General features: G+C 67.2%; 123 protein-coding genes, 1 tRNA gene and 1 riboswitch (2 of these 125 only partly in view). Of the genes, 42 read left to right on the forward strand and 82 right to left on the reverse strand.

Features of this window, described 5'->3' with window-relative positions; all coding sequences use genetic code 11:
• Nucleotides 1-126, forward strand: partial view of a glucarate dehydratase gene (gene gudD / locus AWC12_RS08235; RefSeq protein ID WP_085173831.1) — the final stretch only. 1,224 nt of this gene lie to the left of the window's left edge; 126 of the gene's 1,350 nt are visible here — the last part of the coding sequence; the start codon falls outside the window, past its left edge; the stop codon is at nt 124-126.
• A gap of 1 nt (nt 127) precedes the next feature.
• Nucleotides 128-1,093, forward strand: coding sequence for a 2-hydroxyacid dehydrogenase (locus AWC12_RS08240; RefSeq protein ID WP_085173531.1), 966 nt, complete (start codon nt 128-130; stop codon nt 1,091-1,093).
• A 69-nt stretch (nt 1,094-1,162) separates the two neighbouring features.
• On the opposite strand, the gene AWC12_RS08245 is transcribed toward AWC12_RS08240, so the two are convergent.
• Nucleotides 1,163-2,347, reverse strand: a complete 1,185-nt coding sequence (locus AWC12_RS08245) for a DUF7159 family protein (RefSeq protein WP_085173533.1) — start codon at nt 2,345-2,347, stop codon at nt 1,163-1,165.
• A gap of 651 nt (nt 2,348-2,998) precedes the next feature.
• Between AWC12_RS08245 and AWC12_RS08250 the strand changes: the two genes are divergently transcribed.
• Nucleotides 2,999-4,777 (forward strand): PQQ-dependent sugar dehydrogenase, encoded by a 1,779-nt coding sequence (locus AWC12_RS08250; protein WP_085173535.1) that lies wholly within the window; start codon nt 2,999-3,001, stop codon nt 4,775-4,777.
• 7 nt (nt 4,778-4,784) lie between these two features.
• Here AWC12_RS08250 and AWC12_RS08255 read toward each other — a convergent pair whose 3' ends face one another.
• A complete protein-coding gene (locus AWC12_RS08255; RefSeq protein WP_085173537.1) occupies nt 4,785-5,210 on the reverse strand; it encodes a nitroreductase family deazaflavin-dependent oxidoreductase in 426 nt (141 codons plus the stop codon).
• A 153-nt stretch (nt 5,211-5,363) separates the two neighbouring features.
• Between AWC12_RS08255 and AWC12_RS08260 the strand changes: the two genes are divergently transcribed.
• A complete protein-coding gene (locus AWC12_RS08260) occupies nt 5,364-6,128 on the forward strand; it encodes a hypothetical protein (protein WP_133057320.1) in 765 nt (254 codons plus the stop codon).
• Nucleotides 6,129-6,198: 70 nt separating this feature from the next.
• Here the strand turns inward: AWC12_RS08260 and AWC12_RS08265 are convergent, their stop codons facing one another.
• Together AWC12_RS08265 and AWC12_RS08270 are read right to left on the reverse strand one after the other, a co-directional pair.
• Nucleotides 6,199-6,975, reverse strand: coding sequence for an acyl-CoA thioesterase (locus AWC12_RS08265; RefSeq protein WP_085173539.1), 777 nt, complete (start codon nt 6,973-6,975; stop codon nt 6,199-6,201).
• Between the two features lie 283 nt (nt 6,976-7,258).
• Nucleotides 7,259-7,341, reverse strand: a tRNA-Tyr gene (locus tag AWC12_RS08270).
• 143 nt (nt 7,342-7,484) lie between these two features.
• Between AWC12_RS08270 and AWC12_RS08275 the strand changes: the two genes are divergently transcribed.
• Complete coding sequence (locus AWC12_RS08275; RefSeq protein ID WP_024447629.1) at nt 7,485-7,976, forward strand: YajQ family cyclic di-GMP-binding protein; 492 nt, start codon at nt 7,485-7,487, stop codon at nt 7,974-7,976.
• A gap of 95 nt (nt 7,977-8,071) precedes the next feature.
• A complete protein-coding gene (locus AWC12_RS08280; RefSeq protein ID WP_024447628.1) occupies nt 8,072-9,097 on the forward strand; it encodes an NAD(P)H-dependent glycerol-3-phosphate dehydrogenase in 1,026 nt (341 codons plus the stop codon).
• A gap of 3 nt (nt 9,098-9,100) precedes the next feature.
• Here AWC12_RS08280 and AWC12_RS08285 read toward each other — a convergent pair whose 3' ends face one another.
• The 4 genes from AWC12_RS08285 to grcC1 all read right to left on the reverse strand — a co-directional run bounded on the left by AWC12_RS08285 (nt 9,101) and on the right by grcC1 (nt 12,412).
• Nucleotides 9,101-9,634, reverse strand: coding sequence for a hypothetical protein (locus AWC12_RS08285; protein WP_024447627.1), 534 nt, complete (start codon nt 9,632-9,634; stop codon nt 9,101-9,103).
• 36 nt (nt 9,635-9,670) lie between these two features.
• Complete coding sequence (locus tag AWC12_RS08290; protein ID WP_085173833.1) at nt 9,671-10,132, reverse strand: hypothetical protein; 462 nt, start codon at nt 10,130-10,132, stop codon at nt 9,671-9,673.
• Between the two features lie 294 nt (nt 10,133-10,426).
• Complete coding sequence (htpX, locus tag AWC12_RS08295) at nt 10,427-11,326, reverse strand: zinc metalloprotease HtpX (RefSeq protein WP_024447625.1); 900 nt, start codon at nt 11,324-11,326, stop codon at nt 10,427-10,429.
• A 78-nt stretch (nt 11,327-11,404) separates the two neighbouring features.
• A complete protein-coding gene (grcC1, locus tag AWC12_RS08300) occupies nt 11,405-12,412 on the reverse strand; it encodes a nonaprenyl/(2E,6E)-farnesyl/geranylgeranyl diphosphat synthase (RefSeq protein ID WP_207576395.1) in 1,008 nt (335 codons plus the stop codon).
• A 21-nt stretch (nt 12,413-12,433) separates the two neighbouring features.
• Here grcC1 and menJ point away from each other — a divergent pair, with 21 nt between their 5' ends.
• Both menJ and AWC12_RS08310 read left to right on the forward strand, forming a co-directional pair.
• On the forward strand, nt 12,434-13,684 hold the full coding sequence (gene menJ / locus AWC12_RS08305; RefSeq protein WP_024447623.1) for a menaquinone reductase MenJ: 1,251 nt from the start codon (nt 12,434-12,436) through the stop codon (nt 13,682-13,684).
• 97 nt (nt 13,685-13,781) lie between these two features.
• Nucleotides 13,782-14,201 (forward strand): GAF domain-containing protein, encoded by a 420-nt coding sequence (locus tag AWC12_RS08310; protein ID WP_085173542.1) that lies wholly within the window; start codon nt 13,782-13,784, stop codon nt 14,199-14,201.
• 89 nt (nt 14,202-14,290) lie between these two features.
• Here the strand turns inward: AWC12_RS08310 and AWC12_RS08315 are convergent, their stop codons facing one another.
• Nucleotides 14,291-14,890, reverse strand: a complete 600-nt coding sequence (locus tag AWC12_RS08315; RefSeq protein WP_085173543.1) for a TetR family transcriptional regulator — start codon at nt 14,888-14,890, stop codon at nt 14,291-14,293.
• A gap of 78 nt (nt 14,891-14,968) precedes the next feature.
• Between AWC12_RS08315 and AWC12_RS08320 the strand changes: the two genes are divergently transcribed.
• Nucleotides 14,969-16,534 (forward strand): phytoene desaturase family protein, encoded by a 1,566-nt coding sequence (locus tag AWC12_RS08320; protein ID WP_085173545.1) that lies wholly within the window; start codon nt 14,969-14,971, stop codon nt 16,532-16,534.
• Here the strand turns inward: AWC12_RS08320 and AWC12_RS08325 are convergent.
• Entirely contained in the window at nt 16,527-17,585 is a 1,059-nt protein-coding gene (locus AWC12_RS08325; protein ID WP_085173547.1) for an alpha/beta hydrolase fold domain-containing protein, read from the reverse strand. The two genes, AWC12_RS08320 and AWC12_RS08325, sit on opposite strands and share 8 nt — an antisense overlap.
• A 142-nt stretch (nt 17,586-17,727) precedes the next feature.
• Nucleotides 17,728-18,414 (reverse strand): demethylmenaquinone methyltransferase, encoded by a 687-nt coding sequence (locus AWC12_RS08330; RefSeq protein WP_085173549.1) that lies wholly within the window; start codon nt 18,412-18,414, stop codon nt 17,728-17,730.
• 102 nt (nt 18,415-18,516) lie between these two features.
• Here AWC12_RS08330 and AWC12_RS08335 point away from each other — a divergent pair, with 102 nt between their 5' ends.
• Together AWC12_RS08335 and AWC12_RS08340 are read left to right on the forward strand one after the other, a co-directional pair.
• Nucleotides 18,517-19,341, forward strand: coding sequence for an SDR family oxidoreductase (locus tag AWC12_RS08335; RefSeq protein ID WP_085173551.1), 825 nt, complete (start codon nt 18,517-18,519; stop codon nt 19,339-19,341).
• Nucleotides 19,342-19,343: 2 nt separating this feature from the next.
• A complete protein-coding gene (locus AWC12_RS08340) occupies nt 19,344-19,529 on the forward strand; it encodes a hypothetical protein (RefSeq protein WP_024447616.1) in 186 nt (61 codons plus the stop codon).
• A gap of 4 nt (nt 19,530-19,533) precedes the next feature.
• Here AWC12_RS08340 and AWC12_RS08345 read toward each other — a convergent pair whose 3' ends face one another.
• From AWC12_RS08345 to AWC12_RS08355, 3 genes are all read right to left on the reverse strand, one after another.
• Complete coding sequence (locus tag AWC12_RS08345; protein WP_085173553.1) at nt 19,534-19,944, reverse strand: hypothetical protein; 411 nt, start codon at nt 19,942-19,944, stop codon at nt 19,534-19,536.
• A complete protein-coding gene (locus AWC12_RS08350) occupies nt 19,941-20,435 on the reverse strand; it encodes a nitroreductase family deazaflavin-dependent oxidoreductase (protein ID WP_085173835.1) in 495 nt (164 codons plus the stop codon). Before AWC12_RS08350 ends, AWC12_RS08345 begins: the two co-directional genes overlap by 4 nt.
• A 99-nt stretch (nt 20,436-20,534) precedes the next feature.
• Nucleotides 20,535-21,662 carry a glycosyltransferase family 4 protein gene (locus AWC12_RS08355; RefSeq protein WP_085173555.1) on the reverse strand — a complete coding sequence of 376 codons (1,128 nt, stop codon included), beginning with the start codon at nt 21,660-21,662 and terminating at the stop codon, nt 20,535-20,537.
• 134 nt (nt 21,663-21,796) lie between these two features.
• Between AWC12_RS08355 and AWC12_RS08360 the strand changes: the two genes are divergently transcribed.
• Complete coding sequence (locus tag AWC12_RS08360; protein ID WP_024447612.1) at nt 21,797-22,483, forward strand: DsbA family protein; 687 nt, start codon at nt 21,797-21,799, stop codon at nt 22,481-22,483.
• Here AWC12_RS08360 and AWC12_RS08365 read toward each other — a convergent pair.
• From AWC12_RS08365 to AWC12_RS08375, 3 genes are read right to left on the reverse strand one after another with little or no spacing between them, the layout of a single operon-like run.
• Nucleotides 22,461-22,988: a DUF3592 domain-containing protein gene (locus tag AWC12_RS08365; RefSeq protein ID WP_036465392.1), complete on the reverse strand. Its 528-nt coding sequence runs from the start codon at nt 22,986-22,988 to the stop codon at nt 22,461-22,463. The genes AWC12_RS08360 and AWC12_RS08365 overlap by 23 nt on opposite strands.
• An 8-nt stretch (nt 22,989-22,996) precedes the next feature.
• Nucleotides 22,997-24,634, reverse strand: a complete 1,638-nt coding sequence (gene menD / locus AWC12_RS08370) for a 2-succinyl-5-enolpyruvyl-6-hydroxy-3-cyclohexene-1-carboxylic-acid synthase (protein WP_207576396.1) — start codon at nt 24,632-24,634, stop codon at nt 22,997-22,999.
• Nucleotides 24,635-24,636: 2 nt separating this feature from the next.
• The gene (locus tag AWC12_RS08375; RefSeq protein ID WP_024447609.1) at nt 24,637-25,419 is read right to left on the reverse strand and encodes an alpha/beta fold hydrolase; all 783 of its coding nucleotides are present in this window, start codon (nt 25,417-25,419) and stop codon (nt 24,637-24,639) included.
• Nucleotides 25,420-25,534: 115 nt separating this feature from the next.
• Between AWC12_RS08375 and AWC12_RS08380 the strand changes: the two genes are divergently transcribed.
• Nucleotides 25,535-26,395, forward strand: coding sequence for a type IV toxin-antitoxin system AbiEi family antitoxin domain-containing protein (locus tag AWC12_RS08380; RefSeq protein WP_024447608.1), 861 nt, complete (start codon nt 25,535-25,537; stop codon nt 26,393-26,395).
• Here the strand turns inward: AWC12_RS08380 and AWC12_RS08385 are convergent.
• Genes AWC12_RS08385 through AWC12_RS08405 form a run of 5 tightly spaced genes read right to left on the reverse strand, consistent with a single transcriptional unit; the run spans nt 26,382 to nt 29,788 of the window.
• On the reverse strand, nt 26,382-27,122 hold the full coding sequence (locus AWC12_RS08385; protein WP_085173559.1) for a DJ-1/PfpI family protein: 741 nt from the start codon (nt 27,120-27,122) through the stop codon (nt 26,382-26,384). The two genes, AWC12_RS08380 and AWC12_RS08385, sit on opposite strands and share 14 nt — an antisense overlap.
• A gap of 17 nt (nt 27,123-27,139) precedes the next feature.
• Nucleotides 27,140-28,102, reverse strand: coding sequence for a GlxA family transcriptional regulator (locus AWC12_RS08390; RefSeq protein WP_085173561.1), 963 nt, complete (start codon nt 28,100-28,102; stop codon nt 27,140-27,142).
• A 53-nt stretch (nt 28,103-28,155) separates the two neighbouring features.
• Nucleotides 28,156-29,130, reverse strand: a complete 975-nt coding sequence (locus AWC12_RS08395; protein WP_420087694.1) for an o-succinylbenzoate synthase — start codon at nt 29,128-29,130, stop codon at nt 28,156-28,158.
• Entirely contained in the window at nt 29,127-29,471 is a 345-nt protein-coding gene (locus tag AWC12_RS08400) for a DMT family transporter (RefSeq protein ID WP_024447604.1), read from the reverse strand. Before AWC12_RS08400 ends, AWC12_RS08395 begins: the two co-directional genes overlap by 4 nt.
• A gap of 2 nt (nt 29,472-29,473) precedes the next feature.
• Nucleotides 29,474-29,788, reverse strand: a complete 315-nt coding sequence (locus AWC12_RS08405) for a DMT family transporter (RefSeq protein ID WP_085173565.1) — start codon at nt 29,786-29,788, stop codon at nt 29,474-29,476.
• A gap of 10 nt (nt 29,789-29,798) precedes the next feature.
• A riboswitch (guanidine-III (ykkC-III) riboswitch) is annotated at nt 29,799-29,865 on the reverse strand.
• A gap of 143 nt (nt 29,866-30,008) precedes the next feature.
• Here AWC12_RS08405 and AWC12_RS08410 point away from each other — a divergent pair.
• Nucleotides 30,009-30,623 (forward strand): SOUL family heme-binding protein, encoded by a 615-nt coding sequence (locus AWC12_RS08410; protein ID WP_024447602.1) that lies wholly within the window; start codon nt 30,009-30,011, stop codon nt 30,621-30,623.
• A 2-nt stretch (nt 30,624-30,625) separates the two neighbouring features.
• On the opposite strand, the gene AWC12_RS08415 is transcribed toward AWC12_RS08410, so the two are convergent.
• The 15 genes from AWC12_RS08415 to AWC12_RS08485 form a co-directional block, all read right to left on the reverse strand.
• Nucleotides 30,626-32,188 carry a long-chain-fatty-acid--CoA ligase gene (locus AWC12_RS08415; RefSeq protein ID WP_085173567.1) on the reverse strand — a complete coding sequence of 521 codons (1,563 nt, stop codon included), beginning with the start codon at nt 32,186-32,188 and terminating at the stop codon, nt 30,626-30,628.
• A gap of 131 nt (nt 32,189-32,319) precedes the next feature.
• Nucleotides 32,320-32,907, reverse strand: coding sequence for a TetR/AcrR family transcriptional regulator (locus AWC12_RS08420; protein WP_024447600.1), 588 nt, complete (start codon nt 32,905-32,907; stop codon nt 32,320-32,322).
• A 7-nt stretch (nt 32,908-32,914) separates the two neighbouring features.
• Entirely contained in the window at nt 32,915-33,874 is a 960-nt protein-coding gene (locus AWC12_RS08425) for an oxygenase MpaB family protein (RefSeq protein WP_085173569.1), read from the reverse strand.
• Nucleotides 33,875-33,951: 77 nt separating this feature from the next.
• Nucleotides 33,952-34,536, reverse strand: a complete 585-nt coding sequence (locus AWC12_RS08430; RefSeq protein WP_024447598.1) for a hypothetical protein — start codon at nt 34,534-34,536, stop codon at nt 33,952-33,954.
• 2 nt (nt 34,537-34,538) lie between these two features.
• Entirely contained in the window at nt 34,539-35,324 is a 786-nt protein-coding gene (locus AWC12_RS08435; protein ID WP_085173571.1) for a mannan-binding family protein, read from the reverse strand.
• A gap of 8 nt (nt 35,325-35,332) precedes the next feature.
• Complete coding sequence (locus AWC12_RS08440; RefSeq protein WP_024447596.1) at nt 35,333-35,935, reverse strand: Rv1363c family protein; 603 nt, start codon at nt 35,933-35,935, stop codon at nt 35,333-35,335.
• A gap of 18 nt (nt 35,936-35,953) precedes the next feature.
• Nucleotides 35,954-37,204, reverse strand: coding sequence for an MlaD family protein (locus tag AWC12_RS08445; protein WP_024447595.1), 1,251 nt, complete (start codon nt 37,202-37,204; stop codon nt 35,954-35,956).
• Nucleotides 37,201-38,379 carry an MlaD family protein gene (locus AWC12_RS08450; protein WP_085173837.1) on the reverse strand — a complete coding sequence of 393 codons (1,179 nt, stop codon included), beginning with the start codon at nt 38,377-38,379 and terminating at the stop codon, nt 37,201-37,203. The genes AWC12_RS08445 and AWC12_RS08450 overlap by 4 nt, the downstream gene beginning before the upstream one ends.
• 35 nt (nt 38,380-38,414) lie before the next feature.
• On the reverse strand, nt 38,415-39,530 hold the full coding sequence (locus tag AWC12_RS08455; RefSeq protein WP_207576397.1) for an MCE family protein: 1,116 nt from the start codon (nt 39,528-39,530) through the stop codon (nt 38,415-38,417).
• Nucleotides 39,530-40,567 carry an MCE family protein gene (locus AWC12_RS08460; protein ID WP_085173575.1) on the reverse strand — a complete coding sequence of 346 codons (1,038 nt, stop codon included), beginning with the start codon at nt 40,565-40,567 and terminating at the stop codon, nt 39,530-39,532. The genes AWC12_RS08455 and AWC12_RS08460 overlap by 1 nt, the downstream gene beginning before the upstream one ends.
• Nucleotides 40,560-41,615: an MlaD family protein gene (locus AWC12_RS08465; RefSeq protein ID WP_024447591.1), complete on the reverse strand. Its 1,056-nt coding sequence runs from the start codon at nt 41,613-41,615 to the stop codon at nt 40,560-40,562. Before AWC12_RS08465 ends, AWC12_RS08460 begins: the two co-directional genes overlap by 8 nt.
• Nucleotides 41,612-43,183, reverse strand: a complete 1,572-nt coding sequence (locus tag AWC12_RS08470) for an MlaD family protein (RefSeq protein ID WP_085173576.1) — start codon at nt 43,181-43,183, stop codon at nt 41,612-41,614. Before AWC12_RS08470 ends, AWC12_RS08465 begins: the two co-directional genes overlap by 4 nt.
• Nucleotides 43,183-44,040 (reverse strand): MlaE family ABC transporter permease, encoded by an 858-nt coding sequence (locus tag AWC12_RS08475; protein ID WP_085173578.1) that lies wholly within the window; start codon nt 44,038-44,040, stop codon nt 43,183-43,185. The genes AWC12_RS08470 and AWC12_RS08475 overlap by 1 nt, the downstream gene beginning before the upstream one ends.
• 2 nt (nt 44,041-44,042) lie before the next feature.
• Nucleotides 44,043-44,894: an MlaE family ABC transporter permease gene (locus AWC12_RS08480; RefSeq protein ID WP_085173580.1), complete on the reverse strand. Its 852-nt coding sequence runs from the start codon at nt 44,892-44,894 to the stop codon at nt 44,043-44,045.
• A 354-nt stretch (nt 44,895-45,248) separates the two neighbouring features.
• Nucleotides 45,249-46,505: a TetR/AcrR family transcriptional regulator gene (locus AWC12_RS08485; RefSeq protein WP_085173581.1), complete on the reverse strand. Its 1,257-nt coding sequence runs from the start codon at nt 46,503-46,505 to the stop codon at nt 45,249-45,251.
• Nucleotides 46,506-46,905: 400 nt separating this feature from the next.
• Here AWC12_RS08485 and AWC12_RS08490 point away from each other — a divergent pair, with 400 nt between their 5' ends.
• Together AWC12_RS08490 and fadD8 are read left to right on the forward strand one after the other, a co-directional pair.
• On the forward strand, nt 46,906-47,322 hold the full coding sequence (locus AWC12_RS08490) for a YciI family protein (protein WP_085173582.1): 417 nt from the start codon (nt 46,906-46,908) through the stop codon (nt 47,320-47,322).
• A 96-nt stretch (nt 47,323-47,418) separates the two neighbouring features.
• Nucleotides 47,419-49,029 carry a fatty-acid--CoA ligase FadD8 gene (gene fadD8 / locus AWC12_RS08495; protein ID WP_085173584.1) on the forward strand — a complete coding sequence of 537 codons (1,611 nt, stop codon included), beginning with the start codon at nt 47,419-47,421 and terminating at the stop codon, nt 49,027-49,029.
• A gap of 9 nt (nt 49,030-49,038) precedes the next feature.
• Here fadD8 and AWC12_RS08500 read toward each other — a convergent pair whose 3' ends face one another.
• Entirely contained in the window at nt 49,039-49,737 is a 699-nt protein-coding gene (locus AWC12_RS08500) for a FadR/GntR family transcriptional regulator (RefSeq protein ID WP_085173586.1), read from the reverse strand.
• 47 nt (nt 49,738-49,784) lie between these two features.
• Here AWC12_RS08500 and AWC12_RS08505 point away from each other — a divergent pair, with 47 nt between their 5' ends.
• On the forward strand, nt 49,785-51,002 hold the full coding sequence (locus AWC12_RS08505; RefSeq protein ID WP_085173587.1) for a CynX/NimT family MFS transporter: 1,218 nt from the start codon (nt 49,785-49,787) through the stop codon (nt 51,000-51,002).
• 67 nt (nt 51,003-51,069) lie between these two features.
• A complete protein-coding gene (locus AWC12_RS08510) occupies nt 51,070-52,278 on the forward strand; it encodes an RNA polymerase sigma factor (protein ID WP_234813914.1) in 1,209 nt (402 codons plus the stop codon).
• Between the two features lie 89 nt (nt 52,279-52,367).
• On the opposite strand, the gene AWC12_RS08515 is transcribed toward AWC12_RS08510, so the two are convergent.
• Genes AWC12_RS08515 through AWC12_RS08530 form a run of 4 tightly spaced genes read right to left on the reverse strand, consistent with a single transcriptional unit; the run spans nt 52,368 to nt 55,415 of the window.
• Nucleotides 52,368-52,991 carry a class I SAM-dependent methyltransferase gene (locus AWC12_RS08515; RefSeq protein WP_085173592.1) on the reverse strand — a complete coding sequence of 208 codons (624 nt, stop codon included), beginning with the start codon at nt 52,989-52,991 and terminating at the stop codon, nt 52,368-52,370.
• Nucleotides 52,988-53,755, reverse strand: coding sequence for a PIG-L deacetylase family protein (locus AWC12_RS08520; RefSeq protein ID WP_085173594.1), 768 nt, complete (start codon nt 53,753-53,755; stop codon nt 52,988-52,990). Before AWC12_RS08520 ends, AWC12_RS08515 begins: the two co-directional genes overlap by 4 nt.
• A complete protein-coding gene (locus AWC12_RS08525; protein ID WP_085173595.1) occupies nt 53,752-54,693 on the reverse strand; it encodes an acyl-CoA dehydrogenase family protein in 942 nt (313 codons plus the stop codon). Before AWC12_RS08525 ends, AWC12_RS08520 begins: the two co-directional genes overlap by 4 nt.
• On the reverse strand, nt 54,690-55,415 hold the full coding sequence (locus AWC12_RS08530; protein WP_085173596.1) for a glycosyltransferase family 2 protein: 726 nt from the start codon (nt 55,413-55,415) through the stop codon (nt 54,690-54,692). The genes AWC12_RS08525 and AWC12_RS08530 overlap by 4 nt, the downstream gene beginning before the upstream one ends.
• Before the next feature lie 51 nt (nt 55,416-55,466).
• Here AWC12_RS08530 and AWC12_RS08535 point away from each other — a divergent pair, with 51 nt between their 5' ends.
• From AWC12_RS08535 to AWC12_RS08560, 6 genes are read left to right on the forward strand one after another with little or no spacing between them, the layout of a single operon-like run.
• Nucleotides 55,467-56,153, forward strand: a complete 687-nt coding sequence (locus tag AWC12_RS08535) for an HAD family hydrolase (protein ID WP_024447577.1) — start codon at nt 55,467-55,469, stop codon at nt 56,151-56,153.
• A gap of 10 nt (nt 56,154-56,163) precedes the next feature.
• On the forward strand, nt 56,164-56,607 hold the full coding sequence (locus AWC12_RS08540) for a nitroreductase family deazaflavin-dependent oxidoreductase (protein ID WP_085173597.1): 444 nt from the start codon (nt 56,164-56,166) through the stop codon (nt 56,605-56,607).
• 3 nt (nt 56,608-56,610) lie between these two features.
• Nucleotides 56,611-57,522 carry a 1,4-dihydroxy-2-naphthoyl-CoA synthase gene (locus AWC12_RS08545; protein ID WP_024447575.1) on the forward strand — a complete coding sequence of 304 codons (912 nt, stop codon included), beginning with the start codon at nt 56,611-56,613 and terminating at the stop codon, nt 57,520-57,522.
• A gap of 53 nt (nt 57,523-57,575) precedes the next feature.
• Nucleotides 57,576-58,493, forward strand: coding sequence for an SDR family oxidoreductase (locus AWC12_RS08550; RefSeq protein WP_085173598.1), 918 nt, complete (start codon nt 57,576-57,578; stop codon nt 58,491-58,493).
• A 6-nt stretch (nt 58,494-58,499) separates the two neighbouring features.
• Nucleotides 58,500-60,050, forward strand: coding sequence for a long-chain-fatty-acid--CoA ligase (locus tag AWC12_RS08555; protein WP_085173600.1), 1,551 nt, complete (start codon nt 58,500-58,502; stop codon nt 60,048-60,050).
• Between the two features lie 23 nt (nt 60,051-60,073).
• On the forward strand, nt 60,074-60,460 hold the full coding sequence (locus tag AWC12_RS08560; protein ID WP_024447572.1) for a VOC family protein: 387 nt from the start codon (nt 60,074-60,076) through the stop codon (nt 60,458-60,460).
• Between the two features lie 56 nt (nt 60,461-60,516).
• On the opposite strand, the gene AWC12_RS08565 is transcribed toward AWC12_RS08560, so the two are convergent.
• The 3 genes from AWC12_RS08565 to AWC12_RS08575 are packed head-to-tail and all read right to left on the reverse strand — an operon-like array spanning nt 60,517 to nt 62,380.
• Entirely contained in the window at nt 60,517-60,828 is a 312-nt protein-coding gene (locus tag AWC12_RS08565) for a DUF3349 domain-containing protein (protein WP_085173839.1), read from the reverse strand.
• A gap of 11 nt (nt 60,829-60,839) precedes the next feature.
• A complete protein-coding gene (locus tag AWC12_RS08570) occupies nt 60,840-61,124 on the reverse strand; it encodes a hypothetical protein (RefSeq protein WP_024447570.1) in 285 nt (94 codons plus the stop codon).
• A gap of 14 nt (nt 61,125-61,138) precedes the next feature.
• A complete protein-coding gene (locus AWC12_RS08575; protein WP_024447569.1) occupies nt 61,139-62,380 on the reverse strand; it encodes an inorganic phosphate transporter in 1,242 nt (413 codons plus the stop codon).
• Between the two features lie 222 nt (nt 62,381-62,602).
• On the opposite strand from AWC12_RS08575, the gene AWC12_RS08580 reads away from it, so the two are divergent.
• The 4 genes from AWC12_RS08580 to AWC12_RS08595 all read left to right on the forward strand — a co-directional run bounded on the left by AWC12_RS08580 (nt 62,603) and on the right by AWC12_RS08595 (nt 66,190).
• Nucleotides 62,603-62,923, forward strand: coding sequence for a DUF3349 domain-containing protein (locus tag AWC12_RS08580; protein ID WP_085173602.1), 321 nt, complete (start codon nt 62,603-62,605; stop codon nt 62,921-62,923).
• Nucleotides 62,924-62,979: 56 nt separating this feature from the next.
• On the forward strand, nt 62,980-64,062 hold the full coding sequence (gene menE, locus AWC12_RS08585) for an o-succinylbenzoate--CoA ligase (RefSeq protein WP_085173604.1): 1,083 nt from the start codon (nt 62,980-62,982) through the stop codon (nt 64,060-64,062).
• A 42-nt stretch (nt 64,063-64,104) separates the two neighbouring features.
• Nucleotides 64,105-64,719: a pyridoxamine 5'-phosphate oxidase family protein gene (locus AWC12_RS08590; protein WP_085173606.1), complete on the forward strand. Its 615-nt coding sequence runs from the start codon at nt 64,105-64,107 to the stop codon at nt 64,717-64,719.
• A 124-nt stretch (nt 64,720-64,843) separates the two neighbouring features.
• Nucleotides 64,844-66,190: a hypothetical protein gene (locus AWC12_RS08595; RefSeq protein WP_085173608.1), complete on the forward strand. Its 1,347-nt coding sequence runs from the start codon at nt 64,844-64,846 to the stop codon at nt 66,188-66,190.
• A 74-nt stretch (nt 66,191-66,264) separates the two neighbouring features.
• On the opposite strand, the gene AWC12_RS08600 is transcribed toward AWC12_RS08595, so the two are convergent.
• From AWC12_RS08600 to AWC12_RS08610, 3 genes are read right to left on the reverse strand one after another with little or no spacing between them, the layout of a single operon-like run.
• Entirely contained in the window at nt 66,265-66,891 is a 627-nt protein-coding gene (locus AWC12_RS08600; protein ID WP_085173610.1) for a methyltransferase domain-containing protein, read from the reverse strand.
• A complete protein-coding gene (locus AWC12_RS08605; protein WP_234813890.1) occupies nt 66,891-67,589 on the reverse strand; it encodes a TIGR04282 family arsenosugar biosynthesis glycosyltransferase in 699 nt (232 codons plus the stop codon). Before AWC12_RS08605 ends, AWC12_RS08600 begins: the two co-directional genes overlap by 1 nt.
• Nucleotides 67,562-68,212 (reverse strand): glycosyltransferase family 2 protein, encoded by a 651-nt coding sequence (locus AWC12_RS08610; RefSeq protein ID WP_024447562.1) that lies wholly within the window; start codon nt 68,210-68,212, stop codon nt 67,562-67,564. Before AWC12_RS08610 ends, AWC12_RS08605 begins: the two co-directional genes overlap by 28 nt.
• A 101-nt stretch (nt 68,213-68,313) precedes the next feature.
• On the opposite strand from AWC12_RS08610, the gene AWC12_RS08615 reads away from it, so the two are divergent.
• Together AWC12_RS08615 and AWC12_RS08620 are read left to right on the forward strand one after the other, a co-directional pair.
• Nucleotides 68,314-69,021, forward strand: a complete 708-nt coding sequence (locus AWC12_RS08615; RefSeq protein WP_024447561.1) for a response regulator transcription factor — start codon at nt 68,314-68,316, stop codon at nt 69,019-69,021.
• Nucleotides 69,008-70,033: a sensor histidine kinase gene (locus AWC12_RS08620; RefSeq protein WP_024447560.1), complete on the forward strand. Its 1,026-nt coding sequence runs from the start codon at nt 69,008-69,010 to the stop codon at nt 70,031-70,033. Before AWC12_RS08615 ends, AWC12_RS08620 begins: the two co-directional genes overlap by 14 nt.
• A 72-nt stretch (nt 70,034-70,105) precedes the next feature.
• Here AWC12_RS08620 and AWC12_RS08625 read toward each other — a convergent pair whose 3' ends face one another.
• From AWC12_RS08625 to AWC12_RS08635, 3 genes are read right to left on the reverse strand one after another with little or no spacing between them, the layout of a single operon-like run.
• Complete coding sequence (locus AWC12_RS08625; RefSeq protein ID WP_085173612.1) at nt 70,106-71,236, reverse strand: NAD(P)H-dependent flavin oxidoreductase; 1,131 nt, start codon at nt 71,234-71,236, stop codon at nt 70,106-70,108.
• 25 nt (nt 71,237-71,261) lie between these two features.
• Nucleotides 71,262-72,308 (reverse strand): NAD-dependent epimerase/dehydratase family protein, encoded by a 1,047-nt coding sequence (locus AWC12_RS08630; RefSeq protein WP_085173614.1) that lies wholly within the window; start codon nt 72,306-72,308, stop codon nt 71,262-71,264.
• On the reverse strand, nt 72,305-73,081 hold the full coding sequence (locus tag AWC12_RS08635; RefSeq protein ID WP_024447557.1) for an S-methyl-5'-thioadenosine phosphorylase: 777 nt from the start codon (nt 73,079-73,081) through the stop codon (nt 72,305-72,307). The genes AWC12_RS08630 and AWC12_RS08635 overlap by 4 nt, the downstream gene beginning before the upstream one ends.
• 128 nt (nt 73,082-73,209) lie before the next feature.
• Here AWC12_RS08635 and AWC12_RS08640 point away from each other — a divergent pair, with 128 nt between their 5' ends.
• Nucleotides 73,210-76,173 carry an arabinosyltransferase domain-containing protein gene (locus AWC12_RS08640; RefSeq protein ID WP_133057321.1) on the forward strand — a complete coding sequence of 988 codons (2,964 nt, stop codon included), beginning with the start codon at nt 73,210-73,212 and terminating at the stop codon, nt 76,171-76,173.
• Here AWC12_RS08640 and AWC12_RS08645 read toward each other — a convergent pair.
• Nucleotides 76,170-76,376 (reverse strand): hypothetical protein, encoded by a 207-nt coding sequence (locus AWC12_RS08645; RefSeq protein ID WP_024447555.1) that lies wholly within the window; start codon nt 76,374-76,376, stop codon nt 76,170-76,172. The two genes, AWC12_RS08640 and AWC12_RS08645, sit on opposite strands and share 4 nt — an antisense overlap.
• Nucleotides 76,377-76,418: 42 nt before the next feature.
• On the opposite strand from AWC12_RS08645, the gene AWC12_RS08650 reads away from it, so the two are divergent.
• From AWC12_RS08650 to AWC12_RS08680, 7 genes are all read left to right on the forward strand, one after another.
• Nucleotides 76,419-77,288 carry a 1,4-dihydroxy-2-naphthoate polyprenyltransferase gene (locus tag AWC12_RS08650; protein WP_085173618.1) on the forward strand — a complete coding sequence of 290 codons (870 nt, stop codon included), beginning with the start codon at nt 76,419-76,421 and terminating at the stop codon, nt 77,286-77,288.
• An 85-nt stretch (nt 77,289-77,373) separates the two neighbouring features.
• Nucleotides 77,374-78,375: an AAA family ATPase gene (locus AWC12_RS08655; RefSeq protein ID WP_085173620.1), complete on the forward strand. Its 1,002-nt coding sequence runs from the start codon at nt 77,374-77,376 to the stop codon at nt 78,373-78,375.
• Nucleotides 78,376-78,388: 13 nt separating this feature from the next.
• A complete protein-coding gene (locus AWC12_RS08660) occupies nt 78,389-79,249 on the forward strand; it encodes a DUF58 domain-containing protein (RefSeq protein WP_024447552.1) in 861 nt (286 codons plus the stop codon).
• Nucleotides 79,239-79,712, forward strand: coding sequence for a hypothetical protein (locus AWC12_RS08665; RefSeq protein ID WP_085173622.1), 474 nt, complete (start codon nt 79,239-79,241; stop codon nt 79,710-79,712). Before AWC12_RS08660 ends, AWC12_RS08665 begins: the two co-directional genes overlap by 11 nt.
• Nucleotides 79,712-80,662 carry a vWA domain-containing protein gene (locus AWC12_RS08670; RefSeq protein ID WP_234813915.1) on the forward strand — a complete coding sequence of 317 codons (951 nt, stop codon included), beginning with the start codon at nt 79,712-79,714 and terminating at the stop codon, nt 80,660-80,662. The genes AWC12_RS08665 and AWC12_RS08670 overlap by 1 nt, the downstream gene beginning before the upstream one ends.
• Nucleotides 80,659-81,570, forward strand: a complete 912-nt coding sequence (locus AWC12_RS08675; RefSeq protein ID WP_024447549.1) for a vWA domain-containing protein — start codon at nt 80,659-80,661, stop codon at nt 81,568-81,570. Before AWC12_RS08670 ends, AWC12_RS08675 begins: the two co-directional genes overlap by 4 nt.
• On the forward strand, nt 81,567-82,283 hold the full coding sequence (locus tag AWC12_RS08680; protein ID WP_085173624.1) for a hypothetical protein: 717 nt from the start codon (nt 81,567-81,569) through the stop codon (nt 82,281-82,283). Before AWC12_RS08675 ends, AWC12_RS08680 begins: the two co-directional genes overlap by 4 nt.
• A gap of 8 nt (nt 82,284-82,291) precedes the next feature.
• Here AWC12_RS08680 and AWC12_RS08685 read toward each other — a convergent pair whose 3' ends face one another.
• On the reverse strand, nt 82,292-82,705 hold the full coding sequence (locus AWC12_RS08685) for an ester cyclase (RefSeq protein ID WP_024447547.1): 414 nt from the start codon (nt 82,703-82,705) through the stop codon (nt 82,292-82,294).
• A gap of 65 nt (nt 82,706-82,770) precedes the next feature.
• Nucleotides 82,771-83,127 carry a DUF4229 domain-containing protein gene (locus tag AWC12_RS08690; protein ID WP_024447546.1) on the reverse strand — a complete coding sequence of 119 codons (357 nt, stop codon included), beginning with the start codon at nt 83,125-83,127 and terminating at the stop codon, nt 82,771-82,773.
• Nucleotides 83,128-83,176: 49 nt separating this feature from the next.
• On the opposite strand from AWC12_RS08690, the gene AWC12_RS31045 reads away from it, so the two are divergent.
• On the forward strand, nt 83,177-83,341 hold the full coding sequence (locus AWC12_RS31045) for a hypothetical protein (RefSeq protein ID WP_162834986.1): 165 nt from the start codon (nt 83,177-83,179) through the stop codon (nt 83,339-83,341).
• Between the two features lie 28 nt (nt 83,342-83,369).
• On the opposite strand, the gene AWC12_RS08695 is transcribed toward AWC12_RS31045, so the two are convergent.
• The 9 genes from AWC12_RS08695 to AWC12_RS08735 all read right to left on the reverse strand — a co-directional run bounded on the left by AWC12_RS08695 (nt 83,370) and on the right by AWC12_RS08735 (nt 93,549).
• Nucleotides 83,370-84,443, reverse strand: coding sequence for a MinD/ParA family ATP-binding protein (locus tag AWC12_RS08695; protein ID WP_051226777.1), 1,074 nt, complete (start codon nt 84,441-84,443; stop codon nt 83,370-83,372).
• 156 nt (nt 84,444-84,599) lie between these two features.
• A complete protein-coding gene (gene ccsB / locus AWC12_RS08700; RefSeq protein ID WP_085173626.1) occupies nt 84,600-85,586 on the reverse strand; it encodes a c-type cytochrome biogenesis protein CcsB in 987 nt (328 codons plus the stop codon).
• On the reverse strand, nt 85,583-87,232 hold the full coding sequence (gene resB / locus AWC12_RS08705) for a cytochrome c biogenesis protein ResB (protein ID WP_085173627.1): 1,650 nt from the start codon (nt 87,230-87,232) through the stop codon (nt 85,583-85,585). Before resB ends, ccsB begins: the two co-directional genes overlap by 4 nt.
• Nucleotides 87,232-88,011 (reverse strand): cytochrome c biogenesis CcdA family protein, encoded by a 780-nt coding sequence (locus AWC12_RS08710; RefSeq protein ID WP_085173629.1) that lies wholly within the window; start codon nt 88,009-88,011, stop codon nt 87,232-87,234. The genes resB and AWC12_RS08710 overlap by 1 nt, the downstream gene beginning before the upstream one ends.
• Nucleotides 88,008-88,592: a TlpA disulfide reductase family protein gene (locus AWC12_RS08715; protein ID WP_085173843.1), complete on the reverse strand. Its 585-nt coding sequence runs from the start codon at nt 88,590-88,592 to the stop codon at nt 88,008-88,010. The genes AWC12_RS08710 and AWC12_RS08715 overlap by 4 nt, the downstream gene beginning before the upstream one ends.
• A gap of 14 nt (nt 88,593-88,606) precedes the next feature.
• Nucleotides 88,607-89,242 carry a histidine phosphatase family protein gene (locus AWC12_RS08720; protein WP_085173631.1) on the reverse strand — a complete coding sequence of 212 codons (636 nt, stop codon included), beginning with the start codon at nt 89,240-89,242 and terminating at the stop codon, nt 88,607-88,609.
• Nucleotides 89,239-90,537 (reverse strand): glutamate-1-semialdehyde 2,1-aminomutase, encoded by a 1,299-nt coding sequence (gene hemL / locus AWC12_RS08725; protein WP_085173633.1) that lies wholly within the window; start codon nt 90,535-90,537, stop codon nt 89,239-89,241. The genes AWC12_RS08720 and hemL overlap by 4 nt, the downstream gene beginning before the upstream one ends.
• A 52-nt stretch (nt 90,538-90,589) precedes the next feature.
• Nucleotides 90,590-92,113, reverse strand: coding sequence for an amidohydrolase family protein (locus AWC12_RS08730; protein WP_085173634.1), 1,524 nt, complete (start codon nt 92,111-92,113; stop codon nt 90,590-90,592).
• Complete coding sequence (locus AWC12_RS08735; protein WP_085173845.1) at nt 92,110-93,549, reverse strand: cytosine permease; 1,440 nt, start codon at nt 93,547-93,549, stop codon at nt 92,110-92,112. The genes AWC12_RS08730 and AWC12_RS08735 overlap by 4 nt, the downstream gene beginning before the upstream one ends.
• Nucleotides 93,550-93,683: 134 nt before the next feature.
• Between AWC12_RS08735 and AWC12_RS08740 the strand changes: the two genes are divergently transcribed.
• Nucleotides 93,684-95,204, forward strand: a complete 1,521-nt coding sequence (locus AWC12_RS08740) for a PucR family transcriptional regulator (RefSeq protein WP_085173636.1) — start codon at nt 93,684-93,686, stop codon at nt 95,202-95,204.
• Nucleotides 95,205-95,206: 2 nt separating this feature from the next.
• Here AWC12_RS08740 and AWC12_RS08745 read toward each other — a convergent pair whose 3' ends face one another.
• From AWC12_RS08745 to AWC12_RS08815, 15 genes are all read right to left on the reverse strand, one after another.
• Entirely contained in the window at nt 95,207-95,617 is a 411-nt protein-coding gene (locus AWC12_RS08745; RefSeq protein ID WP_085173638.1) for a nitroreductase/quinone reductase family protein, read from the reverse strand.
• A 52-nt stretch (nt 95,618-95,669) separates the two neighbouring features.
• Nucleotides 95,670-97,040: a cytochrome P450 gene (locus AWC12_RS08750; RefSeq protein ID WP_110808597.1), complete on the reverse strand. Its 1,371-nt coding sequence runs from the start codon at nt 97,038-97,040 to the stop codon at nt 95,670-95,672.
• Nucleotides 97,018-97,518 (reverse strand): pyridoxamine 5'-phosphate oxidase family protein, encoded by a 501-nt coding sequence (locus tag AWC12_RS08755; RefSeq protein ID WP_085173640.1) that lies wholly within the window; start codon nt 97,516-97,518, stop codon nt 97,018-97,020. The genes AWC12_RS08750 and AWC12_RS08755 overlap by 23 nt, the downstream gene beginning before the upstream one ends.
• A 44-nt stretch (nt 97,519-97,562) precedes the next feature.
• Nucleotides 97,563-97,895 (reverse strand): hypothetical protein, encoded by a 333-nt coding sequence (locus AWC12_RS08760; protein WP_085173642.1) that lies wholly within the window; start codon nt 97,893-97,895, stop codon nt 97,563-97,565.
• Nucleotides 97,896-97,937: 42 nt separating this feature from the next.
• A complete protein-coding gene (locus AWC12_RS08765; RefSeq protein WP_234813918.1) occupies nt 97,938-98,528 on the reverse strand; it encodes a TetR/AcrR family transcriptional regulator in 591 nt (196 codons plus the stop codon).
• 82 nt (nt 98,529-98,610) lie between these two features.
• Complete coding sequence (locus AWC12_RS08770; protein WP_085173646.1) at nt 98,611-99,474, reverse strand: oxygenase MpaB family protein; 864 nt, start codon at nt 99,472-99,474, stop codon at nt 98,611-98,613.
• A gap of 116 nt (nt 99,475-99,590) precedes the next feature.
• A complete protein-coding gene (locus AWC12_RS08775) occupies nt 99,591-99,857 on the reverse strand; it encodes a hypothetical protein (RefSeq protein ID WP_024446040.1) in 267 nt (88 codons plus the stop codon).
• Nucleotides 99,854-100,345, reverse strand: a complete 492-nt coding sequence (locus AWC12_RS08780; protein WP_024446041.1) for a transport-regulating membrane protein Mce1N — start codon at nt 100,343-100,345, stop codon at nt 99,854-99,856. The genes AWC12_RS08775 and AWC12_RS08780 overlap by 4 nt, the downstream gene beginning before the upstream one ends.
• Complete coding sequence (locus tag AWC12_RS08785; RefSeq protein WP_024446042.1) at nt 100,342-100,770, reverse strand: hypothetical protein; 429 nt, start codon at nt 100,768-100,770, stop codon at nt 100,342-100,344. The genes AWC12_RS08780 and AWC12_RS08785 overlap by 4 nt, the downstream gene beginning before the upstream one ends.
• Nucleotides 100,771-100,790: 20 nt before the next feature.
• Nucleotides 100,791-101,213 carry a hypothetical protein gene (locus AWC12_RS08790; RefSeq protein ID WP_085173648.1) on the reverse strand — a complete coding sequence of 141 codons (423 nt, stop codon included), beginning with the start codon at nt 101,211-101,213 and terminating at the stop codon, nt 100,791-100,793.
• Nucleotides 101,210-102,190 carry a porphobilinogen synthase gene (gene hemB, locus AWC12_RS08795; protein ID WP_085173650.1) on the reverse strand — a complete coding sequence of 327 codons (981 nt, stop codon included), beginning with the start codon at nt 102,188-102,190 and terminating at the stop codon, nt 101,210-101,212. The genes AWC12_RS08790 and hemB overlap by 4 nt, the downstream gene beginning before the upstream one ends.
• A 32-nt stretch (nt 102,191-102,222) precedes the next feature.
• Nucleotides 102,223-103,923, reverse strand: a complete 1,701-nt coding sequence (locus AWC12_RS08800) for a bifunctional uroporphyrinogen-III C-methyltransferase/uroporphyrinogen-III synthase (RefSeq protein WP_024446045.1) — start codon at nt 103,921-103,923, stop codon at nt 102,223-102,225.
• Nucleotides 103,920-104,855 (reverse strand): hydroxymethylbilane synthase, encoded by a 936-nt coding sequence (hemC, locus tag AWC12_RS08805; protein WP_024446046.1) that lies wholly within the window; start codon nt 104,853-104,855, stop codon nt 103,920-103,922. Before hemC ends, AWC12_RS08800 begins: the two co-directional genes overlap by 4 nt.
• A gap of 25 nt (nt 104,856-104,880) precedes the next feature.
• Nucleotides 104,881-106,248, reverse strand: coding sequence for a glutamyl-tRNA reductase (locus tag AWC12_RS08810; RefSeq protein ID WP_024446047.1), 1,368 nt, complete (start codon nt 106,246-106,248; stop codon nt 104,881-104,883).
• An 87-nt stretch (nt 106,249-106,335) separates the two neighbouring features.
• Nucleotides 106,336-106,590 (reverse strand): glutaredoxin family protein, encoded by a 255-nt coding sequence (locus AWC12_RS08815; protein WP_085173651.1) that lies wholly within the window; start codon nt 106,588-106,590, stop codon nt 106,336-106,338.
• A 39-nt stretch (nt 106,591-106,629) separates the two neighbouring features.
• Between AWC12_RS08815 and AWC12_RS08820 the strand changes: the two genes are divergently transcribed.
• The gene (locus tag AWC12_RS08820) at nt 106,630-107,541 is read left to right on the forward strand and encodes an HAD family hydrolase (protein ID WP_024446049.1); all 912 of its coding nucleotides are present in this window, start codon (nt 106,630-106,632) and stop codon (nt 107,539-107,541) included.
• Nucleotides 107,542-107,574: 33 nt separating this feature from the next.
• Nucleotides 107,575-108,114, forward strand: a complete 540-nt coding sequence (locus AWC12_RS08825; protein ID WP_024446050.1) for an FAS1-like dehydratase domain-containing protein — start codon at nt 107,575-107,577, stop codon at nt 108,112-108,114.
• 79 nt (nt 108,115-108,193) lie between these two features.
• Here AWC12_RS08825 and AWC12_RS08830 read toward each other — a convergent pair whose 3' ends face one another.
• The 4 genes from AWC12_RS08830 to AWC12_RS08845 all read right to left on the reverse strand — a co-directional run.
• Entirely contained in the window at nt 108,194-109,264 is a 1,071-nt protein-coding gene (locus AWC12_RS08830; protein WP_085173653.1) for a lysophospholipid acyltransferase family protein, read from the reverse strand.
• Between the two features lie 41 nt (nt 109,265-109,305).
• Complete coding sequence (locus tag AWC12_RS08835; protein ID WP_085173654.1) at nt 109,306-110,397, reverse strand: SDR family oxidoreductase; 1,092 nt, start codon at nt 110,395-110,397, stop codon at nt 109,306-109,308.
• A 29-nt stretch (nt 110,398-110,426) separates the two neighbouring features.
• Entirely contained in the window at nt 110,427-110,528 is a 102-nt protein-coding gene (locus AWC12_RS08840) for a 30S ribosomal protein bS22 (RefSeq protein WP_003402602.1), read from the reverse strand.
• Between the two features lie 122 nt (nt 110,529-110,650).
• A protein-coding gene (locus tag AWC12_RS08845; RefSeq protein ID WP_024446053.1) for a helix-turn-helix domain-containing protein crosses the window boundary here: on the reverse strand, nt 110,651-110,712 show its 3' portion. The gene runs 211 nt beyond the window's last position; 62 of the gene's 273 nt are visible here — the last part of the coding sequence; its start codon lies off the right edge, out of view; the stop codon is at nt 110,651-110,653.

Genomic DNA, 110,712 nt, shown 5'->3' on the forward strand with positions numbered 1-110,712 from the left:
GTGGCCGCCGCCCACGAACTGTACAAGCGTGAAGGTCTCGGCAGCCGTGACGATTCCATCGCGATGCAGTACCTGATCCCGGGCTGGACGTTCGACAGCAAGCGTCCTGCGCTGCATCGAGGATGACGTGAAAATCGTTGTGGTAGATCCCAACCTGGCCCCGCACCGGGAGCAGTTCGAAGCCCTACTGCCTTCAGGATGCGACGTCGAGTGGTTCACCGGTGGCGCGCCGGATTCCGAACTGCGCGACGCGGATGTGTTCGTCGGAAGCCGGTTCACCGCCGAGATGGCGGGCCATGCGAAGAAACTTCGGCTCGTCCACCCTGCGGCGGCCGGCACCGACCGCATCGACATCGGCGCTCTGACACCGGATATCCTGGTCGCCAACACTTTCCACCACGAACGCTCGATCGCCGAGTATGTGGTCGGCGCCGCGGTGATGCTGCACCGCGGGTTCCTCACCCAAGACAAGCAGCTGCGCGACGGCGTGTGGGGAACCTCGGTCTACGACCGGTCGATGCCGCAGATTCCGACGCTCGCCGAGGCCCAGGTAGGATTTGTCGGCTTCGGCCACATCGGACAGTTCGCGTGGAAGTTGTTGCAGCCGTTCGGATGTACTGCGGCGGCGGTGACCGGTTCCGGCAGAGTGGCCGATGAAGCCGGGCTGCAATGGGTGGGCGACACCAGCCGGCTCGACCAGTTGATGCGGGAATCCGATGTGGTCGTGGTCTCAGCGCCGCTGAACAGCCACACCGAGGGCATGATCGGAGCATCGCAACTGGAAGCACTGGGGCCCGACGGCGTGTTGATCAATGTCGGTCGCGGTCCGCTGGTGCAGGAGCGGGCGCTCTTCGACGCGTTGGAAGGCGGCGTCATCAAGGGCGCGGCCATCGACGTCTGGTATCGCTACCCGGTCGACGGAATCGGTTGCACACCAAGCCATTTGCCGTTCGAGAAACTCCCCAACATCCTGATGACGCCGCACTCCTCAGGCGTCACCCGGGATACGTTCGCCGGCCGCGCCGGCGACGTCGCCGACAACATCGGCAGGCTCGTGCGCGGCGAACCGCTGCGCAACCTCGTCCGCGGCTGACGTTTCGCCGAAACTGCATTCCATGCGGCCTCCACGCGGAAAAGACCGCATGGAATGCAGTTTCGGCGGTTAGGGCGTGTAGCCGTACTGCGGTTCGTGGAACCGGTTGATGATCGGGATGCGCTCGATGATGCGATCGCGCAGCCGCGGCTGCTGAACCGGCTGCTGCGGGACGACGGCCGGCACCTGCGCGGGCGGGGCCGCGGGCGGAACGTAGGCAGGCGCCGCCGGCGCGGGCGGCAGGTAGTTTTCGGACGGGGACGGCGGCACGTACGCCGGCGCGGGCGGTAGGGCCGGGGCGGGAGCGAGCGGCTCCTCGTAAACCGGCGGCGGGGCCTCCGGCAACGGGGCAGCCTCGGGAGCCGGCATCTCGACCGCGACCGGCTGCGCCTCCTGCGGGGGCGGCGTCGGCGCGGCTTCGGGTTTCGGGGCGGCCTTGACCGGCGTCTGCTTCGGCGTCACCGCGGGCTCGGGCGCCGGTTCGGTGACCGACCGCGCCATCTGCGGAGCGGAACTGTCGGGCGTCAGCGACATGCCCAGCGCCACCGACAACGAGACCACGAACGTCACCACCGCGGCGGCCAGCACCGAGGCGAGCGTCGCCGTCGGCGTGAGCCTGCGCCGGGCCGGGGCTTCCTGGGCATCGAGGATCGACACCGCCGACGCCGCCGCCAGCGCTGCTCCCCTCGCCAGGGCCAGATCGCTTTCGTCGGCGGACAGCACCGGCACCTCGAGGCGCCGCTCCAGCTCAGACTTCGCGCCGGCGACATCACCCGACCCGAGAACGAAGACCGCATCGGGCGCGTAACCCTCGACATCGGTGAGCGCCGAGTTGTCGACCCGATCGGCGGTGACCCCGTCGTGCGTCACCGCCACGACAACGGACTCGCAAGGCTCGGCCACACAGACGACCAGCCGCTCACATCCTGCGATGTCGGCGATGCCGCAGGCCAGCGCCTCGGCGGCCTCGACATCGGACACCGCGATGACGTTCTCGACCTCCAGGTCGGTCAGGGCCTGCCACACAGAGCTCGCGGTGTACTCGGCTTCCGTGGACCAGCTGAGCCCGATGGCGTCCACTCGGCGCGGGGCGGCCCGGTCCAGCAGCTCGGCGAGGAACGCCCCGGCATCGAAATCCTCAAGACGGGGTACGGAGCCGAGATCGACAGTCAGATTTTCCGCGCCCGTGGCAGCGTCGACGAGGACCCAGCGCACCGATGACGAGGTCATCGACAGACCGAGCACAACGTCCATGAATTCGCTACCAATCTCCCAGCGGCTGGCCCTCGACATTACCGCGAGCGATCGCAGCCGCACAGTCGGTCACATGCCGGCTCACGACGGCTCCTCGAGCAGGCGCCGCCGCCAGGCCATCGCCGCGTGCGCGGTCATGTCATGAAACGTCAGCCACGACAGGTTCGCGTCCCCGACGCACCGATGCGGCTCACCCAGCCACGATGGCCGTTTTGCACCACACCGTCGACATTCGGTCATGACAGCTCCTTCCGCGGCCGCGCGCCCCGCCGCGCTGACTCGACTTTGCCCGCCGCCGGGCGATCGCCGCCTCTGGAAGTAACAAACACCACATCTCGGCTACCCCGGCGCCACGCTCATCGCCGAGACTGAAACCGTGCAGGGCCCTTCTCGCACTTCGTCTGCACAGATTCAGCCTCAGCGGCTACCACCCGGTGGCGACAGGCGCAGTGCGTACGCGGCGCCTTCCCTGCAAACGGTGGTAAACAGCTACGCGCACGGTCTCCAAAAACCGTCGAAGCTGCCGGATCCCCAGCTCAGGCGAAGCCTTCAGCCATGACACATTTCTGACCCTCCCAGCGAAAACACTCTGCTCGGCAAACTCCGCGGCATACAGTCTCGCTAGCTGTGCGCATCGACCAAGGAGGCACCATGGGGGGATCACCGGGCTACGCCCGCTACGTCGGCCGAGTCGGAGGGTTGGCGGCTGCGCTGGGCATCGGCGCCGCACTGCTGACCGGCACGGCGGTCGCGTCTGCGGAGACCACCGATTCGAAATCGACATCGTCGAGCTCGTCGGAAAGCGGCTCCTCGTCAGAGAACACACGGGGTACGACGAAGGCCTCCGCCGGAAAGTCCCCGTCGGAGCGGGCCGCTGCGCAAAGCTCCGGCGACGAATCCGAGGACGCCGAGTCTGACGACACCGACACGGAACCCGAGGCCGGCGACGAGGACGTCGAGGTTACCGACGACGACGCGACGGTTGCCGACGACGACGCGACGGTTGCCGACGACGACGCGACGGTTGCCGACGACGAGGAGGACGCGCCGACCCGAGCGCTCGCCGCCGTCGACGCCGAAGACGAGGCCGCAGCCGACGAACGCAGCTGGCTGGAGAAGCTGTTCGACAACGAGTCGCCGACGATCAACCCCAACCCCGCCGAGAACACCGTCATCGACGGCAACGTCGTCGGCACCCTGAACCCCGAAGATCCCGACTCGACCCGGCTGACCTACACCGCGACCCGGCCCGAGCACGGCACCGTCGTCATCGGCTCCGACGGCACCTTCGTCTACTCGCCCGGTGAAAGCTACGCCGGACAGGACAGCTTCCAGGTGACCATCAGCGACGCCCGCGACGGCTTCCACATCCATGGCGCGGCCGGGCTGCTGAACCTGTTCACGTTCGGCCTTCTCGGCAGCAGCGGACACCGCGACACGAAGACCGTGTTCATCGGCCACGAGCGGGCCACCGTCGTCGAAGGCCTGAGCTCACCGGTGGACTTCCGCTTCCTGCCCGACGGCCGGATCCTGGTCGCCGAGAAGGCCGGCGCGATCCGCGTCGTCGAGGACGGGGAGCTGCTGGCCGATCCCCTCATCACGCTGTCCGTGCGCACGGAGGTCGAACGCGGCATCGCCGGTCTAGCCGTCGATCCCGCGTTCGAGAACAACGGCCGGATCTACGTCGCCTACGTCTCGGCGGCAACGACCCGAAACACGCTGTCGCGCTTCGTCGTCACGGGCAACACCGCAGCGTTCGACCAGATCCTGGTGGAGTCCAACCAGACGGCTGCGGTCAACCACCACGGTGGGGCGCTCGATTTCGGCCCCGACGGCAAGCTGTACTGGGGTGTCGGCGACAACGCCGCCGGATCCAACGCCCAGGACCTCACCGACAACATCCACGGAAAGATCCTGCGGCTCAACACCGATGGCAGCGTCCCGGGCGACAACCCGTTGATCCTCGGCGCGCGGAGCGCGATCTACGCCTACGGTCTGCGCAACCCGTTCCGGTTGACCTTCACTCCGACCGGCGAGCTGCTGGTCGCCGATGTGGGCAACGCCGCCTACGAGGAAGTCAACAAGGTCGTCGCCGGCGGCAACTACGGCTGGCCGAGCTCGGAAGGCGTCTGCACGAGCAACTGCGCGGGCAAGACCGACCCGATCTTCACCTACGCCCGCGACGGCGGCGCGGCGATCACATCGGTCGCCGTCCACCAGGGCAAGGTGTTCATCGCCGACCTGGTCAAGGGCTGGATCAACGTGCTGACCTGCACCCCGGCGTACACGGCTTGCACCGATGTGCAGACCTTCGATCCGGATGCCGGCGCCACCGTGGTGCTGTCCGAGGGACCCGACGGAGCGCTGTACCAGCTGCTCTACCAACCCGGCGCGCTGGTGCGCATCGACCTGCAGGACATCGACGTCTGACGTCGAGTCAGCTTGAGGCCCTGACCAATTCGACGACCGGGATGACGCGCTCGGTCTTGGCCTGGTACTCGCCGAACTGCGGTTCGGCATCGACCTGCCTGGCGTAGACCTCGTCGCGTTCGGCGCCCTCGAGGACACGCGCCGTCGCCGGGTAGGTCTCGGTGCCGATCTCGACGGTGACCTCCGGGTTGGCGACGAGGTTGTGGTACCAGTCGGGGTTGGTGTCGGCGCCGCCCTTGCTCGCGAAGATGTAGACGCGTCCGTTGTCGGGAAGATAGACCAGCGGCGCGATACGTTCGGTGCCCGACTTCGCCCCGATGTGGTGGAGAAGGACAAGCGGCTTGCCTTCGAAGATGCCGCCGGCCTTGCCGCCGTTGGCGCGGAACTCGTCGATCACCGTGCGGTTCATCTCGTCGAACGCTGCTTTGTCCATGACTGCTCCCTCGGTCGAATAGGTCCTGACTCCTATCTACCTGCGAGCCTGGACGTCTATTCCCGCCATGCCGAGCGCGCGTCTGGGCCACGGCGCGCACTGTATTGGCACAATCGGCCCCCGCAAACAACAAAGTGGCTACACTTCGCTCGCATGGACGGGACGAGGCGGCTTCTCGCCGCGGCGTTGCTGATGACAATTGTCAGTGCCTGCACTCCGGAACCGCCCCCGTACGAATCCCGTTACACGCCACCGGCTCCCACCGCTCCCCCGCCTCCTCCGATGGCACCGGGAGCGTCCTTCGTCGACGACTTCGAACGAGCCGAGACCCCCGCGGGCCTCGACCAGGACTGGGAGTTGCGCGGAGCCGACCCCGGCAAACCCGCGCTGCCGGTGCAGAAAGGCGCCTTCATCCGAGACGGTCACTACGTGTCCTCCGACGACAGCAACACCTACGCCGTCCAGACACTGCGCGACGTCGTTCGCCGCGTCGGCGCGGAGGGCCGCTGGACAAAAATCGGAAACGGGGGCTACGAGACCCTCATCATGGGAATCGCGGCCGACGACAGCCTGAACGGAAACCAGCTCCAACTCGTCATCACGCCGGCCGGATGGGAGTTGCGCAAACATCCCGACGGCGACTCCTCCGAGGCGGTGGGCAAGGCCTCGTTCGACCCGCCGCTGGCGGTCAACGGCACCTACCGTTTCGAGATGGACGTGGAAGACGAGTCTGTGACTGTGCGGGTCGCCGGCGTCGAGAAGAGGGTGCAGGTCGACACCGTCGGCCTGCTCGGTGAGCGCGTGTACTGGCAGCACTACTCGGCGCCCGACGAGCTTCCGATCGGGGCGAAGTTCTGCGTCGACATGGTGTGGGCAGCCGAGCAGGGCAAGCCGCTGTCACCGGTGCCCGCCCAATGAATCAGGCCCCTCGAAAGGGGGCCTCATCAGCGTGGCAGGTACTGGATTCGAGTTGGTGCGAGCCAGTCGATCACAGCCGCCACAGCGACTCCTGCGCGACGCTGGCCACCAGGGTTCCGTCCTCGTCGACGATCGATCCGCGTGCCAGTCCGCGGGCGTCGCTGTGGCTGATGGCCTCGGCCTCGTAGAGGTGCCATCGCTGAGGGTCGAAAGGGCGGTGCAGCCACAGCGCGTGGTCGAGGCTGGCCGCGCCGCCGCGGGGCAACTGCTCCCCGGGCGGCCGGGCAATAGACACCAAACCCACGTCAGAGATGAAGGTCAGCGCACACGCCTGCAGCAGCGGGTCGTCTTCGATGGGGTCGCGGCTGCGGAACCACATCGGTTGGACCGGCCATTCGTCCATGCCACTGCCAGTGGTGCGGATCTCGAAGTGATCGGCCCATTGCTCGGGTAAAGGGTTCGCCAGCGTGGTCGCCCTTAAGTCGACGCCTGGTCCTCTTGGACGCTGCCAGTCGGTCGTGGTTTCGGCGCGGTGGAAGGAGGCCAGCATCTCGAAGATGGGCACACCGTCCTGGCTGGCGGTGATCCGGCGGGTGTTGAACGACTTGCCGTCGCGGGTGATTTCGACGACGTACTGAACGTCGACGCCGACCCGGCCGCCCTTGATGAAGTAGGCGTGCAGTGACTGCGGAAATCGGCCGGGATCGACGGTCGCACCGGCCGCGGCCAGCGCCTGGGCGGCGATCAAGCCGCCGAACAGCCGGTTACCAGCTCCGAATGACGCTGTGCTGTGGAAACTCTCGCCGCTGCCGTCGAGGCGTACCAGGTCGGCAATCCAGCTCGGCATGGTCCTCCATCAACGACGATCGCAGGTCGACACATGTTAAGGGGCCGACTCCGGCAGTCATCACCGTGGGGTCGTCGGAAATTCAGGCGTTCGGCGTTGCCGGACTGACGCCAGGGCTACCCTCAGGCTCAGTGGGAGGGGGTCCCCGTGGTCGCGCACGAACATGTCGGATGGGTCGCCGGGCTGGCCGTATCGGCAGGAGTCGGGGCCGCGGTACTGCTTGGCGGCGCTGCGGTTGCCGTCCAACGCAAACAGGCCCCCTCGAAAGGGGGCCTGATCAGCGTGGCAGGTACTGGATTCGAACCAGTGTAGGCGTAAGCCGACGGATTTACAGTCCGCTCCCATTGGCCACTCGGGCAACCTGCCTGGGTGCTACACGCGCTTGAGCGCGCACAGCAGGATATAACGAGCACCGCACCCCGACACAAATCGCCAGGGTGGTTTGGCCCTCACTGCGGCCTGCGACCAAGATGGACGCAAGCACAACACCACGAGGGAGGGACGGTCCAATGGCGGATTCATCGTTCGACGTCGTCAGTAAGGTCGACCGCCAAGAGGTCGACAACGCGCTCAACCAAGCTGCCAAGGAATTGGCGACGCGGTTCGACTTCCGCGGCACCGACACCACGATCGAGTGGCAGGGCGAAGAGGGCATCATCATCGTCTCGTCCACCGAAGAGCGAGCCAAGGCCGCCGTCGACGTCTTCAAGGAAAAGCTGATCCGTCGCGACATCTCGATGAAGGCGTTCGACGCCGGCGACCCGCAGCCCTCGGGCAAGACCTACAAGGTCATCGGCAGCATCAAGCAGGGCATCAGCAGCGAGGACGCCAAGAAGGTCACCAAGATCATCCGCGACGAGGGTCCCAAGGGCGTCAAGGCCCAGATCCAGGGCGACGAGATACGCGTCAGCTCCAAGAAGCGCGACGATCTGCAGGCCGTCATCGCTCTACTCAAGGGCGCCGACCTCGATATCGCGCTGCAGTTCGTCAACTACCGCTAGTTCCGTAACGCTACGGCGAATTTCGGGCGCTTTTTCCGCCGTGGCGTTACGCAACTGCCAGCGCAGCCGAGCAAACCCGCCCTAGGGTGATCGGCATGGCACCTGCGCAACGTGAACCCAAAGTCGTTGTTCTCGGGGGCGGCTCGTGGGGAACCACCGTCGCGTCCATCTGCGCCAGGCGCGGTCCGACACTGCAGTGGGTCCGCTCGCAGGAGACCGCCGACGACATCAACACCAACCACCGCAACTCCAAGTACCTCGGGGACGAGGTCGAGTTGGCCGACACGCTGCGCGCCACCACCGACTTCACCGAGGCCGCCGAGTGCGCCGACGTGATCGTCATGGGTGTGCCGTCGCACGGGTTCCGCGGCGTGCTGACCGAATTGGCCACGCAGTTGCGGCCGTGGGTTCCGGTCGTCTCGCTGGTGAAGGGCCTCGAGCAGGGCACCAATTACCGGATGAGCCAGATCGTCGACGAAATCCTGCCCGGCCACCCGGCCGGCATACTCGCCGGACCGAACATCGCCCGCGAGGTGGCCGACGGGTATGCCGCCGCCGCGGTGCTGGCGATGCCCGACCAGCACCTCGCCGCGAATCTCGCAGGACTGTTCCGCACCAAGCGTTTTCGCACCTACACCACCGACGACGTATGCGGCGTGGAGATGGCGGGGGCGCTGAAAAACGTCTACGCCATCGCCGTGGGCATGGGCTTCGCCCTCGGGATCGGCGAGAACACCCGCGCGATGGTGATGGCCCGCGCCGTGGCCGAGATGTCAAAGCTCGGCGTCGCGATGGGCGGCAACCGGGACACGTTCGCCGGCCTGGCGGGCATGGGCGATCTGATCGTGACGTGCACCTCGCAGCGCAGCCGCAACCGGCACGTCGGCGAGCAACTCGGCAAGGGTAAGACGGTCGAGGAAATCATTGCCGCGATGAACCAGGTCGCCGAGGGCGTCAAGGCCGCCAGCGTCATCATGGAGTTCGCCGACAAGTACGGCATCTCGATGCCCATCGCGCGCGAAGTGGATGGTGTCGTGAACCACGGCTCGTCGGTCGAACAGGCCTACCGGGGGCTCATGGTCGAAAAGCCCGGGCACGAGGTGCACGGCTCAGGCTTCTGAGCCTCAGTTGAAGTAGGGGTTGGTGCCTTCGGGGCGCGCGACGAGCGGGTTGACCTGGTTGACGACCCAGGTGGCGCCGGGGCTGACCACAAAACCGGACTGATTGACCGAGTCGACGCAGGCCGTGGTCGTGCCGTCACCGCCGCAGCTGACCGTGCCGAAGCTGATCCGCGTGTTCGGCGGCAGGGCGTTGACCGGTTCGGTCACGATCGGTCCGCCGACCGAACCGAATCCGGGTACGACGCCGGACCGGCCACTGACCAGGTTGGCGCCGTTGGGCGCGCCGGGAAGGACGCCGCTGCATCCATACGGGCCGGACCGCTGCACCATGCACGTCAGCCCGGCCGTGGTGAAGGCGTACGACGAGCCGCCGTACACCGCGAAATCCTGCGGGTTGGCCGGCGCATAGGCGTTGACGTTCGGGGGTGGCGGCGGTGGAGGCGGAGGCGCCGGCTGCGCCGCGGCCACGCCGGACGCGCCGAACACACCAGCCGCGGCGACGCACACGGCAGCAACGACAGATCGGCTCGACACCATCACAGCCTAAGTGTCGTCACCGGGGCCGGCAGTGTTTCAGAACGCGTACGAGCCGGCCGGGCTGATGACGAACCCGGACTGGTTGAACGTGTTGACGCACGACGTCGCGAATCCGTCGTTGCCGCAGCTGACGGTCTTGAAGCTCAGCCTGCTGTTGGGCGGCAGCGCCGGAGCGTTCTCGACGAAGCCGTACATCGGCTGAGCCGAGTTGGCGAAGCCGACCCCGCCGCCGGCATTTCCGGACACCATGTTCGCACCGCCGGGTGCGGCGGGCAGCGGACCGCTGCAGCCGTAGCTGCCCGACCCGCGATCCAGCACGCACGTCACACCGTCGAGGGCGCTGAAGACGTACCAGTTGCCGTCGTTGGCGGAGTAGTCCTTCGGGTTCGCCAGCGCCATCGCGTTCACGTTGGGCGCCGGCTGCGCCGATGCGAGACCCGACGCTCCGAGGATCGCCACCCCGAAGGCGGCAGCCATGCTCATCAATCTGCTCAGCACGGACCACACCCTAAATCGGCGGGGGGAGCAGTGCAGGTCCCGGCCCGAAAGTCTGACGGCAACGTCAGCTCACGTGATCTGGCTGAGCGAGTACTGCCGTGCCCACGCCACCGCCACACTGCGTCGCTCGAATCGGATTCGGCACCGGCGTCGGCGGACGCCTGCGCCGGTGTCCCGGCGAGGAAGAAGCAGGCGGTCGCGCCACCGGTGAACGCCACGGCGGCGCAATCACTCACCGCAGGGCCGGATGCCCGTTGAGCAGGCCGTTTAGCCGATTCCGGCAACCGGATTTGCTCAGTACAGGCCCGGCCCCTGACCGGGGCCGCCATACCCACGTCCGGCCATCGCTTCCAGGCGCGCGATGCGGTCGGCGATCGGCGGATGGGTGGAGAAGAGCTTGCCGATCTTCTCGCCTGCCCGGAACGGGTTGGCGATCATCAGGTGCGCCTGATCGGCCAGCTGCGGCTCCGGCGGCAGCGGGGCACGCTCCACCCCGGCGCTGATCTTGCGCAGCGCACTGGCCAGAGCCAGCGGATCACCGGTCAGCTCGGCGCCGGACTGGTCGGCCTGGTACTCGCGCGACCGCGACACCGCCAGCCGGATGACCGTCGCAGCGATCGGGCCGAGAAGCGAAACCAGAAGTATTGCAAAGGGATTCGTGCCGCCGTCGCGGTTTCCGCCGAACATGCTGGCGAAGAACGCGAGGTTGGCCAGAGCGGTGATCACCGTCGCCATGGCACCGGCCACACACGAGATGAGGATGTCGCGGTTGTAGACGTGGGACAGCTCGTGGCCGAGGACGGCGCGCAACTCGCGCTCGTTGAGGATCTGCAGGATGCCCGTCGTACAGCACACAGCGGCGTTGCGGGGGTTGCGTCCGGTGGCGAACGCGTTGGGCGCGGCGGTGTCGCTGATGTAGAGCCGAGGCATGGGCTGGCGCGCCGTCGTGGCCAGTTCACGCACGATCCGGTACATCACCGGTGCCTGCATCTCGTTCACCGGCTGGGCGTGCATGGCGCGTAGAGCCAGCTTGTCGCTGTTGAAGTACACGTAGGCGTTCATGCCGAGCGCGAACAGCACCGCCAGGAACATGATGTTGCGCCCGAACATGGCGCCGACCCCGACGATGAGACCTGAGAACACCACCAGCAACAGGAAGGTCTTCGCCCTGTTCGCGTGCGGATGCCAAGTCATTGTGGGCTCCTCCTCCGGAAACCTGCGTGAGTCATCGCAAAGGCAACGACCGGGCGACCCCTCTCGGTTCCGGACCGGTCAGCCGTCGCGATTGATCGTGTACTGGACCAGGCTGGCGAGCGCCTGCCGACCGGGAAGGTCGGGCAGTTGGGAGAGTTCGGCTTCGGCTTCCGCGGCGTAGGCGGCGACGGTTTCTTTGGCCTTCTTGATGCCGTCGGAGGCGCGCAGCAGCTGCAGCGCCTCGGCCAGGTCGGCGTCGTCGGTGACGGGGCCTTTGAGCAGCTCGCGGAGCCGGTCGGCGTCCGCGCCCGTTTCGCGCAGCGCGTAGAGCACAGGCAGCGTGTGCACGCCCTCGCGCAGGTCCGTTCCCGGCACCTTCCCCGACTCGTCGGGGTCGCTGTCGATGTCGATGATGTCGTCGGAGATCTGGAACGCGGTCCCCACGATGCCGCCGAGCCGGGCCAACCGCTCGACCTGCGCCTCGTCGGCACCGGAGAACGTCGCCCCGAACCGGCCCGACGCCGCGATCAGACAGGCGGTCTTCTCGTAGACGACCTTCAGGTAGTGGTCGACGGAATCGACGTGGTCGGCGCTGCCGCGCGTCTCGCGCATCTGGCCGGTGACCAGGAGCGCGAACGTGTCGGCGATGATGCGCACCGCGTCGGGACCGAGCCTGCTGACCAGGCGGGATGCGGTCGCGAACAGGTAGTCGCCCGCCAGGATCGCGATGTTGTTGCCCCATCGGGCGTTGGCGCTCGGGGCACCGCGGCGGACCTGTGCCTCGTCCATGACGTCGTCGTGATAGAGCGTCGCCAGGTGCACCAGCTCGATGACGGCGCCGGCGACGGTGACCTGCCAGGCGTCGGGTTCGGGCCCCAGTTGGGCCGACAGCACCGTGAACAGGGGCCGGAATCGCTTGCCGCCTGCCTGGAAGAGGTGCTGGACGGCCTCGGACATCAGCACGTCGGCCTTGCCCAGCTCTTCGGACATCAACGCCTCGATACGGGCAACCCCGTCGCGGACGTCCTGGGCGAACTGGGCATCGCCGAAGTCCACTCCCGCCACCACATTCGCCGGTGTCCTCACACAGCCAACATACTGGGAAGCATGCACTCACCGGCGGGCGGAGCAATCCGGGGATCGTCGAGCGCCGAGGTCGTGGTCGTCGGAGCGGGACCTGCGGGCTCCTCGGCTGCAGCATGGGCGGCTCGGGCAGGCCACGACGTGTTGGTCATCGATTCCGCTCAGTTCCCCCGCGACAAGGCGTGCGGCGACGGGCTGACGCCGCGGGCGGTGTCCGAGTTGCGGCGCCTCGGGCTGGGCGACTGGCTGGACGGCCGGATCGCGCATCGGGGATTGCGGATGTCGGGCTTCGGTGCGGACGTCGAGGTGACATGGCCGGGTCCGTCGTTCCCGTCGTTCAGCAGCGCCGTCCCCCGCACCGAGCTCGACGAGCGCATCCGGCTGGTCGCCGTCGACGACGGCGCGAAGATGATGCTGGGCGCCAAAGCTGTTTCGGTGGAGAAGGATTCGCGGGGTCGCGTGTCCGGGGTGGTGCTCGACTCCGGCGAGGTCGTGACGTGTTCGTCGTTGATCGTGGCCGACGGGGCGCGGTCGACGCTGGGCCGGGCGCTGGGCCGCGAATGGCACAAGGAGACGGTCTACGGCGTGGCGATTCGCGGGTATATCGCGACGCCGCGGGCCAACGAACCGTGGATCACGTCGCACCTCGAGCTGCGGTCCCCCTCGGGTGAGGTGCTGCCGGGCTACGGCTGGATTTTCCCGTTGGGCAACGGCGAAGTGAACATCGGCGTCGGCGCGCTGGCCACGGCGAAGCGCCCGGCGGACGCGGGGCTACGGCCGCTGATGAACTACTACACCGATCTGCGCCGCGCCGAGTGGGACTTCTCGGGCGATCCGCGGGCAGGGTTGTCGGCGCTACTGCCGATGGGTGGCGCCGCGTCGGGGGTGGCCGGCCCGAACTGGATGCTGATCGGCGATGCCGCGGCCTGTGTGAACCCGCTGAACGGGGAAGGTATCGACTACGGGTTGGAGACGGGCCGGCTGGCGGTGTCGCTGCTGGGTTCCGGCGCCTATACCGACGCCTGGCCATCGGTGTTGCACTCGCATTACGCGCGGGGCTTCTCGGTCGCCCGCCGCTTGGCGCTGCTGCTGACCTATCCGCGATTCCTGCCACTGACGGGGCCCGTGGCGATGCGCTCGTCTGCGTTGATGAAGATCGCCGTCCGGGTGATGGGGAACTTCGTGACCGACGAGGACGAGGATCTGGTCGCCCGAGTGTGGCGCGGCGCGGGCACGCTGTCGCGAAGGATCGACGAGCGCCGCCCCTTCACATGACGTTTGTGTTGGACGGGTTGGCACCGCGAGCGCGCGCGTTTGCACAGCGACACGCCGCCATTCGTGTGCGGGGACGCGCGCTCGCTGCGGAGCCAGCGTGACGTTTGTGTACAGGGCGCCCCTGCGCTCCCGCTCCGACGATGTCGACCCCCAACTGGCCGTGGAGCGCGCACTGTCGTTGGGGCTGTGCGGCTTCGGGGATCGCGGGCACGGCTCGCAGCTGGCTCGGCGGGTGGAGCGGTTCGCCGAGGTGCCTGACGGGTCATTCGTCTGGACGCGCGACAGCGACGGACTCTACTGGCTGGGCCGCATCGACGGCCCGTACCTCTACGACACCGACGGGGCGGGCGTCGATCTCGTCCACGTCCGTCCATGCCGATGGTGCGACATCCCTGTCGTCGAATCTGCATGCCCCGCAGCAGTTGTCGCGACATTCGGCAGGGGTGGCCGCAACTTTCAGCAGATTCACGACGACGGCGTGGGCGAGCAGACAGCGCGGCTGTGGGAGCACAGGTGATGCGCTCGCGCGCGGCGAGCGTGCGTGAATTGCCGCAATTCGCGGCGTGTCGCCGTGCAGACACGCGCGCTCGCGGCGCCGAGCCAGCATCAGCACAGTGCGGCGAAACCTGAACGCACCAGACCCATGCTCGACGCGGTGATTGCGCCGAGGTCTCCCGTGCAGCCGTCGCGGCCCCAATGCTCTACCGCCACAACGAGAGCCGCGGCCAGAGCGGCGCCGGCGACTTCGGCGACCAACTCGATGTCGGGGACATCGGCGTAGCGCACTCTGACGAAGTCGGTGAGCACCGCCGCGAACGACGCCTGTACCACACGCAGGTGTCCGGCGATACGCTCGGCGCTGATCAGCTCGTTGCGCGCGGTCGCCGCCTGCCGGACCACCTCAAGGTCGTAGGGAAAGCTGACAATGGCGGCGAGCACCGCATCGAACACCGACTCAGATCTGGGGCGCCGCGCGAGCGCTTCGGCCAGCCATTCCACCTGCGTCTCGTAGTCCTGGAACAGCACCGCTTCCTTGGTCGGGAAGTGGCGGAAGAAGGTGCGCTCGGTGACGCCGGCCTCGCGCGCCAGCTCCGTCACCGTCACGTTGGCAAAGCCCCTGGCGGCGAAACTGTTCAGCGCAGCCTGGCGAAGGGCGTCGCGCGTCGACCGGCGCCGCAGCTCATGAAGATTCGGTGTGCCGGCCACAGGGGAAGCGTACGCATCAGAGGCGCAGATATGTCAGTTCTGACCATATTCGTGTCAGTACTGACATATTCTCGGACGATGAGTGATTACGACGCGATCGTCATCGGCGCGGGCCACAACGGCCTGACCGCCGCTTTCCTGTTGCAGAACGCGGGTCTGCGCACCGTTTGTCTTGAAGCGAACACCTACGCCGGCGGCATGGCCGCGACCGTGGAGCTGATCGACGGGTTCCGGTACGAGATCGCAGGTTCGGTGCAGTTCCCCACCCCTGCGGTGGTCGCCAAGGAACTCGGCCTCGACGGGCTACCCACCATCGAGACCGACGTCATGTCAGTCAATCTCGGCGACGACGGGGACGAGCCGATGATCTTCTACCGCGATCCGATGAAGTTCATGACGCATCTCGGCGAGAAGCACGGGAACGACGCGGTGATGGGGATGGCCGGGCTGCTGACCTGGAGTCAAGGTCCCGCGAAGGCGCTGGGCCGCTTCGATGTCCGCACACCCCCGAAGACCATCGACGAGATGTACGCCTGCGCGAGCAATGAAGCGGAGCGCAGAGCAATCCACGACGTGCTGTTCGGCACCGCGATGGATGCGATCGACCGCTATCTGCCCGATCGGAGCAAGCATGCGGTATTGCGCAGCATGCTGGCGTTCCTGGCCATCAACTCAACCTACCGCGGGCCTTATACCCCCGGCAGCGCAACGTGTTTGGCGTTCGCCCTGGCCGTGCCTGACGACACCACCGCGATGATGACGAAACTGGAAGGCGGCATCGGCGCGCTCTGCGACCATCTGCTCGAGCAGTTCCTCGCCGCCGGCGGTGAGATCAAATACCGGACCAAGGTCGACAGCATCGTCGTCGCCGATGACCGCATCGCCGGGGTGCGATTACGCGACGGCTCCCAGATCAAGGCGCCAATCGTGGTGTCGACGCTCTCGCCCGACACCACGCTACTCGACATGGTCGGTGCCGAACGGCTCCCCGCCGACCTCGCCTCCCGTCTGACAGGCCGCGACCACCGGGCGTCATTCGTGCAGATCCACTTCGCCCTCGACGGCCTGCCGACGTTCGCCCCGCCCTACGACTTTCTGAACGAGCCCGGGATGCAGGGTTCGATAGGGATGTTCAACTCCCCCGAGGAACAGCAACGCCAATGGGAGGAATGTCGACGCGGCGTCATCCCGGACAACCCGTCCATGGGCATGCAGATCCCGTCGGTACACGACGCAGAGATGGCACCCGAGGGCAAGCACGCCGCCAGCGTGTACGCCTACGCGTTTCCCGTCGAAACCGACCGGGAGCAGCACGGTCACCTCAAGAACGTGATGGCCGAGAAGGTCGTCGACAAAATCTGCCGGTATGCTCCCGACTTCCGCGACATCCAGATCCGGCACATCACGTTCGCGCCCTATCACATGAACACGATGTTCGGCGCGCCGTCAGGTGACTTCTGCCACGGCCTGCTGCATCCAGACCTCATGGGGCCCAACCGTCCTGGCCCCACGGGGTTCCTCGACCTGCCCGTCCCGATCGACGGTCTCTACCTCGGCGGCGCCGGCTGCCACGGCGGCCCGGGGATCACATTCATCCCCGGGTACAACGCGGCGCACCAGGTGATCGACGACCGGGTCAGCTGAGAGACTTGGCGAATCCGCTGACATCGCGCACGCTGGCCGAGAACACATCCGGTAATGCGTTGCCGAACAGCAGATCTCCGCCGTGGCACGTGCCGGCGACGACGCGACCGACCGTGGGCACCCCGGCTCGCAGCAGCCTGCGGTAGTACTGAAGTCCTTCGTCACGCAGCGGATCGAGCTCGTTCACCGAAATAATATGCGGTGGAAGGCCTTGCAAGTCCTCATCACTGGCGACCGACGCCCAGCATGTGGCGTCCTGCGCATGCGCACCGTGCGGGTCGTACAGCGACCCGAGCAGCGCCAGCTGCTCGCAGCTGATGAAGTAGCCGTCGTTCTCCTTCAGCGACGGCAGGTCGTGGCAGTCCTCCAACCACCGGTTCGAGATAAAAGGGCACTGCGCGTAAAAGCCCGCGATCTCGCCGATCCACCCTTCGCGTTTCGCCTTGTGCGCCAACGTCAGAGTGAGGTTTCCTCCCCCGGACTCGCCGGAGACGACGAGCTGGCCGACACCGAGATCCGCACGGTTGGCGCTGACCCAGCGGGCGGCGGCGGCACAGTCGTTCAATCCGGCTGGGAACGGATGCGGGCCCAATTTGCCTCCGCTGTTTCGGAATTCGACACCGAAGACAACCACACCCGTCGAGGCGAGATGCTCGCGGAGCCGGATGTAGGCGAGGTCACCGGCACTTGCGATCGCCATACCGCCGCCGTGCAGGTGTACGACGCCGGGGAGTGGTCGCTGCGCATCAGTGGGACGGCTGATGTAGACGGTGACGTCGTTGCCGTCGGGGCCAGGAATCGTCGCCGTGGTGGTAGAGACATTCGAGGGGTGTGGGAGTTCGGCGGCGAGGACGTCGAAGATGGCGCCCATGCCCTCCTCGCTCATCGCGGCGTAGGCGTACCGCTCGTCGAGCGGTGAGTCGACGGACAGACCGCTGGGTGGCAGTCTTCCGTCGAGGCCGAAGCGGGCGAAGGCCGCCACCATGCGTGGATCCGCACGAGGATCGGTGCCCAGGGTGGCGTAGGGATCGGCGTGGCGTCCAAGCAGCATGACGGCACGCTAGCGCTCTGCGCGCGAAAAGGCTGCTTTCACTGGCCGCGAACGCGCGCGAAATCCCGAAATTTGCGGCGCGTCGGCGGTCAGACACGCGCGCTCGCGGTGCGGGGATCGCGGTGCGGGGTGCGCGGTGCTCTCAGGGTTTGGTGGCGGCGTGCAGTGCAACGATCCCGCCGGACAGGTTGCGCCAGCGCACATTCGTCCACCCGGCCGCCTCGATGCGCCGGGCGAGATCCGCCTGATCGGGCCACGCCCTGATCGACTCGGCCAGATAGACATACGCGTCGGGATTCGACGACACCGCCGACGCCATCCGCGGCAGCGCCCGCATCAGATATTCCTTGTACACGGTGGCGAACGGCGCGAAGGTCGGCGTCGAGAACTCGCACACCACCAGCCGGCCACCCGACCGCGTCACCCGAGCCATCTCGCGCAGGCCCGCCGTGTGGTCGACGACATTGCGCAGACCGAAGCTGATCGTCACCGCATCGAAGGACTCGTCCGCGAACGGCAGCTTCGTCGCATCGCCGGCGACCTTCGGCACATCGCGGGCCGCGCCCGCGGCCAGCATCCCGACCGAGAAATCCGCCGCCACACACCAGGCGCCCGAGGTCGCCAGCTCCACCGTCGACACCGCCGTGCCCGCCGCGAGGTCGAGCACCTTGTCCGCCGGGGTCAGCCGCAGCGCCTCGCGCGTGGCGCGCCGCCAGAAGCGGTCCTGCCCCAGCGAGAGCACCGTGTTGGTGAGGTCGTAGCGGCGTGCGACCCCGTCGAACATCGACGCCACTTCATGGGGATTCTTCTCCAGCGAGGCGCGGTTCACGCTGCCGAACGTATCAGGCAGCCGGCTGTGGGTTGGCTGTGCGCTCGGTCCGAACAGGGCGCTGGAGGGAATGACACGCGGCCCTCTGGGCATTGACCGGGTATGAGTGAAAAAGTTTGGTTCATCACCGGCGCTTCACGCGGCTTCGGTCGCGAATGGACGATCGCGGCGCTGGAACGCGGAGACAAGGTGGCCGCCACCGCCCGCGACGTGTCCACGCTGGACGACCTCGCCGCCAAGTTCGGTGACGCGCTGCTCCCGCTGACACTCGACGTGACGGATCGCAACGCCGATTTCGCCGCGGTGAAGGCGGCCCACGACCATTTCGGCCGCCTCGACATCGTCGTCAACAACGCCGGCTACGGACAGTTCGGAATGCTCGAAGAACTCTCCGAAGAGGAAGCGCGCGCCCAGATCGAGACGAACGTCTTCGGCGCGCTGTGGGTCACGCAGGCGGCGCTGCCGTACCTGCGCGCTCAGGGCAGCGGCCACCTCATCCAGGTGTCGTCGATCGGCGGGGTCACCGCGTTCCCGAACCTCGGTCTCTACCACGCGTCCAAGTGGGCGCTGGAGGGCTTCTCGCAGTCATTGGCCCAGGAGGTCGCCGACTTCGGTATCCACGTCACGCTGATCGAGCCGGGCGGCTTCTCCACCGACTGGGCGGGTCCGTCGTCCAAGCACGCCACCCCGCTACCCGCGTACGACGAGCTGCGCGCCAAGAACGAGAAGTGGCGTGCCGAGCGCACCGCCCGGCCGGGCAACCCCCAAGCCTCCGCCAGGGCACTTCTCAAGGTCGTCGACGCACCCGAACCGCCCCTGCGGGTGTTCTTCGGTGAGCTGCCGCTGCAGCTGGCCAAAGCGGACTATGAAAGCCGCCTCTCGAACTGGGAGCAGTGGCAGCCGGTCGCAGTCGAAGCCCAAGGCTGACGATGGCGCGCGGCGACCACCCCATGCGCACCCCGTTCTACGGGGTGTTGCTGTCGGCTGCCGCGTTCCTGTCCTGTTGGGCGGCCGCCATCATCACCGTGACGTGGCTGGCTGCGACGATCTACGTCGTCGCAGCGATCGCTGCGGGTGTCGGCGTGGTGATGACGCTGCGGGACTACGAGTCCTAGGTTTTCAGGCGGCGGCATTCTCAGCGATGCTGTGCCAGAGTGCATCGCGCTCTGCTTTGGACAGTGTCGGCGAGAAGTCGACCACCAGTGTTCCGACCTGTTCAAGTGCGTGGTCGGCCGCGAATCGTTGGGCGTCGCCGGTCGTCGGGAACGACATGATGCGAAACCTGTCGGTGGTGATTGCCTGATCGCACCGTGCGCTGACGCAGTCGGAGCTCGTGGTGTCGATCGGGTGCAGCAGAGTCAGCCCGTCGCCTTCGAGGCGGTCGACGACCGCCGCGGCCGTGCCCGTGACATACCCCGCGGTCGGTCCGTGGGTGACCGTCTCGCGCTCCGGCGACGCCGTTGACGAACAGCCGCAGCACCACACCACGCCCGCCGATAGGACGCTCAAAAGTTTCTGAAGCCGGGTCATGTCAGACGCAGTTCGACGATCGGCAACGTGGTACCCGGCGGATCAAGTTGCCCTTCCAGCGCGTCGGCGACGACACCGCGCAGCGCCGCCCATGCCCGCGGATGCCTGTCGATATAGCCTCGCAACGTGTCGTCGGCCTCGAATGCTGACAGCCTGCGTGCGGTGGCTGGGACGTTGCGTCGCCCTGCCACCGACACCCGGACCTTCGGATGCGCCATCACATTTCGGAACCATTGAGCGCTCTCACCGAATCCTGACGGGACCAGATAGACGCCGCGCGCGGGATGCCCGATGACCTCGAGGACCACGTAACGCCGGGCACCACTGACCCGGCCGACATGTTCGAGCATCAACATTCGGGAGCCGAACACGAATCCGAGGCCGGCGCGATACAGCCGGATCGGTGCCCGCGCCACCGCACGGGTATGGAGCGCGCGATCAAGAATTGTGGACGCAACTGGGGTCACGGCCAGACCCGCACTCTCACCCATGCCGGCCCGCGCTGACCTGTACGACTCCGCGGCATCCCCATCAGTGTCGTTCATACCCACGATGGTTGCGCTCATGCAACCCCGGTCATCGCTGCTGGATCAGGCTGCCTTGACGCCCCGGGTGCCGAGGACATCGTCGTAATGGCCGATGAGCTCATCGCAGATCACCGGCCACGTCCGGCCCAGCACGCTCTTGCGCGCCGCCACCGAGTAGCGACGCCGCTCGGCAACCAGGTGATTGACGGCTTCCGACAGCCTGCCCTCGAATTCGTCGACCGGCAGTAGAAGACCGGTGCGGTAGGGCGCCACGAGATCGCGGGGTCCGCCGGCGTCGGGGGCGATGACCGGCAGCCCGGATGCCATCGCCTCCTGCACGGCCTGGCAGAACGTCTCGTGCTCACCTGCGTGCACGAACACATCCATGCTGGCGTAGGCGGCGGCGAGGGCTTCCCCGTAGAGTGCGCCGGTGAAAACTGCTCGGGGGAAGTCGGTTTCGAGCTTGGCGCGGTCGACGCCGTCGCCGACGATCACCACCTGCACATCGTCGCGGGCGTGCAGCGGGGCGAGCCGCTCGACGTGCTTCTCGGGTGCGAGCCTGCCGACGAACCCGACAATCGGCTTGCCGGCGGGAGACCAGGACCGCCGCAGCCGGTCATCTCGCGCCGACGGTGCGAAACCCGTCACGTCGACGCCGCGACCCCACTTGTAGACCCGCGGGATTCGATGTGCGACAAGATCTTCCATCGCTGCCGTGGACGGGGCGAGCGTCCTGTCGGCTTTGCTGTGCAGGCGCCGGGTCCAGGCCCACGACGCACGCGAGAGCGCACCGATGCCGTAGCTCTGGGCGAAACCGGCGACGTCGGTCTGGAACACCGCCACCGTCGGGATGCCGAGGTGACGGGCCGCGTGCACACCGCCCCACCCGAGCAGCGCCGGCGACGCCAGGTGGACGACGTCGGGGTCGAAACCACGCAGGACACCGACCATCCGGGGACGTGGGACACCCAGCGGAAGCGATGTGACCTTCGGAAACATCATCGACGGGACCCGGTGGATGCGGACTCCGTCGTGCAGCTTGTCGGCGGGCGGCTCACCCCGGGGGGTGTCGGGGGCGATGACGATGACCTCGTGACCCGTGCGACGCAAGTGCTCGATGACCCGAAGCACCGAGTTGGTGACACCGTTGACATTCGGGAGGAACGATTCTGCGACGATTGCAACGCGCACACCGCGACAGTGACATCGTCACCTGTCCCGAAGGTTGCGCACAGGGATATGTCACACGAATTGCGGGTGCGGCACGACCCGCGGTTCACCGCGAAAAACATGCTTGGCGGCGTCATCGCGGCCAGGATGGGTGCATGCGTCTGTTTCGCCCGCTGATCGTGATCTCGGCGCTCGTGCTGCTGGTGCCCGCCGCCGGGTGCTCCAAACAGGTCACCGGCGTGCCCCAGACGTCGTCGGAGACGGCGCCGCTGGCCGTGTCCGAGGACGGGTTCGGCATCGTCGTCGGGTATGACGACGCCCCCGCCAAGATCGAGATATACACCGAGCCGCAGTGCAGCCACTGCGCGGATCTGCAGCGGGATTTCGGCGATCAGCTCGCCTACAACATCACGGTGGGCACCGTGCAGGTCACCTACCGACCGCTGACATTCCTCGACGACGAAGACGACGGGTACTCGGCCGTCGTCGCCAACGCACTGTTCCTGGCCACTGAAGCCGTCGACAACTCGGCGGCCACGGGCACACAATTCCAGCGTTTCGTCGAGGAGCTGTGGTTCAACCAGGACCCCGGCGGTGAACCGTTCTCCGGTGACGAACTGCGCGACATGGCGGGCTCGGCCGGGCTTCCCGATCTGGTCGCCAACAACGTCGCGGACGACAAAGAGGGCGTCGACGTCCTCGACATGGAGGACACCAACTTCGGCCTGCTCTACGACATCGACCCCGTCGACACCGGCACGCCGACCGTCTACGACCTGAGTGCCGGAGAGAAGCTCGACATCTTCGACGAGAACTGGCTCAGCGACCTTCTGCAGCCGTGACCAGTTCGGGCTCGCGCCGCTCCCGGCGCCGCTCCAGCACCGCGGTACCCGCCAGCGCGACACCCGCGACCACCCATCCGACGACCGCGATCGACCCGGCAGGCACGATCGCCAACGCCGCGTTGCGGTGTTGCACGCGAACGAGATCCGGGTCGGTGGTGTCGTATTCGACGTAGATGCGCATGCCGTTTTCGAGTTCCGACGGGTACAGCACCCCGAGTTCAGGTCGGTAGGTGACCCGGTCGGGGGTGACGAATTCGATGGTGGAGCGTCGCTGACCCGCGTCGAGCACGGTGGCTTCGGCGACACCGAGATTGTTTTCGATCTGCTGGTCGTTTCGCCATGCCCCGACCACCAGAAGAACCGACTGCAGGGTCACCAGAGCGGCCGCCGCGACGATGCCGATGCGAAGTCGCCGAAATACTTTGGCGCTACGGGTTTCTCCCGGTTCTCCGTACAGGTGCGGCACGATGACCGGCTTGGCCCGGTGCCACAGCGCTGTCAGGCGCTGTTTCACAACTCGGCCTTGATCGACGCATGCAGCGCACGCAGCGACGACCTGTCCGCCTTGACCTCCAGCACCCGCATACCGTCGACGTCCTCGTCGAGGGCCTCGGCCAACTGGCCGGCCTCGATCTGGCGGCTCTCCACGTGATAGGCCCGGCACAGCGCACCGACGTCGACGTCGTGTGGTGTCCCGAAGATGCGCGAGGACACGTCGGTGAACCGGGGGTCGCCCTGCTCGAGCAATTCGAAGATTCCGCCACCGTTGTCGTTGGAGACGACGATCGTCAGCTTGGTCGGCGTCGGCTCCGTCGGCCCCACCAGAAGTCCCGAACTGTCGTGCACAAACGTCAGATCGCCGATCAGGGCGACGGTGCGGCCGCCGGTGGCGCGCTCGTGCGCGAGCGCCGCGCCGATCGCCGTCGACACCGTGCCGTCAATGCCGGCCACGCCCCGGTTGGAGCGCACTTTCACGCCGTCAGTGTTGAACCCGACCAGCGCCATGTCGCGGACCGGGTTGGACGCCCCGAGCACCAGCTGATCACCGGGGCGCACTGCGTCGGCCACGGCCGCGGCCACGTGCAGACCGGTGGTCAGCGGGTGGGCCTGCAGTTGCCCACGAACCGCGCCGACAGCGCGGCGGTTCGCGTCGGCGCAGCGGTCCAGCCATTCCCGGGACGGGTCCCCGGAGAGGACCGCCCTGGTACCTGTGGCCTGCGAGTTACCCGAAACGTCGGGCCAGCGCGGCCCGGTGGTCAGCGCGAAGACCGGAACCGTGGGATCGGCGAGCAGTGCCGACACCGGACGGTGCAGCGTGGGACGGCCGAGCATGAGGACCTGTTTGGGCCGAAGCAGTCGTAGCGCCAACGGATGCAGGGGCGTTTGCGCGAAGGGTGCTGTCGGTTCGGCGACGGTCGGCAGATGCGCGAGGTTCGGGTGGCTGCCTGCGCCGTGCCCCGCGATGACGACCGTGTCCGGGGTCAGGTCGATCTCGAGCGGCTGATCGAACGTGACCGGAGGGGTGTAGGTCCATGGCTTGCCGTCGGGACGCCCCTCGGGGGCATAGGGCCTGCCCGGTTCCGCCACATCGGGCACCAACGGCTCACGCAGCGGGATGTCGAACTGCACGGGACCCGCGTTCGCTGAGCGAGAACCGATGGCGGCGGCCAACACTCGGCACGTTGCCGAGCGCCACTGCGCGTTCGACGACTCCGGATCGGCGTTCTCCTCGGCCAATCCGAGACTGATCATCGCGCGGACCTGCGTCCCGAAGTAGCCGAGTTGCTCGAACGTCTGGTTCGCGCCGGTGCCGAGCAATTCGTAAGGCCGATTCGCCGACAGCACGATCAGCGGAACGCGGGCGTAGTTGGCTTCCACGACCGCGGGACCGAGGTTGGCGACCGCCGTCCCCGACGTCATCGCCACGCACACCGGCGCACGTTCGGCTACCGCAAGCCCGATGGCCAGGAAACCGGCGGTGCGCTCGTCGATGCGGACGTGCAGACGGAGCCTGCCGGCGCGGTCGGCGTCGTGCAGCGCGAAGGCCAGCGGCGCGTTGCGCGACCCCGGACACAGGACGACGTCGCGGACGCCGCCGCGGACGAGTTCGTCCACGACCACGCGTGCCTGCGTCGTCGAGGGATTCACCACTACAGGGTATCGGCGAAGAAATTGAGGATCGCGGTGTTGACGACCTCGGGCTTCTCGATGAAGCCGAGGTGGCCGGTGTCGGGGATCTCCAGGTACCGCCCTTCGGGCAGCGCGTTGGCGACCTCGCGGCCGAGGTGCGGCGGGAGCACGACGTCGTCGGCGAACCCGATCACCAATGACGGGATCGTCACGTTCTGGTAGGCCGCCAGCCTGTTCTCCTGCGGCGCGATGGTGAGGTGCGTGCGCATGCCCGGCGTCGGCTTCTGCGGCCACATCGTGAACATGTCGATCCAGTCCCGCACAGCATTGTCGTCGTTCAGCGTCTTGGGCGAAAAGCTCTCCAGCAGGCGGACTTTCGCGTCGAACTCGGCCGGTAGGGAGATGCCCGATTCCGCCAGCGCCTTCTCGCCCTGCCAGAAGAAATCGCGAGTGCGGTCGTGGCGGCCACGGGTGGCCATCAGCACCGCCGACCTCACCAGCTCGGGGCGCGCGACCATCAGCTCCTGCGCGATGTAGGAGCCCATCGAGACAGCGACGATGCGCACCGGGGCGAGGTCCAGCTTCTCGATCAATGCGGCGGTGTCGCCGACCATCGTCTCGGTGGTGAAGCCCTCGGCGGCCTCGGTGGCGCCGATGCCCCGGTTGTCGAACGTCACACATCGGTAACCGGCGCGGGTGAAGACCGGCACCTGGTGCAGGTGCCAGGTGCGGCCGGCACCGCCGCGACCTGCGATGAAGAGCACCGGATCGCCGGTCCCGCGGTCATCGAATGCCAAATTCACCCCGAAGACGCTACTTCCTTGCGAATCGGGCGCGCTTACGCACCCTGAGCGTCGTTTTGCGCGCCGGATTCACGCTGAGCGGAACCGAACGCGCGCGGGCTGCGTCCGATCAGACATGCTCGCCGAATACCTGCGCCGCCACGACGGCGTCATCACCCTCGCCCAGGCGCGGGACGCAGGCCTCAGCACCCGCGCGATACAGCGACGAGTGGAATCGGGCCGCTGGCGCCGTTGTGCGCGCGGTGTCTACTTCGTCGACGACAGACCTTTCACCGACGCCGCTCGGATACGGGCAACGGTGTGGGGATACGGCCGACATGCCGCTGCAAGCGGACTCACGGCGGGATGGTGGCATCACTTGACTCGCTTCGCACCCGAGCGCATCGAGGTGACAGTCCCGCGCGACAGTCACGGCCGCCGCCACGACAGAAGTCGCCTACGGCGCAGGAACCTCGACCCTTGCGACGTCGTCGAAGTCAATGGACTGCGGGTGACGGCACTCCCGTTGACCGTGGTCGAGGCCGCGGTGCAGTTCGGCGGAGGCGCCAAGTTGATGGACTCCGCCCTGCAACGCCATGTCGACCTGTTGAGCTTGTGGCGGACGCATCTGCGCAACAAGGGCCGCACCGGTGCGCCGCGCGCCCGGCGCCTGCTGCAGGCCGCCGACGACGGTGCGCGGTCCGAGGCTGAGCGCCGATTGCTCAAAATCCTGCGCGATGCGCGAATCACTGGATGGAAAGCCAACTATCGGGTCGGTGGCTATCGCGTCGACGTGGGTTTCCCTGTGCAGAAGGTGGCCATCGAGGTCGACGGGTTCGCGTTCCACAGCGGCGCCGAAGAGTTTCAGGTCGATCGCACGCGACAGAACGACATCGTCATGATGCGCTGGACCGTGCTGCGTTTCACCTGGCTCGACCTCGTCGAATATCCCGAGCGAGTTCTCGCCGTGATCCGCGCGGCGATTACGGCGCGCTGAGCGACGGTGAGCGTCGTTTTCCGCGCCGAATTCGCTTGAGGGCGGCATCCCAAAGCAAGCCCGTCGAGGCGGCCAGCGCGGCCGGTTTGACCATCTCCTTGCCCATCATCGCCGTGGCCAGGGCCTTGGTAGACGCCGACGCCTTCGACATGTGCCCGGAGTCGAACGGCGGCTGCGGGTCGTACTCCATCGACAGCTGAATCGCCTTGGCCTTGGCCTCACCACCGATGCGACCCGCCAGCCACAGCCCCAGGTCGATGCCCGCCGACACCCCGGCCGCCGTCACGGTCTTGTCGTCGGCCTCGACGATGCGCTGATCGCCGACCGGCTGCGCGCCAAGGGTCTTGAGCACCGGCAGCGCCGCCCAGTGCGACGTCGCACGCTTGCCCTCGAGCACACCCGCCGCGGCCAGGATCACCGAGCCCGAGCACACCGACGTCGTCCACGTCGACGTCTCGTGCGCGCGGCGCACCCAGTCGAGCACCTTCTCGTCGCGGGCGTGCTCCAGGGTGGCGAAGCCACCGGGAATCAGGATGAGGTCCGGCGATGGGGTTTCGTCGAACGAGTGCGTGGCCCCGACGAGCAGCACGTGCGAGTCCGCGGCGATCGGGCCGGGTTCGTGCCAGACGAACCGCACCTCGGTGTCGGGCAGCCAGCGCAGACTTTCATACGGCCCGATGAAGTCCAGCGCCGTGAAACCCGGGTAGAGCATGATGGCGACCTGCATGGTGAATCTCCTTTTTGTCAGGCGAATGTCTTGCGGTACTGGTCCGGTGAGACGCCGAACCGGCGGACGAAGTTGCGGCGCAACGTCTCCGCGGAGCCGAACCCGCAGCGCGCGGCGATCACCGTGACGGTGTCGTCGGTCTCCTCGAGCTGGCGGCGCGCCGCTTCGGTGCGGACGCGCTCGACGTAAGCGCCGGGCGCCTCCCCGACCTCGTCGGTGAAGACGCGCGTGAAATGACGTGGGCTCATCGCGGCGCGGCGCGCCAATTCGGGGATGCTGTGTGCGCCAACGGGTTCGGACTCGATGGCCTCCTGCACGTCCCGGATCGGGGTGCGGCGAGCGCGCGGCATCCACACCGGCGCCGCGAACTGCGTCTGACCGCCGGGCCTGCGCAGATACAGCACGAGGTAGCGGGCGACGGTCTGGGCGACCTCGGTGCCGTGGTCGTCTTCGACGAGTGCCAACGCCAGGTCGATACCGGCGGTGACACCTGCCGCGGTCCAGACTTTCTCGGAACTGCGGACGAAGATCGGGTCAGGATCGAATGTCACGGCAGGGAACTCGGCGGCGATCTGGTCGACGAAAGCCCAGTGAGTGGTGGCGACACAGCCGTCGAGCAGTCCGGCCTGCGCCGCCAGCACCGCACCGCTGCACACGCTGACCACCCGTCGGGCCCGCGGGGCGACGGCGGCGATCCACTCGATGAGCACATCGTCTTTGCGGGCCATTTCGGTGCCGAAACCCCCGGGCAGCACGACGGTGTCGATCTCGTTGTCGGGATCGGGCAGCGGTTCGGCGACGAAAGTCAGACCGGTTCCGGTGCTGACCGGCTGCCCGTCCACGGACACCACCCGTACCCCGTAGCCGTCGCCACCCCGGCCGGACAGGTACAGCGTTGCTCCGGTGAACACCTCGAACGGCCCGACCATGTCGAGGGCCTGCACGCCCGCGAAGCCGGCGATGAGCACCGTGCGCTCCATGCACTCAGTGTTGGGGACCGCCCCGATGGCGTCTAGGCCATGCAGCCCACAAATCAGGACATCAGCGGAAAGCAGGCTCGGACGCGGTCGACCCACCACTGCCTGCGGTCTGCCGTGGCCGCCAACGCAGCCAGCCGAGCCGGGTCAGGTGTGACCGCCTCCGCAGGTAGGCAGCCGTCGACCGCGGCCATCGGGGCAGCGACGTCCTCGACGAACAGGCTGCCGGTCCCGAGGCCGCAGGCATGCTCGAGCGTGGGCAGGCACCCCGCGGCGACCAACCCCGCCCCGATGCCGACCGCGGTGTCGAGAGCGCTGGACACCACGACGGGGATGTCGATGCGTGCGGCGATGTCGAGCATCGCGTGCACGCCGCCGAGCGGGGCGACCTTGAGTACAGCGATGTCGGCGGCACCGGAGCGCACGACGTGAAGAGGATCCTCGGCCTTGCGGATGCTTTCGTCGGCCGCGACGGGTACGTCGATGCGCCGACGTAGCTGCGCCAGTTCGGCGACGGTGCGGCACGGCTGCTCGAGGTATTCGAGGGGTCCGTCGGTGGTCAGGGCGCGCGCGGCGGCGACCGCTTCCTCGACGGTCCAGCCACCGTTCGCGTCGACGCGGACCGTGAGTCCGGCGGCCCGGATGGCGCTGACGCGTGCGACGTCGTCGGCCAGCGTCTGCCCAGGCTCGGCGACCTTCACCTTGGCCGTCCGCGCACCGGGGAATCGCGCGAGTACGCCGGGGACATCCTCGGCGGCGACGGCTGGGACGGTGGCGTTTATCGGGATGTGAGTGCGGCGCACGGCGGGCAGTGCACGGTAAGCCGCCGAAATGCCCGACGCGAGCCAGTGCGCGGCTTCCGGCGGTTCGTACTCGACGAATGCGCCGAACTCGCCCCACCCGACCGGACCTTCGATCAGCGCCACTTCGCGGGTGGTGATGCCGCGGAACCGGACCCGCATCGGTAGCGCGACGACATGCAGCCGTTCGAGGATGTCGGCGAGTTCGACCACGCCACCATCGTGCGTCAGTGCGGCGCGATATGGCGCTGCGGGGCCTTCGGAAGCACCTTTAGGCCGGCGACTGCGGCGATGATCCCGGTCAGGAACACGGCCTTACCCAGCGTCGCCCCTTCGTCTCCGCTGAGCATCGCGTAGCCCACGGTCAGTGCGGCGCCCAGACCCGTCCACACCGCGTACGCCGTGCCCATCGAGATGTGCTTGGCAGCCCAGCCGAGTCCGGCCATGCTGCCCAGCAACGCGACGACGAATACACCGGTGGCAACGGGCGCAGTGAAGCCTTCTGCTTTGCCGAGCGCCGTGGCCCACACCGCTTCGAGGACCGCGCTGACAATCAGGACGATCCACGCCATGGTCAGCTCACCGCCTTCAGTCCGACGACGCTGCCGACCAACAGGCAGAGCAGCAAAACCCTTGCCGTGGAGGCGGCTTCCTTCTTGGTGACGATCGCCCAGACAACGGTGAGGGTTGCGCCGATACCCACCCACACGGCGTAGGCAGTCCCCGCGGGAAGGGAGGTCATCGAGTACGCCAACCCCGCCAAGCTGGCGGGCATCGCAAGGGCGAACGCGAGGGTGGGCCGCCACCGCTTGAAGTGGTCCGACATTCCAAGTGCTGTCGCCCAGACCGCCTCGAGGAAGCCGCTGAGGACGAGAACGAGCCACGCCACAAGACCCTCCTACGAGTCAGTCTTGTCTGTGCGGGTACTGCTCCCTCGTCCGCCGGCACCCGGATCAGGTGCCACACCAGCCACGTTACACAAGAGTTTCAGGATGGTCATGTCCCTGAAACAGATGGTGACGAGAGTCTCCGGCGGCGCGCAGCCATCCATGGGATCGGCAGCTCCGAAGACCTTCTGACAGGGGCTGTTGCAGGACAGGAGTGCGCACATGAATCGCTTCGTGAAACTCGGGGCGCAGGTCGCAGAGTCGGTGGTGTCGGTCGCCGGGATACGCACGGTGGAGGAACCGCACTTCATCGGACGTCCGCTGACCGACGATGTCGAGATACGCGAGTACGGGTCGCGAATCGCCGCCGAGACCACCGTCACCGGCGACAAGGACGCCGCGCTCAATGCGGGATTTCGTCGGCTTGCGTCCTACATCTTCGGCGCCAACAACCGCAAGGCCGAAGTGGCCATGACCGCACCGGTCTCGCAGCAGCGCAGTGAATCCATCGCCATGACCGCGCCCGTGGCACAAACGGGTAGCGCAGCGCAGGGTTGGACCGTCCGCTTCTTCATGCCGTCGAAATGGTCGATGGAGACCCTCCCCCAACCCGACGACCCGGATGTGCGACTGGTCGCGGTGCCCCGCGAGACCTTCGCAGTCCTTCGATTCAGCGGTGACCGGAGCCCCAAGGCAGTCTCCGAGAAAACTGACCAGTTGCTCAGAACCCTGCGCGACAACGGTATCGAGCCGCGCGGAGAGGCCGTGGCGTGGTTCTACGACCCGCCATGGACCCTGCCGTTCCGGCGGCGCAACGAGGTTGCCGTCGCGCTCTGAGGTCACACCGTCGCGCGGTCGCGACCCTCCCAATGCGGTTTGCGGAGTTCCTTTTTCAGGACCTTGCCGGTGGGGTTGCGCGGCAGTTCGTCGGTGATGTCGACCGACTTCGGGCACTTGTAGGCGGCGAGGCGCTCTCGCGCGAAGGCGATGAGTTCGGTTTCAGAGGTCTCGCCTTCGATCACCACGACGGCCTTGACGACTTCGCCCCACTTCTCGTCGGGGACACCGATGACGGCGACCTCGACGACGGCGTCGTGCTCGGCGAGCACCCGTTCCACCTCGATCGAGTAGATGTTCTCACCGCCCGAGATGATCATGTCCTTGAGCCGATCCTCGACGAAGATGTAACCGCCGTCGTCGACCCGCCCGATGTCGCCGGTGCGGAACCAGCCGTCCTCGGTGATCGCCTCGGCGGTCGCTTCGGGCCTGTTGTGATAGCCCTTCATCAATTGCGGTGAACGGAACCACAATTCGCCCTGTTCACCGGCGGGCACATCTTCGAGAGTGTCGGGGTCGACGACGCGGACCTCGGCGTTGGGGACGAGTGTGCCTGCGCTGGAGAGTCGCTCCTCCTTCCCCGGATCGCGGTGGGCCTCGGGGAGCAGATGGCTGATCACGCCGCACAATTCAGTCAGTCCATAGGCCTGCATGAAGTCGGTGTTCGGCCAGGCTTTCAGCGCGGCACGCAGCAACGGCAGCGGCATCGGCGACGCACCGTAGGCGAACGTCTTGAGCGACCCGAACAGCTTGACGGCATCCTCGCCGGCCTCCAGCACTTTGGCCAGCACCGCAGGCACGAGGAATGTTCTGTTGGCACCCTTGAGAATTGCCCCCGCGAGCGTCATCCCGTCGACGTCTCGCGTCATCACGCTCGGGAAGCCGTCGTGAATACCGAACTGCACGTAGGACGAGCCGCCGACGTGGAACAGCGGCATCGACACCATGTTCTTGTCGCCCTCGTCGAACTCGAAGCCTTCGTGCGCGTTGATGGTGTGGGCGATGATGTTGGCCTGCGTGAGCTCGACGCCCTTGGGGCGGCCGGTCGTTCCCGACGAGTACATGATGATGCAGACGTCACTTGGGTCGACGTCGTCGGACCGGTCGACTGGTGTCGCGGCGTCCAGGATGGCCTCGTACTCGTCGTCGCCTTCGGGCTTGACCGAGATGACGTGCTCGATGTGGGTGAGCTTGTCGCGGATCTTGTCGATCGAGGCCGTGAATTCGTCGCCTACGATGAGTAGCTTGGCGTCGGAGTCGTTGAGCACGTAGTCGAGCTCGTCTGCTGCCAACCGGAAATTGATGATCGCGGTCGCAGCACCTAGAGATGCGGCGGCAAATGTCAGCTCGACGCAGGCCGGGTGATTCTTGTCGAGAAAGGACACTACGTCCCCGCGTCCGATACCCCGTTCTTTGAGCGCGCCCGCGAGCCGTCGAACACGGTCGTTCCACTGCGACCAGGTCCAGGACCGGTCCAGATAGTCCATCGCCTCGCCGTCGGGCTTGGCGGAGGCCCAGTGGGCCAGTCGTTCGTCGAGGAAGCGGGGTGCGGGCAGATCGGCCATGGTCAGAAGCGTGCCACGCCGGTGCGCTGCGCTGACCGTATTCGCCCAATCTCAGCTATGTGACTCACAGTTTCAGTGTAGCCAATGGCCTTAACAGGTCATTCTATCCCTCATGTGAATCTCAGTTCTGGCTATCTGACGAGCGGCGCCAGATAGGTCTGGGCGTACCGGGCCACCGCGTCGGCGTTGTCGACGTCCAGGACGTCGGTGTTGACCTGCACCAGCGATACCGCGAGCCGGATGTGCACCTCCGCGACGGCCAGCAGCTGGTCGTCGGGCATCGTCGCGCCCGCCGCGCGCAACGCTTTCGCCATCGCGGTCGCGGCGCTCACGAGGAACAGCCGGGCCTCGTCGACCATCTCGGCGGACGCGGTGTACTCCCCGTCGAGTTGCAGGAACCGGCGCATCACCGGCTCGCCGGTCAGCAGACGCACGCCTTCGCGGAACGCGGCGACCGCCGCCTGCTGCGGGCCGGAATCGATCGCCACCGTCTGCAGGCGGGCCATCGCGAAGTCGAAGGTCTGGCGGCCCAGTTCCGTGATCAGTGCGTCCCGGCTGGGAAATCGGCGGTACAACGTGCTGCGGCTGACGCCGGCCTGCCGCGCGACCACATCCATGCTGAGCCGGCCCACCCCGACGAGCGCTACCTCTTCGGCCGCGGCCTTGAGGATCGCCGACTCCTGCTCGGTGGGGCTGTCGGTGTTGCGTGCGCGTCGCATAGGGACGTCAGCCGGCCGGGCACCGGCCAGGCGGCGGCGCGAATGTGTCGAGGGCGACGGAACGGTGTAACCGCACCAACTTCTCGTACTCGATCCTGTTGCGGGCCAGCGGGATCAGCAGAATCCGATCCGGGAGAGTCCGCCACGCCAGCTGCAGAACCCTCGTGTACAGCGCGAACTCGCGGTCGTGGCGGGGCTCCCACCGGAAACCTGTCATCTCCCGGATGCCCGGATGCAGGATGCCGAACGAACACACCGTGACGACGCGGCCGGCGAGGGGACGGACAGCCATCCATCCCGGCGTCAGCGCCAACCGCAGCATCGGCGGAAGAACAAGGGTCGGCAGCGGCAGCTTCGTCAGGTTCTCGGTGACGCGGCGCAGAAACGGATTCGACGCCAGCCCGGATTGGACCATCGATTCGTAGTATGCGGTCGCTTCGGCGTAAGTGGCCGGCAACTTTGCGTTCTTGCCGGGCAGTTCGAGCGAGCGGAAGCTCTCCAGCAATTGCTGATAGGCGACCTCCTGCTCGTCGTCGGTCATCGTGATGCCGGTGCAGGGAGTGAACGACTTCAGCACCACGAACAGTCCGCTCATGGCGATCCAGTTCCACAGCTGGGGATCCAGGGCGCTGTATCGGACGTCGGCGAAGTCACCCGTGCCGCGGCCGCGCACCTCGCGGTGCATCGTCTTGAGACGCTCACCTTCGGCGGCTCGGTCGGTGGCGTCGCCCCAGATGGCGAGGAGCGCCGAAAAGCCGCTCCTGACACCACGATCGGCGAAGTTGTTGGCGAATCGTCCCGTCTTGTCCACGGCGGCGGCAACCGGGACGAGGGCGACCTCGTCGAACGCTGCTGCCCCGAAGAAGCCGCCGAGCACGCTTCCGGAGTGTTTACGAAACTCGTAGATGACCTCGGGCCGGACTGTCCCGGCGACGGTGTCGGAGAACTCACCTGCGATCGCGACCATGACGCCTCCCGACAGTGTCGTTGGCACAAAGACTAGCGACTTGTGTCAACATGTCAATATGCCGACCGGTCGCCCCGTCAGGCGCCCACGCACACACCCGAATCGCGGATCGCCCTGCCGTACACGTTGGCCGTCGCGATGTTGGCGTTGATCTGCCCCGACGGAAGCCGCCGCCTGATCTTGTCGCTGATCTGAGTGAACTGGTACCACAGCCGGTAGATCGAATCACCGTGGAAGAGCGGCGAATACTCGCTCTGGTCGGGGTAGTTGACGATGAACAGGGTGTGCGCACGCCGATCGAGGAAGGCTGCCGACTGATCGAGGTTGGCCGCGACGATATCGCCTGCGTGGCCGACTCCTGGAGCGGTCCAATCGTCATCCTGGTCGCCCAGGTAATGCTGGAAGCCATAGACCTGATTCATGAGTTGGTCGTACTGGGCGTTGAACCACTGGCAGGACTCCCGCTCGGCGGTGAGCTGTTCGGGCGAGACACGGCTCCGCCACAGGTTGTACGGGAACACCGTGTCATTGGGCGCCCAGCTCGACGGGTACGGCGTGAATACCGGCAGTGTGGGCGCCGCTCCGTCGACGTCCGGCTGGGCGTGGCTGACGGGCGCGAGGAGAATCGAGATGATCAGAGCCGACAGGAGCCCGCGGAACATGCTCAGGTCCCACCGAATTCGGGACGCAGGATCGGCGCGAGGGCGGCGAGCGGGATGTGTGCCTGAACCGTGCCGCCATCCATCGACCACTGCATGATCCCCGGCGTGAAGTTCGTCGGTGAATCGCGCCCTACCGGATAGTCAGGCATGTACAGCACAAGGTCGTCGGGGGTCAGTGCCCATGCCTTGTAGCCACCCGAGTACACCTTGTCAGGCGTCCAGCGGTCGGCGACGAAGGGATAGCTGCCCGGCTGGTGCGGTGGCGGAGCAGCGTCGAGCGCGCGAACGATGAATGGGTGCGCCAGCGGCGGGATGGCCGCGAGGCCGTTACCGGGCTTGAGCACATCGACCAGTTGCAGCCTTGCCCCCGTAGACATGTCGAAGGTGAAAGTGCGGTAGGCGTTGTTGAAGTCGGGCCCGTCGGCGTGGTACGTCTCCCGGTAGACGAGGCTGGCGATCGGACCGCGCCGGAAGATCTGATAGTTGCCCTCGCCGAAGCTGTCGGCAACCATCTTCGTGCCTACGGTCCTCCAGTTGTTCACGAGTGCGCTCAGGTAGTCCCGCACTACGGGACCGGCCACCGGATCGTCGACGAACTCGGCAGGGATCGCGATCTTGATGTCGCGGATCGCTTTTCGCTCGGAGGTCACGGTGGTGCGGCAGTACTGGCCATCCCAGATTCCGCCGAGGCCCTCACAGAACGACACGACCGAGGCCGACGCGCCCGGTGCGAGCGTCAGCAGCCCGGCGACCGTCATCGCTGCTACCGCGATCTTGGCAGTTCGCATCACGGCGCTCAGGGAAGCTCGACTTTGCTTGCACGCCAACGTCCATCGACGTACTGCATGGTCATTTTGATCCGGCTGCGGTCGATCCGCGGATCGGGAACGGCACTGTTGGACACCGACTGGTCCACGAACAGCAGCACGACCACCTTGTCCTTGGTCTCCGACTGGATCGCCGACTCCACGACGACACCGTGTGCCGCCGCCTTGTTATCGATCAGCAGCTGGCGCAGCTGCATGCTCGACTGCGAGTACATGTCCTTGAATTCACCGGTCGCGCCGTCGAGCACCTGGTTGAAATTCTCGTCGACCTTTGCGGCGTCGATGCTGGTGAGCACCTGCGCATATTGCACAGCGGCCGCCTGGGCCTGCTGCCCCGCGCGGGCGACCTCGTGGTCCCGCCACATCTGCCACCCGAGGAATCCCGATGCCCCAAGGCTGCCCGCGAGAAGCAGGGCGACGCCGACCCCGATCACACGCCGCCACGATCGGACCGGCTTGCCCCCATCGGGTTCGGGCGAGCCTTCCTCGGCGTCGGTTGCCTCGGCGTCGGCGTCGGTTACCTCGGCATCGATCTTCTCGTCGTCGAGTTCCGAGTCGGTGGTGACGGACATGTCAGCTCCTTGGGTTTGTCAGCGTGGCGGTTCGATCGGCAGTGTCGGGCCGCCGTACGGCGTGGGAATCGTGTAGCGGCCCTTGGGGGTCGGGTCGGTGGTACGCCCGAGGTCGGCACCCGGCGGCGGACCGGCAGTGTCGTCTCCCGCCGGCCGCGGGGCGTTCTTGGCACCCCGCACCAGGACGCCCGGGTGGTCGTCGCGACAGTAGGTGTACATGAATGGTTCGGGATAGTCCGCCGATGACGGTGGCAGCCTGGGCGTGCCGTAGTCGCAGGAGTACCGGGGATAGATGTCACCGGTGGCCCAGAGACCGTTGTCGTGCATGATGCTGCCGATGGCGTCGAGCACCGACGTGCGGTAGTTCGGGAACAAAGCGTTGAGCGCGGGCACTCGCAGATGCAGCAGCTGCGACGTGGAGGCGAGGCTGCCGAGCAGCTGCACCATCGTCTCCGAGTTGTCGGTGAACAGGTTGTCGACGGACGCCAGCGTCTCCGGGGTGCGGTTGGTGAGCGTACGGAAGCCCTCACGCATCCTGTCGACACCGTCGAACGTTTCACTGAGGTTCGCCGACGCCACATCGATGCCTGCGTTCTTGTCAGCGGCGAGCGTCAGCACGACCCGGCTGGTGCGCAAGGTGCTCGCAGTTTCGGGAAGCACCGAATCCAGCGTCGTGAGCAGGAATGTGCCGCCGTCGATGACATCGGCGAGCTTCTGCGGCCCCGCTTCGCTCATGCTCAGTTCGCGCTTGATGAGCTCAAGCTTGTCGGGATCGACCTGGCCGAGCGCCCCATCGGCGTTGGCGAGAAGGTCCGCGAGGCTCACCGGCACGGTGCTGTCGCTCTGCGCCACGACGCTGCCGTCTCCGAGATAGGGCCCTTCGTCGTTCGCGGCGACGAAGTCGATGTACTGTTCGCCCGCCGGGGAGAGCCCCGAGACGCGGACCGCGCTCGAGATCGGCACCGCGACCGAGGAATCGACGGAGACGACGGCATTGACGCCTGCAGGCGTGATGTCGAGTCGTTCGACGCGGCCGATCGGCACTCCCCGCAGCGTCACGTTCTGGTTCGGCAGCAGGCCCGCCGACTCGGGCAACTCGACCGTCACGCGGTAGCTCGACGCAAGCGGATTCACCTGCAGCGCTCCGAGAAACAAGTACATCGACGCGACGACAAGTGTCATGATCAGGGCTGTGGTCGACAGCCACGCACGTCGGCGGTGCCCTGCGCGGGCCACGCGAACCGCTGTGTCGGCGAGTGATCCGATCATCGTGGCGGCTCCCCCGGCGGTGGCGACGGAGCGGGGGCTGGTACGGGCGCGATCACACCGGGTTCGGTGGGACTCGGGATCACCGGCACCTGTGGGGCGCCCGGCCCTTTGCCGACGATCCGCTCCTGCAAGCGGTAGAGGGTGTACTGCAGTGAGCCGACCAGCTGGTGCCAGTTGTACCGCTTGGGACCGTGCAGCCCCGGGTCTCCGGCAAATCCGATGTCAGGGATCGATCCGAGGATCAGTCTGTCGATACTGGCCCGCACCGCGATCGCGTTGCTGGTTGTCGCCTTCACGAACGGCGGCATCAACCTGTTGAGCGCGTAGAGGTTCGCATCCGGTGTCAGCACCACGTCGTTCCACGCACCGGCGATCGTGTTGACGTCGGCCACGACGCTGCGGCCGCTGGTGTCGGTGCCCGCGACGGACGGGAACTTCTGCAGTTGCTCGGCAGTGTCACCGAGTTGCACCACCAGATCGGCGATTTCGGTGGTGTGCGCGGCAAGTGTGTCCGTCGCCGGGCCTGCGGCGTCCATCACCTCGCCGAGTGCTTGGTTCTTGTCCTCGAGCTGGTCGACGAGCCGCGACGTCTCGGTCAGGGCCGACGAGATCTCCTCCGAGCGGTTGTTCAGGGTGCCGAGGGTGTGGTTGGTCTTGCGGATCAACGTCCCGAACGCCTGACCTTGATCGCCGGTGGCCTTGCCGAGGCCGTTGATGATGTTGGTGAAGTTCCGTACCGCTCCGCCGTTGACGAGAATTGCTGCCGAGCTCAGGACCGACTCGACTGTTGCTGCGGCCGCGGTGGATTCGAGACCGATGGTGTCGCCGTCGCGGAGCAGAGGTGCGCCCGGTGCCGTGGTCGCGGGTGGCTTGAGGGCGACGAACACGTCACCGAGCGGAGTCGCCGACCGCAGTTCGGCGGCACTGCCACGGGGCAGTTGAACGCCGTCCCTGATCCGCAGGGTGGTGACCGCGGTGTAGTTGCGGGCCTCCATCGAGACGAGCTCGCCCACGTCGGCACCGGCCAGCTTCACCTTCGCCATCGCGGGCAGGTTGAGAGCGTTGGAGAACACGGCGGTGAGCGTGTACCCGTCCGATCCGCCACCGGGAGCTGGCAGCGAGAGACTCGCCAAACCCTCCGTGGCGCAGGCCGATGCAGACAGGCACGCCGTCATCACCAGTGCCAGTGCGGTTCTGGCCGGCCGCGCGATCACTTCTGCCCCATGGCGGCCAGTCCGTCGAGGACGTAGCTGAGACCGAAATCGGGGCCGAAGTCCTGGAGGGTTCCAGTGCTGCAGCCCAACTGGCGCAGGCCCATCATGTTGCACATCTCCTTGACCGTCTGGGTGTCGAACAACACTTTGTCGGTCAGTACGTGGACGCGCACCGCACCGTTGGTCCGGTCGATTGCGTTGTAGATGTTGTCGAGCGTCATCGGGGCCACGTCGAGGAACTCGGCGAGGTCACGCTGATGCTCGACCGTTGTGGTGAGCGCGGTGTCGCCGTTGGCCACGATCTGCTTGATCGCGTCGCGGTGGGTGTCGAGCACTTCACCGAGCTGGTTGATGACGTCGTTGAGCTTTCGGCCCGTGGTACCCGAGCCGAAGTTCTCGTCGGCCAGGATCTGGCTGAGTTGCCTTATGGTCGAGCCGAAGTCTCGCAGGGTGGCGTCGTTGTCCGCTGCCGCTTGGAACAGCGTGCTGACATTACGGATGATGGTGGTGAGTTGATCGCGCGTCACCTCGCCGCGATCTGAGCTGAGCCGCAGCGCCACGGACAGTTGGCCGAGGGCATCCTTCATCGCCTGTCCGTTCCCGTCCGCGATCGTAGCGCTGGCGTTGACGACGTCTGCGACGGGACCCTGCCCGTTGCCGTCACCGCGCAACGAGGTGGACAGCTTGTCGAGAACGTCGAGAACGCGGGCGAACTCGACGGGTGTCCGGGTGCGATTGAGGCCGATGGTGTCGTGGTCCTGCAAGGTCGGGCCGTCCCGGTACGGAGGGGTCAGCTCGATCTGACGGTCGGTGAGAATCGAATTGGAGATCGTCACCGCCATCACGTCCGCGGGTACCCGGACATCGCCGTCCACCGAGAACTCGACCTCGACGTAGCCGCCCTTCGGAACGATCTTCTGCACAGTTCCGACGGGCATCCCGAGCACGGCGACGGTGTTTCCTTCGTACAGTCCTGCAGCGCTGTCGAATTGAGCGGTGACCGAGATCGTGTTCATCTTGTCCCCGAGGTAGGTCCACGCCAGGGATGCCACCAGCATCGCCGCGACGAGGCCGGTCACCGCGACGGCGACCCATTTCGACCGTGTGCTCATCACTTGCAGTCCTTCAGGTATTCGATCATCCCGAACTGTTTGGCGCGGCCACTGATCGCACACATCCACGAATCCACCAACAGCCCGTTGGCAGCGTTGAAGTCCACGGCGTTACCCGAACCCGTCGCGTTGGCGAGGTTGCGGAGTGCGACAGGACCGGCCTGCAATGTGCTGCGAACCAGATCGTCGTGCTGGCCCAGCATGTTCGACAGATCGCGAACGTTGACCAGCAGCGCTTCGAGCTCGGGACGGTCCTCGATGACGAGGTCGCTCAGCGTCTGGACGAGGTTTGTGATGGCGTCCAGCAGCGCGTGGAAAGACGCTCGGCGCATGACGAATTCGCCGACCAGGCTGTTGCCCTGCCGCACCATGGCCGCGATGTTGGACTGCTGACGGCGCAGTGTGTTGCTGACCACCTCGGTGGTCTCCAGCAGCGACCCCAACTGATCACGCCGCTCGGCGAGGATACGGGCCAGTGTATGGGTGTTCTCCAACGCCTGAGGTACCACCGGCGGCAGGCCCTGGAGCTGCCTGCCCAGAATGGACAGGGTCTCGGCGAATTTGTCGGAGTCGACCTGTTCGTAGGTGGTCGTCACATCGGTGAGCGCCTCCTGAAGGTCGTAGGGGACCTCGGTGTGCGCCAGGTCGAAGGTGTCCTCGGGCAACGACCCCTGACCGTCGGGTTCCAGAGCCAGATACCGCGACCCAAGGATGGTCGTGATCTTGATGACGGCTCGCGAGTCCTCGCCGAGTGCGACATCGTTGCGGACGGTGAACTCGCCGACGACATGGTCACCCGCAAGCTCCATGCTCTTCACCTCGCCGACGGGAATTCCAGCCACTGTTACCGGATTTCCCTTCTGCAGCGCCGCGGCTTGGAGAAACTGTGCGGTGAACGTGCGGTAGCCGACATCGGCGGCCTTGAACAGCAGCATGGCTCCGATCAGCACGGCGACCACGGCGATCGACACGAAGCCCAGGGTGGCCCGCCGATAGGTGCGCAGCCCCTCACGCAACGACATCCTCGTCTCAGCCATTGGCCATGTTCCTGCACTTCGGTGAGTACCGCGCGTCGTTGCCCGGGGTGGCCGCATCGACGATGATCGGCACCACGTCGTTGAGGCCGGGGAAGAACCCCGTGGCGTTCAGGTCGCACGCGTAGGCGTTGGCGTAGGCACCCTCGCTCGTGATCCGGGCGAAACCCTTGAGCAACAACGGAAGATTGGCGCCGGTGAAGGCCAACTGCGGTTCGATACTCACCATGTGCTGAGCGAATCCCGGCTCGCGTTCGACGAGTTCGTTCAGCGAGGGGTATACCTCGTCGGAGATGGTCGACAGCTGACGCATCACGCGGGCCATCGAGCCGGTCGAATCCACCAATTCCTGTCGTCGCCCGTCGAACGTCGCCACCGCGGCCTGTACCTGGGTGAGCACCTGATCGAGGCTCTCGTTGTGTCGGGCCAGGTTGCCCATCACGGCGTTCAGGTCGGTGATGACGGTGCCGAGTTCCTCGTCGCGGCCCGCGAACGATTCGGTCAACTCCGAGGTTTGGGCGACCAGTGCGGTGATGGATCCCTGATCGCCCTGTAGGGACTGGATCACGCCCTTGGTCAGGTTGTCGGCGTCACGCGGGTTGAGGAGGCTGAACAGTGGCTCGTATCCATTGAGCAGTGTCGTCACATCGAACGATGGCTCCGAACGTTCCAGCGGGATCACCGATCCGGCAGGCAATGGACCCGGATCGCCCGTCTTCCCCAGTGACAGACCGAGATAACGCTGACCGACGATGTTCTGATACGTCACGGAGGCTACCGTCGTGCCCAGCACCTGCTGGTCGTCCTGCACGACGAAGGATACTTTGGCGAGGTCGCCTTCGAGCTCGATCTTCTCGACGCGGCCGACACGCACACCCGCCATCCGGACGTCGTCGCCTTCTCGCAGGCCGAAAACATCGTTGAACATGGCACCGTAGGGAACCGTCGACCCTGCTACGTCGCGGCGCAGCGTGACGTACACCAGCCAGGTCACCGTCACCGCCACGACCATGAAAAGGGACAATCCGACCAGTGCGCCGCGGTATTTCATCGGTCTCCCCCACGTGCAGGCCCGGTCGTCGTCACGGTGGTGCCCCGCGCGACGGGACCCAGCAGCAGCTGGGTGGCCACGGTCGCCGGCCGGCCGGTGATCAGCCCGAGTTGATCGCGCTCGTACCCGCTTCCGACGGGCCCGACATTGCCTCCGTAGCTCGCGGGTGCGGCCTCGGCCGCCCCGGGCAGCGGGTCACCGGGGCGGGGCGCCACTGGCGCCGGTGGCGAGAGCGGCACAGGTGGCGGAGCGGTCGGCACGAGCGCCGGATTCGCGGTGCCCGGAACCGGCGGGGACGGGCTCAGCCACGGTGGTAGAGGCGGATTCGGGTCGGCCAAGCTGGGGTTCGGGTTGACCAGCGGCGGCCCGACGGCGATCAGATTCCCGTTGGGCCCGACCTCGGTGCCGGGCGGCGGCTTCAGGTCCGGCGGCGGTTGATAATTCTGCGGCAGCAGCACATCCGGCAGCTCGGGACGGGTCGGGACCAGCGGAGCGGTGAAGCAGCTGGGGCCCTTCAGCCCCGAGTACTGCGGACAGTCCGCTCTCGTGTAGGAGTAGGTGGGCGTGAAAGACAGATTCACACGCATATTGCCGATGTCCTGCTCGTGGATCCACACCTCGTCGAAGAACTTCTGCGACAACTGGTTCAGCTTCACGAAGGCAGGCACCCAGTGGCGTGAGGTGTCAGCGAGATTCCCGATCACCGGGGTCATCTCGGAGGTGATCCGCACCAGCCGGTCGGTGTGATTGTTCAGCGCCGTGTGCGTCGTTCCCACCGTGTTGATTCCGCCGTTGATCAGGGCGATGAGTTGAGCGTTCTGTTCCACCAGGGTCTGCATCGGCTGGACGGCCAGGTGCAGCGCATCTACCAGCTCGGGCGCTGTCTGCTGCAACCCGCGGGTGGCGTCGACAAGGGCAGACACCGTCGTCGGCCCGGGCTCGGTGGCGACGATGCGGTCGAGCTCGTCGATGAGTCTGTTGAGTTGCGCTCCGCTGGTGAGCAATTCGGTACGGCGATCCTCTGTCGCGGCGTTCACAGCGGCCAGGATGCCGACCGTGTCATCTTCGCGTCCGCGTCCGGTCGCGGCGAGGATGTCACGCAATTTGCTGATCGTCGTCTGGAACAGCACCGTCGGAAGCTCGGTGTCCTCGGGAATCTCGGCGCCTGCCCGGATCGCCGAACCACCGTCGCGGTCCACCAATTGCACCGACGAGACGGCGAAGACGTTGCTCGGCACCACTCGCGCCGTCACCCCGGCCGGGATCGACGCGGCGTACTCGGGGTCCAGGTCGATATGGACGAAGTTGGGCCGACCGTCCTGCGCCGGTGTCACATCGGTGACCGCGCCGACGAGCACACCGTGATATTTGACGTCGGACCGCTGTGGGAGTCCGTCGCCGACGTTGATGAGCGCGGCGACCACGCGCACGCGGGCATCCATTCGTCCCGTCGACTTCACCAGCAGGGCTGCCGAGACGACCGCGGCGACGACCATCAGGGCCGCGCCGCACGCGAGCAGTTGCCGGTCGGAGGGCCCGCGGCCGTCCAGCTCAAAGGAATTCGCCATCAGCCGCCGAACCTCGCTCCGGCATCCACCGACCACAGCGCCATGGTCAGCAGCATGTTGACCATGATCACGACCGTGATGCTGGCGCGCATTGCATGGCCTGCGGCGACGCCGACCCCCACCGGACCGCCGCTGGCGTAGAAGCCGTAGTAGCACTGGACCGTCGACGCGATCCAGACGAAGATCACCGTTTTCACGACGGAATACAGAATGTCCTGACCGGACAGCATCAGCGTGAAGTAGTGCAGGTAGGAACCCGCCGACCCGCCGCTGATGATCTGCACGACGAACTGGGTCGTTAGATAGCTGACGGCCAGACAGGCCACATACAGCGGGATCACCGCGATCACCGACGCCATCAGCCGGGTGGTGACCAGATACGGGATCGGGCGGATACCAAGAGATTCGAGAGCGTCGATCTCCTCGGCGATACGCATGGAACCGAGTTGCGCGGTGAAGCGGCAGCCCGCCTGGGTGGCGAACGCCAGCGACGCGGCGATCGGCGCGAGTTCGCGCGTGTTCACCAGCGAGGAGATGATTCCCGTCGCCGGGCCGAGCCCCAGCAGATCGAGAAAGTTGTATCCCTCGATCCCCACCAGCGCTCCCACCGTGATACCGAGCACCACGGCGACCCCTGCTGTTCCACCACCGACGACCAAAGAGCCGTTGCCCCAAGCGATATCGGAGAGAAGCCGGACAAACTCGGAGCGGTAGTGCCGGATCGCGACCGGGATCCCGCCCACCGCGCGCCCGAAGAAGACCAGCATGTGTCCGAGCTGCAAGATCGGAGCGGTCGTCCTGCTGTACAGCCGCTTGGCCGGTACCAGCACCTTGGGAGTGAACGTCGACGCTGACACGCTCAGAGTCCGACCCTGGGGAACATCATGATGTAGAGCTGGCTGATCGCGACGTTGACGACCATCAACACCAGAATCGATTCGACGACCGCGGCGTTCACCGAGTTGGCAACGCCGGTCGGCCCACCCTGCGTCGAGAGACCTTTCTGACAGGACACCACCGCGACGATCGCGCCGAAGATCAGGGCCTTGACGAGCGCAACGATCATGTCACCGGTGGTGGCGAACGATGCGAATGTGGCCACGAAGCTGCCCGGCGCCCCGTTCTGGAAATACACATTGAACAGGTAACTCGCGAGGAAGCCGACGAAGCAGACAACACCGGTGAGTGCGACGCCCACCATGATCGCCGCCGCGAAGCGGGGCACCACCAGGCGACGGATCACCGAAACGCCCATGACCTCCATGGCATCCGTCTCTTCGCGCATCGCCCGCGACCCGAGGTCGGCGGTGATGGCCGAGCCCACCGCAGCGGCCATCAGGATCGCCGCCGTCAAGGAAGCGGCCTGACGGATGACCGCCAGTCCACTCGCGGCGCCGGCCAGCGAGGTGGCACCGACCTGGCCTGCCAGCAAAGCGAATTGGATGGACAGGGTCACGCCGATCGGGAGCGCGACAAGCACGGTCGGCAGGACGGCGGTGCCCGCCATGAAGGCGCCCTGCTGGATGAACTCCCGCCATTGGAAACGGCCGGTAACCAGATCGATGACGAAGAACTTCAATGTCTGCAGGCCGAGGACGAACTGGTCCCCGACGGTGGTCAGCGACGCCAGCGGATGGCGCCGGACATAGCCCTGCGCCCAGTCCTGCGCGACCTGCACACCCCGGCCGCCGCTGACCCCGCCCGATGTCATGCCGGCAGTCCTCGATGGAAAATGAACGCGCACAGCAATATTGACAGATCACCTGGGGTGGGAACCTGGACATGCCGTCGTAGTGCCACGCACGTCACCTCCCCACGCCGGAACCCATCGGCGCCCGAGCGCCACTTGTGTAACTATGTCGCAGCCGAACGACACGCTATGGCGACGACGTCAGCCACGTCAAGCCTTTGCCGAACATTGATTAACATACGGCGGCCATTCGACCTTTGGGGCCAAATGAAAACAGGAAGTTAGAGAAGAAGATGTGCGGCGGGATGCTCGCGGCTATTCACATAAATCGACTGCTGTTCGCCTCCGCAGGCGAATTCAATGAACCGTGAGCCGTCAGCCAGTCTTTTTCTTGCTGGATCGGCGACGCCGCACCGGCATCGCACCCTCACCGAGCAGGAGCACTCGCAAGAGCTCCGCCACAATCTGCCGCGACAGTTCGGTGTTCTCGTACCGCACCAGCCTGCCGATATCAACCACCAGCGAGAAAGCCGCATGCACTGCGAATCGCGCTTCGTCTGACGACATTCCGGGTCGCGCCGCGGCGACCTGCCCCACCCAGGCCTCTACCGTCGCTCGCTGGATGTTGTGCAAGACAACACGATCCTCGGCGGGCACGTTGACCCGCTCGGCGTAATAGACATATGCGAGTTCCGGATTGGCGAAGGACCGTTGGACATAGGCGTCAATCAAGCGGGTGACAGCCTCCCGCGAGTCTGTGATCTCGCTCAAGATCGCCGTCACATCGCCGGAGACCCGATCCGCCGCCCGGCGGTACACCGCCGCCAGGATCGCGGCCTTGCCGTTGAAGAAGCGATACAGACTCGAGGTGGGCAGACCCACCGCCGCGGCGATGTCGTCCATGCCCGTCTCGCGATAGCCGTGCTGATTGAACAACAACAGCGCAGTGTTGAGTATCAGCTCGTAATCGCCGGCGGCGCTGAGCGGCTTGGTGCGCGCATCAGCCCTGCCCGACGATTTCGGGACCGGCGGCAGATGCGCATCGCGGATGTGAGAGGCCATCTCCACCAGGAGTTTCCGCAGATCCGGCGTCCCCAGTCTCGCCCTGTGGTCGGTGATGCTGCCGATGGTGCTCAGCACCGCCACGGAGATCGTCCACCTCTGGGTGCTGTCCAGTTCAGGGCGTAATTGCCTGAGGGGGCGCTGAAGTCGACGGTTCACCAACTGGATCTGCGCGTTGAGCAGAGCCTGATCCTCTGCGTGGAGATAGCGGCCTTCCCACCGATAAAGACCGCCGCTGTCACGATTTCGGATCGTCGCGTCGATCAGCGCATCGACGATCAGGCCCCACGACTCCTTCGGCTCGTCGTCACCTGCGTCGTCGGCGAAGGCCGTGCAGGCGACCAACTGCTCCCCCAGGCCGAGAACGGCAGCCCGGAACAGTTCGTACTTGCCTGCATAGTGGCGGTACAGCGACGCTGCGGTGACGCCGACACGCGTGGCGATGTCCTCCATGCTGACCGCGTGGTAGCCGAGCTCACTGAACGCCTCGGCTGACGCCTTGGCGATCTGCTGCTTGCGGTCTTTAGGACGCCTACGGTCCTCCGAGCGGAGAGCCGCGGATGGTGACACGCATTCAGCCTAGCGGCGGAGCCCTGCTCATGCGTCGTGATGCCCGAGGTCACATGCGGACCACACCGCGAAACACATGCCGCGAGCGGGATGCGGAAAGCCCTTGGAAGAACGCGGGTTATCCATAACCAGGATCTCTTTGCGCCGGAATGGGCACGAACCATCATTGACTTGTGCTGCATTGATGGCGCACGGGGCCGAGCGCACCGGGGGGCCGAGCGCACAGTCGGACCGCACCGTCCCACAGCCTAGCTTCGCCCGCCCTGCGGGCCTGTGACCTGCAAGTCCGTAATCTGAAAAATTTTCTTCCAGCTTGTGTCGATTTCAGGTCTTGCCGATCGACGCCTAGGTGAGGGCACGATTACAGGGCCCCTTCCCCACCGATAGAAGGAGACACGAGATGACCCGTTACATGCTGATTCTTCGTTCCACCCCGGAAGCCGAGAAAGCGATGGAGAACGTCAATTTCGAGGACGTCATCGCCGACATGGGGCGCTACAACGAGGAGCTCATCAAGGCCGGCGTCCTGCTGGCCGGCGAAGGCCTGGCCGGACCGGAGGAAGGGTTCGTGGTCAACTTCGACACCGAGACCCCGGTGATCACCGACGGGCCGTACACCGAGGCCAAGGAGTTGTTCAACGGCTTCTGGATGCTGGGGGTGTCCTCGATCGAGGAGGCCAAGCAGTGGGCACTGAAGTGCCCACTCGGTAGGGGCGCGCGACTGGAGGTCCGGCGCGTGACCGAAACGGAGGAGTTCCCGCAGGACAACGAATGGGTCCAGAAGGAACTGCAGTGGAAGAAGGACGGCCTGATCTAGCGATCGCGGCGTGGTTGTCGTCGCTGAGCGGCGACAACCACGCCGAAATCGCCGGACCCTGCTGACTGGAATTGGAACACGTTCTAATCTGTCCGTATGAGTGATGCAATGCTGCGCCATCCCCTGCACTCCGGACACCTCACCGTCGGTGCGTTGAAGCGCCACAAGGACCGCCCCGTGCTGTTTCTCGGGGACACCACCCTCACCGGTGGTGAGCTCGCCGACCGCATCAGCCAGTACATTCAGGCGTTCGAGGCGCTCGGCGCAGGCACCGGAAGTGCCTCCGGTCTGCTGTCGCTGAACCGGCCGGAGGTGCTGATGATCATCGGCGCCAGCCAGACCCAGGGATTCCGACGGACGGCACTACACCCTCTCGGCTCGCTGGACGATCACGCCTACGTGCTGTCCGACGCCGAGGTGACGTCACTGATCATCGACCCGAACCCGGCGTTCGTCGAGCGGGCGCTGGGGCTCCTGGAAAAGGTGCCGACACTCAAGCAGATCCTGACCATCGGGCCCGTCCCCGACGAGCTCGTCAAAGCCGGCGTCACCGCCACCGATCTGAGCGCCGAGGCCGCCAAGTACCCACCCAAGCCGCTGGTCGCCGCCGACCTCGCTCCTGACAACATCGGCGGTCTGACCTACACCGGCGGCACCACCGGCAAGCCGAAGGGCGTCATCGGCACCACGCAGTCGATCACGACGATGACCACCGTGCAGCTGGCCGAATGGGAGTGGCCGGAGAACCCGCGGTTCCTGATGTGCACGCCGCTCTCGCACGCCGGCGCGGCGTTCTTCACACCCGTCATCGTCAAGGGCGGGGAACTGGTCGTGCTGACCAAGTTCGATCCGGCCGAGGTGCTGCGGGTCATCGAGGAGCAGAAGATCACCGCAACGATGCTCGTGCCGTCGATGATCTACGCACTGATGGACCACCCCGATTCGCACACCCGCGACCTGTCGTCGCTGGAGACCGTGTACTACGGGGCTTCGGCGATGAACCCGGTGCGCCTGAAGGAGGCGATCCGCCGCTTCGGCCCGATCTTCGCCCAGTACTACGGGCAGTCCGAAGCGCCGATGGTCATCACCTATCTGTCGAAGAAGGATCATGACGACAAGCGACTGACGTCGTGCGGGCGTCCGACGCTGTTCGCGCGCGTGGCGCTGCTCGGCGAGGACGGCCAGCCTGTCCCGCAGGGTGAAGTGGGCGAGATCTGCGTGTCCGGTCCGCTGCTCTCGGGTGGCTACTGGAACCTGCCCGACGCGACGGCCGAGACGTTTCGCGACGGCTGGATGCACACCGGCGATCTGGCGCGCGAGGACGAGGACGGGTTCTACTTCATCGTCGACCGCACCAAGGACATGATCGTCACCGGCGGTTTCAACGTGTTCCCGCGCGAGGTGGAAGACGTTGTGGCCGAACATCCTTCGATCGCGCAGGTGTGCGTGATCGGCACTCCGGACGAGAAGTGGGGTGAGGCGGTGACGGCCGTGGTCGTGCTGCGGCCCGACGCCCCCTCCGATGAGTCTTCGGTGCAGACGATGATCGCCGAGATCCAGGCGTCGGTGAAGGAACGCAAGGGTTCGGTGCATGTGCCCAAGCAGGTCGTCGTCACCGATTCGGTGCCGATCACCGCGCTGGGCAAGCCGGACAAGAAGGCGGTGCGGAAGCAGTTCTGGGAGGGCGCGGGACGTTCAGTCGGCTGAGCCGACAATTCAGCTCCAGTCGGCTGAGCCGGCTGAGCCGGATAAGCCGCCGCAGGACGGAACGCCGGCGAGAAGTCCGTCCAGCAGCTCACCGGCGGTGCGTCCGGCGCTGTCGACGTCGCCCGAGGCGATCTGGTCGATCAACACGCCATGGTCGAGCACTTTCACCGGACCCTCGTGCGTCGTCGCGACGCTGGCGGTGACCGTCTCGATGAGGCCGCGGTAGAGCTCGGTCAGGATGCGGTTGCCCGAGGCGCGCACGACGGCGAGGTGGAATTCGGCGTCGGCGCGGGCGAACGCTTCGGTGTCGGGGCAGTCATCGGTGCGCTTCAGCAGGGCGCGTAGTTCTGCGACGTCGTCGGAGGTGCGGTTGGCGGCGGCCAGGCGCGCGCCCTCCACCTCGAGGGCGCGCCGGACCTGGAGGATCTCGCGCAGTTCGGCGCCGCACAGCCTGCGCAGCGCTCCCGACACCTCGCTGGTGGCGCGCACGTAGGTGCCGTCTCCCTGGCGGACTTCGAGGATGCCGGCGTGGGACAGCGCGCGTACGGCTTCGCGGACGGTGTTGCGGCCGACGCCGAGTTGTTCGACGAGGACGGTCTCGTTGGGAATGCGACGCCCGACCGGCCACTCGCCGGTGGTGACGGCCTGCCGGATCTGCTCGATGACCTGGTCGACCAGGCCGGCGCGGCGTGCTGTGCTCAACGGCACACGAAACCCCTTTCAACCAATCATGGGATGTATGGCACCGTAGCAACATGCGTACCGAACGGCAGGACTTCGTCGTGTCCGCACCCGAGTCCCGCCAGATACCGGCCGCCGCCGGGGGTGCGCTGCTGGCCGTGGCCGTTGTGCTGACCGCACTCAACCTGCGCCCGGCTGTTACCAGCGTCGCCACGCTGCTCGGTGATATGCGTGCCGAGCTGTCGGTGTCAGCGACCTGGGCCGGCTTGCTGACCACCGTTCCCGCGCTGTGCTTCGCCGGCGCGGGGCTCGCCGCGCCGTGGCTCGCGGCACGGATCGGTCTCGGCCGGACGATCTCGGCGGCCATGGTCGCGCTCACCATAGGCCTTGCGCTGCGGGTCGTCGGCGGTTCGCAGCTCGTCATCGGTGCCACGCTCATCGCCTGCGCCGGGATCGCGTTGGCCAATGTGCTGATCCCCGTCGTCATCAAAGGATCGTTTCCGGCCCGCATCGGGTTGATGACCGGCATCTACACCGCGGCGCTGCAGGGCGGCGGCGCCCTCGGATCGGCGTTGACGCCCGGGCTGGAAGATCCGCTCGGAGGCTGGCGCGCCGCGCTGGCCGTCTGGGCGGTGATCTCGTTCCTGGCACTGGCAGTCTGGATTCCGGCGACGCGGCGGCACCGCGGGGCGTGGGCCGCGCAGTCCGCCGACGCCGGCGAGCGGCGCTCGCTGCTGCGCAACCGGCTGGCATGGACCGTCACGCTGTTCTTCGGCAGCCAGGCATTCATGGCCTACGTCGTCATGGGTTGGCTGCCCGAGGTCTTCATCGACAGCGGGGTCGACAAGGTGCATGCCGGGCTGCTCGTCGGGCTCACATCGCTGATCGGCGTGCCGCTGTCGCTGATTCTCGCGCCACTGGCCGCGCGCAAACCGGGACAGAGCGGGTGGATCGTCGCGGTCGGCGTCTTCGGCTTCGCCGGCGCAGTCGGGCTGATGGTCGCGCCCGGGGCGCAGCCACTGCTGTGGAGTGTGCTCATCGGGATCGGCATGAGTGCGTTCTCGATGGCACTGACCGTCATCGGCCTGCGCGCCCGCACCGCCGCCGACACCGCCCAACTGTCGAGCATGGCCCAGGGATTCGGATACCTCATCGCGGGAGCGGGGCCGTTCCTGTTCGGCTTCCTGCACGACGTGTCGCACGGATGGACGGTGCCCTGGGGGATGTTCCTGGCGGTCTATGCCGTGCAGATCATCGCCGGGGCGATGGCCGGGCGCGCGCGCTACGTCTGACCGGCACAATGGGGCGGTGTCCGCCAGCGCAGCCGATTTGCAACGGACCGTCGATGCGGTGTGGCGGATGGAAGCTGCCAAGATCGTTGCCACGTTGACCCGAACCGTCGGAGACATCGGCCTGGCCGAAGACCTGGCGCAGGAAGCGATGATCGACGCGCTCACGCAGTGGCCATCCAGCGGTGTTCCCCGTAATCCCGGAGCGTGGCTGACCGCCGTCGCCAAGCGCAAGGCGATCGACCAGTGGCGACGCCAGGAGAATCTGGATGCCAAATACGCGGTGATGGCTCGCGACCTCGAAGACCATATCGATGACGCCTGGGATCACGACCGCATCGACGACGACGTGCTGCGGCTGATCTTCATGTCGGCGCACCCGACGCTGTCGCGGGAGAACCAGATAGCGTTGACGCTGCGGGTCGTCGGCGGCTTGACGACCGAGGAGATCGCCAAGGCCTTTCTGGTGCCGAAAGCAACTGTGGCCCAGCGCATTGTAAGGGCGAAGAAGGCGTTGACCGGAGCGCCGTTCGAGGTGCCCGACCGGTCCGACTTCCCCGCTCGGCTGTCGGCGGTGCTCAGCGTCATCTACCTGGTGTTCAACGAGGGCTACTCGGCATCGTCGGGTCGCCGGTGGGTTCGCGACGAATTATGCAGTGAGGCATTGCGTTTGGGTCGCGTGTTGGCCGCGCTGGCGCCCGACGAGGCCGAGGCGCTCGGACTGGTGGCGCTGATGGAGTTCCAATCCTCGCGGCTGCGGGCACGCACCGACCGCGACGGACGACCAATCCTCCTGGAGAACCAGAACCGCGCGGGGTGGGACCGGGGGCAGATTCAGCGTGGTGTCGACATGCTGCACCGCGCGTCGGACGTACTGCAGCGCAGGGGTATTGGTTGGGGATATTACTCACTGCAAGCGGCGCTGGCGGAATGCCACGCCACCGCACCGACGTACGACGATACCGACTGGAACCGCATCGTCACCCTGTACGACGGGCTTCTGCGACTCTCGCCGTCGCCGGTCGTCGAGCTCAACCGCGCGATCGCCGTGTCGATGACCGATCCCGCACGCGGACCGGCCGAGGCCCTGGCGGTCGTCGACGCGATCGAGGGCCTCGACGGCTCACACCTCCTTCCCAGTGTCCGCGGGGAGCTGCTCGCCAGAATGGGACGGTCGAGCGAGGCGGCTGACGAGTTCGAGCGGGCGGCGGGGCTGACGGACAATGACCGAGAGCGAGATGTTTTGCGGGGCAAAGCCCATGCGGCACGACAGGAATGAGACTGTCGCGGGCCGCGAGTGCGCGCGAATTCACAAGTTTTGCGGCGCGTCGGCGTGCAGACACGCGCGCTCGCGGTGCGAATGGACGCCTATGCGCCCGGAACTGCGGTACGCGCGGCGACCGACACGCCTCCGCAGTTGTCGAACACGTCGATCACCACATCGGCGTCCCGATAGCCACCCAGATGGTGCAGACCCTCGGTGGCGCCGATGAGATCGTTGGCGTGGTCCCCATTCATCGGGTACTCCGCGACGTCGTGACGCCAGTGCGCCGCGACCAGGGTGGCGGTGGGCGCAAGCCTGGGAACTTCGCGGTCCATGACCTGCCGCAGCGTGGCCGGCTGCAGGTAATAGCACACCTCGGAGAGCAGCACGAGGTCAAAGGGCCCTGACGGCCAGGGATTGTCGAGAGATCCGCGCAGCAGCGTCACCCGTTCTCTGACTCCGTGCGCGGCCAACCTGCGGTGGGCGGCATCCAACGCAGCGACGCTGACGTCGGTGCTGACCACGTGGTCGCAGCGCCTGACCAACTCCTCGGTGAGCACGCCGACCGAACAGCCCGGTTCGAACGCCAACCGGTAGCGCGAAAACGGTAGCAGCGCAGTCGTGATCGCGTACTTGCGCTGCTCGTACCACCTGGACTCCAGCTCCCACGGATCCGCCGCCTCTGCGTACATACGGTCGAAGAAGCTGTCGGGTAGCCGCGAGGTCAGCAGAAGACCACCTCTCCGACGCTCAGCAACCGGGGTAGCAGATAAGCGGGCAGCACCGGTTGACCTCCGGGTGACTGCGGCACAAACTGGCTTTCAAAGCATTGCGCCGCAAGCTTTTTACGCTCGACTGCGGCCGGCGTGGACGGTGCGGCAAAGGTGCGATCCCACGGCACTGCGATGTCGTCGGGCTGCGCCCAGTGCCACATCCACACTGGGTATTCGATGAAGGTTGCTCCGGTGTATGCCGTCGCGGTCGCCGCGGCACGTCCCACCGCCTCATGATCGGGATGCCCGTCCCCGCGCCACGTCGCCGCACACCATGTGCCTGGCGGCTTCGTCAAGAGAATCTCGATGAGGAGATCTGTCAGCCGCTGCTCGTGGAAGGCGATGTCCCCATCCGGCAGGCCGAGGCTTATCGGTGGGGGTAGGCCGAGCACGCAGGCGGCCCGCTGCAACTCCGCGCGGCGCGTTCTCTCCAGTTGATAGCGCTGCAGCAGAGAATATTCCGGAAAGGCGGCTCCACCGTCGCTGGCCGACACGATCTGCACCCGCACTCCGGAGGCGGCCAGCAGTCCAGCAGCGGCACCGAACCCGAGTGTCTCGTCGTCGGGGTGCGCACCGACAACCACGAACTCCTGGCACCCGGTGAGATCGAGCGGCGGAAACTGCAACCCGGCGCCGGACCAGACATCCACGGGCGTGCCGCCATCGGCCAGCGGGCTCTCGGCCATCCGCTCGGTGTTGCTGATGTGCGAAATTGTCATGAGGTACCCGCCGCTATCACTCCGAGCCGTTCCAGATCGCGCTCCGCGTGGCTCTGCCGGACATAGATCGACAGATCAGCGACCCGCCGAGAATGGACAGGATCCATGCACAGAGGCGAAGGGCCCAGCGCGCGTGCGGTCCTGTTCAACGTTTCGCCCACGGCGTTCTCCACCGCGGCGCGGGCCCGGCGCGCCAGCAGCTCAGCACGCCCGGTGCGATTCAGCCGATCCGCATCGAACTCGCCGGCCACCGCGTTCAACAACGCGTCGGCGGAGGCCAGCGCCGCATCGACGGCGCCCAGATGCGCCGACATATGCGCATCTGCCCCGCCCGACTTCACACGGTCGTAGAGTGCCGCGGCGACGGCGCGGGCACCGCCGAGCCAGCAGGCCGCGACCCCGGCCGCCCCGTGCCAGAAGCCGGGCCGCGACAGATACTGCCCGGGCGAGCCGACGGGTATCGCCGGTGTCGCGGTGAATTGCACTGAGCGCGTGTCGGATTCCGCCATCCCCGCGTGACGCCATCTGCTGGGCAGCGGACGCACCCCGTGGGCGTTGAGGTCCACAGCGAATAAACCGCGCTCACCCGCCGATACCCGAGCGGTGACCAGAGCGTGGGTGCACAACCCCGCGCCCGAGCACCACACCTTCGTGCCGTCGAGGAGCAGCTTGTCGCCGACGCGGGTCGCGGTCAGGACCGCTTCGCCCGACTCGGCGGCCCACACACCCCACCATTGCTGCGGCGACGACGGCGGACCCTGCAGTTCGGCGAGAATCGCGACCGCATCGGCATGTGCCTCGGCGAGACGGCCGGCGGTGATGTCGGTCTGCGTCAACTGAGCCAGACGCTGCCATCGCTGCGCCGTCTGCCCATGCCCGGGTAGCGGAAGATCGAGTTTCTCCGTGGCGAGCCAGTTCCTGACGAGTGCTGTGCTCACGACGCCTTGGCATCGTTCGTTCGCGGAGAGCGCGACAACTTTCGCAGGTGCTGGGCGAATCCGCCGGGTGCGCGCGCGTCGCGCCGGTCCGACGTCGCCACCGACAGGTCCCGGTCACGGTGGATGGACAGCCGGGCCCGCTCGAAACGTTCGACGAGCTCGACATCCTCGCCCGTGGGCAAGGCGCGGAATCGGCCGACACCCCAGTAGAGGCCGGCGCGGAAACCCATGTTGGCCCCGTGGACATGACGGTGACCTGGGCCCGGAGACCAATAGTCGCGCATGTAGCGACGCATGACAGCGGGCGAGAAATGGCGCCACGTCGATACCCGCACGACCCCCAGGACCATGTCGGCGCCCGCAGCGACCATCCGCACCAGCCAGTCGGCGTCGACCACGCTGTCCGCGTCGGTCGTCGCGTACCAGGTGCCGTCGGTCTGCTCGTCGTCGCACAGAGTGCGCGCGTACTCGAAGCCGGCGGCGCGCGCCGCGCCGACGTTGCCTGCGTCGACGGAGATGAAGTGGACGTCCGGCCCGAACTGCCCGGCGAGCATCTCGCTGCCGTCGTCACAGGCATCCAGAACAACCACGATGGTGACCGGCATCGGCACGCACAGACCAGCCGTTGTCAACGCCCGCAGGCACTGCGGAAGGTGCTCACGCTCGTTGTGCGCGGGCACCACCACGACGACCTGCCCATACGGCGCGTCGAACGGAGTCATGGACGGTATTTAGCCGCTCAGCGAAGATTTCACACCTGGCAGGATGGTGGGGTGAGCGAACTCGACGCGGTGCTGTTCGACTTCTCCGGGACCCTGTTCCGATTGGAGGAAGACGAGAAGTGGTTCGAGGGGATGACGCTCGACACCGACGAGAGCCGCGAAGTCGACGGGCACGTGCAAGCCGAGCTGATGCGCCGCCTGACCGCACCTACCGGCCGTTCGGTTTCGATGACGCCCGAGGCGCTGCAGGCGTGGATGCATCGCGACCTCGCGCCGCACCTGCACCGCGAGGCCTATTTGCATGTGCTTCGCGAATCCGGTCTGGCACGTCATCACGCGGAAGCGTTGTACAGCAAGGCCATCGACCCCGACTGCTGGACGCCGTACCCCGACACCGCGACAGTGCTCGCCGGCCTGCGAAGTCGCGGGGTCAAGACTGCCGTGGTGTCCAACATCGCGTTCGATCTGCGGCCGGCGTTCGACGGTGTCGGCGCGGTTGACGAGTTCGTGCTGTCGTTCGAGGTGGGCGCCGTCAAGCCGGACCCGGCGATCTTCCAGGCGGCGCTCGATCGGCTCGGTGTGCCGGCCGACCGTGCGCTGATGGTCGGCGACAGCGACGAAGCCGACGGCGGCGCCCGCGCGCTCGGCTGCGCGTTCGCACTCGTCGACCCGCTGCCGACTCGGGACCGCAAGGACGGCCTGGTCGCGGCGCTGTGGGCACACGGTATCCGGCTGTAGCTTCGAGACCATGGCAGAGCGGATCCGGCCGCCGTGGTGGCTCAAATATGTGAACAAGGCGATGATCGCTCTCAATAAAACCGGTCTGCTCAAGGAGGGGCCGGTGGTGCTGACGGTGACGGGCCGCAAGTCCGGCCAGCCCAGGTCGACTCCCATCACACCGTTCGAAGTCGACGGACGTCGCTACGTCGTCGGGGGGTTGCCGGGCTCGGACTGGGTCCGCAACGCCCAGGCCAACCCCGACGCCGTCCTCGTGCGCGGCAAGACCCGCGAACGGGTGCGAATGGTCGAGCTGCCCGTCGACGAGGCGCGCCCGCTGCTGCGCCAGTTCCCGATCCTGGTTCCGACCGGCGTGGGCTTCATGAAGAACGCCGGGCTGGTGACCGGCCCCAACCCCGACGAGTTCGAGTCACTGGCCGGCCGCTGCCCCGTGTTCCGCTTCGATACTGTTTGAGCCGTGTCCGCCTCCGGGAGTAATCCGTTCGACGCCAGCCTGTGGGAGCCGGTCGCCGGCTTCGACGACCTCACCGACATCACCTACCACCGCGCCCTCGACCAGCCGACCGTTCGGGTCGCATTCGACCGGCCCGAGGTGCGCAACGCGTTCCGCCCGCACACCGTCGACGAGCTGTACCGCGTGATCGACCACGCCCGGATGTCGTCGGACGTCGGAGTGGTGCTGCTGACCGGGAACGGTCCGTCACCCAAGGACGGCGGGTGGGCGTTCTGCTCCGGCGGCGACCAGCGCATCCGCGGCCGCAGCGGCTACCAGTACGCCTCGGGTGAGACCGCCGAGAGCGTCGACCCGGCACGCGCGGGCAGACTGCACATCCTCGAGGTGCAACGGCTGATCCGCTTCATGCCCAAGCCCGTCATCTGCCTCGTCAACGGGTGGGCCGCCGGCGGTGGGCACTCGCTGCACGTGGTGTGCGATCTGACGCTGGCCTCACGCGAGCATGCCCGCTTCAAGCAGACCGACGCCGATGTCGGCTCGTTCGACGGCGGCTACGGGTCGGCGTACCTCGCCCGGCAGGCCGGGCAGAAGTTCGCCCGCGAGATCTTCTTCCTCGGCCGTCCCTACACCGCCGAGCAGATGCACGCGATGGGTGCCGTCAACGAGGTCGTCGATCATGCTGACCTGGAAACCGTTGCGCTGCAATGGGCTTCGGAGATAAACGGTAAGTCGCCGCAGGCCATCCGGATGCTGAAGTACGCCTTCAATCTGCTCGACGACGGCCTGGTGGGCCAGCAGCTGTTCGCCGGCGAAGCGACGCGGCTGGCCTACATGACCGACGAGGCGGTCGAGGGACGCGACGCCTTCCTGGAGAAGCGCGACCCCGACTGGTCACCGTTCCCGCGCTACTTCTAGCAAGCGCCGAAACTGCATTCCATGCGCTTGAAATTGCCCGTAGGCCGCGCGGAATGCAGTTTCGGCGATACCTAGACTCGCTAGGCGTGAGTAGTAGGAATCCGCTGCGGCGACTGGCCGAGCAAGTCGTGCTGACCAGCATGCGACCGCCGATCCTCCCGGAGCTTCTGAATCGCCCCAACCGCGCGACCTTCGAACTCAAAGGCAAGCGTGTACTGCTCACCGGCGCCTCGTCTGGCATCGGCGAGGCCGCCGCCGAGAAGCTGGCCCGCCGCGGCGCCGTCGTCGTCGCGGTAGCGCGTCGCCAGGAGCTTCTCGACGAACTCGTCACCCGCATCACCGACGCCGGCGGTCAGGCACGCGCGCACGCCTGCGATCTGTCCGACCTCGACGCCGTCGACGAGCTCGTCGCCACCGTCGACAAGGAGCTCGGCGGCATCGACATCCTGGTGAACAACGCCGGGCGCTCGATCCGTCGGCCGCTGGAAGAGTCCCTCGACCGCTGGCACGATGTCGAACGCACCATGGTGCTGAACTACTACGGCCCGCTGCGACTGATCCGCGGCCTCGCCCCCGGCATGCTCGAGCGCGGCGACGGGCACATCATCAACGTCTCGACCTGGGGCGTGAAGACCGAAAGCCCACCGCTGTTCGGCGTCTACAACGCCTCGAAGGCGGCGCTGTCATCGATCAGCCGGATCATCGAAACCGAATGGGCAGACCGCGGTGTGAATTCGACCGCGCTGTACTACCCCTTGGTCAAGACACCCATGATCGCGCCCACGCGGGCCTACGACGGCCTGCCCGGACTTTCGGCCGACGAGGCCGCAGGCTGGATCATCACCGCCGCGCGACACCGGCCCGTCAGCATCGCGCCGCGCATCGCGGTCACCGCACACGCGGTCAACAGCATCGCACCCGCCGCCGTCGACCTCATCATGAAACGCCAGCGTATGCAGCCCAAGGACTGAAAAGCGTTGTTCTGCAACCTTGCCGACGTCGTGCGCCGACACGGCCGCGAGCGGCCGGACGCACCAGCGCTGATCGTCGGTGATGCGACGATCAGCTACCGGGAACTCGACGACCGATCCAACCGTGCGGCACAGGCATTCGCGAGCGTCGGGGTGGGAGTCGGCGACAGGGTCGCGTTCGTCGAACGCAACAGCATCGAATTCTTCGATGTCGCCTTCGCTTTGGCCAAACTCGGCGCGGTCGGTGTGCCGGTCAACTGGCGGCTGGCCGCACCCGAGATGGGCCACGTCATCACCGACTCCGGGGCGTCGGTAGTGGTGGTCGGGCAAGAGTTCGTCGGACACCTCGAAACGATCGAGCACGAGCTGGACGCGACCATCGTCGTCATCGGAAACCACTCCCGCTGGCCGGAATTCGATCGCTGGGTCGCCGGGCACCCCGCCGTGGACCCCGGTGTCGTCACCGGCCCCGACGATCTGGTGATGCTGATGTACACCTCGGGAACCACCGGACTGCCCAAAGGTGTCATGCTCGGCAACACCAACTTTCTCTGCAAGACCGCCGGTGTAGCCGGGCCCTGGAAGTTCGACGCGGACTCGGTCAGCCTCGCGGTGATGCCGCTGTTCCACATGGCCGGCTTCGGATGGGCGCTAGCCGGCCTCTGGGAGGGCGCGACGACCGTGGTGCTGCGCGAGGTCGACCCGCAGGCGATCCTCGAAGCGATCCGCCGACGCGGCATCACCAACATGCTGCTCGTACCCGCGGTCATCCAATCCCTGCTCGACACAACCGGTCTCGTCGACGTCGACTTCTCAGGGCTGCGGGTGATCGTCTACGGAGCATCCCCGATCAGCGACGACGTCCTGGTCCGGGGGATGCGACGGTTCGGTGGGATCTTCGCTCAGGTCTACGGAATGACCGAGACGACGGGCTCGATCACCCAACTCGACGGGGCCGACCACGTGCCGGAACTGCTGCGGTCATGCGGAAAGCCCTACCCGTGGGTGCGGATTCGCATCGTCGACGGCAGCGGTGTCGACGGCAGCGGTGCCGACGCGCCGCCCGGCACCGTCGGCGAAGTATGGACCAAGTCGGACCAGAACATGCTCGGATACTGGAACAATCCGGACGCGACAGCAGCCACCCTCACCGAGGACGGCTGGCTCAAGACCGGGGACGCCGGATACCTCGACGCCGAGGGCTACCTCTACCTGCACGACCGGCTCAAGGACATGATCGTCTCCGGCGGGGAAAACGTGTACCCCGCCGAAGTCGAGAACGTCCTGATGACCCATCCGGACGTCGCCGACGTGGCCGTCATCGGGGTGCCCGACCGTCGATGGGGCGAGGCGGTGAAGGCGGTCATCGTCGCGGTTCGCGGCACCGAGCCCACCGAGGCCGCCCTGATCTCATACGCGCGGAATCGGCTCGCCGGCTTCAAGCTCCCCAAATCCGTCGACTTCGTCGACGCGCTGCCGCGAAACCCGAGTGGCAAGATCCTTAAACGCGCACTGCGCGAACCGCACTGGGAAGGTAGGGACCGCCCTATCGGCTGAAGGGCGTGGTAGACACATCACCCATGGAGATCCTGGCGAGCCGGGTGCTGTTCCGTCCGAAGGACTATGAGCGGTCGGTCGCGTTCTATCGCGACGGCATCGGGCTCGCCATCGCCAGGGAATACAGCGGCGGCACCGTGTTCTACGCCGGTCAGTCGCTGGTCGAGATCGCCGGCCACGGCGGCCCGGCCGACGGAGCGCCGCCGTTCCCCGGGGCGCTGTGGCTGCAGGTGCGCGACCTCGCTGCGGCCCAGGACGAGCTGCGGGGCCGCGGCGTCGAGGTCGCGCGCGAGGCGCGTCGCGAGCCGTGGGGCCTGCACGAGATGCACGTTCTCGATCCCGACGGCGTCACGCTGATCTTCGTCCAGGTGCCCGAAGATCACCCGCTGCGCCGGGACACCCGCGGCTAGCGGGACGACGATCAAGCGGCGAGGCACGAGCCGCGTTGAGGAGTCCCGCCGTATGGCTAGTTTGCGGGCGCCGCCAGCGGCCAGCCCACCGACGCCAGGCGTGCCGCGACCTGGTGCATCTCTTCGGGATTGGGCTCTTTGTCGGTGACCAGGTGGATCGCGGCGCGGATCTCCTCGGGCGTCACGCTGTCGGAGTTGTTGCCCTTCAGCACGAGCTGCGCGACCTTGACGACCTCGTCCTCGGTGAGCGTGCGGGACAGCAGTGCCAGCAGCGCGAAGTAGTCCGTCTGCGGAACGCCGTGCGGGTAGCCCTGGTGCAGCCAGCCCAGGATTTTGTCGAAGGCGTTCGGGGCGTCGTTCTCAGCCATGTGCGCGTCGCTCACTTCTTGGGGAGGAACGGAAACAGGTCGATGCCGAAGTGGTGGATGATCGTCGCCCGCGTGATCCACAGGACCGCGGTGAGGATCACCCATCCGACGAACACGAAGAGCGCCACGCCCAGGAATTTGGCCGCGGGGTTCGGGGCGACCGCCGCGCCATCGGTCCCGTCGCCGCCCGCGCCGCGCGAGTACGCGACCAGACCGAGCGCGAAGACCGCCGGCAGACCGGCGCCGAGCAGCAGGCCGATGCCGAGCACCTTGAGGATGCTCTCCAGGTACACCATGTGAGTTCCTTCGGTCAGACCGTGGCGGACGGCTTGGGGGCAGCTTCGCGCATTTCGGCGGGCACCACGGAGTTGGTTGAGGCGTCCCAGTCGGCGTTGACGTTGTTGTGGTCGACCTTCTGCTGCTGGGCGCGCCACCACATGTAGCCGGAGAGGCCGACGAGGACCAGGAAGATCAGACCGTCACCGGCCAGTGCCGTGCCCGTCACCGCTTCCACGCCATGTGACAGCCAGTACGAGAGTGCACCGACCAGACCGGCAGCCGGCAGCGTGATCAGCCAGGCGACGGCCATCCGGCCCGCGACCGCCCAGCGCACCTCGGCACCCGGCTTGCCGACACCGCTGCCGAGGATCGAGCCGGTCGCGACGTGCGTGGTCGACAGCGCCATGCCGGCGGCGCTGGAACTGAGAATGATTGCCGCCGAGGATGCTTCGGCAGCGAAGCCCTGGGGTGACTCGATCTCGACGAGACCCTTGCCCAGGGTGCGGATGACCCGCCAGCCACCGAGGTAGGTACCGAGACCGATGGCCACGGCGCAGCTGAAGATGATCCAGAACGGCAGCCCCTGCTCCTTCACGTCCCCGGTCAGGTGGCCGGTGGTGATGAGCGCGAGCGCGATGACACCCATCGTCTTCTGGGCGTCGTTGGTGCCGTGGGACAGCGCGACCAGGGACGCGGTCGCGATCTGACCCCAGCGGAAGCCTTCCCGCCGACGCTTCTCGGCGACCCTCTTGGTGATGGCGTAGACCATCCAGGTGCCGCAGGCGGCGACCAGGCACGCGATGACCGGCGCGGCGACGGCCGGGATGAGCACCTTCTGGGTGACGCCGGACCAGTTGACGCCCGAGGTGCCCAGTGCCGCCAGACCAGCACCGATCAGACCACCGAAGAGGGCGTGCGACGAGCTGGAAGGGATGCCGAAAAGCCACGTCAGCAGATTCCACAGGATGCCGCCGATGAGGCCCGCGAAGATGATCGTCAGCCCCATCGAGGCGTCGATGCCGGGCAGAAGGTCACCGGACTTGCTGTCCTGCACCTTGAGCACCGAGGTCGTCACCGTGACGGCGACCTCGACGGAGAGAAAGGCCCCGACGAGGTTCAGGACGCCCGCCAACAGAACCGCCGTCTTGGGCTTGAGGGCGCCCGTGGCGATCGACGTCGCCATCGCGTTCCCGGTGTCGTGGAACCCGTTGGTGAAGTCGAAAGCCAGCGCTGTGGCAATCAACAGCACCAGAATGATCAGCTCTGCGCTCATAGCGTTGATTGTGGGGCCTGGCTAACTGAATCGCCGACTTATCGCGAGTTTCGACATCGGTCGCGACGTGCCGTTTCTCCTGATCAGACGTTGTTATTCATAGAATGTTCATCGGCGGCGGGTCGAGAGTTAGCCAACACCAGTTCACAGGAAGTTCCCAGTGAATCGCGCGATTAAGATCAACGGTTCGGGGCAGTCGACGCCTCCGTGGGGAGTGAGCGCGTGACGAAGTTTCTCGCAAGGATCGTGAACTGGATCGTCGCCGGATATCCGGAGGGCGTGCCGGGACCCGATCGCGTCCCGCTCCTGGCGCTACTGCGCCGCCGTCTCACCGACGAGGAAGTCAAGGCTGTGGTCGCCGAGCTGCGAGCCCGCTCGGAACTCCCCGGATCCCCCGACGTCGACACCGCCGACATCGGGGTGCTCATCACCGAGATCACCGATGAGCTTCCCTCGATCGAGGACATCGAGCGCGTTCGGTTACGGCTGGCCGCGCAAGGCTGGCCCCTGGACGATCCGGATGACGCGGAGGACGCGCAATAGCCCTCCTGCGCGCCGTCGGCTTCGGTTCGGGCGCAACAGCACTGGCGGACCTTCGGGTGGTCACCGAGGTCCTCGACGGCCGCGCCAGCGTGCTCCCGGTGCCGGCCGAGAACCCCGATCACGCCGCCGCGTTGTCCACTGCTCTGCGCGCCGGTGAGGAGATCGCCGACGGAGTCGGCGCCGTGCTGTCGACCTCGGGGACGACAGGCACCCCGAAAGGCGCTCAGTTGACCCCCGCGGCCCTGCTCGCCAGTGCCGAGGCGACCCACGAGCGGCTCGGCGGGCCCGGACACTGGCTGCTGGCGCTGCCCGCCTATCACGTGGCGGGCTTCCAGGTTCTGGTCCGCAGCGTCGTCGCGGGGACGACGCCCGCCGCTGTGGCCGCGTCCTTCGATCCCGCGGATCTCGTCTCCGCGATCGAGGGGATGGGCGGGGATCGTCGCTACGCGTCGCTGGTGGCGGTCCAGATCGACAAGGCGTTGAAGGACTCCCGCGCTGCGGCGGCGCTGGCGGAGTTGGACGCCGTGCTGATCGGCGGCGGTCCGATGCCCGCGGGTGTCGCCGAAAAGGCCTCGGCAGCCGGGATCTCCGTGGTCAGAACGTACGGGATGAGCGAGACCGCCGGCGGCTGCGTGTACGACGGCGTCCCGCTGCGCGGCGTCGAAGTCGCGGTGGACGACGACGGACGGATCTCGCTGGGCGGCCCGACCGTCGCTGCCGGATACCGCAACCCCGTTACGCCCGACCCATTCCGCGATCCGGGCTGGTTTCGCACCGACGACGTCGGCGTTGTCGACGACGCCGGAGTGCTGCGCGTCGTCGGACGGGCAGACGATGCCATCAGCACCGGGGGTCTCACCGTGATGCCCGGGGTTGTCGAAGCAGCGCTGGCCACCCATCCCGCCGTCGCCGAATGCGCCGTCTTCGGGGTGCCCGACGACCGACTCGGACAGCGGGTGGCCGCCGCCGTCGTCGTGCACACGGGATCGTCAACGACGTTGGCGGAGTTGCGTTCCCACGTCGCCGAGACGCTGCCGTCCACGGCTGCGCCGCGCGAAGTGCACTTCGTCGGCGAACTCCCCCGCCACGGCATCGGCAAGGTGGACCGACGGACGCTGGTGCGGTTGTTCGGCTCCTGAGGTGGCCGCCCGCGGCGAGTGGCGGGGGCTCATGATGGGGTCATGAGCCGTGAAGTGACCTCCGTGGACGAATTGCGCGCGATCGTCGGGCATCCGAATGCCTTCGTCGCGAACAAGGTGCGCGACCATCTGTCGCCGATCGAGCAGCACTGGCTGTCGCATTCACCGCTCGGATTCGTCGCGACGATGGATGCCGACGGCCGGATGGACGTGTCGCCGAAGGGCGATCCGCCGGGGTTCGTGCACATCATCGACGAGGGGACCATCGCTATCCCCGAACGTCCCGGCAATAAGCGCGTCGACGGCTACGTCAACGTGCTTCAACGCCCGCGCGTCGGCACGCTGTTCGTCATCCCCGGACGGGGCGACACCCTCCGGATCAACGGCAGCGCCCGCGTGATGGCCGACGCCGACTACTTCGACGCCATGGCCGTGCAGGGTAAGCGCCCCATCCTCGCGCTGGAGATCGCGATCGAGGAGGTGTTCTTTCACTGCGCGAAGGCGTTTCTGCGGTCCGACGCGTGGAAGCCGGAGGCCTGGAACCCGACGGCGGTGCCGAGCGTGGCGCAACTGGTCAAGTTGATGGACGCCGACGCCGACATCGACGAGCTGCGTAAGCACCTCGATGAAGACAACATGCGCAAGATCCTCTATTGATCCTTACGACTATCTGACGGCTGGCGGCGACTTCCCGCAGCTCACGCCCGGCGAGCGCGCGGTTTTGCACGCCCTGACACGGAGTGTCGGCGTGCAGACACGCGCGCTCGCGCAGAATCGGGGGATGCGTAAGGAGGCGGGTGCGGTCGCGGTGGCCGTTGTGCTCGTCGTCGCGGCCTTCGTCGTCCCGCACCTGCATCTGGAGACGGTCACCCCGCTGCTCAATGCGACCCCGGAACGCTTCCGCGACTTCGCCGCGACGTCGCCGATCTTCGGCTGGTGGAACACCCACGTCGGCCCCGGCACCATCCCGGCCATCGCGATCGCCGCCGCGGCCGTGCTGTGGGGCCCCACGATCGCGCAACGCCTGCCGTGGCGGTGGCTGCCGTGGACGGCATGGGCAGTGTCGTGTGCGTGGGCGTTCAGCCTCGCGATGATCGACGGCTGGCAGCGTGGTTTCGCAGGGCGCCTGACAGCCAAGCACGAATACCTGCTCGAGGTGCCGACCGTCACCGACATCCCGGTGATGCTGCGCACCTTCGCGAGCCGGATCCTCGACTTCCAGCCCGACTCCTGGATCACCCACGTCTCGGGACATCCGCCGGGCGCCCTGCTGACCTATGTGTGGCTCGATCGCATCGGCCTGGCCGGCGGCGCGTGGGCGGGACTGCTCTCGCTGCTCGCCGGTTCGAGCATCGCGGCCGCGGTCGTCGTCACGGTGCGCGCGCTGGCCGACGAAGACACCGCGCGCAAAGCCGCCGTGTTCGCCGCCGTCGCTCCGACGGCGATCTGGATCGCCGTCTCCGCGGACGGGTACTTCGCGGGTGTGGCGGCCTGGGGCATCGCACTGCTGGCGCTGGCCGTCACCGGGACGATCCGGCTGCCGCTGCTGGCAGCGGCAGGCGCCGGTCTGCTCCTGGGGTGGGGCATCTTCCTCAATTACGGCCTGGGGTTGATGGCGCTGCCCGCCGTCGCCGTGCTGCTCAGTGCCAGGTCATGGCGTGCCGCGGTGCGCGTCCTGGTCCCGGCCGTCGTGGTGGCCGCAGCGGTGGCCGCCGTGTTCTTCGCGGCCGGATTCTGGTGGTACGACGGCTATCTGCTGGTCCAGGAGCGGTACTGGCAGGGCATCGCGATGGAGCGACCGTTCCAATACTGGGGCTGGGCGAACTTCGCCGCGACGGTGTGTGCCATCGGACTCGGCAGCGTCGCCGGGCTGGGCAGGGCCTTCGACATCGCTGCGGTCAAGCGGCGCTCCGGGCTGCACCTGCTGGTGTTCGGGGCGCTGCTGGCGATTGTGTTCGCCGATCTGTCGCGGCTGAGCAAGGCCGAAACCGAACGCATCTGGCTACCGTTCACCGTTTGGCTGGTCGCGGCGGCGGCGTTGCTTCCCTGGCGATCACTGCGGTGGTGGTTGGCGCTCAACGTGATCGGCGCCCTCGCGATCAACCACTTCATTCTGACGAACTGGTAGCAATCGCGCCGCCACCACACCGAGAGCCACGCCGACGCGGGCGGTCACCGCCGTCCCGCGTGGCGAGGCGCTGCTCACGCGAGCAGGCTCGCGACCACTCGCCTGCCGATGCGATGCACGTCCGACAGGACGAGGCCGACGTCAGCGGCCAGCTCAGGCACCGAGTCGATGCCGACGACCGCCCAGCGAAACCACGGGCCGATCGTGTTCGACGACTCCAGCCGCACCCAGCTGACGTCGATACCTTTTGTCTCCGAATCGAATTCAGCCAGGCAGCGGCCGCCCTGACGCAGCAGCTCGGCAGCCCGCTGCAAAATTCGACGGGGATCCCCACCGAGTCCGACGTTGCCATCGGCGAGCAGCACCGTCTGCCAGCGACCCATCGCCGGAAGTTCGGCGAACACATCGCGGCGCAGCGCGGGCGCCCCGCTGTTGCGCGCCAATTCGACCGCGGTCTCGGACAGGTCGACACCGAGTGCGGGAACCCCCCTGTTCACCAGGTGAGCCACCAAACGTCCCGGCCCACAACCCAGGTCGATGGTCGGCCCGTCACACATGTCGACCAACGCTTCGTCGAATTCGGTGTCGGCACCGATTCCCCCCAGCCAGCTGTTGACCGGCAGTCGGCTGACGCGTCCGTCGTCCCGCCGCACCCAACATCGCTCGCCGTCCAGCGCACGGTCGTACAACTTCCCGAACATCAGTCCTCCCCTGTCGAAACATCGGCGGTGACATGCCAGAACCGGGATTGGGGCGCACAAGCCCGTCGAACCCCGCGGATGTCGGCGATCGTGTCCACGTCGGCGAGTTCGTCCAGGAGAGCCACCCGGCTGTGGGTGTGCCGCAACGCCTCAAGCGTTACAGCACCGGTGTCTGGTTCCGACATCGGCACGCTGCGCAGGCAGTCAGCCTGGGCTGCATCCCGTACACCGAGCACCCACCAGCCACCGTCGAGCGCCATGCCCAACGCAGCGTCGTGGTCGGAGAGCGCGTCTGCGCACCGGGTCAGCTGTTCGGTGTCGACCTGGGGAGTATCCATCCCGATCTGGACGATCGGGAGCCCACCCGTCGCCGCGGCGGCATCCAGATGCGCGTTGGCGAGCCGATCGGCGAAGCCGTCGCCACGCTGCGGCAGCACCGTGAAAGCATCCAGGCGCGAACGGATCTCGTCAGCACATGCGGCGGAATCGAGGTTGCCGGTCATCGCGACGACGCGCGCCGCAGCCGGTGTCCGCGCCACCACGTCGAGCGTGTCCAGCAACGCCGCCGCGGCGATTTCGGCGGCCTTGTCGTCACCCAGGGTGGCGGCAAGGCGGGTCTTCGCGAGCCCGGGCACCGGGGCCTTGGCGACGACCAGCAGGCACACCTGCGTCACGAGATCGCTCGCCAGAAGTCCCACGCGGCGATCGCACTGCCGCGCACCGAACCGCTGACCTTCGACGTTCCCCCGGTGCGGGGTCCATAGTCGACATCTCGCTCAGTGACCGACCAGCCGGCCTGTGCGGCCCGCACGAGAAGCTCCAGGGGGTAGCCGGAGCGCCGGTCCACCACACCGAGCGCAAGAAGTGCGTCGCGGCGGGCCACCCGCATCGGCGCGATGTCGTGGACCTGCAGACCGTGTCGCTGCCTGAGCCGCCAGGACACCGCGGCCGTCCCGAGCCGGGCATGCCATGGCCACTTCAGCCCAGGCGTCGGGCGGCGGCGCCCTATTGCCATGTCGGCGCCCGCCTCGACGTCAGCCACCAACGCGGGAAGGTCGCGCGGATCCAGTGAGCCGTCGCCGTCGAGGACGGCCACGATGGGCGTCGTCGCGGCGACCACGCCGGCATGCACGGCCGCACCGTATCCGGGTGTCTTCTCGGCAACCACCGTCGCACCGTGACTGCGCGCGACCTCGGCGGTGCCGTCGGTGCTGTTGTTGTCAACCACCAAAGCCCTGTACCCGTGCGGAATTGCGGTAAGCACGCCAGGCAGCGAGGCGGCCTCGTCGAGGCACGGAAGTACCACCGTCACGTCGGGCATACGACCACGCTAGGCGGGGTGGCCAGGCCAGATGTCAGGCAAGCCTGACAAAACGGTGACATCGACGCTGGTAGTGGGTTTGCCGCGCTAACCTCGATCCGGTGACCAGAGTCCTCATCGCCGATGACGACGACGTCGTTCGCGACGTCGTCCGTCGCTACCTGGAACGCGACGGGCTCGACGTGTCCACCGCACACGACGGCTCTGAGGCCCTACGGCTTCTGCGTTCCCAGCGCATCGACGTGGCCGTCCTCGATGTGATGATGCCGGGCCCCGACGGCATGGCTCTGTGCCGGAGCCTGCGCCAAGGTGGCGACTACTCGGTGCCGGTGATCCTGCTGACGGCCCTGGGCGAGGAGGATGATCGCATCGCAGGCCTGGAGGCGGGCGCCGACGACTACCTGACGAAACCGTTCAGCCCCCGCGAGCTGGCGCTGCGCGTCAAGTCGGTGCTGCGCCGATCGCCGGCCGCCACCGGGGTGCTTCCCGTCGACATCACCTCCGGGGATCTGAAGATCGCGACGGCGTCGCGCTCGGTCACCGTCGGGGGCAAACCGGTCAGTCTCACCAATCGCGAGTTCGATCTCCTGCTCTTCTTCCTCACCCACGCCGACACCGTCTTCACTCGGGAAGACCTGCTCAAGCAGGTGTGGCACTGGGATTTCGGGGATCTGTCGACAGTGACGGTGCATGTGAAGCGGCTGCGCTCAAAGCTCGGTGATCGCCATCGCGTGCAAACCGTGTGGGGCCGGGGTTACATGTGGTCGGCCGAAGGTTCAGCGGCGGGGCTGCCGGATGCCGACGCCTGACTTCTGGGAAATCGTCGGCTGGGCGCTGGCCTGCTCGGTACCCGTGGTGCTGGCCGGTGCAGCCGTGGTCCGGCTGGCCAGATCGTGGTCGCTCGCGGCGAGCATGGTCGCGCTGGTGCTGATTCCGGTACTGGCGACGCTGGCCGGAGTTCTGGGTGCGAGCGGATTCATGATCACCCAGACGTTCGAGAAGACCGGCGTCGTGCTGGTGATCGTCTCGATCGTCGCCATCCCCGCAGCGGTCATGCTCGGCCGCTATCAAGCGCGACGCACGGTGTGGGAGGCCGAGATTCGCGACTCGGAGCGGGCCGCCGAGCAGTCGCGGCGCCAACTCGTCGCGTTCGTCAGCCACGATCTGCGGACCCCGCTGGCCGGGATCCGCGCGGTATCGGAGGCGATCGCCGACGGCGTCGTTCCTGACGAGGAAGTGCGCGTGCACGCCAAACACATCGAACACGAGTCGATCCGGCTTTCGGAGATGGTGGACGACCTCTTCGAGATGTCGAAGATCAATGCCGGAGCGCTGACCCCGTCGTTCGACAAAGTGGCCCTCGACGAGGTCGTCGACGATGTGCTTGCCGCGCACCGGATCGCCGCCGAGCGTGCCGGAGTGCGGCTCGCGGCGAATCTGCCCGAGCAACCGGTGCGGGTGGTCGGCAGCGACCGCGCGCTGGTGCGGGTGCTGTCGAACCTGGTGGCCAACGCGATCGCCCATACGCCGACCGGTGGCAGCGTGGAGCTAGCGCTGGGCGCCGATGAGAACAGCGCCTGGGCCCGCGTCGACGACACCGGCGTCGGCATCGACGAGGCCGACCTACCGCGGGTGTTCGACGTCGCCTACCGCGGTTCCAACAGCCGTATCCCGCGGGCGGATTCGTCGCTGCCCAGCGGGTCAGGACTCGGGCTGGCCATCGCGGCCGGGCTGGTGCAGGCCCACCGTGGCACGCTGTCGGCGCACAACCTGCCGACGGGCGCGCGCTTCGAGGTTCGCCTGCCGCTGGCCGCCGACTGAGTTTCCGCGGAATAGCATTCCTGGTCGTGATCTGGCTCGGAAGTACTGCCAGGAATGCTATTCCGTGGTGGGTCAGCCGGGCAGTGAGTTGCTCAGGCGCTCCGCGGCCGCCACGTAATCCTCGATGAACTCGCGCACCACCTCACGGGCAGGCTTGACCTTGTTCATCAGGCCGACACCCTGCCCGACGAAATACGTCGCCAGCGCCTGAGCGCCGTCGTGGCCCTGCGAGGCCAGCACGTCGATGCGGCGGATCACCGGCTCGCACAGCATCGACTGCAGCGGCAGGCCCAGCGGCTGATGCCCGTGCTTGGCCGGCGCCCAGGCGTTCGTCCAGTCCGAGACCAGCTGCCGCGACGGCTTACCCGTGCGGCCGGCCGAACGCACAGTGTCGCGTGACGTCGCCGCCAGCATCTTGGCCACCGTGTGCGGTGCGGTCTCAGCCTCCTCGGTGGTCAGCCACACCGAGCCCGTCCACGCCCCCGCCGCGCCCATCGCGACCATGCCTGCCATCTGTCTGCCCGTCACGATGCCGCCCGCCGCGAGCACAGGCACGGCCGAACCTGCCTGCTCGATGGCTTCGATCACCTCCGGTACCACGACCAGCGTGCTGACCTCCCCGCAGTGCCCACCGGCCTCGGTGCCCTGCGCGACGATCAGGTCGACGCCTGCGGCCACCTGCTTCACAGCGTGCTCCTTGGCGCCGACCAGCGCCGCGACCGGGATGCCTCGCTCTTTGCCCGCCTCGATCATGTAATCCGGTGGCACACCGAGGGCATTGGCGATGAGCTTGACCGGGTGCGTCAGAGCAACGTCGAGCAGATCGCGGCCGGTGTCCCCCGACAGCGACGAGCCGCCCAGACGGCGGTTCGGCTCGGGTTCGATGTCGTGGGCGCGCAGCAGGTCGTCGACGAGGTCGCGGTACTGCTGCGGGATGCGCTCGGCCAGATCCGAGGTCGAAAGCTTCTCCCCCTTGCCTTCGAACTTGGCGGGCACGATCAGGTCGACACCGTAAGGCTTGCCCGCGACGGCCTCGTCGATCCAGGCCAGCTCCTGGTCCAGCTGGGACGGCGAGTAGGCGGTCGCGCCGAGGACGCCGAATCCACCGGCGTTGGTGACCGCGGCCACCACGTCACGGCAGTGGCTGAACGCGAAGAGCGGGAAGTCGATGCCGAACTGTGTACACAGCGCTGTGGACGTCATGCCTCACAGTATGGCTTGACGGGTGTCAAGAATTCTTGGGAACCCCACGTAGCGGCGCCGTCGCGAACTCACGCAGCCCATCGGCGGGCTTCACCGCAGCAGTGAAGCCCAGAACCTCCGCGGCCCTGGCCGGATCCGCCACGATGTGCCGGACGTCGCCGCTCCGGTACTGCCCGGTGACCTGCGGCGTGACGTCGCCACGGGTCTCACACAGCGACGAGGCGACATCGAGGATCGACACCGGCCTGCCCGAACACACGTTGAACGCCGAGAAGCCGTCCAGGCCCGCCTCGATCGACGCGACGTTGGCCGCGGCGATGTCGCCGACGTGGACGAAGTCACGCATCTGCCCGCCGTCTTCGAAAACCTTTGGCGCCTCTCCTTTTTCGAGAGAGGACCGGAAGATCGCGGCGACACCGGAGTAGGGCGTGTCGCGGGGCATTCCCGGCCCGTAGACGTTGTGATAGCGCAGCGCGACAACAGAACCGCCTGTCGACTCGGCCCAGGCCAGCGCGTAATGCTCCTGCGCGACCTTGCTGGCCGCGTACAGGCTGCGCGGCCTCAACGGCGCGTCCTCGCCGACGAGCGCCCAGTCCACGGATTCCCCGCCGATCGGGCATCGATGGTCGAACCGTCCGGCGTCCAGATCGGCGCGGGTGCGCGGCAGCGGCTCGACGTCGCCGTGTTCCGGACACACGAAGCGGCCTTGGCCGTACACCACCATCGACGACGCGAGGACCAACCGCCGGCAGCCCGCGGCGAACATCTCCGCGAGCAACACCGTCGTCCCGTAGTCGTTGTGCGATCCGTACGACGGTGCGTCGGCGGCGTTGACGCCGGCCCCCACCACGGCCGCCTGGTGGCAGACCACGTCGACGCCTGCGAGTAACTCGGCGACGGCGGCGGCGTCACGGATGTCGACGCGGCGCACGTCGCCCGGCAGCACCGCGTCGTCACCGTGCGCGGCGGGAAGCATCACGTCCACGGCGACGACATCGTGCCCGGCGTCGGCGAGCTGCGCGCGAATCCGGGTCCCGATGAAACCGGCTGCGCCGGTGAGCAATACCCTCATGGCAGATCGAAGGGCAGCTGCACCCCGTCGTGCGGGAGACAGTGCGTGCACGTTCGTTCTGCGGTGACGTTCTCGACGGCCTCATGGACGAGCTGCTTGAACGGCACCAGGTTTCGCTCGAACTCGGCGAATACGTCGACCGCCTTGACACCCTGGCCGGACTCGACGCCGGCATCCACATCGGTCACCAAAGCGATTGCCGCATAACACATCTCCAGCTCGCGAGCCAGCACAGACTCGGGATACCCGGTCATGTTGACCAATCGGAAACCCTGGGCGGCGAACCACTGGCTCTCCGCACGCGTCGAGAACCTGGGCCCCTGGATCACCACCATTGCGCCACCGTCGACGACGCCGGGCAGACCTGTGACCGCATCCCGCAGCGACGGGCAGTACGGGTCGGCGAACCCCACATGGATCCCGCCGGAGTCGAAGTAGGTGTCGGCGCGGCCCGTCGTGCGGTCCACCAGCTGATCGGGGACGACCATCGCGCCGGGACCCAACGCAGGGTCCAGGCTGCCGACCGCACACGGCCCGAAGATGCGCCGCACCCCGAGCGCGCGCAGCGCCCACATGTTCGCGCGGTATGGAACGGTGTGCGGCGAGAACTCGTGGTCGACACCATGGCGTGGGAGGAAGGCCACCTCGTGCTCGCCGACGGTGCCGACCGTGATCGCCGCACTGGGTGGGCCGTACGGGGTGTCGACGCTGACCGCGCGCGCATCAGGGCCGAAGAACGAGTAAAACCCGCTACCGCCGATGACGCCTAACACTCGAGAGCTCCGGTGCGCATCCCACCATTGTGCGCATGGGAGAACAGACGACCCGTGACAGACGTGTGACGTTCGGTCGTTGACGCGCCCCAGCCGCCGCTCCGGTGGGCACGCTGGCGGGCGATTCTATGCGGACTCCCTCGGCACGACACCAGACCTGCATCGCACTCCTCGTCGGCCTGACGGGTGTGATGACCGCGTTGCTGCTGCCGTTCGCGCCGGTGGTCGCAGAGACCACGACGCTGACGTGGCCCGCTCCCGGACGGCCCGCTGCCTCAAGCACCGCACTGATCGCGCCGGACCGGCCGAACACCCTGACCGCGTCGATTCCCTGCACCGCGTTGCGGGCGGCCGCTGCCCAGCCGGTTCCCCCGACTGTGCTGGCCACCGCGGCCGACGGCGCCGGGCTGGTGGTCACCGCATCGGCAGCCGGAGTGCGGGTGCGCCTCGACGACCACGACGAGCAGCTGTACCTTCCCGCCGAGCCGGCAAACTGCCAGGTCAGCATCCAGTCAGTGGCCGGCGGGATGTCAATCGTCGGGGCTGACGGCCGAACCTCCCATCTCGCCGGCGCACCGGTGCCGCAGGTCTACGGGTTCCATACCGATCTCACGACCGCGCAGGCCGCGGACCTGTCGGTGACCGTCACCGTCGGCGGGCCGTTCGCCACGACGCCGACGGCGCTCAAGAGCGTCCTCATCGCGGCGCAGCTGCTCGCGGCCGCCGCCGCGCTGCTCCTCCTGCACCGAGGACGCGGTCCGCCCGCGCGGCTGCGGCTACGCCCGCGCGGTGTGTGGTGGATCGACGTCGCGGTGGTGACGACATTCCTCGGATGGGCTGTCATCGGACCGCTCGCGGTCGACGACGGCTGGGCGACCATGATCGCCCGCAACGTCGCCGCGACGGGCAACCCTGGCAATTACTACCGGTGGTGGGACGCCGCCGAGGTGCCCTTCGCCTTCAGTCAGCAGTTGCTCGCCCCGTTGACCGACATCAGCATCGCGCCGCTGTGGTTGCGACTGCCCGGCACCCTGGCCGCGGTGGCAACCTGGTTCGTGGTCAGCCGCGGCGTGCTCGGCGCGGCCGTGCCCGCGGTGGCGGCGACGGTACGGGTACGCGCGCTGGCCGCGCTCTGTCTGCTCGTCGCGTGGTTGCCGTTCAATCTCGGTACGCGGCCGGAGTCCTATGTCGCACTCGGCGTAGCAGCCACCCTGGCGTTTGCCCTGCGTGCGCGTGACCCCGCCGATCTGAGCCGGCTGGCACTGGTCGCCGCGTTGACCGTCCCGATCAGCCCGACCGGTGTGCTCGTGGCCGCCCCCATGCTCGTCTTCGCACCCCGGCTCGCTGCAGCCGCCCGCAACGCCACGACACCCCCGGCGGTAACCGCCGGGCTGGTGGGTTGCGTTGCCGCCGTGGCATTTACGGTGATCTTCGGTGATCAGACCTGGGACGCTCTGGTCACCGCCACCGACTGGCACACCGCATTCGGTCCCGCCCTGCCGTGGTACGAGGAACCCAGCCGCTACGCACACCTGTTGCAGCCAGATCAACAGGGCAGCTTCGCCAAGCGCATGCCCGTGCTGGTCACCGGCGCGCTGCTGGCGGTCGTGGGTGCGCTGACGGTGCGGCGCCGGGACCGCGACGGGGTGGGGCCGGTCGCCGCGCAGCTGGCCTGCGTGGTCATCGTGGCTCTGCTGCTGCTCGCGGTGGCGCCGTCGAAGTGGTCCTATCACCTCGGCGCCCTCGCCGGCGTCTTCGCGCCGTTCCTGACGGTGACGATCCTGCTGCTCGTCCGGCGGGCGCGCACCCCGGACCGATGGGTCGCGGTCGTGGGCGTGGCGGGGTCGGCGCTGCTGGCCGGAGCGGCCGCACTGGCGTTCGCCGGCCCCAACGCCTGGTGGCTGCCCGTTCTGTACGACCTCCCATGGACGACCGGTCCGATACGGCCCGCCGAGGTACCACTCGACAGTCCGCTGCTGTGGGCTGCCGCACTCGCAGGCGGTGGCGTCTCTGTGGTGCTGGCGGGACGGCTTCGCAGCATGGGCCGCGTGTCGGCGCTGGCACCCGCGGCGCTGACGCTGGTTGCGTTGAGTGCGTCGCTGATCATGCTGGTCGGCACGTTCGCGACGGCGCCGATGCGCCGCGGCGTGGGGTCGCTGGCAATGATCAACGTGGACCGGCTCGCGGGCACCCGTGTGTGTGGGCTCGCCGACGACATCGAACTGTTGCCCGATGGTCCGGTGTTGACGTCGACCCAAGCCGAAGAACAGACCGCCGGTTTCACGCGACGGTCGGGCTACTTTCCCGGTGCGCCGCCACCGGATCCGCCGGGCCTGAACACCTCGGCCTTCCTGTGGGGTAGCCGGGCCGCCGGCGCGCAGACCACAGGCGAGATCACCACCCAATGGTTCGATCTGCCCCCGTTGACACCCGATGCCGGTGTGGCACTGTCGGTTTCAGGCCGGGCCTCCGGTGCGAACGCACTGATTCTGGAGTTCGGCAAAGGCGATGGAGCAGACGTCGATGTGCTGGGGGCGAGTACCGTCGTCGACCGGCCCGCCGTCGACGAAGACCCCGCGCACCCGCTGTGGCGGTCACTGGGTGTCGACGCCGCCGAGGTGCCCGCGGGGGCCAACAGGGTGCGGGTGCGCGCAATCGACGGCCGCACCGACGAGGTGGGCTGGCTGGCATTCACCGGGCCGCGATTGCGCTACGTCGTGCCGCTCAACGACTTCCTGGCCGACAACGGGCCGGTGCTGGTCAGCTGGCCGCAGTCGTTTCTGTTCCCCTGCGTCCGCGACATCCCCATGGTGTCGGGTGGCGTGGCCGAAACGCCGCGCGCCGTCATCGAATCGCCGCGGCCCTGGCTGACCGACGACCGCAACGCCGAGATCGGCGGGACCTTCGCCGGGCTCGTCGAGTTCGAACCGCTGAACGAGATTCCGAGCAGATTGGTGGGCCACCCCGAGCTCGACTGGGGCTCGGTCAGGATCCCCGGGGATACGGCTTCGCCAAATGCTTACGCACGCACCACAACCCGCAGGCAGGTGTGGGGTGTCGGCGCGCTGCGCGGCATCCGTCCCAGCGTCTAGACCTCGTCGGATTCCCCGGCGGCGCGCCGCGCGCCGTCGCGGATCTCGAAAACGTCGGTGGCGAAGCCGCCGATCGCGTTCGCAACGTCCTTGACCGCGGTGGTGATGATCGATGTGATCTCCCCGACCGTCGACGCGCCCGCGCCGACGATCTCTTGCACCGCATCCTTGCCGATCTCGGCCTTGCTGAGCCGGTCATCCATGCGCCCAGTGTGCCACGGCCGGCACCTGCAAGACTGACCGTCGTGGCCACTTTCGCCCAATGGGTCGAGGGAGCGCGTCCCCGCACGCTGCCCAACGCCGTCGCACCCGTCGTCGCAGGGACGGGCGCCGCGGCGTGGCTCGGCGCCGCATCATGGTGGAAAGCGCTGCTCGCACTGCTCGTCGCCGTCGGCTTCATCGTCGGGGTGAACTACGCCAACGACTACTCCGACGGCATCCGCGGCACCGACGACGTGCGCGCTGGACCGCTCCGGCTGGTCGGCTCCAAGGTGGCCGCGCCGAAAGCGGTGCTGACCGCGGCGATCATCGCTCTGGCCGTCGGTGCCGTCGCGGGACTGACGCTCGCATGGTTCTCCTCGCCGTGGCTGATCGCGGTTGGCGCGGCGTGCATCGCCGGGGCGTGGCTCTACACGGGCGGCTCGAAGCCCTACGGCTATCTGGGGCTGGGTGAAGTCGCGGTGTTCGTGTTCTTCGGCCTGGTCGCGGTGCTCGGCACCCAGTACACGCAGGCCCTGCGCGTCGACTGGGTCGGATTGACGCTGGCGGTCGCGACGGGCTGCCTGTCGTCAGCGGTGCTGGTGGCCAACAATCTGCGGGACATCCCGACCGACAAGGTGTCGGGAAAGATCACGCTGGCGGTGCGACTCGGCGATGCGAAGACGCGGGTGCTGTTCCAGGCGCTGCTGGTCGTCGCGGTCCTGTTGACGCTGGCGCTGATGCTCGCAACGCCGTGGTGTGCCGCCGGTCTGGTGGCGCTGCCGCTGGCAGTGCGCGCCGCCAAGCCCGTCCGCAGTGGACTGGGCGGCAAGGATCTGATCCCGGTCCTCAAGAGCACCGGCCTGACGATGCTGGTGTGGGCGATCGCGGTCAGTGCCGCACTGGTCTTGGGCTAGCTCTGGCGCCGTCAGGGTAATCCGGCGCGCCCGGCGACGCTGAGCGTCGGTTTGCGCGCCGGATCCGCGTGGTACACGCCCCGGGATGACTGCTGCGCCGATGCCCCGACAATCCGACGATGCCCGCGCGGCCCAGCGGGTGGTCGCGGCCCTGGCCGATGCGTTCTCGGCCAAGGTCGTGGGACAGGAGCATCTGCGCGAGACCCTGCTGATCGGCTTACTGGCGGGCGGGCACATTCTGCTCGAAAGCGTGCCCGGCCTGGCGAAGACGACCGCCGCCCGGGTGATCGCCGAATCGATCGACGGACAGTTCCGGCGTATCCAGTGCACCCCCGACCTGCTGCCCAGCGACATCATCGGCACGCAGATCTACGACGCCACCACTACATCGTTCGTGACGCAGCTCGGCCCGGTGCACGCGAATGTGGTGCTCCTCGACGAGATCAACCGCTCCAGCGCCAAGACGCAGAGCGCCATGCTCGAGGCGATGGAGGAACGCCAGACCACCATCGCAGGCACGGAATACCCGATCCCCGAACCGTTTCTGGTCATCGCGACGCAGAACCCGGTCGACCAAGAGGGCACGTACGCGCTGTCGGAGGCCCAGACCGACCGGTTCCTGCTGAAGGAGATCGTGCGGTATCCCTCCCCAGAGGAGGAGGTCGAGGTGATGTCGCGTCTCGACGCGGGGATCTTCGACAAAGACCGTCTCAGCCGGCCCGTCGCGACGCTCGAAGACGTGCGGCGCCTGCAGAAGTTCGCCCACGACGTCTACATGAGCCGCGACCTGATGCTCTACGCGAGCCGCCTGGTAGGCGTGACCCGCGACCCGGGCAGCTACCTGCCCAGCCAGCTCGCCAGGCTCATCGAGTACGGCGCCAGCCCTCGCGCCACCATCGCGCTGTGCACGTCGGCGCGCGCACTGGCGGTGCTCAAAGGCCGGGATCACGTGATCCCACAAGACATCGCCGACCTCGCCCACCGCGTGCTGCAGCACCGGCTGATACTCGGATTCGAGGCGGCCAGCGCAGGCATCACTCCCACCCGGGTCATCGACGCCGTGCTGCAGGCGGTTCGGGTTCCCTGAGCGGCGGCACAGATTGGGCAAGCATCTCAACAGGGCCAGAGCGTATTTCGGCACCGACACCCGCGGCATGCTCGAAGGCGGCCGCCACGCGCTGTTGCACACACGAACCATGGAGTTCGACGAGCTGCGGCCTTACGTTCCCGGCGACGACGTACGCGACATCGACTGGAAGGCCTCCGCACGCTCGGCGAGCGTGCTGATCAAGCGCTTCGTCTCCGAGAAGCACCACAAGGTGCTCCTGGTCGCCGACGCCGGGCGCAACATGGTGGCACTGGCCCCGGACGGCGAACGCAAATGCGAAGTGGCTCTACATGTTCTGGGCACCATCGGACTGATAACACTGGGCCGTGCCGACGAGATCGGCATGGTGTACGGGGACGCACGCGGCAGCCTGCGGGTGCGTCAGAGCCACGGCGAGAACCACATCGAGAGCATGTTGACCAGTTACCAGAGTCATGCCGGTCAGCATGGCCCGAGCGACATCGTCGCCCAGTTGACTTACGTGGCAACGCATTACCGCCATTCGATGCTGATCGTCGTGGTGTCGGATGAGCCGGAGCCGGATGAGCGGCTCGACGACGCGCTGAAACGTCTGACGGGGCGGCACGATGTGCTGTGGACGATGGTCGCCGACATGCCCGCGGCAGGCGTCAAGGACGGCGGGTACGACGTCGCCACGGGTAAGCCGGTGCTGGGCCCGGCCGCGATGGATCCGCGGGTGATCGCCGCCTACGAACGGGCCGAGGAACGGCGCCGCAAGCGGCTGGGCGAGCTCATGGCCTCGCATGCCGTTCCGCACACCGTCATATCGGGGTCGGGGCAGATTCGCCGGGCGGTCAGCGACATGACCAGGGTGTGGTCTCGTGCCGGATGATCTTCTCGAGTTCGTCGGTGCTCCGCCCGGCTACTCGCTGCTGTGGCTGTGGCTCGGACTAGCGCTGCTGATGCTCGTCATCGGTTGGTTCGCACTGGTTCTGGTAGCCACGATGCCGTCGCACCGGCTGCGCAAAATTCCCGGCGTCGAGGAGCTGCACGGGCGGTTGCTGAGACATCGATTCGCCAAGACTGTCAGCACGATCACGCGACGGCACCGCGACGGCGAGCTGTCGCCCGAGCAGGCCAGCGCGGCGTTGAGCTGCACCCTGCGCAGTTTCCTGCACCAGGCCACCGGCATTGGCGCGCAGTACATGCAGTTGGGTGCCATTGCCACAGGTGATCTCGCGCCCGCGGCGCCGATGCTGGAGGCCCTGGGCAGCGCGCAGTTCGACAGGGCGTCGACCGTGGACGTCGGCACGCTGGGCGATCAAACCGAAGAACTGATCCGCTCGTGGAGTTGATGTGGTGGCCGGTCGCGGCCGCCGGACTGGGCGCCGTGATCCTGGTGATCGCACTGGCGGTGCTGGTGCCGATCAAGGGCGGTCAGGAACGCCGGCTGCCGCTGGCCAACACAGCGCGTCTGACCCGGCTGCCCGAATACCGGGCAGTCGTGCGCAGGCAGATGCGGGCGGCGGCAGTCGCCATCGCATTACTGATACTGCTGTGCGCCGCGACCGTCCTGGCCAGCGCTCGCCCCGTCGGAACCTTCTGGGACGCCGAGGCTTCCGCGCCGCGCGACGACATCATGCTGTGCGTGGGAGCACCCGCAGACGACGAAGCCACCGGCCAATTCCTCGGATACTTCGCGCGGCAGACGACCACCTACGGATCAGAACGCATCGGATTGACCTCCCTGAACCGACGGCTGATTCCATTGACGCGTGACCATCAGTTCGCCGCGGGCCGGCTCGGTGACTTCGCACGGGCCGCACCGACAGCGCCCGCGTTCAACGCACCCGTCGAGTACGACGACTACTCCCCCACGGTCGCGGATGCGCTGGCGTTGTGCCTGACCGGCTTCCCCGGCTTCCAAGCCGCCGGCGACACCCGGCGATCCCTGATCTATCTGGGACCAGGTGCGTTGCGCCCCCCTGACGACAACGCCCCCACGCTCTACACCGACACCCAGGTCATCGAGATGGCGCAGCGGGCCGGCCTTCAGATCAACGCCGTCGCGACGCCGGGCCGCGACACCGCGTCGCTCAGTGCGGTGACCGATGCGACCGGGGGCCGGTTCTTGCGGTATGACGCTGCTGACCTCGACGGGCAACTCGACGCCATCCGGGCGTCGGCCCCGTCGGCACCAGGGGACCGGGTCGACGCCAAAGAGGACTCCCCGGCTGCTGCCGTCGTCGCTGCACTCGCGTTGTCGGCGCTGCTCGGTGTCTCACTGCTGGCGGTCCGGCGATGACCTTCGAACCTGTGCTGCCGCCGCTCGTGCTGGCCTTCGCCGCGCTCGCCCTGGTCACGCTGCGTCTGCTCTCGCTGAGGCCGGCCAGTAAGGCAGGCCGTCAGACGCTGCTGCGGTGGTCGCTGACGACGGCAGCGATGGTGCTCGTGCTTCTGGCCGCGGCGCGCCCGGTGACGGGATCGACGGCCGAACCCGCGCCGGCTCAATCCTCGCAGACCGGCGCGAACGTGTACTTCCTCGTCGACAGATCGGCCGATTCTGCGATCACCGATTTTGGTGGCGCACCACGGATGTCAGGTATCCGGGACGACATCGAGGCGGTGATCGACGCCCACCCCGGCGCGCGGTTCGCCCTCATCTCGTTTGCGGCACGGCCCGCGATCGATTGGCCGCTGTCTGCGGACGCGTGGAGCCTGACGCCCGTCGTCGAGGCGCTGAACCCCTATCCCGGCGCGGACAGTACCGAGGTGAATGCTGCAGCAGCCGCGAATGTTCTTCGTTATCAACTCATCTCGGCAGGACAGCAGTTCCCGCAGGCGGAGAATCTGGTCTACTACCTGGGTTCCGGGGCCGGTCGCTCCACGGTGCCGCAGGGCATTTTCGACACGCCTGCCGTCGACGGCGGCGCGGTCCTCGGTTACGGACCAGACCCCGGCGTAAACACCCTGCGCGACATCGCCGGCCAGCTGGACCTCCCGTTCATCGAGCGCGCACCGGGCGAAGCCCTGCCCCTTGGCGGCGACACATCGGATCAGGCGACCTCCACTGCCCCTGTGGAAGTCCCCGAACGCGCAGAGCTCTATTGGGTGCTGACGCTGCTGGCCTCGCTTCTTCTGCTTCCCGAGATCTACCTGACCGCACGGGATCTCCGCAAAGCCAGAGCCACCCGCAGGGAGGTGCTGCCATGACCCGACTGCCGGCCCGGATACGTGCGCGGCGACGGCTGCTGGCGTTGTCCGCGCTGCCCGCCATTGCTGTCGTCGTACTCGGCACAAAACTCATTTCGGTCGCCGTCGTCGGAGATTCGGCGCGCGAACATTTTGAGGCGGGCAACATCGGCGCGCTACGCGAGGACGTGTCGCTGCTGCAGGTGCTCAACATCGTCGAGCCCGCGAACGCCCAGTGGGCGGCAGGCGGGCTCGCGGTTTTGGAAGATCGACTTGACGATGCGCAGGCCCAGTTCTCGGCGGCCCTGGCGAATATCGATGCGGCACAATCGTGTCCGGTGCGGGTGAATCTGGAACTCGTCACCGAACGCCAGGGCGACATCGATGCTTGGGAGGCCAGGCTCGACGAGGCCCGGCAGAACTACGAGAGTGCACTCACCGTCATCGCCGAAGCCCCGCCCAGGTGCTTCGCAGACAACTCCGATCCCGATCCGCAGCGGCAGGCCGTCCGCCGAGACGCCGAGGCCCGCGTCCGCGCCAAGATCGCCGATTTGGGGACGGTGGCACCCCTCGCACCACCGTCCCCCCCGCCACCGGCGACTGCGCCCAACGCCGCCGCTGCGCCGCCCGTCCCCGCCGTCGACCCCAACGCGCCAACGGATCCGCGTCGCCTCGATCTCGGCGGCGATCCGCTGGAGGTTCTGCGCCAAGTTCTTCGCGATGCGGCGGGGTGAGGACTGCGCTAAGCGCGCGCGGTACTGGTCCAGTACTCGGCGATCTTGCCGTCGGAGATGCGCAGCAGATCGTTGCCCGTGAACCGCGCGGGCCCGTTCTTACCCGAGCCCGTGGCAATCCAGTGAGCCGCCACCATGTCGCCGTCGACAATGGGTCCCACGTCGACCGCGAACACCAGCTCCTTGAGCGTGGTGCGCGTCCGATCGACGGCTGTCTGCAGTTCGGCGGGGCCACGCACGTCGTGAGTCGGCCAGTGTCCGACGAAGTCGGGCGTGACCAGCTGCGGCGCGATGCGGTGTCCCGCCCACAATTCCTCGATCCAGCGCTTATACAGTCGCTGGCCAACCATTCGCCTGGGGCTACTCATGCCAATGGGGCTCGTCATGCCTCTCGGACGGGTCATGACCTGCGGATTAGTCATACATTTCGGTTTACCCACCACGAAACGCAGCTAAGCCCAGAATCTTACAAATTCGTCATACGGCGTCAGCTGCCGGCCGGACCACCCTCAGGGTCGCGGCCCGGCGCCTCGGAACCATCCCCGCCGCCGTGCCCACGCAGCCGCGACTGGAGCTGTTCCCGGTCGCGGCGCCGCCGTTCGTCCATCAGCGCGATACTCGCGGTGGCTCGCCGCCGCAACGGACTGAAGACCCAGATGCCCAGCGGCAGAGCTATCACGATGGCGAACAGCAAAGCCACCACGATAGGGAATTCACGAATTCCGATCAGGTGGCCGATCCCCAGAATCGCCGCCGTCATCACCGCAACAAGCAGAAGCCGCGCCACCACGTAGGCGAGCACATCCAGATACGGCCGGGAGGCGGGTCGCGGGTTCTCGGACACGGATCTGAGCCTACCGATGGCGCGTATATTGACAGGAAGGAGGTTTTGAGTGGCTTATCTGCTCCTGATTCTTGTCTTGGCCGCGGTGGTCTACATCGTCTGGCGAGTGGTCCGGATGAACGCGCAACGACCGCGCACGCGGACGATCGGACCCGACGACGACCCAGAGTTTCTGCGTCGGATCAATCCGCGCGACGATCAACCAAGGTCCTGACGAGACGTGACTGCGTAAGACCCGACCGCTAACCGACCGGGTCGGCCTGGCGGCGCGCCCCGGGGAAGCCGTCCGCAACCACAGCTGCCAACTCCAACAACGACTCTCGGGTTTCTTCGCGCAGACGATCGAGGCTGATCTCTGCGCCTTCTTCGAGGTGCGGATCGAACGGAACCTGACACACCGTCCGGCAGCGCCGCGCGAAATGGTCGGTGACCTTCGTCAGATCCACTTTCGCGGTGCCTTTTCCGCCGCTCTTCCGTCCCAGCCTGCCCGCGCCGGGACGCACACCGTTGATCACGGCGATCGAGTTGCGCACCAGATCTTGATGGCCGTGCGCATCAAGCCAATCCAACGTGGCCGACGCGCTGCGCGCTCCGTCCACGGACCCGGAACTGATGACCACGAGGACGTCAGCCTTGTCGATGACCGACGACATCGCTGAATGCAGCATGCCGGTGCCGCAGTCGGTGAGCACCACGCTGTAGAAACGCTCAAGCACCTCCACTGCGCGCGCATAGTCCTCTGCCGAGAACGCCTCCGACACCGCCGGGTCACTCTCCGACGCCAGCACCTCCAGTCGGCTGGGCCCCTGCGAGGTGTAGTGGCGGACGTCGCTGTAAGCCGAAATGCCCTCGGCGTCGCGAAGAAGGTGACGTACCGTCGCCGCGGTTTCCAGCGGAACCTTCTGGCTCAGCGTGCCGCGGTCGGGATTCGCGTCGACGGCTATCACGCGGTCACCACGGTTGGCAGCGAAGGTCGCGCCGAGCGTGGCCGTGATGGTCGTCTTACCCACCCCGCCCTTCTGCGACAACATGGCGATCCGGTAGCAGCTTCGCAGCGGGTGCTGGACCCGGGCGACCAAACCGTTGTGCCGGATCACCTTCGGGCTCTCGCCGAGATTGATCAGGCGGCCTGACCCGCGGTACACCCATTTGCGCCACCCTGCCGAAGGCGAAGCGGCTGTGGTGCGCAGCAGAGCGACGGCCGACGGATCGAGGTAGGGGACGATCTCGTTGCCCGGCGGCGGCGCGACCGTCACGACGGGCGGCGCACCTTCAGGGGGTGTCGGTGCCGTCCACTCGGCGGGAACGGGCGCCATGGGGTCAGAGAACCGCTGCTGTGCCCGAAAGCCGCCCGGCACCTCAGTCAACAGCTACTCCCCTTTCGCGTCGGCTCAGCCGACTTCGGCCCAACTGTCGGCTCAGCCGACTTCTGCCCAATTGTCGGCTCAGCCGACTTCGGCTGGATTGTCGGCTCAGCCGACGCCGGCATACGAGTGCAGGCCAACCGTCACGAGATTGATGAAGAACAGGTTGAAGACCATCGCGACAAAGCCGGCGATGTTGATCCACGCCGCCTTCTTGTCCCGCCACCCCGCGGTCGAGCGCGCGTGTAGGTAGGCCGCGTAGATGACCCACGCGATGAACGACACCGTCTCCTTGGGATCCCAGCCCCAGTAGCGACCCCACGCCTCCTCGGCCCAGATGGCGCCGAAGATGACGCCGAAGCCGAACACGGGAAACGCAAAGATTGTTGTGCGGTAAGCGATCCTGTCGAGTGTCTGCGCGTCGGGCAGCTTCGCCACGATGCGACCGATCCCGTCGGTGCGGTCCGCGGCGCCCAACGACGACATCTTCACCAGGAACAGAATGCTGGCCACACCGGCGACCAGGAACACGCCTGAACCCAGGCTGACCACCGACACGTGAATCGGCAGCCAGTAGGACTGCAGCGCGGGCATCACCGGCGCGGCATGCGAGTAGAGCCACTTGCCCGACACCGTCAGCAAGATCAGTACGGGCACGAGGACGAACACCCACAGCGAGCGATACTGCGGCTTGCGAAGCACCCACGCCGCCGCAACCAGACCGCAGAACGACGTCAGATTGATGAACTCGTACATGTTGCCCCACGGCACCCGTGAGGTGGACAGTCCGCGCAGCACGATGCAGGCCGCCAGCAGCGCGATCCCGACATAGGTGAGCGCCATCCCCGCGGAGCCGACCCGTTCGTCGAACGGACGGCGCGGCGCGTCTACGACGATGCCGGGTCCGGCGCTGTCCCCGGCTACGCGGCCCGCTCCCCCACCGGCACTGACCAGCTCCTGGCTCTCCACCTTGCGGCCGCGGCTGTAGGCGAGTTCGACGGCGAACAGCAGCAGCGCTGCCAGCAGAACCAGCACGGACGAGGTGAACGCCCAGTCGGAGTAGCGAGCCAGCTCGATGTCGATGGTCGTGCTCATGAAAGATCCGCTTTCTTCTCTCGCTCCACCGGCGCGGCCGGCTCGATCCCGGTGAGGATCCGCGACGTCAGCCGCTCGAACTCGTCACCCCACCCCGAGTTGTCGGTGCGGGCCAGGCCGCCAAGCTCGACGTTCACCGTACCCGCAGGTCCCGGTGAGAGCCGCACCCAGACGCGTCGCCGCCGCACGATCAGCGACACCAGCAGCCCGCCCATCATCGTCATCGAGAACACCAGCACCCAGATCTGCGCTGGGTCGTGGGACACCTGCAGGTTGACGAACGGAACCGCGCCGTCGAACCGCACGACGGTGCCGTCTTCGAGACGGGTGTCCTGGCCCGCGTTGAGGTTGACGCGCGCCATCTTGGTCAGGCGGCCCTGGCCGATCATGCGCTCGTCGAGGGAGAAGACCGACTGCGGGCGGCCGGTGTCCAGACCGGTGTCGCCTTTGTAGATGTCCACTGCGACGGCGGGGTCCCGCATCTCGGGGAAGCTGGACGACAACAGCGTGCCGTGCAGCGAGGCTGTGGGTGCGAACAAACCCTGGATCGCGATCTGGTTCTTGCGGCGCTCACGCTCGTCGGCGTAGGTGCCACCGGGCGGATCGAACCGCATCGCACCCGACGACAGGAAGCTGATCTGGTCCTCGGGCCGCCACTGCAGCGTCTGGGTTCGAGTCTGCCCGTCGGGGAAGGTCACCGTGAACGTCGGGGCGTAGCCGTGCCCCTGGAGGTAGACGCGGTCGCCGCCGACGCGCAGCGGTTCGTTGACCTTGAGCAGATACGGCTGCCAGGTGCCGGAGGTCAGGTCGTCGCCGGCCTGATAGTCGATGTCGGCCTGGAAGTCCACCGCCTGACCATTGTCAAGATAGGTGGCCTGAAAGTCGTTGACGCGGATGCACATCGGGTACAGCGAGGTTCCGTCGACGGTGTTGCCGGCCCGGAACGAGTCGAACGCCGCCGGCGAGGCGGTGCAGAAACCCGGGCCGCCGTCGGCGATGACGATGACGTTGCCCTCGTAGCTGAACAGCTTGCCCGCGGCGATCGCGACGAGCAGGCCGAGCAGCGAGAAATGGAAGACGATGTTGCCGAACTCGCGCAGATAGCCTTTTTCCGCAGAGATCTCGGTACTTTCGCCCTCGGTACGGGTGGTGCGGCGCCAGCCGCGCAGCCGTTCGTCGACGGACGCGGCCATCACGGTGAGGTCGCCGCCCGGCACCTCGGCGGTGTGATGCTTGGGTAGCCGGCCGAGATTGCGCGGCGCGGCAACGGGTGTGGCGCGCAGGCTGCGGAAGTGTTCGATCAACCGCGGGGTCAGGCACCCCACCAGCGAGACGAACAGCAGGACGTAGATCGCGGTGAACCAGAAGCTGGAGAACACGTCGAAGGCCTGCACGCGGTCCAACCACGGCCCCAAAGTCGGATGTTCGGCGATGTACTCGGCGACCTTGCTCTCGTTGAGGCTGCGCTGCGGCAGAAGCGCGCCGGGAATGGCGGCGAGCGCGAGCAGGAACAACAGCACCAGCGCGGTGCCCATCGACGTCAGGGTGCGCCAGGTGTTGCGCACGAGCGCGAGCAGACGCGAAATCGCGCGTGTGGGACGAGATTTGTGCGAGTTCGTGTCTGCTGGCGGGGCTGTCGTGACCATCAGATCGGTAACCTCACGTCACTGACGAACGCGTCACGTACCCAGGAGACGAACTCGTTCCACAGCCCGGTGACCAGTGCCGTGCCGACGAGGATCATCAGCACGCCGCCGACGATCTGGATCGTGCGGGTGTTGCGGCGCAGCCAGTCGAGCCCGGCGACGGCGCGTGCCGAGCCCAAAGCCAACAGCACGAACGGGATTCCGAGACCGAGACAGTAGGCGATGACCAGCACCACGCCGCGGACCACGTTGCTGCCTTCGGTCGCCGACGCCACCGCGATGACCCCGGTGAGCGTCGGCCCCAGGCATGGTGTCCACCCGAGTGCGAACACCGCGCCCAGAAGTGGGGCACCGCCGAGGGTGGAAAGCTGGCGCGGAGTGAAGCGCGTGTCGCGCTGCAGCACCGGCACCAGCCCGATGAACACCAGACCCATCAGGATCGTGACGACACCGCCGATGCGCTGCAGCAGAAGCTGATTGGTGATGAGCGCGGTGGTCATGCCCAACACCGCGACAGTGCCGAGCACGAACACGACCGTGAAGCCGGCGACGAACAACGCCGCCGCCCCCGCGACGCGCAGACGCGCACCTTTGAGGGCCACCGCGGTGCCCGGCCGGTCCTCGACGCCGACGACCGCGGCGAGATACGACAGGTATCCGGGCACCAGCGGCACCACGCACGGCGACGCGAAGGACACCAGCCCCGCCAGCGCGGCCAACCCCATCGCGAGCAGAAGCGGCCCGGTGGCCGTCAATTGGTCGATCTGGTCGAGGTTCATTGCTCGGCGGCCAGTCGCTCGACGACGGGTTGCAGATCCTGGGCGAGCAGCTCGCGCAGGAACACCGCCGCCACCCGGTGCTGACGGTCGAGCACCACAGTCGACGGGATCACCGTCGTCGGATAGCGCCCGCCGAATGCGATCATCGTGCGCATCGGAGGGTCGTAGATCGACGGAAACGTGACGCCGCGATCGATGATGAAGTCGCGCGGGGCGTCGATGTTGTTGTCCCGCACATCGATTCCGAGGAAGGCCACGCCATTGTCGCGGGTCGCCTCGTAGACCTGCTGCAGCTGGGTGATCTCGGTCCGGCACGGTCCGCACCACTGGCCCCACACATTGATCACGACGACTTTGCCGCTGAAATCGTCAAGTGAGATCGTCTTGTCGGTGTCCATCAGGTCGGGTCCGGACAGCGGTCCCGGTGTGCCGCGGTCCTGCGGCGGGTCGTAGAAGATGTCGGTCTGGCCGCCGGGTGCGACGAACTCGAAGGTGCCGCCCTGGGCGACGGCGTCGCTGCCGGTGGAGCATCCGGCGACCACAGCCACAGCCGCACACGCTGCCGCCAGCGTGCGCACCATGGCCACTACCCGATTCACTGCCCGGCCAGCTCCGCATACCCCCAGCCGACAAAGGAATCCCCGTAGAAGTAGAACGACGTCACCGACGCGAGATTGCACATGCGCCGGGTCGGGAAGTGATGCAGCTGTTTGTCGGTCATCGCGCGCCGCAGGGTCTCCACCGGCAGCTGATGGCTGACACACACGGCTTCATGCCCCTCCGCGGCTTCGCGGGCGCGGTACACCGCGCGTCTCATCCGGGCCGCGATGTTGCGGTACGGCTCACCCCACGACGGCGTGCGGGGATTGCGCAGGTGCCACCAGTTGCGCGGGTCGCGCAGCGCACCGTCGCCTGGCGAAACTTTCTGTCCCTCAAAGATGTTCTCCGACTCGATCAACTCGTGGTCGGTGTTCACGACGAGGCCCTTGTGCGCCGCGATCGGGGCGGCGGTCTCCTGGGCGCGCTCCAGCGGCGACGCGACGACGTGGGTGATGTCACGTAGGGAAAGCCAGTCGGCGACGGCCCTGGCCTGGGCCTGGCCCCGCTCTGAGAGGTGATAGTCAGGAAGTCGGCCGTACAGGATCTTGTCGGGATTGTGCACTTCGCCGTGGCGCATCACGTGCACGATCGTCTGATTGGCGCCTCCGGCACCGGGAGTCCGGACGCTCATGCGGTGGCCTGCGCAGCGGCCTTCGCGGCAGCCGGCAGGGCGGCGGCGATCCGGTCGAACGCGTCGTCGTCGAGAGCCGTTGAGACGAACCAGGCTTCGTAAGCACTCGGCGGCGGATAGATACCTGCGTCGAGCAAGCCGTGGAAGAACGCAGGGAACCGCCAGGTTTCGGTTGCTTTCGCGGACGCGAAATCGGTGACCGGATCGGCGCCGAAGAACACGCTGAACATGTTGCCTGCCCGCGGAATCTGATGCGCCACACCGGCTTCGGTGAGCGTGTCGCCGATCAGCCCAATCAGCCGGTCGGCATTGGCGTCCAGCTTGGCGTAGGCATCGTCGTCGGCGGCGCGCAACGTGGCCAGGCCCGCGGCCATCGCGACCGGGTTCCCCGACAGGGTGCCGGCCTGATACACCGGCCCCAGCGGCGCGAGCCGTCCCATCACCTCGGCCCTGCCGCCGAACGCGGCGGCGGGCAGCCCGCCGCTCATCACCTTGCCGAACGTGAACAGGTCCGCGTCAACAGGATCCACGCCGTACCAGCCGGCGCGGCTGACACGGAAACCGGTCATCACCTCGTCGACGATCAGCAGCGCGCCGTGGGCGGAGGTGATGCGGCGCAGCTCGGCGTTGAACCCGGGCAGCGGCGGGACGCAGCCCATGTTGCCGGGGCTGGCCTCGGTGATGATGCACGCGATCTCGTCGCCGAACTGCCCGAAGGTCTCCTCCACCGCCGCGACGTTGTTGTAGGGCAGCACGATGGTGTCGGCGGCCGCCGCGCCCGTCACCCCGGGAGAGGACGGCAAGCCAAGGGTGGCCACCCCGGAGCCGGCGTCGGCGAGCAGCGCGTCGCTGTGCCCGTGATAGCAGCCCGAGAACTTCACGATCTTGGCCCGCCCGGTGTAGCCGCGGGCCAGCCGGATCGCGCTCATGGTGGCTTCGGTGCCGGAGTTCACCAGCCGCACCCGCTCCACGGGCGCAACGCGGTCGACGATCTCGCGAGCCAGCTCCGACTCCGACGGCGTCGGGGCGCCGAACGACAGCCCGTCGGCGGCGACCCGCTGCACCGCCTCGACGACGGCCGGATGCGCGTGACCGAGGATCATCGGACCCCACGAGCACACCAGGTCGACGTAGCGGTTGCCGTCGGCGTCCGTCAGCCAGTAGCCCTTGGCCGACGTGATGAACCGCGGCGTCCCGCCGACGGAGTTGAAGGCTCGCACCGGGGAGTTGACCCCGCCGGGGATGACGGAGGACGCATCGGCGAACAGCTTCGCGGACAGGTCGGTACTGCTCATGCGACCAGTCTCCCAGCCGGGTCAAAACCGTCAACTACAGGGTGTAGTGGAGCTAATTCAGCCAGCACTCCCCGCGGCCGCTGAAACGGTCTACCGCGACCGTGCGACCCATGACCTCGCGGTACTGCGCGTCGAATACGGGAAGCAGCGCCCTGTTGAGGTGCTCCAGATGGTCTTGCCAGCTGCGCAGTTCCGGCCCTCGGGCCTGAAGTTCGTCGAGCACCGCGCGTTCGTCGATGGTGAGCAGCCGGTTGTCCTGCAGCACGATCCGGCCGTCGACCATCACGGTGTCGATCGACGACCCGTTCTCGGAGTAGACCAGGTGCAGTTCGGGCTTGTTGCGCGGCGTGAACGCCAGCGACGTCATGTCGTAGAACACGAGGTCTGCGCGCTTGCCGACCTCGATGCTGCCGACCGTGTCGCCGAGGCGGGCGGACCGGGCACCGCCCAGGGTGGCGGCCGTGAGCACCTCGGCCGCCGTCGGCCACTGCCGGTAGTCCGGCCCGGTGACCTTGTGCAGCAGTGCGGCGGACTTGACCACCTCCGACATGCGCGCGGTGTCACTGCTCGACATGCCGTCGGTACCCAGACCGAGGTTCACCCCCGCGGTGCGAAGCCTGCGCCACGGCGCGATCCCGGATCCGAGCTTGAGGTTGGAGATGGGGTTGTGCGACACCGACGTCGACGTGTCGGCCAGCACGTCGACGTCGGACTCGGTCAACCAGATGCCATGAGCGATCGTGACGTGATCGGACAGCACCCCCAGCGAGTGCAGGTACTCGACCATCGTCTTGCCGTAGAACTCCTCGCCGGTGACCGCCTGCGTGCGGGTCTCCAGGACATGGATGTGAAATTCCAGGTTCTCGCGGCGGGCCAGCTCGTCGAGGGAGACCAGCAGCTCGGGCGAGCAGCGCTGCGGTGCCGACGGGCCGAGCATGAACCGCAGCCGGCCGCCGGCGTAGTCCCGGTAGCGCTGCGCCGAGTCCTGCGCGTCCGCGAGGTAGGCGGCGCCGTTGGTGACCTCCACCTCGTCCAGCTCGGCGCGGAGCTCGGGTGCCAGCGCGTCCGCCAGGAAAGGGAAGTGACTGACGAACGACCGGTCCATCACGTGGCCGGATACGTTCGCCCGGATCCCGGCGTCTCGGTAGGTCTCGAACACCGCGGCCAGCTGCTCCTCGGTCTGGCCCGGGATCTCCAGCACGTCGTCGACGAGGGTGGTCACCCCGTTGCGCAACGACTCGATCGCGACGAGAGCCGAGCGCAGCCGGATCAGATCCGGCGAGAGCGGCGCCAATCCCAGCACCGGGTAGGACAGCAGCATCCAGTGCTCCAGGGGCAGGTTGTCCAGCCGCGCCCGGAACAGCGCCTCCCAGGAGTGGGTGTGCGCATTGACATACCCCGGGACCACCAGGCGGTCCTGCCCGGCCAGCACCGTCTCCCCCGGTTGGGGCGTGAGCTCCGTGCCGACTTCGGTGATCTGCCCGTCGCGGATCCGGATGGAGCGGGTCACCGGTTCGGCGCCGGTCTGCGCGTCCATCGTCAGCACGGTGGCGCGGTCGATCAGGACGGTGTTCATGCGTCGACCCGGCGCGCCTTCGGCAGCTCCAGCGCCGCATAGACCAGACCCGCGGTGAGACCGCCGGCCAGCCAGGACAGGTCGACGCCGCCCAGGGCGGTCGCGACCGGCCCCTGCATCACCGGAACCATGCCGTACATGAACAACCAGGTGGCGGCGATCCCCAGTGCCAGCGCCAGCAGCGCGGTGACACGCACCGGCGGCAGTGTCGATTCGCCGGGCGGCGCCAGCAGTGTCGCGGCGTCGACCCGTCCGCGGGCGACACCGAACCAGTGCACCAGCATCACCGCGGCCCACGGCGCCAACCAGCCGACGATGCCGACCAGCCACGCGTCCAGGGTTTTGGCGAACTCGCCGTTGAGGACGAAGAACACCACGGCACCCATGGCGACCACACCGATCACGAGGTTGAGCACCCGGCGGTTGATGTGGATGTCGAGGGCCTGTGTGGAGACCGCGCAGGTGTAGATGTTGAGGATGTTGGTGGCCAGCGGGCCGTGCACCACCAGCAGCAGCACCGGGATCGCGAGCACACCGTAGGCGTCGACGATGATCTCGCCGGGGTCCGATGAGGCGCTCAGCGTCGCCAGGGTCGCCCCGAGCGCTCCGAGCCACACAACCGGGATGAACTGACCCAGGGCGCTGGCGGCGAACAGCTTGCGGGCCGGCACCTGCGTCGAGACGAACCGCGAATAGTCACCGGCGTATCCGAGCCAGGTGATTCCCCAACCGATTCCGATGGCCGTCATCACAGCGGTGATCGCCGCGAAGTGCTGCGCCCCGGTCAGCGCGGGGTCACCGGTGTAGCCCCAGGACACGTCGAGCCCGAACCACGCGACGGCCGTCATCGCGATCAGCACGACGACCGTGGGCGGCACGGTCCAGCGCTCGAACGCGGCGATGACGCGGTAGCCGAACCACGCGATCACGACCTGGATGGTCATGATGACGGCGGCGACGACGATGCGGGCGGCATTGTTTGTCAGCTCGGGGTCGACCAGACCGATGCGGCCGAGCAGTGCCATCACGAGGTCGAGAACGATCCAGGTGTTGACCGCGCACCAGCCGATGCAGAGGACGGCCTGTACGGCGGCTGGGACGTAGGCGCCGCGCCGGCCGAAGACTGCGCGCGACAGCACCATTCCGGTGACACCGGTGCGCTGGCCGATCACCACGAACACGCCGAACAGCGACATGCCGATCGCGTTGCCCACGACCAGGACGGCGATCGTCTCGAACAGCCCGAGCCCCATGCTGACGCCGAGGGCGCCGAGGATCCAGTTGATGGGTGCGATGTTGGCGCCGGCCCAGATCCAGAACTGGCCACGCACGTCGGTGGTTTTCGCGGATTCCGGAATGACGGTGAGCTCGGCTTCGAGGTCGTGGCCGCCGCCCGGCGCCGACGAGGGTGTCGGGGAGGTGTCGAGAGAGGTCATGGAGTCCTTCTTCGGAGAAGTCTGCTGGTGCGGCGCGGCGATGCGCCGGGGTGGTCCCATCCTCTTCGGTGCGCGGTCACACCGGCTATAGACAATTAGTAACGCGTTTTACCGTATCCCTATAGTTTCTGGATATGCATCCGCAAGCGGCCTCGCTGAGCGTGCGTGATGCATTGGACGACCCGGTGCTGGCCGCCGCGCACCCGCGGATCCTCACCGGTGGGGAGCGACTCGAGCAGCCGGTCAGGTGGGTGCACACCAGCGAGGTGCTCGACATCGCCGAACTGCTCTCCGGCGGTGAGATGCTGCTGGTGGCCGGTGTGATCCTCGGCGATTCGTCACCGGACCAGCTGCGGTCGTACCTGGACTCGCTCGCCGACGTCGGCGCGGCCGCGCTGGCCATCGAACGCCCCCGGGTCGGCAGAATCCCCGAAGCCCTGATCGAACAGGCTGCGCTGCGCGACTTCCCGTTGATCGAACTGACCGAGGTGGTGCGCTTCGTCGACGTGACGCGCGCGCTCAACAGCCGCCTGGTCAACGAGTCGGTCCGCGCGCTGCACTTCAACGACGAGGTCACCCACATGCTGGCCGGTGTGCTGGCCGCCCAGGGCGACCTGGACGAGATGGTGTCGGGACTGAGCGAACTCAGCGGGTGCTCCATCATGGTGCGTTCGGTGTCCGGAGCCGTCCTGGCCGCCGCGGAGGTTCCCGGCGCTCGGCCGCATGCCCACGCCCACGTCGCCGCGGTGGAGTCGGCCGGGGTGATGATCGCGACGATCGAGGTGCTGCCGCAGCCGGGGGTGGACCTGCAGATGATCACCGCGATCTGCAGGCGCGCGCCCGAACCGCTCGCGCTGGCGCTGCTGCAGTGGCGGCCGATGACGCGCTCGGACCAGGCCGTCCGGGAGGTCTTCCGCCTGCTCACCCTCGCCGAGGACACCTCACGGGGACCGGCCCAGCGCGCCGAGACCGCGGCCGCGCTTCGCCGCGCCACAGGCAATCTCGGGCTGGCAGCCGGGGGCTGGTACGTCGGCGTCGTCGCGGTCAGCGTCGACGGCCCCCTGCAGGTGGCCGAACTGTCGGGGGCGCTGCACCGCGACGAACGCCGCGTACTGTCGGAGATCCGCGACGGTCAGTTCCTGGCCGTCGTGCGCTGCGACAGCCGACTCACCTCGGCTGATGCGTTGGAAACTCTTGTCGGCCAACTCAATTCGACGGCACTCCCGAGCGCGCTACGGATCGGCGTGACCGAGCCGCAGCGCGAGCTGCCCGACGTCGCTACCGCGATTCCGGTCGCGGCGACGGCCGCGCTGCACGCCACCGAGACCGACTACGTCAGCCTCGCGCGCGACTTCACGCTCACCCACTTTGTGGCACAACTCGATTCGGATGCCGTGACGCAATTCCTCGACGCCGCACTGGGTCCGCTGCGCACCGCGAACAGATCCGCCGAGCTGCTCGCCACGTTGGCCGCCCTGTTCCGCACCGGCAGCCGGGTGGCCGCGGCGGAGTCTCTGCAGATCCACCGGCAGACCATGTATCAGCGGATCACCCGCATCGAATCGATCCTCGGGCGTCGCCTCGACACCTCCGACGGATCGACCGGGGCGCTGCGCGTTGCCGTCGAGATCGCGGTGACGCTGGCCGATCGCTGAGCTCAGCGCTGCCGACCCACACGCAGCCGTGGTCGCTGCGCAGGTGTCAGCGCGAAGACCGGATGGTCGACGTCGTCAGGCAGCTGGCGCCAATAGGATTCGACGACCTTGCCCGCCAGGGGACGGTAGGCAGCGATGACGGTAGCGCGTCTGTCGACCGGCACCTCGTTGGCGACATACGGGGTGTCGCCGAGCTTCACTTTCGGATCTGCCCGCACGTTTCTGACCCAGTCGGACTCGCCACGCGTCGACACCAGATACTTGACGCCGTCGACCACGGGAACGACGACCGGGATCTGTTGCGGACGCCCGCTGTGGCGCCGCCGCACAGTGAGTGTCTGGCCCATTCCGAAGAACATCGCGACGGGGTTGAAGATCCGCCGCGTGAACCAGGGTGGCTTGAGGTAGGCCATGACTCACGAGTGTGGACGCCGCAGTGCGGGTGCCGCAATGGCCCGCGGTGAATCAGACTCGCGGACTGACCGTCGCCCGGATCGGGCCGTGCGCCACCGTGGTGAACGGAACGTCGACGGCGAACTCCGCGTCCAACGACGTCACCGCGAAGCTCCGGATGATCGTCGCCAGCGCCAGCGTCGTCTCCAACCGGGCGAAGTGCTCCCCGATACACGACCGCGCCCCGCCGGCGAAAGGCAGGAAATGCCAGCGGTCGCGCGCCGCGGTGTTCTCGGGGCTGAACCGGTCCGGGTCGAACCGCTCAGGGTCGGGCCAGATGTCCGGATCGCGGTGCAGCGCATAGATTCCGACTGCCACGAGCGTGCCCGCTTCGACGCGGAACCCGCCGACGTCGATGTCACGCACGGCGAGCCGCCCCACACCCGCGGCGGGCGGGCAGAGCCGCAGCGCCTCGTGCAGCACCTGGGTCGTGTAGCTCAGCCGCGGCACGTCGGAGGGCTCGAGTTCCCGGTCACCCAGCGCGGTCGCCTCTGCAGCCACCCGGCGCTGGATGTCGGGGTGGTGGCCGAGGACCCACAGCGCATACGTCAGAGCGGTCGCGGTGGTGTCGTGCCCGGCCAACATGAAGATGAGCAGGTCGTCGCAGATGTCGTCGTCGGACAGGCCCTGCCCGGTCTCGGGGTCCCTGGCCTCCATCAGCGCGCGCACCAGCGGTGCGTCCCGGTCGGGGTCGGCGCGGCAGGCGTGCAGGATGTCGGCGGTGACCCGGCGCATCTCGGCAACCGCGTGCCGGGCCCGCCTGCGCGCTGGTGTCGGCAGCCAGCGCGGCGCGCGGATCGGGCGCAGCGCGCGGTCCGCGGTGTAACCGGACGCCACGTGCATGTGCTCGGCGATGATGTCGGCGCTGTCGTTGAGGTCGACGCCCAGCACCGAGCGGCCCAGCGACTGCATGGTGATGCGGCGGCATTCGAGATCGAGGTCGACCTCACCACCGCCGGGCCATGCGTCGACGAATCTTTGGGCGGCCTTCGACATGTGTCCGCCGAACAACTGGACGTTGCGCCTGGTGAAGACGGGCTGGAGCGCGCGTTTACGAGGCCGCCACGGTTCGTTCGGCAGCACGAACAGGCTGTCGCCCGCCATGTTCTGTACCTCTTCGTGCACGATGCAGCGTTCGGAGAAGGCGTCGTTGCGGCCGAGGACGTCGCGGATGCCCTCGGGGGAGAACACGGCGACGAACGGCGGGAAGAGCCATTTCGGCGCAACCTGCACGCGCGTGATCGGGCCGCCGGCGGCGCGGACGCCGAGCTGACCGGTGTCCAGCGTGCGCACCAGCTTCAACAACTGTCGGTACGGCAGCGGATTCCGGGGCGCCAGGGGCAGGTTCTCGACGCTGGTCTCAGTCCCGGCGACCACTGTCATCACTCCATGTCAGGACAGCTCCCCCGCCACCGGTCATCACGGTGCCGGGCATCACGCGCAAGCGGTACGGCGTCAGTCGCAGCACGGCGAACTCGTCGGATGTCGGGCCGTTCTTCCACATCGGAATGATGAAGGGGTCGTAGCCGACGGGCTCAGGTGCGGTGGCGAACTTGTTCCACACCGCGGCACACGTGTCGTCGTCGGTGTACCACTCGACCAGACACTCCGCCGAACAGGTGTCGTGCGTCGTGGTCCAGTAGCTGACTGACACGTCCGGATGCACCGCCAGGTGCGCTCGCTTGAGGGGTGTCGGCACGGTCGCGATCCAGCCGAACAGATCGGTGCCGTCCCACTCCCAGATCGGGTGCAGAATGCGCGTGCGCGGCCTTCCGTCGCCGTCAACCGTCGCCACCGAGGCCCAGACGATCGAATGGGCCATGTCGACAAAGGCGGGCGCGGTGCGGTCGAGCGTTGACACAGGTTCTAGATGTAGCAGACAGCGTTGCAGCTGTCTGCCGACCGTCACTCCTCCAGCTTCTTGCGGAACTCCTCGGTGTTGCGGTACTCGACGTTGCCCTCGTCTGCGGATGTCTCGATCTTGCCCTTGTCCTCGTCGTCGACCCAGTCGGTGACAGACGTTCCCGAGACCGTGCCACTGCTGCCCGGCAAAGTGGTGGTCTTCAGGTCGTCGGAGTACGCCTTGGCCATCTCCCTGGCCTTCTCGCGGTGCTCGTCGGTGACTTCCGGCTTCTCGGTGAGTTCCTGATTGTCGGGATCGGGTGTCTCGGTGACGTGTTCGAGCTGGACGTCCGGCTTGTCTCCGGTCTGACGCTGCTCGGTCTGGTGCTGTGTCATGCCTAGCGGGCTGCCCGAAAGTGTGAGCTGCGAAACACTGTTTCATGCGGGCACCCCGCGCAGCGCCATGGGCAGGCTGGGCAGGAAATGCCTGCGGGCGAACGCGCGGATGTCATCGGCCGTCTCCACAGGTTGCGCGCTGGGCAGCAGGAGCACCATTGCGGCGTAGCGCAGGATGCAGTCGGCGAGGTCGTTGACAGCGTCGGGACCGATGCGCTCTGCGAAACCCAGTGGGAAGATGACCTGAAGAGCCTCGGCCATGCGCTCGATCGCAGCCCTGTGATACTGGCCGGCAAGCGCAAGGACGAGCCCCGGTTCCTCGACGATCATTTGGTGCAGCACCCGGTGGTCGCGGAACTTCAGAATAGCCAAGGTGAATGCTTCGACGTAGTAATTCGACTGTGGCCCAGCTATTTTGAGTTCGTTTGCGATGTCGGCGAAGAGTGCCACATTCTCTCGCTCGATGACGGCGCCGACGAGTTGGTCCTTGTTGGCGAAGCGCCGGTAGATGGTCGTCCTGCTGACGCCTGCGCGACGTGCCACGTCTTCGAGTGCGACGCGGCGGAAGCCGTGCCGTTCGAACTCGACGACGGCGGCGTCGAGGATCTGCTGCGTCGCCCGGTCAGGCACCACGGCGGGCCGCGAATCAGGCACCGCGGCGGGCCGCGAATCAGGCACCGCGGCGGGCCGCGAATCAGGCACCGCGGCGGGCCGCTTACGCACGGGCATAGCCCTTGACGGCGTAGCCGCTCATACGCGCACCCATGGGCAGATGGTCCCAGATCCAGTTCACCGGCCGCGATCGCCAGAAGGCGGCGAAGCGCTGGTAGCGGCGCTCCTGCTTGTCGGTCCATGGAAGACCGAGCAACACACGTGCCCGTGGCGGAAGCCCGCCGGTGGTCAGGAAGGCCGCCAGCGGGTTGAACACCGGCGCGGCGATCCGCCAGACGAGCGGATGGACGGCCTTGGGCTTCGGGAAGCCCTTGGTGACGTAGCCGACGCCGTACTTGGCCGAGGGGTGTGCGACGAGAACCTGGTTCATCATCCGGTCCCAGTACTGCTCGAATTCGGCATAGGTCGCCGGCATCACGCGATCGCTGACGCCGTAGCGCCGGTACCACGTCTTCGATTCGAGCCAGATCTGTTCGCGCTCGGCGTCGGTGAGGCGCTTCACGAAAGTGTCGGCGAAGTAGTAGATCTGCTCGACGAAGGTGGCGTGTGCCCAGAAGTACGTCTCGGGATCCAGCGCGTGATATCGGGCCCCGTCCGTGCCGGGCATCTCGCCCTTGACGTGGTGGTGGAAGTCGCGAACCTGCGTGCCCGCGTTCTCCTCGTCAGTGCCGTACACCGTGTTGAAGATCGGCGGGATCGTTCGCTTGAGTCGCTCGGCGGTGTCGGCGAAGAACGTCGAATGGTCGTAGACACCCTGACCGAGCTCGGCGAGCATGTTCTGCAGCACGGCCGGCCTCGGGCCGATCAGGTACATACGGTTGTCACCGAACCAGCGCCAGACCAGGGATTGCGGCCCCAGCGGCAGGGCGTCATCCAGGTGTTCGGGCTGTTGCGCCAACTCGGTCATGAGCAACAGTGTTACAGATTCTGCACTTTGTACCAAAGGGAGTGTGGCGAGGCCCACAGCCGATCGATGCGCCACTTCGCGAAACGGCCGCCACGGTAGTCAGGCGGCTCGCACCGCTACTGTGCGGGCGGTTTCGCGGGACCGCGGCGCAACCGGGCGATGCCGACGACGGCGAGGACCCCGGCGGTGGCGGCAAGCAACAGTGACAGCGTCAGCATCGGCGCGTAGTAGACCTGGGAGATCGTGGACGGCTCACCGTCGAGCACCGGGGCGACGACCACCTCGGTGCTGGCGCTCAGCCACGCCACCACGCAGCCCAGCGCCGCCAGCCCAGCCACCAACAGCTCGACGACGGCACGCCGGCGGCTTTTCCCCCCGTTCACGACGCGGGCTCCGGCGGGATGCGTTCCTCGACAAGGTTCGTCAGGGCAGCGCGCAGCTGTTGATGCTTGCGCGCCCACGCCTGAGCGGTCCGATCATTGGTCAGCCGCAGGCCGATGCCGGTACGCCCGCGCGGGACACCGGTGAGCTCGCCGAGTGCGCGAGCGTACTGCCACTTGGGAGTCTCCGACCCACTGGCTTCGGGATAGACGCGCACGATCTCGTCGGTCAACGTGATCTCGGTGCCCTGCCGCAGCTTCTCGGTGGTCAGCTCCACCGAGGTGTGGATGCGGGCGGCCTTGACCTGGATCGCCAAGAACGTCGAGACGAGAACGAAGAACAGCACAGGCACCACCCACTGGATGCCGTAGCCGGCGGACAGCTGAATCAGCGCCATCGCCACCCCGGCGCCTGGACCGGCCAGCACCCACAGCCAGCTGGCACCCTGCTCGTAGAACAGCACTTCGGGCTCGGGGGTCGACTCCGTCACGCCGCGTCCTTCTCCTGAAACCACCGCCGCGCCGACGGCTGAACGAACAACAGCACGCCGATCAGCAGCGGGAAGAGCGACATGAGGATGAACAGATGCACCGCCCCTATCAGCCCCGCGATGATCACGATCACGACGATCGCGGCCGCCGCCAGCGCCAGCGTCGCCCGGTAGAACCGGCCGTCACCGCGGCGTGCCCTGCCTGCGAGGAAAGCCAGCGCGCCGCCGACGAGCACCGCACCGATTCCCGTTCCCCGCACGATCGACAGGAAGGCGTCGGCATTGGCGATCTGCAGGCGCTCGGCATCGAACGCCGCGGTCGAGGCCATCAGGCCACCGACGATCATGATGACCGCACCGCCCACGAAGCACCAGAAGGCGAGGTCCACGACTCGGGGTCGGCTGGGTGACGTCGGGTCGGTCATGGTCGGGCCAGCCTAACGAATCACCGCGTGAAGAAGTCGTGGGAGTCCTTGCGGTGCAGCAGGTACACCCCGCCGGCGACCAGCACGGACCCGATGATCACGGGAACTGCGTAGGCCACCGCCAGCACGTCGGAACGCTCGACGTTGAACAGGCTCGACACCGAATAGACCACCACGGCGATCGCGCCGCCGGTCAGCAGTGTGCGGGCCCAGCGGTAGCCCTGCCGCATCAGGAACATGAACGTCAGCACGGTCGCTGTCACGATGACGACGAACATCAGGGAGATCGCGAGCACAAAACCGTTGGGGTGATGCTGAACTGTCACGAGGTCGACGACGTAGCCGCCGACCATCAGCGGAAGCGAGATCACCCACACCCAGAATCCGGTGTCCACATCGGCGGGCCGAGCAGGCTTCTCCGGTGGCGCGGCAGGGCCCGTCACGACAGCCAGCGGGCGGCGTCGGCAGCCCAGTAGGTGAGCACGATGTCCGCACCCGCGCGGCGGATCCCGGTCAGCGACTCCAGAACCACGGTGCGCAGGTCGATCCAGCCGTTGTTCGCCGCCGCGGTGATCATGGAGTACTCGCCCGACACCTGGTAGGCGGCGACGGGGACCGGTGAGATGTCCGCTGCCGCGCGCACCACGTCGAGGTAGGACATCGCGGGCTTGACCATCACGATGTCGGCCCCCTCCTCGATGTCGAGCTCGACTTCGTGCAGCGCCTCGCGCGCGTTGCCCGGATCCTGTTGGTAGGTGCGTCGATCGCCCTGCAGGCTGGACGCGACGGCCTCCCGGAACGGTCCGTAGAACCCGGACGCGAACTTTGCGGCGTAGGCCAGGATCGCGGTGTCGGAATAGCCTGCGGCGTCCAGACCGTCGCGGATCGCGGCGACCTGGCCGTCCATCATGCCGCTTGGGCCCACCACGTGCGCACCTGAATTCGCCTGCGCGACAGCGAGTTCCACATAGCGTCGATTGGTCTGGTCATTATCGACCCGACCCGCGGCGTCCAGCACGCCGCAGTGGCCGTGATCGGTGAACTCGTCCAGACACGTGTCGGCCATCAACACGGTGGCATCGCCAAGGTCGGCGGCGAGATCACGCAGCGCCACGTTGAGGATTCCGTCGGGATCCACGCCGACGCTGCCGGTCGGATCCTTGTCCTCGTCGCACGGCACCCCGAAAAGCATCAACCCACCGATACCCGTGGCCACCGCATCCGCGGCGGCTCGGCGCAACGAATCGCGGGTGTGCTGGTAGACGCCCGGCATGGAAAGGATTGGCGCCGATTCCGCTATACCGTCGGCGACGAACATCGGCAGCACCAGATGCCTTGGCTCCAAGGATGTCTGGGCCACCAGCCGACGTAACGCCGGAGTGGTCCGTTGCCTCCGTGGACGGTGTCGAGGAAAAGCCACTGTCGAACGTCTCCTTGTCCCCGGCGAGCCTGTTAGCGGCGGCGGCTCTTCTTTCGCGGCGGCGGCAATGCCCCTTCGGCCCGAAGCCTCGCGGCATGCTCGGCCAGGGCCTCCACGAGCGGACCCACCGCGGCCACCTCGGGTTGGACATCCACGCGAAGCCCGAATTCTGCTGCAGTCTCAGCAGTCTTGGGCCCGATGCACGCAACGATGGTCCGCGCGTGCGGCTTACCCGCGATGCCGACGAGGTTACGCACCGTCGAGCTGGACGTGAAGCACACGGCGTCGAAGCCGCCGGTCTTGATCATCTCGCGGGTGTGTGCCGGCGGCGGAGCAGCGCGCACCGTCCGGTATGCGGTGACATCCTCGATCTCCCAACCGAGTTCGCGCAGCCCCTCAGCCAGCGTCTCGGTGGCAATGTCCGCGCGCGGAAGCAGCACCCGGTTCACCGGATCGAAAATGTCGTCATACGGCGGGAACTCATCAAGTAGGCCGAGGGACGATTGCTCGCCGGTGGGCACCAGCTCGGGGTTGATCCCGAAAGCGCGCACCTTCTCGGCGGTGGCCTGACCGACACACGCGATCTTCACACCGGAGAACGCGCGTGCGTCGAGGCCGAACTCGTTGAACTTCTCCCACACCGCACGCACCGCATTGGTGGACGTGAACACAACCCACTGGAACCGACCGTCCACCAAACCCTTGACGGCCCTTTCCATCTGGGCGGGGCTGCGGGGCGGCTCGACGGCGATGGTCGGCACCTCGATGGGCAGCGCACCGTGACCGACCAGGCGATCGCTCATCTCGCCCGCCTGATCCTTGGTGCGCGGCACGAGAACCGTCCACCCGTAGAGGGCGCGGCTCTCCCACCAGTTCAGCTTGGCCCGGTTGGCGACGGTGCGACCGATGGTGACCACCAGCGTCCCGGTCAGCGGGCCCGCCGGTTCGGTGCCGGCCAGGGTGGCCTTGTCGAGAAGACCCGCGAGCGTGGTCTCGACTGAACGCTGCTGGCACGTCGTTCCATTCGCGGTGACGACGGTGGGCGTGGAATCCGCCAGACCGTATTCGATCAGCGTGCGGGCCGCCTCGGGAAGGCGCGACGCCGTCGCGTGCAGGATCAGCGGCCCCGGTGCGGCCGCCAACGCGGCCCAGTCGACGTCGCCGCGGATGTCGGCGACGGTGTGCGCTGACCCCAGCGGCAGCCCCGCATAGGTCGGCACCGCGGAGGTGTCCGGCAGACCGGGCACGATCTCGAAGTGCAGTTGGGTCTTGGCCAGAGCGTTCACCTCGGTGATCACCGAGTCGATCGACAGCGGATCGCCTGCGACCAAGCGCACCACGTCGACCCCCGTGCGGGCCTCGTTGGCCAGCGTCTTGGCGACCTCGGCTGGATCGCCGAGCGCGGGCCGCACGTCGGGGCCGCCCGGGATAACCGCGTCCTCGGCAGGCTCGGTGGCAGCCGCCGCCGGGCTGTCGGGCTGATCGGCGTTCTTCTTGGCCGCCGAATCAGCTTGATTGGCAGCCGCGTCGGCGGCCGGTAGGGGTCCCGACGGCGGCGGCAACTCACAACCCACTAGGGCGAGCACCGCTTCAGGCACGTCGGGATCGGTGAACACCAGTGCGGCGTTGGCCAGCACAGCGCGGGCACGTGCCGTCAGCAGGCCCGGATCCCCGGGCCCGGAGCCGACGAACGTGATGCGGCCGGGCTTGCCCTTGCGTCCTCGCAAGCTCATATGTCTCTCCCGCGTTCGTCCAACAGGTCGCGTGCACCCAGCTCGAACAGCTCCGCGGCCACCGAGAGCCCCAGCTCCCGTGCCCGCTCGGGTGTCCCGATGCCGGACGCACGGATCACGTCGGATCCGTCCAGCGTCGCCACGCAGCCGCGCAGCGACAGCTCTTCGAAGACTCTGCCGTCCTCATCGATGGACTCGACCACCTCGGCGATCGCGCCCACCGGTGCGGAGCAACCCGCCTCCAGTTCGGCCAGCAAGGCTCGCTCTGCGGTGACCGCCGCGCGGGTGTCGGCGTCATCGAGTTCCGCCAACAGCTCCGCAAGCGCCGTATCTCCGGCACGGCACTCGACTGCCAACGCCCCCTGCGCCGGTGCCGGCAACATCTGTACCGGTTCCAGCGTCTCGGTGACAGCGTCGAGGCGACCGATGCGGGCCAATCCCGCCCGGGCGACGACGACGGCGTCGAGATCACCGCTGCTTACCCTGTTCAACCTGGTATCTAGGTTGCCTCGTAGGGGGCGGATTTCCAAACCGAGACCCAGTGCTCTAAGCTGTGCCGCCCTTCGCGGGGAGGACGTTCCGATGACCGAGCCTGCCGGCAACTCCCCCAGCACCAGGCCGTCGCGGGCCACGAGTGCGTCGCGGGCGTCCGCGCGCACCGGGATCGCCGCGATCACAAAGCGCGGGTCGGTCGCCGTCGGCAAATCTTTGTACGAGTGCACGGCCATGTCGACAGACTCGTCGGCGATGGCTTCGCGCAGCGCTGCGGTGAACACCCCGACGCCGATCTCGGCGATTGGCGCGTCCGATCGGTCGCCATCGGTGGAGACGATGACCAGCTCGGCCTCGTGTCCGGCGGCAATCAACGCGTCCCTGATGAGACCGGCCTGAGTGGTGGCAAGCAGGCTTCCCCTGGTGCCGATTCGAATCACGTGATGGTTCTCCGCTGACCGAGTGTCACTCGGTCTTGTCGAGATCGATTGCGGCAGCGGTTATTTCACTGCCGGCGATGGGGCTCAACTCGCCCGCCGCGACCGCGTCGACGGCGTGCTGGTCGAGTTCGAACAATTCGCGCAGCGCCTCCGCGTAGCTGTCACCGCCCGGCGCGCTCGCCAGCTGCTTGACCCGAACCGTCGGCGCGTGCAGAAGCTTGTCGACGACCCGGCGGACGGTGTTCGCCACCTCGTCGCGGTGCGCTGAATCCAACCCTGGCAAACGGTTGTCCAACCGCAGCAGCTCCGCTTCGACGACGTCTGCCGCGCGCTGGCGCAGCGCGGTGACGGTCGGGGTGACCTCGGCCATCCGCTGGCCGGTGAGGTAGTTGGCGACCTCCGCGGCGACGATCGTGCGGGCGGCGTCGGCGTCGGACGTGGCGGCCTTGGCCGCCGGCTCCCGCAGGATGCGGTCCATGTCGACGACGAACACGCCGGGCAGGCCGGCAACCGCGGGGTCGACGTCGCGCGGCATGCCGAGATCGCAGATGACGAGCTGTTTGGGTTCCCTGACGTGGGCGAGGCCGCGGTGCACGTCGGCGAGCGACACGACAGGGCGGACCGCGCCGGTGCAGGTGACGACCACGTCGGCGTCGGTCAGCAGCGGCGGCAGATGGTCGAACGGGAACGTGTCGGCGGCAATACCGTGGGCCCGGATGTTCTCGGCGAGCCTCTTGGCGCGCGGCAGGCTCCGGTTGACGACGTGAATGCTTTCGACGCCGGCCCGCATCAGCTGCTTGGCGGCCAGCGCGCCCATGGATCCCGCCCCGACGACCACCGCGCGGCGGCCCGCCAGCGAGCCGACCTTCTTCTCGGCTGTGTCCAGGGCCACCGACACCACCGAGGCGCCCGCGGCGTCGATACCGGTTTCGGAATGCACGCGTTTACCGACGGCCAACGCGCGTTGCGATAGCTCGTGGAGGGTGCGCCCGACGGTGTGGTTGGCTTCGGCCGATGCATAGGCCCGGCGGACCTGGCCCAGGACCTGCTGTTCGCCCACGACGGCGGAGTCCAAACCGCTGGCGACGGCGAAGAGGTGCTCAACGGCAGCCTCGGCGTAACGCACGTAGGCGTATTTGGTCAGATCCTGCAGCGACATTCCCGAGTGCTCCGAAAGCACCTGGCCGATGACCGACAGGCCGCCGTGGAATGCCTCGACAACCGCGTAGATCTCGACGCGATTGCAGGTGGACAGCACCATGGCCTCGGTGACCAGAGAGGATTGCAGCACCTCGGCCATGATCTTGGCCTGGTCGGATTCGTCGGTGCTGAGCTGCTCCAATACGGACACCGGCGCGCTGCGGTGCGAAACGCCAAACAGCAGGACGCTCATGGCTTCCTCACCACGGTCAGCACACGACCAAGGTAGTCGTTGAGCAGCTGGGCCACCAAATTTGCTCCGAATCCGTCGGCGGCCCGCTCAGCTGGCGAGGTCGGCCCGCAATCGGGGTTCGTCGACCTCCCAGTAGCTGTGCTCGGCACCGTCGAGCAGCACTACAGGGAGGCGATCGCCGTACTCGGCGCGAAGGGCGGTGTCGCCGGACGCTGCGGCCGCGTCGACGTCGGTGACGGCAAGGGCGAAACCGAGTTCGCTCGCGAGCTCGGCGAGCTGGGCGGCCGCGGCCGCGCACAGCGAACAACCCTCGCGTGTCAGCAGCTCCACCTGTCGGTCCACCCCGCCAGTATCCCGGTGAGGTGACCTAATGTTGTAGCCGTGTCCGATTCCGGGGGATCTCAGGTGGGACCCGAGTCCTGGGCGCAGAAGCTGGCCGGGGAGGCCAGCGCCGAAGCGGCGTCCGAGGGCCTTTCCGGATCCGGGGGACCGCTGGGAGAGCTCGACACCCCGCCTCCTCCCCCGCCCGACCTGACCGCCGCCGCCTTCTTCGACGTCGACAACACGCTCGTGCACGGCTCCTCGCTGGTGCATTTCGCGCGTGGGCTGGCCGCCCGGGAGTACTTCACCTATCAGGACCTGGCCCGGTTCGCCCTCGCCCAGGCCAAATTCCAGCTGACCGGCCGCGAGAACAGCGACGACGTGGCCGCGGGCCGGCGCAAAGCGCTGTCCTTCATCGAAGGGCGCTCGACGGCGGAGCTGGTCGCGCTCGGCGAGGAGATCTACGACGAGATCATCGCCGACAAGATCTGGCCCGGGACGAGGGCGCTGGCGCAGATGCACCTCGACGCCGGACAACAGGTGTGGCTCGTCACCGCGACGCCCTACGAGCTGGCTGACACGATCGCGCGGCGGCTCGGCCTGACCGGCGCTTTGGGCACGGTCGCGGAGTCGGTCGACGGCGTGTTCACCGGCCGTCTCGTCGGCGACATCCTGCACGGCAGCGGTAAGGCACACGCGGTGCGGTCGTTGGCGATCCGCGAGGGCCTGAATCTGAGGCGCTGCACCGCGTATTCGGACAGCTTCAACGACGTGCCCATGTTGTCGCTGGTGGGCACGGCCGTGGCGATCAACCCGGACGCCGACCTACGCGACCTCGCCCGTGAGCGGGGCTGGGAGATCCGCGATTTCCGCACCGCACGCAAAGCTGCGCGGATCGGGGTGCCGTCGGCGCTGGCGCTGGGTGCCATCGGCGGTGCGCTGGCGGCAGCGGTGTCACGGCGCGAAAAGTAGGCCCCGTCGCGGGCGTTGGTAGGCTCGCGCCTCATGGGTATCGCTGAAGAGATCATCGGAACTCACTACCGATATCCCGACTACTTCCAGGTCGACCGGGAGAAGATCCGGGAATTCGCCCGTGCGGTCAAGGACGACCACCCGGCCCACTACGACGAGGACGCGGCCCGCGAGTGCGGCCACGACGCGCTGATCGCGTCGCTGACGTTCATGGCGGTCGCCGGCCGGCGGGTCCAGGAGGAGATCTTCAACCAGTTCGACCTGCCGATCAACATGCAGCGGGTCCTGCACCGCGACCAGAAGCTGGTCTTCCACCGCCCGATCGTCGCCGGCGACAAACTGTGGTTCGACTCCTACCTGGACTCGGTGACCGAGTCGCACGGCGCGGTGCTCACCGAAATCCGCGGCGAGGTGACCGACGACAACGGCGAGCGGGTCATCACCAGCATCGTGACCGTCATGGGCGAGGCCGAATCGGACACCGAAGCCGACGAGCTGACCGAGAAGATCGCCGCCAAGCGCGACGCGGCGATGAAGCAGATGCTTGCTCGGCAAACCGCAAAGGCTGACTAAGGGCGAGCACCTTGCGCGAGCGTGCGAGGAGATCGCCTCACCCCGATGAGCGATCTGAACGCACTCGCGGTGCCGCCGGTTAGCCGAAGAAGGTGTTCCTGCGGTTAGCCAGCAATTGGTAGAGCGTCTGCTGGATGGTCTCGCGCACCTGATCGGTGAGATCGAAGGTGATCATCGGATCATCGGCGGCGGACTCGTCGTATCCGGCAGTGTCGATCGGCTCGCCGAACTGGATGTACCACTTCGACGGCAGCGGGACCACGCCGAGCGGGCCGGCCAGCGGGAACAATGGTGTGACGGGAAAGTACGGCAAGCCGAGCAACCGCGCGAGCAACTTCACGTCGGCCATCATCGGGTAGATCTCCTCGGACCCGACGATCGAGCACGGCACGATGGGCGCCCCGGTGCGCAGCGCCGCGGACACGAATCCACCGCGGCCGAACCGCTGCAGCTTGTACCGGTCCTTGAACTGTTTGCCGAGGCCCTTGTACCCCTCCGGGAACACCGCGGTCAGCTCACCGGCCGCGAGCAACCGGTGGGCGTCGTCGGTGCAGGCCATCGTGTGTCCGGCCTTGCGCGCGGCCTGCCCGATGACTGGCATGTCGAACACGAGGTCGGCGGCGAGCAACCGCAGATCGCGGTGGGCGGGGTGCTTGTCACGGACGGCGACCTGCGTCATCAGACCGTCGAACGGAAGCACACCGGCGTGGTTGGCCACGACCAGCGCGGCCCCTTCCTCCGGAAGGTTCTCGACACCGCTGACCTCGACCCGGAACCACGAGTTGAAGAGCGTTCGCAGCAAAGGCAGGAATATTGCTTCATTGAGATGGCGATCGAAGCCGAATTCATCGACGGTGTAGTCGCCCGTCATCCGCTTGCGAATGAACTCGGACACTGCGGCGATGCGCTGTGCGAGTTCGTTGGGCGTCGATTCGTCAGCTCCGACACCGGCGGAGAAGCCGCGGTGCTGATCGATCTCGCGCACGACCGCGGCCATCTGTTCAGCCGAAGCGCGGCTTCCCGGATCGTTCAGCAGGGACGGATGACGACGCGTCCCGTCGGACCGCTCCGACGCCGAACGACGCGCTGAACCGCCGCGACTTGAATTCGCGTGCAGCGGAATGACTTTCGCTTTCGGCTCGCCCGCCACCCTCTGATCTCTCTTTCCCCACCCTGTACTGAGCGATGAGTCTACCGTGACCAGCGCTGCGCCGCCGCTACCGCGCGATTCTCAACGGCGTGTATCCAGCGCGGGTCCATGATCGGCGTGAGCCCGCGGCCGCGGACGTAGTCGTCGAACGCCTCGGCCGTCGTCCACTTCGTCGTGTAGCCGAGTTCGTTGCGCATGCGCGTGGTGTCCATGACGCGGCCGTAGCTCAGGTAGTCGAGCTGCTCTCGGTCCAGTTCGGTGTTGCGGGCGGCCCGACGCAGCGAATCCACAGCGACAAGAGCTGAGCGCGGGACGGGCAGTGCCAGCCGGCCCGCTCGGCGGATGGCCTGGCTCATCATGATGACCCCCGACGCCCCGATGTTGAAGGCGCCCGGCTTGCCGGCCATCGTCGCGCGCTCCAGAGCGCCGAGTGCGTCCTGCTCGTGTAGGAGTTGCAGGCGCGCGTCGTGACCGATGACGGTCGGCACCACCGGCCCGGCCAGATAGCGCGACAGCGCGGTGTCCATTGCGGGCCCGATCATGTTGGCCAGCCGCAGGATTGTCACGGCAATGTCGGGCCTACGGCGACCAAGGCCGCGCGCATACCCTTCGATATCGATGCTGTCGCGGGCGAATCCCTCACCAGGTGGTCTGCGACGGCTGCTGCTCTCGGCGAACAGCACCGGGTCCCGAGAACTGGACCCGTACACCTCGGAGGTCGACTTCAGGATGACCCGGCGGACCGACGGCGCCTTCTGGCAGGCTGCGAACAGCTGGATCGCGCCCATCACGTTGAGTTCCTTGAGCGTCGCCCGTCCTCCTGCGCGGGGCGCGTAGGACGCGGCGGCGGCATGGACGACGGTGTCGACCTCGCCGTTGCGGATCACTTTCGCGATGAACGGATTGCGAATGTCCGCGCGAACGAACTCGGCACGGCCCATCCTTCGCAGGAGATCCTTGCTCGGCGCGATGGCATCGACCGCGATCACGTGGTTGATCAACGGATTCTGCGCGAGGCGTGCGGTCAGGTATCCGCCGAGGAAACGGCACGCACCGGTGACCAGAACGACCTTCGGATAGTTCACGGCGTCCGAACCGGCGGTGCCTCCCCCGGACCGACCCTCAGAATCCATCCCGACAGCCTAGCGACGAGGCGACGAGCCTACTTGCCGAGTTTTCTGCGCTGCACCCGAGTACGACGAAGCAGCTTGCGGTGCTTCTTCTTCGACATGCGCTTGCGCCGCTTCTTGATGACAGAACCCATGAACTCCGCTACCTAAGTGTGTTCGACAACTCGACCCGGCCACATTACCCGGGGACCGCGCCCAGGCCGAAATCCGCCTCGTGCAGGCACGAGCGGCCGACGAGCGCTCGCGCGAGGAGGAATCAGCCAGCGTCGAAGTACGAACTCTCCAACATGTCGTGGACGGCCTTGGCATGCACACGGA

The sequence above is a fragment of the Mycolicibacterium iranicum genome (genome assembly GCF_002101705.1).
In the GTDB taxonomy this organism is placed as follows: domain Bacteria; phylum Actinomycetota; class Actinomycetes; order Mycobacteriales; family Mycobacteriaceae; genus Mycobacterium; species Mycobacterium iranicum.

Bases quoted from the DNA above. Each gene is read 5' to 3' on its own strand.
- AWC12_RS08350 (WP_085173835.1), bottom strand. From the start codon at position 20,435: ATGGGTGAGAGTGCGGGTCTGGCCGTGACCCCAGTTGCGTCCACAATT.
- AWC12_RS08715 (WP_085173843.1), bottom strand. From the start codon at position 88,592: ATGGTGCGCACGCTGGCGGCAGCGTGTGCGGCTGTGGCTGTGGTCGCC.
- fadD8 (WP_085173584.1), top strand. From the start codon at position 47,419: ATGAGTGATGCAATGCTGCGCCATCCCCTGCACTCCGGACACCTCACC.
- AWC12_RS08675 (WP_024447549.1), top strand. From the start codon at position 80,659: ATGACCTTCGAACCTGTGCTGCCGCCGCTCGTGCTGGCCTTCGCCGCG.
- AWC12_RS08285 (WP_024447627.1), bottom strand. From the start codon at position 9,634: ATGGTGTCGAGCCGATCTGTCGTTGCTGCCGTGTGCGTCGCCGCGGCT.
- AWC12_RS08470 (WP_085173576.1), bottom strand. From the start codon at position 43,183: ATGGCGAATTCCTTTGAGCTGGACGGCCGCGGGCCCTCCGACCGGCAA.
- AWC12_RS08720 (WP_085173631.1), bottom strand. From the start codon at position 89,242: ATGAGCGTCCGGACTCCCGGTGCCGGAGGCGCCAATCAGACGATCGTG.
- AWC12_RS08275 (WP_024447629.1), top strand. From the start codon at position 7,485: ATGGCGGATTCATCGTTCGACGTCGTCAGTAAGGTCGACCGCCAAGAG.
- AWC12_RS08455 (WP_207576397.1), bottom strand. From the start codon at position 39,530: ATGAGCACACGGTCGAAATGGGTCGCCGTCGCGGTGACCGGCCTCGTC.
- AWC12_RS08265 (WP_085173539.1), bottom strand. From the start codon at position 6,975: ATGCCGAGCTGGATTGCCGACCTGGTACGCCTCGACGGCAGCGGCGAG.
- AWC12_RS08740 (WP_085173636.1), top strand. From the start codon at position 93,684: ATGCATCCGCAAGCGGCCTCGCTGAGCGTGCGTGATGCATTGGACGAC.
- AWC12_RS08435 (WP_085173571.1), bottom strand. From the start codon at position 35,324: ATGCGAACTGCCAAGATCGCGGTAGCAGCGATGACGGTCGCCGGGCTG.
- AWC12_RS08490 (WP_085173582.1), top strand. From the start codon at position 46,906: ATGACCCGTTACATGCTGATTCTTCGTTCCACCCCGGAAGCCGAGAAA.
- AWC12_RS08460 (WP_085173575.1), bottom strand. From the start codon at position 40,567: ATGGCTGAGACGAGGATGTCGTTGCGTGAGGGGCTGCGCACCTATCGG.
- AWC12_RS08345 (WP_085173553.1), bottom strand. From the start codon at position 19,944: ATGACCCGGCTTCAGAAACTTTTGAGCGTCCTATCGGCGGGCGTGGTG.
- AWC12_RS08730 (WP_085173634.1), bottom strand. From the start codon at position 92,113: ATGAACACCGTCCTGATCGACCGCGCCACCGTGCTGACGATGGACGCG.
- AWC12_RS08340 (WP_024447616.1), top strand. From the start codon at position 19,344: ATGGCGCGCGGCGACCACCCCATGCGCACCCCGTTCTACGGGGTGTTG.
- AWC12_RS08530 (WP_085173596.1), bottom strand. From the start codon at position 55,415: ATGACTCCGTTCGACGCGCCGTATGGGCAGGTCGTCGTGGTGGTGCCC.
- AWC12_RS08640 (WP_133057321.1), top strand. From the start codon at position 73,210: ATGCGGACTCCCTCGGCACGACACCAGACCTGCATCGCACTCCTCGTC.
- hemL (WP_085173633.1), bottom strand. From the start codon at position 90,537: ATGAGCAGTACCGACCTGTCCGCGAAGCTGTTCGCCGATGCGTCCTCC.
- AWC12_RS08380 (WP_024447608.1), top strand. From the start codon at position 25,535: ATGCTCGCCGAATACCTGCGCCGCCACGACGGCGTCATCACCCTCGCC.
- AWC12_RS08450 (WP_085173837.1), bottom strand. From the start codon at position 38,379: ATGACGGCGTGCCTGTCTGCATCGGCCTGCGCCACGGAGGGTTTGGCG.
- AWC12_RS08445 (WP_024447595.1), bottom strand. From the start codon at position 37,204: ATGATCGGATCACTCGCCGACACAGCGGTTCGCGTGGCCCGCGCAGGG.
- AWC12_RS08245 (WP_085173533.1), bottom strand. From the start codon at position 2,347: ATGGACGTTGTGCTCGGTCTGTCGATGACCTCGTCATCGGTGCGCTGG.
- AWC12_RS08360 (WP_024447612.1), top strand. From the start codon at position 21,797: ATGCGTCTGTTTCGCCCGCTGATCGTGATCTCGGCGCTCGTGCTGCTG.
- AWC12_RS08540 (WP_085173597.1), top strand. From the start codon at position 56,164: ATGGCAGAGCGGATCCGGCCGCCGTGGTGGCTCAAATATGTGAACAAG.
- AWC12_RS08440 (WP_024447596.1), bottom strand. From the start codon at position 35,935: ATGTCCGTCACCACCGACTCGGAACTCGACGACGAGAAGATCGATGCC.
- AWC12_RS08695 (WP_051226777.1), bottom strand. From the start codon at position 84,443: ATGGCGCCCGTTCCCGCCGAGTGGACGGCACCGACACCCCCTGAAGGT.
- resB (WP_085173627.1), bottom strand. From the start codon at position 87,232: ATGGTCACGACAGCCCCGCCAGCAGACACGAACTCGCACAAATCTCGT.
- AWC12_RS08385 (WP_085173559.1), bottom strand. From the start codon at position 27,122: ATGCAGGTCGCCATCATGCTCTACCCGGGTTTCACGGCGCTGGACTTC.
- ccsB (WP_085173626.1), bottom strand. From the start codon at position 85,586: ATGAGCACGACCATCGACATCGAGCTGGCTCGCTACTCCGACTGGGCG.
- AWC12_RS08800 (WP_024446045.1), bottom strand. From the start codon at position 103,923: ATGAGCTTGCGAGGACGCAAGGGCAAGCCCGGCCGCATCACGTTCGTC.
- AWC12_RS08610 (WP_024447562.1), bottom strand. From the start codon at position 68,212: ATGCCCGACGTGACGGTGGTACTTCCGTGCCTCGACGAGGCCGCCTCG.
- AWC12_RS08550 (WP_085173598.1), top strand. From the start codon at position 57,576: ATGCAGTTTCGGCGATACCTAGACTCGCTAGGCGTGAGTAGTAGGAAT.
- AWC12_RS08390 (WP_085173561.1), bottom strand. From the start codon at position 28,102: ATGGAGCGCACGGTGCTCATCGCCGGCTTCGCGGGCGTGCAGGCCCTC.
- AWC12_RS08260 (WP_133057320.1), top strand. From the start codon at position 5,364: ATGGACGGGACGAGGCGGCTTCTCGCCGCGGCGTTGCTGATGACAATT.
- AWC12_RS08825 (WP_024446050.1), top strand. From the start codon at position 107,575: ATGGGTATCGCTGAAGAGATCATCGGAACTCACTACCGATATCCCGAC.
- AWC12_RS08280 (WP_024447628.1), top strand. From the start codon at position 8,072: ATGGCACCTGCGCAACGTGAACCCAAAGTCGTTGTTCTCGGGGGCGGC.
- AWC12_RS08645 (WP_024447555.1), bottom strand. From the start codon at position 76,376: ATGGATGACCGGCTCAGCAAGGCCGAGATCGGCAAGGATGCGGTGCAA.
- AWC12_RS08735 (WP_085173845.1), bottom strand. From the start codon at position 93,549: ATGACCTCTCTCGACACCTCCCCGACACCCTCGTCGGCGCCGGGCGGC.
- AWC12_RS08710 (WP_085173629.1), bottom strand. From the start codon at position 88,011: ATGAACCTCGACCAGATCGACCAATTGACGGCCACCGGGCCGCTTCTG.
- AWC12_RS08625 (WP_085173612.1), bottom strand. From the start codon at position 71,236: ATGACGTCCACAGCGCTGTGTACACAGTTCGGCATCGACTTCCCGCTC.
- AWC12_RS08685 (WP_024447547.1), bottom strand. From the start codon at position 82,705: ATGACTAATCCGCAGGTCATGACCCGTCCGAGAGGCATGACGAGCCCC.
- AWC12_RS08425 (WP_085173569.1), bottom strand. From the start codon at position 33,874: ATGGTCGCGATCGCAGGTGAGTTCTCCGACACCGTCGCCGGGACAGTC.
- AWC12_RS08750 (WP_110808597.1), bottom strand. From the start codon at position 97,040: ATGACAGTGGTCGCCGGGACTGAGACCAGCGTCGAGAACCTGCCCCTG.
- AWC12_RS08600 (WP_085173610.1), bottom strand. From the start codon at position 66,891: ATGTTCGGGAAGTTGTACGACCGTGCGCTGGACGGCGAGCGATGTTGG.
- AWC12_RS08810 (WP_024446047.1), bottom strand. From the start codon at position 106,248: ATGAGCGTCCTGCTGTTTGGCGTTTCGCACCGCAGCGCGCCGGTGTCC.
- AWC12_RS08770 (WP_085173646.1), bottom strand. From the start codon at position 99,474: ATGACCGAGTTGGCGCAACAGCCCGAACACCTGGATGACGCCCTGCCG.
- AWC12_RS08655 (WP_085173620.1), top strand. From the start codon at position 77,374: ATGACTGCTGCGCCGATGCCCCGACAATCCGACGATGCCCGCGCGGCC.
- AWC12_RS08670 (WP_234813915.1), top strand. From the start codon at position 79,712: ATGTGGTGGCCGGTCGCGGCCGCCGGACTGGGCGCCGTGATCCTGGTG.
- AWC12_RS08620 (WP_024447560.1), top strand. From the start codon at position 69,008: ATGCCGACGCCTGACTTCTGGGAAATCGTCGGCTGGGCGCTGGCCTGC.
- AWC12_RS08255 (WP_085173537.1), bottom strand. From the start codon at position 5,210: ATGGACAAAGCAGCGTTCGACGAGATGAACCGCACGGTGATCGACGAG.
- AWC12_RS08465 (WP_024447591.1), bottom strand. From the start codon at position 41,615: ATGAAATACCGCGGCGCACTGGTCGGATTGTCCCTTTTCATGGTCGTG.
- menJ (WP_024447623.1), top strand. From the start codon at position 12,434: ATGCACTCACCGGCGGGCGGAGCAATCCGGGGATCGTCGAGCGCCGAG.
- AWC12_RS08590 (WP_085173606.1), top strand. From the start codon at position 64,105: ATGAGCCGTGAAGTGACCTCCGTGGACGAATTGCGCGCGATCGTCGGG.
- AWC12_RS08415 (WP_085173567.1), bottom strand. From the start codon at position 32,188: ATGGCCGATCTGCCCGCACCCCGCTTCCTCGACGAACGACTGGCCCAC.
- AWC12_RS08250 (WP_085173535.1), top strand. From the start codon at position 2,999: ATGGGGGGATCACCGGGCTACGCCCGCTACGTCGGCCGAGTCGGAGGG.
- AWC12_RS08520 (WP_085173594.1), bottom strand. From the start codon at position 53,755: ATGACAATTTCGCACATCAGCAACACCGAGCGGATGGCCGAGAGCCCG.
- AWC12_RS08565 (WP_085173839.1), bottom strand. From the start codon at position 60,828: ATGGCTGAGAACGACGCCCCGAACGCCTTCGACAAAATCCTGGGCTGG.
- AWC12_RS08505 (WP_085173587.1), top strand. From the start codon at position 49,785: ATGCGTACCGAACGGCAGGACTTCGTCGTGTCCGCACCCGAGTCCCGC.
- AWC12_RS08335 (WP_085173551.1), top strand. From the start codon at position 18,517: ATGAGTGAAAAAGTTTGGTTCATCACCGGCGCTTCACGCGGCTTCGGT.
- htpX (WP_024447625.1), bottom strand. From the start codon at position 11,326: ATGACTTGGCATCCGCACGCGAACAGGGCGAAGACCTTCCTGTTGCTG.
- AWC12_RS08510 (WP_234813914.1), top strand. From the start codon at position 51,070: ATGGAAGCTGCCAAGATCGTTGCCACGTTGACCCGAACCGTCGGAGAC.
- AWC12_RS08840 (WP_003402602.1), bottom strand. From the start codon at position 110,528: ATGGGTTCTGTCATCAAGAAGCGGCGCAAGCGCATGTCGAAGAAGAAG.
- AWC12_RS08400 (WP_024447604.1), bottom strand. From the start codon at position 29,471: ATGGCGTGGATCGTCCTGATTGTCAGCGCGGTCCTCGAAGCGGTGTGG.
- AWC12_RS08320 (WP_085173545.1), top strand. From the start codon at position 14,969: ATGAGTGATTACGACGCGATCGTCATCGGCGCGGGCCACAACGGCCTG.
- AWC12_RS08410 (WP_024447602.1), top strand. From the start codon at position 30,009: ATGAATCGCTTCGTGAAACTCGGGGCGCAGGTCGCAGAGTCGGTGGTG.
- AWC12_RS08680 (WP_085173624.1), top strand. From the start codon at position 81,567: ATGACCCGACTGCCGGCCCGGATACGTGCGCGGCGACGGCTGCTGGCG.
- AWC12_RS08430 (WP_024447598.1), bottom strand. From the start codon at position 34,536: ATGTTCCGCGGGCTCCTGTCGGCTCTGATCATCTCGATTCTCCTCGCG.
- AWC12_RS08480 (WP_085173580.1), bottom strand. From the start codon at position 44,894: ATGACATCGGGCGGGGTCAGCGGCGGCCGGGGTGTGCAGGTCGCGCAG.
- AWC12_RS08420 (WP_024447600.1), bottom strand. From the start codon at position 32,907: ATGCGACGCGCACGCAACACCGACAGCCCCACCGAGCAGGAGTCGGCG.
- AWC12_RS08630 (WP_085173614.1), bottom strand. From the start codon at position 72,308: ATGAGGGTATTGCTCACCGGCGCAGCCGGTTTCATCGGGACCCGGATT.
- AWC12_RS08325 (WP_085173547.1), bottom strand. From the start codon at position 17,585: ATGCTGCTTGGACGCCACGCCGATCCCTACGCCACCCTGGGCACCGAT.
- AWC12_RS08560 (WP_024447572.1), top strand. From the start codon at position 60,074: ATGGAGATCCTGGCGAGCCGGGTGCTGTTCCGTCCGAAGGACTATGAG.
- AWC12_RS08785 (WP_024446042.1), bottom strand. From the start codon at position 100,770: ATGACCGACCCGACGTCACCCAGCCGACCCCGAGTCGTGGACCTCGCC.
- AWC12_RS08575 (WP_024447569.1), bottom strand. From the start codon at position 62,380: ATGAGCGCAGAGCTGATCATTCTGGTGCTGTTGATTGCCACAGCGCTG.
- AWC12_RS08760 (WP_085173642.1), bottom strand. From the start codon at position 97,895: ATGACACAGCACCAGACCGAGCAGCGTCAGACCGGAGACAAGCCGGAC.
- AWC12_RS08570 (WP_024447570.1), bottom strand. From the start codon at position 61,124: ATGGTGTACCTGGAGAGCATCCTCAAGGTGCTCGGCATCGGCCTGCTG.
- AWC12_RS08595 (WP_085173608.1), top strand. From the start codon at position 64,844: ATGCGTAAGGAGGCGGGTGCGGTCGCGGTGGCCGTTGTGCTCGTCGTC.
- AWC12_RS08745 (WP_085173638.1), bottom strand. From the start codon at position 95,617: ATGGCCTACCTCAAGCCACCCTGGTTCACGCGGCGGATCTTCAACCCC.
- AWC12_RS08835 (WP_085173654.1), bottom strand. From the start codon at position 110,397: ATGGATTCTGAGGGTCGGTCCGGGGGAGGCACCGCCGGTTCGGACGCC.